This is a genomic window from Ruegeria sp. BHSA163 (genome assembly GCF_059613365.1).
This window is the reverse complement of the sequence record NZ_JBXWSJ010000016.1, coordinates 1-82,880: the sequence shown is the minus strand read 5'-3', so window position 1 is coordinate 82,880 and position 82,880 is coordinate 1. Positions and strand designations below refer to the sequence as shown.

Genomic DNA, 82,880 nt, shown 5'->3' with positions numbered 1-82,880 from the left:
AGTCAATCTCGCTCAATAGCCACTCCGCCCGTTTTATACTCTCGTGCGCTGTTCCGAGTTTTCGAACTAGTCTGGCTTTCCTGTCAGGATTTTTCTCCACATGAATTTCGGCTTCAAGATCAGTTGCTTTCTTGCGAAGCTTCTTTAGTACCCTTTGAACATGGCTGGATTTAATTTTCTCCGCTTTGCCTGCCTCAAGGCGCGAGTTGTACTCAGCCATTTTTTCGGCAAGTTTTTTCAGTGCCATCTGAATGCCCCCCGCAGACCGTTGCACAATCTCAGCATACTATTTGCTTTCTACGACTTGACTGTGACGTTTTTCGGATTCGTCTTCCTTAGACAGCGCGTCGTTCTCAGTCCCATACTCACCGAGTTCTTCTTCTTCCAAAGCCAACAAACGTTCAACTTCGGCCATAGCGTTGTCTCGTTCGATATAAAAGGTTCTCGCTGCTTCGATCAGCTTACGCATCGCGCTATAGGCGTAGTCCGAATCGTTGAGAAATGAAGTTGCAGCATCGGGAGTGAGTTGGTTTTTTCGAATGAGCTGTTCTACACGGCGCGCAGCGGTCTGTGCGTCTTCTTCTACTTGTGCACGTTCCTGATCAAGCCAGAGTGCACTACGCTCCTCCGGTTCTGCGTCTTCAAGCTTTTGAATCTCGACGAGTATTCTGGCAATTTCAGTACGGAGGTCATCATAAAGTTCGGTTGCACTCCCGGAAAACCGTACAGTGTGGCGCAAGATGTTCTTGCGCAGGTGTTTAACTGACTTAACCGCTTGAACGATGTCGCCTGCCACATCTCTCAGTGCGTAAACTCGTTCTGCCACGTCTGGTTCGACACGTTTTTCCCCAACGCGCGTCGAGAATTCGACAATGGCGGAATAGAGCGTCTTGATCTTGCGTCGGTAACTTTCCTCGATATCCATGTCGGAAGGTGTTCGACTGTTTCGAACAACCTCTGCAACGCTGTTCGCGCCAAAAACATCCTTCCGATGCAGGTTCAAGCCATGCAAGATCAACATCATCGCGTTTTCGTAGAGATGCATAACTTCCTTTCGAAGTGCGATCTCAAGAGTTTGTGGGAAATCATCGGCCGCATCGTTCAGGTAACGCGGTTGACTGAAATCCGGGGTTGGTTCGACGATACTGCGTTCAAGAAAGGAGATCAGCTCTCGCATCAATGGTAACATGAGCAAGACGCCGAGCACGTTAAAGATGGTATGGAACACCGCCAACTTCAGAGCATAATCTTCCGCGCCGATGCCCACGGCACCACTGATCAGGTCAACCATCTCACGCAGTGGGACTATGAAAACCAAAGCTACCGCCGCAGTGATTGTATTGAAGATCAGGTGCGCCAATGCCAATCGCTTGCCCTGAAAATTGGCGCTGATCGAGCCAATAATCGCCGTAATCGTGGTTCCAATATTAGCCCCGATCGCCAGAGCCAGTGCGTTTTCATAGCTAATTTGTGAAGCAGCAAGCGCGGTGAGAGTAAGCACCATCGTCGCGTGGCTCGACTGCATAATCAAGGTCGCGGCAGTCCCCAATAAACAATAGACCACCAGTCCCCAATATCCCGGCAGTGCGAATCGCATTAGGTCGACCTGGTCCTTGAACGCGTCGAAACCCTCTTTCATGTAATGAATGCCCAAGAACAGAAATCCCAGTCCACCAAGGGCGTAACCAATGCCACGGAGCACCTTCGGCTTCTGAAATACAAGGATTATGCTAAGGCCGATAATTGGCATGGCGTAAGTTGCGATATTTACCTTCAATCCTAGCCCGGCGACCAACCACGCACCCGTCGTCGTTCCGATATTGGCACCAAAGATTATCCCCACACCACCTATCAGAGAAATAAGGTCAGCACTCAAAAATGAGATCGTGATAACCGAAACCAGTGAGCTGGACTGCAACAACGCAGTAGAGACAAAACCGAATAAGAGCGATCGCGAAACGGACTGTGTCGCGCGCTGAAGCATTCGTTCTAATGTACCGCCTCCAAGTAGCTTGAAGCCGTCTTCAAGCATCAGCATGCCAAACAAAAAAATAGCGATACCAGCTGCAACAATCTGCGCGTCAGGACTTACCCAGAAGGCAATTAGTAGCGCGCCAATTGCGACCGGTAGGTAGTACTTGATCATTCAATCAGTCCAAATTCTGGATCACAAAAACACCGAATGGTGCGGTTATCGACCTGCAGGAAGACCGCACACTAACCTCGACCAATATTCGTATAGCGCCACGGTTCTTAGCCGATATTACATCCCAAACCCGGGCGCTTTCTGACCTCGGTGTTATTATTACCGCAACGTACATATCTCATTGATTCAAATCATGGCGTAGAAATTCTACTTGCCCAAATTGTTTGAACTGTATTGCTACTTGAGACCGTTGGACCGTGCATGCTGAGAACTGAACGCGTAGAAAAAGCAGTTCGCCTAAACCGCGAAGAACTGTTCCGGTTTGGTACGGCTCTGCTCTTCATCGTCGGCATCATGCTGGTAGCAATGGCCAGATCGGAAGGCGGAACAGACGGAGTGCTCTTGATCGTCGCCGCAATGATCGGTGGGTACATGGCGATGAACATTGGCGCGAACGACGTGGCGAACAATGTTGGCCCCGCCGTCGGGTCCCAAGCAATTACTTTGACCGGCGCTATCCTGATTGCGGCTTTCTTTGAAGCAGGCGGCGCCATGATTGCGGGGGGCGATGTTGTCGGCACAATAAAAAAAGGCATTATCGACCCGGACTTGGTGGCGGACCGAGACACTTTCATCTGGCTGATGACGGCAGCTCTACTCGCGGCAGCGGTGTGGCTGAACTTCGCCACAGCCGTCGGTGCCCCGGTTTCCACAACGCATTCAATCGTCGGTGGCGTACTTGGGGCTGGAATAGCTGCGGCCGGTTGGAGCATAGCGGACTGGTACCAGGTTGGGATGATCGCGGCGAGCTGGATTATTTCTCCCGTACTTGGAGGAGTTATTGCGGCAACTTTCCTTTACATCATCAAACGCACGATCACCTATAAATCGGACGTATTGACTGCGGCCAACCAAATGGTGCCATTACTTGTCGCTGTAATGGCATGGGCCTTTGGCACGTACCTGATGCTCAAAGGTGTAAAGAAGTTGGTGAAGGTCGACTTCCCTACAGCGCTGGTGATTGGCCTGTTGCTTGCAATCGTCGTTTATTTTCTCATTCGTCCGTATGTCGCAAACACGACAAAGCGTCTGGAAAATAAAAAATCAAGCGTGAACGATCTCTTCACCGTTCCGCTTATCTTTGCAGCAGCGCTCCTGAGTTTTGCTCATGGTGCCAATGACGTCGCTAATGCAGTGGGCCCACTGGCGGGTATCAACGAAGCGATCGCCGCCGGTGCCGTGGCCACGAAAGCCTCTATTCCGATATGGGTAATGGCGGTTGGAGCCATAGGCATTTCTCTCGGTCTCGCGCTTTATGGACCCAAATTGATCCGAACCGTAGGAAGCGAGATCACCGAACTTGATAAAATGCGCGCATATTGCATCGCGATGGCGGCGGCGATTACGGTTATTGTCGCCTCACAGCTAGGCTTGCCAGTCAGTTCCACCCATATCGCCGTGGGGGGTGTATTCGGCGTCGGATTCCTTCGCGAATACATCAAGTCCAGCTACGCCCGCATGTTGGACGAAATTAGAGAGCACCACGCCGACCATGACCCAGAAGCGGTTGAAGCATTCCTCGAGAGATTTGAAGCTGCTGACGTCACGACTAAGGGCGAGATATTACGCGATATGAAGGCACAGGCTTCCTCCGACCGTGTCTTGGCTAAGAAAGAACGGAAAGCTCTCGGCAGGGTGCATCGGATCGAATTGGTCAAGCGCACCTTATTGCTCCGAATTGCAGCGGCTTGGGTTATCACGGTCCCTTTAGCAGCTACTCTTGCATCCATGTTCTTTTTTATGATCCGCGGAATGTTGTTGCCCTAGCTATTCCGCAACTGACCCAAAAAGACTACGGCTTCTCGTTTGATCGGCTTCAATCGCCTCGGGCTTTGGTTCTAACTCACAAAAATTTCGACCGTCTGCTCTGGGCTCGAAGGAGACATTCAGTTAATTACGCCCAATGTCTGCAATGCGGACTAAACCGTCATTCGCCGCGCAGTCGGGTGTCTTTTGGTGCACTAATATTGGACCCCGGCCAGAGCGCCGGAGGTATAAACGGGCAGAACTCTCATGTCACGCGTCCAAGACGAGCAATGCATCCGAAATCCGGTCTGCGGCAGATTGATCGCGCAAGGGGAGCCGGGCCAGTGAGGTCATATCGAAATCTGCTTCGATCTGCTTAAGATGCATTAGTCTTTGGCGTGCAGCTTCTGTGTCGCCAGAAACAGAAAGTGCCGCAGCTAGCAGCGCTAGATTCGCCGGCAAATTTGGCTCTGCGTGGTCGGCCCGCATTAACTGTTGGACTGCACGCGGATGATCTCCAGCTACCAGCGCGACATAGCCGGCGTCTCGATAGTAGAGATGCCGGTAGGGATAGGCAGGGTCGCACGCAAGCGCGATTTGCGACAACTTGGTTGCGTCATCAATTGAGCCTTCGGCCAGCTTAATTAAGGCCATAGTATTAATCGCGTGATAGTAGTCGGGGTTCAGCGTCAGAGCCTCTTCCAAATCAATGCGCGCGGCTTGCAAGTCGTGGTTCCCAAAAAGCGATAGCGTCCCGCGTACGGTCCGGATCAGGTGGTCATTTGGCCTAATTTTCGTTGCGGTATCGATCAGTCCTCGCGCTTTTACGACTTGCTGAAGGCCCATGTCTCGCCAGCCAAGGATTCGGGACATGCTGACTATATTCCAGCATAGCATTGTCATTGCCATCCAGTTGTCTGGATCAAGGCGCAGAACACTTTGCAGCAAGGATCGCGAAAGCTCCCAAGATTCCTTGGTAAATGTGAAGTTGCAGCCCATCGCAAAGTTGAGTAGTTCCTCAACGCTCATGTCTTCTGGAGATTTGTGCTTGAATTTTTCCGCCAGTAGGGCTGGAAGTCGAATTCGGATTGATCCGGCCACGCGCTGACACAAGCGATCCTGGATGTCGAAAGCGTCTGAGCCTCCTTCATCAATTCGATCGGTCCAAACACACGTGCCCGTGGCGCATTCCACGAGTTCAATCAGCACGCGCCAACGATCGCCCAAAACCCGAATGGAACCACCAAGTTTAAAGTCTGCGTCGCTTTTGACGGCAACGAGTTCCAATCCGGTTTGACGGCCGAATGCGTGGCTCAAGTCCGCGCGCAACGCAGACGCCATTTCAACCGCCGCAGCATTTCCTCCTTCTAGGTTGCTCAAGTGGAGCTTGGGTTTGCCATTCATGCCGACTGGTGTCCCGGTCAAAGCGGAGAGCGGTCCTGGCCAGCTCCAAACCTCAACTGGCATTTGAATGTTTTTCAGGTCTACTACACCGTTTGGGTGGAACTCTGCATCCACCCCACGGTGCATAAGGCGTTGAGCATCTGCAGAAATGGCGATGCCGCCGCTATCTGCGACCGTCTCAAGACGTGCCGCCACGTTTACCCCAGAGCCGAAGATGTCGCCGTCAATGTGGGTTATGTCGCCCACGTTTACCCCGATCCGAAGTGACAGATCCGAACCTTGCATGTCCGATTGGATTGCCAGGGCGCAGTTTACGGCGTCGGCGGCAGACGCAAACTCAGCCAACCAGCCATCGCCCATTCTTTTTACCACCTGTCCACGCCTGCCTGTGATTTGCTTCTCGACAATCTCGGACTGGATTTTCAGCACGGCGTTGAGCGTTTGAACCTCGTCGAGCTCCATTCGGCGGCTGAACCCAACTATGTCTGCCGCGAGCACTGCTGCAAGTCGTCGTTCCATGCATTGGACTATAACGGTTCAAAGCAAACTTGGCAGCCAACGTATACGGTATATGACCAAGTTGGGCTCAAATTGGTCATTCGCTGCGTCTCGGCGCATATAGCCCATCTGAAGGTCCGTTCCGGGCTCGTCGCGGTCATCTGACAAAAACTGTCGGATGACGGCTTTCGCTGCCAAAGCAGACACAAGGGGTTCTGAAGCCACGCTTGTATCAAGATCCGCAATACGTACCCATACCCCTGTGGTTGCCAGAAGTTGTGGCCAAGTGTCAGGCACACCCCAAGCAGTCGGAAAATCCGGAAGTCGATAGGATCCTGCGCTAGACCACTTATGCCCCGACTTCGCCCTTACCCCTTATATCTTGAGCAATGCCGAAGCTGTGGGAGCCGGCGGCTGATCGCCAGGAGCCCTTGCGAGAGGCTGTCGACCTGGTCGTCGTGCTTGCCGTTTGGGAAAGCCGCACACTCGGCGACGAAGGTTTCCCGGAACGGTGCCGATGACCGAATACGAACCTCGCCGCGCTCAATGGTGGGCGAATGAAGAGACATCCTCTGATCTTTGCCTTTTCCACCCGTCTTCAGGCCTCTGACAAGCTGCGGATAACGCTGGTTCAGATGCGTAAAGACACCCTGCCCCGCTCCATCTCCCTCTACAAGGTGCTGTCAGACGAATTCGAACTCGTCTCTGGTAGGCCAGTGACGCTGTCCTTTATCCCGCGCAAAGTTCGCGCCACTCGGCAAGAGCGGCGCTGCGTGTCAGCTTGAAGGTGTCTCGGCTAGTGAGAGATCGTTCCTGGTTGAAGTGGTTGTAAATGGAGGAATGAACGGCGGCAAACTTCTGCAAACTTCGCATGCGCCTGAAACGCTGCATGGCGCGTTCGCGTCGTCGGAAAGGAAGGTGCGAATTCTCAACCCGGTTGTTGAGCCACCTACCCGTCCTTTGTTTTTCGAGCGTGCCCATTTCTCTAAGTGCAGCCTTGTAGGAAGCGAAGCGATCCGTCACTATCTCTTCCGCACAACCGTGCCGCTTCATCAGTTTTCTGAGGAATTTCAATGCGGCAGCTTTGTTTCGGCGTTTGGTAACGACTGCTTCGAGCACTTCGCCCTCATGATCTACGGCCCGCCAGAGGTAGTGTCTCTTGCCGTTCACCTTCACAAAAACCTCGTCTACGTGCCATTTACTTTTCGAGAACGCGCGCAGTTGCTGGACTCGCTTTCGTCTGATCTCGGAGGCAAACATTGGGCCGAACCTGTTCCACCAGTAGCGGACGGTTTCATGGCTCACGTCGATGCCTCGCTCGTGCAGCAGATCTTCGACATTCCGCAAGGAAAGCGGAAACCTGATGTACAGCATCACCGCCAAGCGGATGATCTCGGGACTGGTTTTGAAATACTTGAAAGAGGCAGGTTTGTTCATTCCCAAACGCTACGCAAACACCCTGCCCCGCTCAAGCAAAGTTCTTCTGACAAGACCCTCTTGCACGTCAGGGCGTGGCCGTGCATTGGAGGGATTTAGCAGACGCCCAATCCGGCTTTAGCAAGCCCGTCGTGGAGGTGCTCAAGATCATCCGGATCGTCGTAATGCATCGTCTCAAGGAATGCCTGCAAGTCGAAGGCAGGATCCAATTCTTGAATCTTCGCGACATGCTCCTTTGCTGTTTCAGCCTCCCCTAGGTGGGCGTGAGCCGCCGCAAGGAACCCATGTAGGACGATGTCGGGTGATGACATCTGCTTGAAGGCATCTATTGCCTCGCTGTATCGCCGAGCGGTGAAATAGGCACGTCCGAGATGGCTCCAGAACCTCGGGGGATGGTGTGGGTTCAACCGCATGGCGCGCTTGATCCAGTCAATGCCTTCCTCCGCGCGTCCGAGCCAAGTCAGGACTTCACCCATTTGCACGACCACAAGATCATAGTTCGGATTGAGAGCAACTGCGCGTTCCTGGTGGCGCAGCGCCTTTGCCATGTCTCCTGTGAGAATGTTCAAACCGGCCAGTAACCGATGAACGTCAGCATCATTGTCGTCAAGGCCGGCGGCGCGTTTCACGGATTGGGCAGCGATAGAAATGGTTTCGTTTTTGTCCTCGCACCATCCGTAACCCCAGGCCTGACCAAGAATGCAGCCCTTCCAAGCATGCGCATGGGCATAGGTCGGCTCAAGCTCAATAGCGCGGGAAATGAGATCTTGTGCCTTGGCGTTGGCCGCGCTCTCGCTTCTATGATGCAGGACTTTGGCTGCTAGAACGCATTCGTAGGCGGCCAGACTGGATGGTTTTTTTTGCCTGAGTTGCTCGTGCTCTGCTTGTTCAATTCGGCCGGGCAGCGTCGACACGATCGAAGCGGTGATCTCGTCTTGAATCTCGAAAATGTCGTCCAAAATCCGATCGTAGCGGTCTGCCCAGATATGCGCATCTCTCACCGTGTCGATCAACTGGACTGACACACGAACACGATTGCCGGCTTTACGGACGCTACCTTCGACTACATAGCGGGCACCAAGCTTTGTCGCCACTTCGGGTACATTCACGGCTTGGCCTTTGTAGACGAAAGTCGAGTTTCGCGAAATTATGAAAAGCTCATGGTATCGACTTAGCGCCGTCAGAATATCCTCAGTCAGACCATCGGCGAAAAACTCCTGCTCTGGGTCTGTGGATAGATTGGCAAAAGGAAGAACGGCGATCGATGGTTTCCGGCCGGACTGAGTGGCCAATTCGGATTTAGCAAGGTCGGCGGCACCGGAAAGCTCCACACGATAGGCCCGCACGGGGCGCGAGATGTTTTTGAGCTGCTGTTCGCCGATGTCCTCGTACCCGACTTCGATGTTGGACTTCAGATGGTCGTATGCTGTCCCGGAGACTATCACTCCACCGGGCGGAGCCAAGGCCTCAAGGCGGGCGGCAATGTTCACACCGTCACCGTAGACATCGCCATCTTCCAAAATCACATCGCCAAGATTGACCGCAACACGGTAGCGTATCTTGCGGTCTTCGGGGACGTCGGCCTCTCGGGCTTCCATTTCCTGCTGAATCGAAACCGCGCATTGCACGGCCTCGACGACGCTCGGAAACTCTGCAATCATGCCGTCGCCTGTTAGCTTGACGATGCGGCCGTGATGCGCGTCAATCTTTACGTCGATCAACTCAACGCGATGGCATTTTTGACGACTGAGCGTGCCTTCTTCGTCGGCCTCCATGAGCCGACTATAGCCCACCATGTCAGCGGCAAATATCGCCGACAAACGTCGCTCCATTTAGTCCTCCGGTACATGGAAATGTAGCAGGTCGACATCTGTCTGCATATCAGTTTCCGTTACGCAGTACTTTCACAACTGGTGCTCCAATATCATGCGGCCGTTCTCGAAGATGTCTGCATTGGGCTCGGAACGGTCATCTGAGTTATTTGGTCAGATGTCCGCTAATGGACGGATAGCAGACCCAACATTGCAAAACGCCAACGTCTGCCTTGCGGACATAACCGACGTTGGCTTTCTCGGTTGGAACAGCTTAGCACCCTAGTGACGGCCCACTGGTTTCTGTGTTTACTATGCATACGAACTTCAAAAATTCGAGAATTCCTCGGAGAAGAAATGCAGGGCGCACACGGGATCAGAAGGTTAGCTGCAATCGCCGCAATCGATATGGTCGCGTATAGTCGGTTGATCGAACAGGACGAAGCGGACACGCTCGCGCGTCAGAAGGTCATTCAGAAGGAAGTGATTGAGCCACTGGCATCAGAACATGGCGGTCGGATCGTCAAAACAACTGGCGATGGAGCGTTGATCGAATTTGATAGCGCCGTTAACGCGGTTACATGGGCAGCTGCATTTCAACGTCGCATTGCAAATCTCGAGATCGACAGCGAAGAACACAAACGCATTGCTTATCGCGTTGGCGTCAACGCCGGCGAAATTGTTGTCGATAACGAAGATATTTTTGGAGAAGGCGTAAACTTGGCTGCCCGGCTCGAAGCTTTAGCTGACGGCGGCGGTATAATGATCTCCGAAGGTGTCTTCAGAAATGTAAATGGCAAGGTGGAATTGGGTTTCGCTGATGTGGGTGAGCAGTTCGTCAAGAATATTGCGCAACCCGTTCGCGCCTATCGCGTATTGCTGGACAATAACGATGCAGGAAAGTTTGTCCCATTACCCAAGTCGGCAGTATTCAAGCGAAAAAGCATATTCGCGGGCGCTGCTATATGCGCTACGGCTGGTCTGGCTTTACTCGTATACATCTTTGTTTTTCCTAAGGAAGAACCCCAGGTTTCAAGGCTTCTAGTCGTTCCGTTCGAAGCCGACTCCCCTTCGGAACAAGTATTCGCTGATGCAGCTACAGAGAACTTACATTTGTCTTTTGAGCGTCTGAAGCAATTGGAGATGGCGCCTTACAGTATCGCAAAATCTTATGAGGGAATCGACGTCGACGAAAGTGAAGTGGCACGGGATCTGGGCGTTCGTTACGTCTTGGATGGTTCAGCAAAATCGAAACACGGGGTAATTGAACTTCACGCTCGACTTCGGGATACATTGGCGTCGGGCGACGGCGTGGTTTGGGAGGAGGTTTTTCAGGGAGAGGCTCATCAACTGCTGGACATGCTTGTCAGGGTGAAGCTGAAAGCGGCAGGCGCAATGGAGGCAAAGCTCAACGAAGTTGAGCGGAACATTCTGGAAAACCGACCAACGCAAAACCCTGTGGCTTACGTGGCATATGCCAGTGGCAAGAGGCTTCTAGATAGTAAAGACTTCACAGACATCGCAAAAGCGCTTCCTTTGTTTGACGAGGCAATATCGATGGACCCGCAGTTCACCGACGCTAAGCTGGGGAGTGCCGAAGCCAATTTTCAGATATGGGAGGGTAGCTTCAATACGATTAAGTTTACACTTGACGCTAAGACAACATTCTCCGAATTGATTGAGCAGGTTCTTCAAGGCGATCCGCGCAATCCTGAAGCCACAGCCCTAAAGGTTCGTGCTCTCTTAGAGCAACTCGAACCCGACCGTGCTCTTGCTCTGGCGAGGGGCTCCGTTTTCAACAATCCAACCAATTCTATGCTGCGCCTTGTTCTCGGAATGAGCCTGACCTCCGAAGGAAATTACGAAGGCGCAATTGCGGAATTTCAAGAGTATGAGCGACTATCGCCAAGGCTAAATTCTGGCGAAAAGGGAGATCTGGCGTGGAACTACTTGCGCGCTGGCGACAGCAGAAGAGCGTTGGAGCTACTGAACAGTATCCCAGAAGAAGAATTACGTGAGCAGCACCATCGGAACCTCGCAGAGGCGAATTTTCGGGAAGGGGACACCAAGGCTGCACAGGCTTACATGGAGTTGTTTCTGGCAAACAATGTCTGGCTCAATCTAAACTGGATGAAGCCTTGGTTTGCAATCTACAAGGATCCGCACGTTTTTTCCGTGTTCGAAGAAGCGATGTTGGGATCGGGACTGCCTGAGTGGCCATTCAACTTTGGCGACGGCCGCGAGGCCGACCGGATTGCTCATGATGAATTGGTTCGTTTGCATTCAGATGCTTTCGACGAACAGCATTCCGTTGGTCCGTTCGGCGCTCCTTATTCAGAGGAACGAAATTCAGATGGAACGATAGTGATGAATTTTGATTGGATGAATGGAATACCATTGTCCGGAACGTGGAGGATTGTTGGCGATCAGGTATGCCGAAACATCCCCTCCGTGCACCAGGGGCGCGATCTGTGCCATTTCCTCTATCTCGACCCTGAGAAATCAACTGATGACCAGTGGTATGTTGCGGCTCCTTGGTCGTTTGGCATCGTGAATTCCGTGTTCGCTAGGACTGACAAGTGATACGAAACAAGCCGCCCACCTCGCTCTTTTGCTCTCACCTCGTGGAACCGACCTATAGGTCGGAAACTCTTGGCCTCTGAACTTCGGCTTTGGGCTCAGAGCGGTCGTTCGCTGTGAACGACTGATCTGCGGACAAATTAGCCGTTCGCTACCGCGCGGCACTGGGCAGTAATACTGTCAGACTAAATGAATACCGCTTCGCCGTTTGCACTAGTGGCTTTTCTTCGATGCATAGTTGATGTGTAGCTCACAGGTCAGGTCTTCTGTGAAGAGCTAGTATCGCTGGTACAAGACTCTTCTTCGGGATCAGCTGCCGAAAGCCTCTCACCACCACTAGCGAGTTCTTCGTTCGTCGCGGCATAGTCGGGTGACCCAATTGGTGGATAGGAGAGCTGATCCTCCATTTTAGCTTCGTCCGGACTGGAAAAGCTGGGGAAAGGCAGACGGTTGCTTCGCCGCCACTTGTCAACTTCGTCGCCGGCCTTGGTGCTTTGTTCAGAATCGAGCCCGGCATCGCGGCTTAAATAGAGTGTGCTAGACGGAAAAGCGAAACTTGTACCGGAAGCTTCCACGATGTCCTTTATGCGTAGCATCACATCCTCACGGACAGCATAAAAATCATTCCATTCCCGCGTGCGTGCGTAGATCCGGATATGGATGTCTAGCGAACTTGCGCCGTAGCCGTAGAACCGCACGCGGATCGTATCGTTGTCGATCCTTGGGTGCCCGAGGAACATTTCACGGATCTTGGCCAGGACATAGCGCAGCTGGTCAGCGCCAGTCTCGTAGCGCAAACCGATCACGTGATCGATCATCATTTGGTCGCATTCGGCCCAGTTTATCAGCTCCATGTCAGCAAACTGAGCATTGGGGATTGTGATAAGTGTCCTATCTAGCGCACGAATCTGCGTCGAGCGTATACCGATCGTCTCGACCGTTCCGCTTCTATCACCGAATGAGCAAAAATCACCAACCCGGATTGGCCGATCTATGTAAAGAATAAAACCACCAATCAGGTTCTCAAGTGTCGGCCGGACCGCCAAGGCGACCGCGATCCCGCCGATGCCCAAACCGGCCATGACACTTAGGACTGGAAGCCCGAGAGCGTCAGCTCCGAAAGCGATGACGATGATCGCAGCGATTGCGCCAATAACCCGACCGATCAGTCGAATCATGTTTCTGTCTATGCTTTCTTGTTCGCTATTTACACGCTGCATGAATCCTTGCGTCGCAGCGATAACTAAAAGCCAGACGATGTATGCTAGCGCAATGTAGGTGACAAAGGTTTGAACTAAACTAACAAGCGACGATAGGCGCCCGACTACCAACAATTGATTCTCAAAAAATCGAGCTAGAGAACTGGCCGCGATTATCACTACAACTGGAGATAGAATTCGCAACAGCGTGCCGGAAAGTACGCTTTTGGTGGAATAATTACGTGTCACCTTATGCCAGAGTATCAGTGCGGATGAGACTAAAAGTATGGCAACCAGACCGATTATTACCTTCCAATATGGTGTATCTAAAATACTTTTTGTAAGTGCTGACGGGACGTTTCTCTGCAACCAACCAGGTATCATCGGTCCCGTGCCCTGCAATAATTCCGTGCGCCAGTCGTCTATGCGGACCTCTGGCTTTGTTTGAAAATGAATTACTGAGCTGTGGATCCGGGGCGCAACCTGCACCGTGTCCGAACTAAATAGAAACTCGAGTTCACGCGACCCATCCATCATTTGAACAATTTTCAAAGGGGTGCCAGGAATTCGATAAATCCCCCGACCATTGCTGTCAAAGGAATCAACACCAGGCACATCCGATAATTCTGGCAGCGGCACTCTAGCAATAATGTTCAATAGATAACTGACTGTCTCGATACTGGTAATTTGCTGTGCTGCGGGCGGAACTTTGGAAAGGTCGATTAACGAGGACAGGTCGCTGATCAATTCCCTAACACGTTTTCCGTTCGCTCGATTTCGTTGATTTCGATAGACTTCGACTGCATCTTCCAGAGAAGCTCGCAGAGTTAGTAGCTTTCTGAGTGTTGCGCGTGGGCTCTCGTTGTTTAGAGCAGCCAGATCCAATGCCGCGGATTCATCTAACCGCTCTTGAGCGATCGCTCCAGAATTTGGGGTAAATGCCAAAACTACCGATAGCGCAATCAGCGTAAACCAAAAGCGTCTTGCATAAATTGTTGCGCTTACGTAGCTCCTAATAACTAATTCCCTTTCGCGTGCCATTCGGTAAGTTGGCCGTTAATTGCTGTATAGCGTGATATCACATATACGCCGTGAAGGTAGTTCGAACCGGCTTTGGGTCCATTAGTACAGTTTAAAAGGTTGATGGAATTCAAATTAGAAACTGTCTTAATTCAACTAGAAAAGCTGACCCATATAAGTGCTAGTTTCTTTCTGACTTTAAATTCCGGCCAGAAGTTAGTGACTTTGAAATTCCAAGACGCTCACGATCTGGCCAAGTTGCATGGTCTCCCTAAGAACGCGTATCTCATCGTCGAGAAATTTCGGGACGAGACGCTGGCTAAAATCGGTCTGGAGCCCGAATTTATAGCGGTCACCAACTTAATTATTTGAATTGCGGCTTTGGGCTCAAGGCAGTCATCTGAGTCTTTTCGTCAGACGACGGCTTAGGAACGGATAGCGGTCATTGTTGGTGGTCATTCCGAGAAATTTCGCCTGAAGGTCTGCATTGAAAGGCAGAGTCGCGGACAAAGTTGCCATTAGCTGCACCGCGGCGCCAAAAGACCATTTGAACGTCTGGTCTGCGGGCGGAGCGGTCGTCTGCCTCGGGTGAGTTTATAACCGCAGTTAGTCGGAAGCGGACGTGACCAACGGGAATTTCCGTTTGAGGGAGCGTAGGCAGGTTAGCCGGAGAGCGGTCGCTCGGGGCGCAATTCATAGACAGTCGGTGTGCGGATGAAAACGCAATCAAAGTGACTGACCGCAATTCATTATTCCGGTTCACGGGAAGCTTCTACCTGAAAATGGCAGCATAGCGGGGCGCGAAGAACTTCGCGAAGGCCTTTACTTCGGGGCGACGATAAGCCTCTGGCGCAATCAGCATCAAATGCTCCGAGTTCATCTCCTCGAGCGGCGCAAAGCATTGAATGAGCGTGTCATCGCTTTCGGCAAGTTTCACGTTTATGATGCCAAGGCCATGACCCGACCGGATGGCGGCATGCATCAGATCCAGCTCGGAATAGGTTTGCCTGATCTGATCAGGTTCCGCATAGCGGATCAGCCAATCGTGAAAGGCTGACGGCACGCCTTCACGTAGGAAGCTGACAAACGTATGGTTGAACAAATCTTCGACCGAGGTCGGCAACCCGTGTTTTTCGGCGTATGAATGGGATCCGAAAAGCGCGTAACGCGCGGTGCTGATCTTGCGGCAGATGAGGTCTGGATGGGGAGGGCTTCTTGTCACGCGCATTGCTATATCCGCTTCGCCAGCCGATAGATCCAGGACTTCGACGCTGGGCAGGAATTCGAATCTGACATCGGGGCGGAGCAAAGAGAACTCGTTGAAGATCGTTGCGACCCGGGGTGAGAAGTTGCCGGAATAGGCCGTGATCCGGATCGGCCTGGTGCTGCGCAACGTTTCGACTGTCTCGGCCAGACAGATCGCCGCCGCTTCGATTTCTTCCGCCTTCTGCAGGATCGCTCGTGCTGTTTCGGTCGGCCGGAAGCCGCGCGTGTCCCGCTCGAACAAGGTTACGCCAAGCTCATGCTCAAGCGCCTCAATGCGGCGCGCAACAGTTGGCTGGGCCATGCCGAGCTGGGGCGAGGCAGCCAAGGTGGACCCCGCGCGCACGACGGCAAGAAAGACCCTAATTTCTGACCAGCTCCGGAATGCGCTCTTCATTTTTGTAGAATAGCACATCGCCGCGGCCGATACCCGAAAATCCCGCATCCACTACAGTGGGAGAACCTTCGCAGCAGCAGAAAAGGCCCGAGAGATGAACGCATTCATGACCAGCGCCCGCACAGTCCCGCCGCTTCAAAAGGCTCTTGGCTTCATCCAGCGTGTATTCAACTTCGCACCGCGCCCCCGCTCTGAGGAAACACAGCCCGATGACGCCCGGGCCCGGCGGGAATTCATCTGGGAGGTTCTTTCCCGCAACCCGGACGCCTTCTCCAGCGATGCCGATGTCCAAAGTATGATGAGTATGTATCCCGGCAGGTACTGACTAGTTCGGGCCCGACCTTGAGCGTAAATATCAGACGGTGTCGTGCCAATGGTTGGGGCGTTCCGGATCACACGGTAGCAAGGTCGGCAATACGGACAAAGTGGGTGTTCAAGGAACCTTTTAAAGTGCCTTTTCAATGAACTTTGAAAAAAGCTCACCCTGCGAATTGATCCTAAGTTTCGCGTAAATGTTGCGTCTGTGGATGCGGACTGTGCCTGGAGAGATGCCGAGAATTGTGCCGACAGCTTCTGCCGAATGGCCCTTCAACGTGAACTCAACGACTTCTCTTTCTCGTGGCGTCAGAACGCCATCGCCAAATGCCTGGAAAGCAAGATCGACGCGACGACTAACGCCATTCGCTGCGGCGCCGCGGGTCATCGTTGGAAAGTCACTCCAATGTTTGCAACAGGCTGCCCGAACGAGCGGCCATAGAGCGTGCAAATCACGAATTTCCTTGGCTGAAAAAGGCTTCACTGATCGCATAAGCGAGACCACAACCATCCCAGTGCTTGGGATATCGATAAAGTAGCCAATCTCCTCTGCTAACCCAGTCCTTTTGTAATAGCTGCGATAGTATTCGCCCTGATAGAACCTGTCTGGTGCGATATCGCGCATGCGGTACAGACTCGGTGTTATCGGTTTTGTCGCGGCCAAAAAAAACGGATCAAGTACGTAGGGCCCTGCTTGGTAATCCTCAACAAAAATACGCCGTTTGCTTTTGGGAAAATCGTCGTGAAGGTCTATAGGTGCTTCGGTTCCGACATGGCCAAACACCACTGTAAAATCGAATGGTGCGACCTGCCGCAAGCCATCTGCCAAAGCACATGGAAATTCTTGGGTTCCGATCTTCTCCACGACCCTGCCGGCCTCTTCCATCCAATCGTACACACGCTGCTCCAGATTTTCGAAAAGCAGCTCTATACCCCAATTGTGGTATATACAGCTAATCGGAGCTATTGTTACTTTTTCCCTGTTTGAGTGGTATGCCAGTAAATGCCAAAAAATCAAGCAAAAGGAAAAAGGCAGTATATGAGCTTTGACATGAGCGTCACCATGCAGACGATTGCGGAACTCCGCGGAGTGACTAAGACCTTCGGGAATGTGGTCGCTGCCAAAGACCTGAATCTTTCCATTGGGAAAGGAGAGTTCCTGTCGTTCTTAGGCCCATCTGGTTGCGGCAAAACCACTGCACTTAGGATGCTGGCGGGTTTCGAGAAACCAACCGAAGGTCAGGTGTTGCTCGATGGCGAAGTCGTCAACGACTTGGATGCGCACCATCGCCCAGTCAACATGGTGTTTCAGCACTACGCTCTTTTTCCTCACCTGAGCGTGTTCGACAACATCGCGTACGGCCTGCGCCAACAACGACCACGCGTAGACAAACAAACAATCGTGACAAAGGTTAAGCAGGCGCTGGAAACTGTCCGTCTTGGTGGGTTTGGCCCACGTCGCATCTGGGAGATGTCTGGTGGTCAGCAGCAACGCGTAGCTTTGGCGCGTGCGATCGTAAATGAGCCCAAGCTTTTGCTGCTCGATGAACCAATGGCTGCTCTGGATCGAAAGCTTCGAAAAGAAATGCAGTTTGAACTGCAGAACCTGCAACGACAACTGGGAATAACTTTTGTCCTCGTCACGCACGACCAAGAAGAAGCGCTTTCAATGTCCGACCGAATTTGTGTGATGGAAGGCGGCAGTATTGTGCAGGTAGGCAGCCCACGCGAACTCTATGACATGCCCCGCAGCCGTTACGTAGCTGGATTTGTAGGCACCTCGAATTTCTTTGATGCAACTGTAACTGACGCAGTAGCCGACCAAATCACTGTGCGTTTAGCGAGTGGCCAAAAGGTGCACGGAACTCCGGAGATTCCAATAGATGCAGGGCAGGAAGTGTGCGTCAGTATCCGTCCTGAACAGATCACGCTGACCCGCGCGCTGCCCGCAGCTGAAATTGCTCTGCCAGTTACCATTCAAAATCGGATCTTCCTTGGGGAGCACACAGAATACCTTGCGCGCAACGAAGCACTGGGTGATTTCCACGTACTTGTGCCAAGGCAAGCGGAATTGAACGAGGGGACGTTCAATGCAGGAGAACAGGCCTTTGTTTCATGGGGCGAAGGCGCACTGCTGATCCTGGAAAATTAACAAATCCCGCAGTCCAACAACAGAGAGGTTCACAATGACCAAGGATAATGGGACTATTTCCAAGCAAAAGTTCATGGAAGAGCTTCGCCGGTACCAAAAGGGTTCGGTCACACGGCGACATTTTTTGGGCGTGACAGGTCTTGGGATGGCAACGGCCGTTCTGGGCACGGCTATGCCTGGGTTGCGTCCACGCCCGGCATTTGCTGCCGGAGACATTGGCGACCGAGTGATCCTCGCCACGTGGCCGAACTACCATGACGAGATGAACTTCGAAGCCTTCACGGAAGCCACTGGCGCGCACGTTCAGGTCAATGTTTTTGGCTCGAACGAAGAGATGTTGGCAAAACTGCAAGCCGGAGGGTCTGGCTGGGACGTGTTCGTTCCAACCAATTACACGATCACTACGTATGTGGGCGAAGATCTGATCATCCCGCTCGATACGTCCAAACTGCCAAACTACGACGCAGGTTCATTCGAACAGCGCTTTTCAGATGCCGGCTCTGTCGATGGCCAGCTTTACGCGGTGCCGAAAAACTGGGGCACGACCGGCTTTGCAGTGAATACTAGTAAGCTTGACGGCGCTCCGACTCCAACCACATGGAAAGAGTTCTGGGACCTTACTATGGAAGGTTACTCAGGTCGGACAATGGTGCATGATTACCAACTCACCACCATCGGTAATGCCCTGAAATACTTCGGCTACTCCTTCAACTCGGTCGATGAGAAGGAACTGGCGGATGCCGAGAAATTGTTGCTGGATGCTAAACCGCATCTGTTTGCAATCTCGTCGGATTATCAGCCACCGATGCGTAACGGTGACGCGTGGATGACGATGTGCTGGACAGGTGACGGCAAGCAGATGAATGTCGACATGCCTGAAATCGCCTACGTTCTGGGAGCCGAGGGCGGTGAACTCTGGTCCGACTACTACGCTATTCCTAAGGGCGCACCTCATATGGATGCCGCTTATGCCTTGATCGACTTCCTGCTGAACCCGGAAGTTAATGCGAAAGAAGTTCTCGCTCATGGCTATCCATCGGCTGATGCTCGCACCAATGCGTTGCTGCCGAAGGAATTGCTGGAAGATCCGATCCTTTATCCGGCAGCTGACCTTCTGAATGCGCTCGAGTTTGGCGCGGCGGCTACGCTAACCGATCCAAACCGTGCCGAGTTGCTCGCCCGCTTCAAGTCGGCCTAAGCGGCAAGGCCGCAATATCGGAAAAGACGAGGACAATATGACCGAACGAGGCAGAAAAGCACTGTTGCTGGCACCGGCAGGAATATGGCTTTTGGTAATGCTTGCACTTCCACTACTGGTCGTCTTCGTCTTTTCCTTTGGCGAACGGGGTGCCGCCGGAGGCTATGTTCCAGCGTTCACTTTGGAACAATATGCCAACCTTCCTGCGCGATGGACGGCGTTTAAGAACACCTTGATCCTTGCACCTCTGGGGACTATCGCTGCGTTGGTAATTGCCTACCCGCTCGCCTACTTTCTTGCGGTGCGTTGTTCACCAAAGTGGAAAACTTCGCTGTTGATCCTGGTGATCGTGCCGTTCTGGACATCGATCCTGATCCGGTCATACGCATGGATTTTCATCCTTGGGGGGCGTGGCTTGCCCGCTTTACTGGAGTCGATCGGCATCGATGATGTCCGCCTGATAAATACGCCGTTCGCTGTGCTTGTGGGGATTGTCTATGGGTATCTACCTTTGATGGTTTTCCCAATTTTTGTAAGCTTGGACAAACTGGATAAACGCCTTCTGGAAGCCTCAGCGGATCTCGGCTCTACTCCGTGGCGTACGTTCCGTCAGGTAACACTTCCTCTGTCGGTACCAGGTATCGCAACTGGCTGCATGCTGGTCTTCATCCTACTCATGGGCGAATTTCTGATCCCAGCGATCTTAGGTGGCGGAAAAGTGTTTTTCGTCGGAAATGCGCTGGTGGACCTGTTCTTGCAGTCTCGAAACTGGGCGTACGGATCGGCGGTCGCAATGACGCTGGTTGTCGTAATGCTTGTCACTGTCTCAATTTACATGAAATTCATCTCGCGCCTGGGTGGCCAGCGCGAAGATGTCTCGCTGATGTGAGGGTCCGATGCGCTTATACGCGATTTGCGTCTACCTTTTTCTCTATATTCCAATCGGCATCATCGCGCTTTTCAGCTTCAATGCCGGACGACACGCAAGCCAGTTCATGGGGTTCTCGACCCAATGGTATGGCAAAGCGCTCAACAACCCATTTGTTATGGACGCGCTCGAGACCAGTCTGCTTGCGGCATTCATAACTGCTTGCCTCGCATCCACACTCGGAACCATGGCGGCCATCGCTTTACAAGGGGTTAAGGGATGGCTCCGAACTTTGTTCGATGCGATGATTTATATTGCGATAATGATACCAGGTATCGTCATCGGTATCGCGACACTCATTGCCTTGGTCACCGTATTCGGCTGGCTAAACCCGCTTCTTGCGAGCCTATGGCCCGATGGAGCAAATCCCCCGCAACTTTCCATGGGGATGCCCACGCTCGTCGCCGCACACACCATGTTCACAATGGCGCTGGTCATAATCATCGTACGTGCAAGGCTATCGGGTATGGACCGTGCCCTCATGGAAGCTTCGGCTGACCTCTTTGCGACGCCCTGGGGCACCTTTCGGCAGGTGACCCTGCCGTTGATAGCACCGGCAATTTTGGCGGGCTTCCTGCTCAGCTTCACTTTCTCATTTGATGATTTCATCATAGCGTTCTTCGTAGCTGGCTCAGAAACAACCCTGCCTATCTACATATTCTCATCCATCCGGCGCGGCGTAACGCCCGAGATCAATGCCATCGGCACTATGGTTATGGGCGCGTCGCTCTTGTTGCTCGTTGCAGCGCAACTGCTTTTGCGCCGAGGCGCCTCAAAATCGAATAGTTAAATAAAGGAGCCAAGTGAAATGCGGCTTGCAGGTAAAGTCGCGCTCGTGACGGGCGCGGGATCAGGAATTGGTCGGGCGGGTTCAATGGCAATGGCACAAGAGGGTGCGCATGTTGTGGTAACGGATCGCGATGCAACACTTGCTGAAGCCACTGTGGCCGCGATCGTTGCGCAGGGGGATCAAGCATCTGCCATACAGCTTGATGTGACCGATGACGATGCCCTTACCAAAGCCATAGACGAAGCAGTAAAAAACTTCGGTCGGCTTGACGTGTTGCACTCTCATGCTGGGTTGCAGATCGAAGGAACGCTGGAAGAAGTGGAACCAGATGGAATGGATGCTTCTTGGGCATTGAATGTCCGCGCTCACTTCATTGCCGCGCGCGCAGCCGTCCCCCATATGAAATCACAAGGTGGAGGCAGCGTGATCGTCACGGCCTCCAATTCTGGGGTTCAATACGACCGGGGTATGATCGCCTATGCGACTACAAAGCACGCAGCTGTTGCGATGGTCCGGCAGATGGCAGCCGACTACGCTGTCCATGCAATCCGTTTCAATGCCCTTTGTCCAGGATTTGTAGACACCCCTTTCAATGCAGGCTTCGAAAAGCAGATGGGTGGCCGTGCCAAACTGGAAAGCTACATCGAGCAGGCGATCCCTATGAGTCGGTGGGCGACAGTTGAAGAGATTGGCCATGGGATCGTCTATTTAGCTTCAGATGAATCCGCTTTTATGACGGGGCAAGCCTTGGTTATCGATGGCGGTGAATGCATTTAGTGATGGGTTAGACCGCTCAAGAGAATATCTATCGCCGCACTTCATTTTTGGCGAGCACATTTCAGTCCGCTTTGGGCTCGAAGCCGCCGTTCCGCATATCTCAACCAATGTCTACTTTGCGGACATTTCCGCCGGTCGCAGATGCGGCAAAATCGGCCTCCGCGCGACGGCCGAATTTCGTAGCTGATCGCCGCACCACAGCGCGATTTCCGGAAAGCGGCCGTTCAAAATAGTCAAAATGGCCGAAATCCAAACCGGACCTTCTCCGCGTCGATTTCGAGCGTCTCATATGCGGATGGGGTGGATGGCGTCTGCAGCCAACCGTCGCGCTTTGCGGCAAACTGCAGAAGACATCTTCTGCAAGGAAAGGAGCCCCACCATGGAAGTCACGACGATAGGATTGGATCTCGGTAAAGACGTCTTTCAGGTCCACGGGATCGCTGATGACGGTACGGTTGTCTTCAATCGTTCGATCCGCCGCAGACAATTGCTGAAGTTCTTTGAGACCCTGCCGAGCTGCCTCGTCGGAATTGAGGCGTGTGGGTCGGCACATCACTGGGCGCGTGAGCTGACTGAAATCGGCCATGACGTGCGCCTCATGCCGGCGACTTACGTAAAGCCCTACGTGAAGCGTGGAAAGACGGATGCGGTTGATGCCGAGGCAATCTGCGAGGCCGTCACGCGACCGACCATGCGGTTCGTCGCTGTGAAATCGAAGGAACAACAAGCCCTTCTTACAATGCATCGCGTGCGCCAGCTTGTCGTGCGCCAGAAAACCCAGATGCTGAACGTGATCCGGGGTCTTCTTCGAGAGTTTGGTCATGTAATCGGGAACGGGCCGGTGGCGGCGATGCGCTTCGTCAAAGGGTTCAAAACCAACGATTGCCCGGACATGCCAGACGTTGCGAAGAGCATGCTCAAAACCCTCTGCGAGCAGGTTGTTGCACTCGACGAGCGCGTGGTGTTCTACGACAAACTGATCGAGTATCATTCGCGGATCGATGAACGGGCCAAGCGGATCAGAACCGTCCCTGGTGTTGGTCCAATCACCGCCTCTGCCATCGTCGCCACCATCGGCGACGGCAAACAGTTCAAGAACGGGCGCGAGTTTGCTGCTTGGCTTGGTCTCACCCCATTGAACAGATCGAGTGGTGGCAAGGAACGCCTCGGCCGGATTAGCAAGAAGGGTGACCGTTACATAAGAAGGCTTCTGGTGATCGGTATGACCTCACAAGTACAGCGCGCCCGCGGCTATCCAGAACGCGTGCATCCTTGGATCATGCAACTCCTCGAGCGCAAACCCGTCCGACTTGCCACGATCGCGATGGCAAACAAAGCCGCACGGATCATCTGGGCGATCCTCACCAAAGAAACATACTACCGGCAATCAGCGGCATAACCGGAGGCACTGAACAAAAAAGAATTGCAAGACGAATGCCATGATGGCACGTGCGGTCATCCGAGAACCCGGAAAACCCGAGCTTCGTCCTGAACTCTCAGGTTCGCTTTGCCGATTGGGACCAGGTTCACGGAACCCATCAAGGCCAGCGGCTCAAGCAAATGCCGCAATCAAAGGCCGGACACAGGACTGTACTGACCAGCCGCGCAATCAGAGCATTTTGTCCTTGCAAAGCAGACGCCATCCACACAGGACTTAGCAGCCTGATGCAGATGCGGCGAACTTCGCGATCGAACTCGCATCCCGTCGCGGAGAACACCTCGACGCCGTCGCCCGGGAGCTCAACGAGCGGCCGAGAATAACCTTGAATTACTTCTCACTCGCGGAGAAGTTCGAGGAGCGTGTTGCGGCCATCGGTTGAACCGGCAGCGCAAACCGGACATTCACGACCATGCATTGCTAACTCCGAAATATACAACAAAACTGCCAGTTGCAGAGATTGCATCGATTTTGGCAACCCACCAATTAATGCCGTCGGCTAATTTATTAACGTCGCACTACAACTTCTCCAAACTGATCCAACGAGGACCTCATCTTCCAAGTTTTCTTTTGGCTCAAGGGAGCAGGGAACGAGTCACTGATTTCGCCGATATTCGTTCGGTGTGACACCAGTCCACCTTTTGAACGCTCTGGAAAAACTTGTTGCACCGGAGAAACCAAGCAACTCGGCGATCTCCTCGTTCGGTGCGGATCTATCGCTGTCAATGATTTCTAGGGCCCTCTCTCTACGCCCCTTGTCGCGGATCTCTTGGAACGAGGTGCCCAATTCAGACATCGTGCGCTGTAGGCTCTTTGGATGGACGCCGAGGTTACGCGCGAGTTCCTCGAGGCCGAAGGTTCGCTCACCAATCTTTTGGAAGCAGACCTTTTCGACCCATTTCAGGATCGCATCGCGCGGGGAAGTATCGCGGAACTCTCCACGCGAGGTGGGCGGGATTTTCCAGTTCAGGGCTAGTGGCCGTTGCAGCCACTCAGAGGGAAACCCGATCTGAACACTGTTGCACTTTCGTTTCAAGAAAGAAGACTTCGGAAGCAGATCCAGCGGAATACCTGCGTTTTCCTGCGCCGTAACTGTTATGCGAGACGGATTGAAATCGTCTTCGGTCACTAACCGCAGGAGGGTCAACCACAGGCTCGCAGTGGCGGCATCTGCCTGAACGACGGGTGCTGCCGGTAAGAAAGTCCTCTCAGCTCGGATCACGGTGACATTTGCATTGATTTGGAGGGAGTATCGAACGTTGTTGATCTGCCGGTCGAGTTCGAGAATAGCCAGCGGTAGGAACTCTGCGAGGGTGTGGGATATCGCATAGCTCTCCCGGACAAAGACGGGGCCCGCCTCGACGAATGTCTCAGCTGCGCGCGCCGAGAAATACGGGTCGTTGAGCACATCGGCCATTTTCTCGACGGCCTTGTAGAGTGCATTGCCGGTGATCATCGCAGCCGGGTCGGTGAGATCGACCTGGTCAAGCCCAGCCGCCTTGAGAACAGGGCCAGCCTTGCCGCCGCGCTTCTCGAACAGATCAAGGAAGGGGCGAAGCTGCAGAGCGCGGTTGAACGCGATTCGCTCAGAGACCATTTGTCTGTCGTCCGTTGTTAGTTCTACACGACGATGTACATGCCGTTCACTACGAATACTCCCAGAACGCACTTTCAAGGACAAGTTTCTACACTACCTGTCGCGTGAGGGCATACAGTTTTGTTTTGATTAGCGTTTAGTATCCTTTTTGCGAAAGACCACGATTCGAGAAGGTGGTCGAAGGTAAAGGTACATCGCCTATGAAACCAGAAAGAACTTTGTCCGCAATCGGCACCTTGGCGGTTTTGGTCGCGACCGCAACGACAGCGTTTGCCAACGATATCGTGATCTTAAATGGGCGCGTGATCGACCCGGAGACGGGCCTCGATGCGATCCGCAACGTTGGCGTGGAGGACGGCCGTATCTCGGCGATCAGCGAGTTCTCGCTTGAAGGTGACACGGTGATCGATGCTAAGGGGCACGTCGTCTCGCCGGGGTTCATCGACCTGCACGCTCACGGGCAGAGTATTGGTGACTATCGGATGCAGGCGATGCAGGGGGTGACAACGGCGCTAGAGCTAGAATCTGGCGTTTTGCCCATCGCCGACTGGTATGACAGTCAGGCTGCCAAGAACCTGCCAATCAATTACGGTGCGGCGGCGGGCTGGACCTATGGCCGGATCGCCACCTTCGACAACACCGACCCGCTGGCAACCGTTGAGTTCTTCCAAGCGGCCCAGGCCGAAAACGACTGGAAGATGGACATCGCCGACCAAGATCAGTCCGAGCGGATTCTGTCGCTGGTCGAACAGGGACTCAAGGAGGGGGGCCTTGGTATTGGGGTAAACGCGGGCTACGCGCCGGGATACGGGCAAAAGGAGTATTTTGCGCTGGCCGAACTGGCCAACGAATACGGCGTGGCGACCTTCACCCATGTTCGTTACGCCAGCAACATCGAGCCGCAGAGTTCATTCGAGGCGCTCAAGGAATTGATCTCGAACGCCGCCATCACCGGCGCGCACATGCACATCTGCCATATCAACAGCACGTCGATGGCTGATATCGAGGCCACACTCGCCCTTGTCGAAGAGGCGATGGACAAGGGTATCAACATCACCGTGGAAGCCTATCCCTACGGCGCGGCGAGCACCGTCGTCGGCGCGGCCATGTTTACTGGGCCCGACTGGCGGGACCGGATGCAATCGACAGCCGAGAATTTTCAGCTCGGCCAGGATCGCATGACCGAAGACCAACTCGACGACTATCAGGAGAACAAGCCGGGCACTTTCATCACCTGGCACTTCCTCGATGAGAGCAAGGCAGAAGATTTGGCTAAGCTCGACCTGTCGGTGACTCATCCTGCGACGCTGATCGCCTCGGACGCAACTTTCTGGTCGTACTTCGACGACAAGGGGAACATTCAGACTTACACCGGCGATGAATGGCCACTTCCTGACAACGTGTTCGCCCATCCGCGATCTGCCGGAACCTTTTCGAAGGTCCTGCGCAGCTATGTACGCGAGCGTGGTGTGCTTTCGATGAGCGAGGCGATCCGCAAGATGTCGCTGATGCCAGCGCAGACGCTGGAAGACTTCGTGCCGCAGATGCGCCGCAAGGGACGTCTGCAGGTGGGCATGGATGCCGACATCGTGGTGTTCGACCCTGAGACGGTCTCTGACAGGGCCAACTACGAGAACGCGAACCAGCCTGCCGTGGGCGTGCAGACCGTGCTGGTAAACGGCGGATTCGTTGTCCAGGATGGCGCGCTTGTCCTCGACGCGCCGCATGGCCAGCCGATCCGCAGGACGCAGACGCAGTAAACACCGGGCCTCCAACAAAATTTGAAAGGAGCACCTTGCTCATGAAGCCGCTCTCGACCCTCGCGATAACCACGCTCGCATCTGCGTTCTTCTGTGTCGGCATCGCTCAGGCGCAGGATTACGATCTCGTCATCTCGAACGGCCGGGTCATGGATCCGGAGACGCTATACGACAGCATCGCAAATGTCGGCATTTCGGACGGCCGTATCGTGGCGATCTCCAAGGAGGCGCTGAGCGGTGCCGAGGAAATCGATGCAACAGGTCACATCGTGGCGCCTGGATTCATTGACACCCATTTCCACTGGCAACAACCGATGGGCTATGCGCTTGGCCTGCGTGACGGACTGACTTCGAGCATGGACCTCGAGGAGGGCTGCGCAGGAACATTCATCGCGCGGTGGTATGAGGAACGCGAAGGCAAGAACCAGGCGAATTTCGGGTGCGCCTCCAGCCACGAACAAGCCCGCGCCATCGTGCTCGACGGTTTCGACGACGAGGAAACCCTTCTGCTGGGGCCGGCGGCGGCGCTTACCTCCCGCAAGGGATCGGGTTGGAGTTTGGACAAGGCGGATTACGACACTGGTAACAAGATTCTGCAGATCATCGACGAAGGCCTTCAGGCTGGCGCGCTCGGTATCGGATCGACATTGGGATACATGCGCGATGGTGTCACCACGCGTGAGTTGTTCGAGGTGCAGAAGATTGGCGCGCGATATGGTCGCCAGACTGCCGTTCATACGCGTTTCACACCCGATGGCGACGTGTTGGAAAACGTCGGTGCGCAAGAAGTCATTGCCAATGCATTGGCTCTGAACGCGCCCGCAATACTGCAGCACTTCAACAATCCCGGCTGGCGACTCACGCATGAACTCATCGCGCGGCTTCAGGAGAACGGACATAATATCTGGGGAGAGATCTACCCCTATTCCGCCGGATCGACCACGGTGAACGCAGTCTTCCTCAAACCCGAAAACTGGGTTGAAAGACAGGGGCATCGCTACGAAGACACGATGCAGGATCCGATTACAGGTGATTTCTATACGCAGGAAAAATACGATCAGGTCCTGAAGGATAATCCGACCCAAGAAATTCTGTTGTTCAAGACTCCGCCAGAGGACTCAGTCAAATGGTTGACTCTCAGGGGGACAACAATGGCCAGCGATGCGATGTTCGCGGAGCCTCTTATGGCGCCTTGGAATACTCCATTTGAGAAGTTGGGAAACATGCATCCGCGCGGCGCCGGGGCGCGCGCTGCAACACTGCGCCTTGGGCGCGAAAACGACATCCCGATGATGCAGCTTTTGTCGATCCTCAGCTACAACGCGGCGCACCATCTGGGCCGTACGGGGCTGAAGGCCATGCAGGAGCGGGGCCGGGTTCAGGAGGGCATGATCGCCGATATCGTGGTGTTCGACCCCGAAACCGTTGCCGACAATGCGACCTATGATCAGGGATCAATCCCCTCGACCGGGTTCAAGGCGGTTATTGTGCATGGCGAGGTGACCGTGCGTGACGACGAACTGCTGGAGGTCTTTGCCGGCCAGCCGATCCGCTTCGAGCCGGAAGACAAACCGCGGTTCGAGTCGGTGTCGGAAGACGCTTGGAACCGGGAGTTTTCCACCGGCATGCCGGATGTGGCGCCGGGCGTTCCTCCGCAGGGAGGGAATTGAGCGATGCAGACATTGGCAGCCAAGCTGCGCACGCGACTGCTGCGGAGCCTCATCGCCGTCTTTCTGACAGCCACAGGCGCGTTCGCCGAGCAGGTCGCAATCTCGTTTCGCGACTTGCCGGACCCGGTTGCGCTGCAGTTCGACGACCCTTTTCGCGACATGGGGTTCGAGATGATGGGGGAACTTCGAACTTTTGTCCGTCTTGAGCAGCGGCTTGCGAACGGGGAGGTTCCGGAGGAGGCGCGACCGCGGCTCGAGGCGCGGCTTGAGACGGCACGCGGCGCGCTAAGGCTTGCCGGCCATGACATTGAGGGACTTTTGGCACAGCGATGGGTTGTAGCCAAGGCCCGCAAGCGTGCGTTCTTTTCAACCAATCCAAACCTCCACCAGGCGACGGTAACCATCACCGGATTTCTCATTCCAGCTAGCACAAACGAGGACGGTTTCACCGTCGGCTATCTTGTTCCGGAGGTGGGCATGTGTAGCCACATGCCTCCGCCACCTCCAAATCAGCTGATCCGGGTGACGTTCGACGCAGGCTCTCCCGCTAGGTCGCTCTACACCCCGGTGACAGTGACGGGGCTGCTTGCGCCTCAGGAGAGCAACGAAACCATCTTCGTCCTCGACGGCGAAGCGCGGATGGCGAGTATGTGGAACCTCGAAGCAACCCAAGTCACGCTGGCGGTGAATACGCCTCGAACCCCTTTGCGCACCGCGTCGCAGATCAGGAACGTCTCCCACTCCACGCCCACCGGGGAAGATCAACAAACCGGCAATAATTGAGGCTTCGAATTGATGATTTGGCTCTCAACCCCAATCAGGATGCTTGGTCATTACAAGTGCGCGCAGGACGCGTCACATAGCCTCAAAGAAACAGACGAGCGCACGCCACATCGGTTTGTACTTAGCATTTGTTTCGTGGTGTCAATTTTCCTCCTGGCTGCTGCTGGTTCGACCCATGCGAAAGATCGACCGACCACAGTCATCACATGGAACGACCTGGGTATGAGCCTCGAGGCCCAGAAAGACGATAAAGCGGATGATGGAACGTATGCGGGTCAGTCATCCTTGAGCGGCCCGCAAACGGTTCTGCCGCCGGACGACCTCTTCGATCCGCTTTCGTCTGACGGCATCGCGGTCCAAGACTGGGACGAAACGGCGTTTGAGGTCGCATCGGGCTTGCTGGAATCTCAGGTATCCATTGACGGGTATGTCTTGCCGCTGCGCCGGGAAAAAGGGCGCGTCGTTGAGTTTCTTCTGGTGCCGTGGATAGGAGCATGCATACACGCCCCTGCGCCTCCACCGAACCAGATCATTCATGTCGATTATCCCGAGGGGGTCGATTCCATTGGTATGTTCACGCCGGTACGGCTTGCGGGGCGCCTGACGCATTGGCCGGCAAGTCACACTCTGTTCCTTGTAGACGGTTCGCGCAGCATTCCGACGTCGTACGCGATGGAGCAGGTTGTGGTTGGCGGGACGCCAGGGGAAATCGTTGCAGCCGACTCGGCGTTCGGGGACCTTTCTTATTTGGCGCGCGCGCAGGCCAAGATCACCAATATCTTCACCACAGCGATGTCGGACATGGAGCAAGGCCGGTCTGCCGGCGGAGTCGGGCTCGCGCTGTTGATCGCGTTCGCCTACGGTACGCTGCACACGCTTGGCCCGGGACACGGCAAGGCCGTCGTCGTCTCCTACTTCATCGGAACCGGTGGCAGTCTCAGACGTGGCGTCGTCATGGGCGGCCGGATCGCCGTTATGCACGTGCTGTCGGCGGTAGTCGTCGTCTTCCTGCTCGACTTCGCCGTACGACAAGCGACGGGAGCGGCGCCCTCGGATTACAGGTTGATCCGGCTCGGAAGCTACGCGCTGATCATGGCAATAGGTGCGGTGATGTTGTGGCATGCCATCGCGAACATACGAGCAGCTCATGACGATCACCACGGCGGCCACGCCCACGCCGGATGTGCGGCCTGCTCCGCTGCAAACACCGAATCGCAAGGCGGCGGCTGGATTGCAGCCGCGGTAGGTGTGGTGCCTTGCACCGGCGCGCTTATCGTCATGCTGTTTGGCCTCGCGAACGACCTTGTGGTTCCCGCGGTCATGATGGTGATCGCGATTTCGGCGGGTATGGCGCTCGCCATGTCGGCCCTCGGCATAGCGGCGATCCTGGGTCGCAACTGGGCCGAGGCGCGCCTCGGGAGCACCCCCCAGAGACGCCTGAGATTTGAAGCCCGTTCACGGCTCGCAGGCGCGGCCTGCGTGCTAGCTATCGGGAGCACCTTATTCGCCATGACCTTGGCTCAGCCGCCAGGCGCGGATCGACCGCAGCAAACATCGGTCCTCGGGACGAGCTAAGCGAGCTCATAACATATAGTTGGCCTGCGAGGCGTTTGTCCCCTCAATTACCTGCAATTGGAGTTGATAAACTATGTCACAGGCACCTGATGAGCAGAGCATGCAAGGCGCATTTGACCCTCATTGCGTCTGTGTCGCGATGCGGCGTTATGTTTGGTGCCGATGGTTGCGATATACCCTGACGGTCGTCTGCGCGCTACTCGCCACCATATTTCCCGCGGAAGTCCGACCTGAAGGCCTAAGCCGTGATGGGTTTTCATCTCCAAAAAGCGTTCTCGGAACGCTGGCAGCCACGTCCGATCAGCAGGATCTGGGGGGGGTGCAGGCGTACCGGGACTGGAAAAATGGGTTTGAGAACCGCGTGGGGCTGACATTCGGTCTCGAGGAGATGGCCCAGTATCTCGGTACCGACTCAGACCTGACGCCGTCCGATGCGGCAAGCAACGTGTTTCGGTTATTCGGCACTTGGACAGCGTCCGGACGCGGCACTCCCTACGCTGGCGCTTTGGTCTTCAAGATCGAGAATCGGAGCGCCTTCGGAAGCCATCTCTCGCCCCAGGCGCTCGGGCCATCCCTAGGATATGCGGGGCTTTTTTCGTCGACCTTTAGCGATGCGGGGTGGTTGTTGACCAACCTCTACTGGCGTCAAGTGTTTGCCGATGGTCGGGGCAGCTTCGTCATCGGTCAGGTTGATGTCACCGACTACATTGACATCAACAACCTCGCCAACCCATGGACTGCCTTCACAAACCTCGCCTTTGAGCAACTACCAACTGTTCCAGCGCCCTCTCAGGGATTGGGAGCCGCGCTGCAGTGGAGACTAAGCGACAGTTGGGCGATCCTCGCTGGCTTTGCAGATGCCAACGCAGACCCGGCAGACCCGGTCGGTAGCGCCAGAACTCTTTTCGACACCGGCGAGACCTTCAAACACTTCGGCATAGGTTGGGCGCCTGATTGGGACAATCGATACGACCAGTCAGTTCAGCTGACTTTCTGGCAGATTGATCAGAGAATGCAGGCTGGTGTGCCCGGCGGTTACGGCGTTTCTTTTCTGGCGAGCGGTCGCCAGGACGCGTGGAGGCCGTTCTTCCGTGCAGGCTATGCCAAAGATGGCGGAACGCTTCTCGACCGATCGATCAGCGTTGGAACCGGGTACGACGCCCGCGACGGCAAGGATCTTGCTGGAGTCGGGGTGAACTGGGGACGGGCACCTGGTAACTCACGAAACCAGTTCACAATGGAGGCATTCTACCGGTGGGACGTGACGGATTTCTTCCAGATCACACCAAGTGTGCAGCTTGTTACCAACCCTGCGAACGACCCCACGACCGAAAACATGGTGGTTCTCGGGTTGCGCGTGCGTGCCCACTTCTGATTCGCAAAACGAGACAGGGATGCCGCGCCCAAAACGGAGGGAGCCGGATATATGGCTGTACCGATGACACTTGATGCAGCCGCAGTTCGAGGCTGTTCTTACTACAGGGCATTTTGCTCGTTCTCGCCTGCGTTCTCGCTCTCATTTACCCTCTGACGACCAACGTCGCGCTTGCGGTATTTCTCGGGTGGAAGCTGCTCTTCAGCAGCATCGTTCAAGCCGTTACACTGATAGGTAGAAGCAAGACTCCGGATTTCTGGCTGCAACTGATTTCGGCCGCGATGTCGGCGATCGTGGGCTTTGTCCTCCTGCGCAATCCTGCTTGCCGCGATTGTCGGAAACGCTATGTCAGGACAACGCCGGAAGCCTCCTCCAATCACAGGGCCATAACTGAAGTTCGGTCCAAATTCGGGTGATGTGAGCACAAGGACGAATGGCAGTTTCGTCCGCGATCTATTGGTTCGAGTAACAAATTTCGTCGCGCTCTGATCGAATGGCCGGTTTTCTTGCCGCGTTGCGACAACCAAAGCTCAGCAACCGCAGAATAATCCGCGCTGCGTGCGCACGCAGCAGGATTTGGACACTTCTCCTATGGGCTCGGTGCAGTCACCTGACTGATTTACTCAGATGACCGGTTAGCGGCTTTGAGCGGACGTTCAACCCAGAAAACTCGGACTTTCGACCAGGAACGACCGCTCTCACCGAAAGCGGTCATTTAACGCCGCCAAATTGGGCAGTTTTGAACCGGTCATTTGTTGTACCGGTTTCGGATGTCTCACATGCGGACAAAACTGCCGCTGAACAATAGCAGAGCTTGACCGCATTCAGACCTGCACGGCGGGGATTTTACCGAACTCGTAACTTGTCCCATGCATACAGAGTTTGGTCCGATCACCCGCTTATTACCCTTCCGGTCATTCCTTTGAAGCGGGAGCAATGTTTGATTCCCTGTCGCGGCCAACTGACGAATAGTAGCGCTTGAGAGAGGGCATCGACCTGATCGTCGAATTTACCGTGTGGGAACTCCAAAACCTCTTTCAGGAATAACTCGCGATAATGCGTGGCCACCGGCAAGCGCAACTCACCGCGTTCGATTTTTGGTGACTGAATGGCCATCCGCTCGAGCTTTGCTGGTCCAGGATGGTGTGCATGAAGGCCTTGCCAGTTATCACGCCTCAGATGATCATAGAGGCCGCGCCCGACTCCGGCGGCCTCAACCACCAGAAGGTCTGGCTTCCATTTTTTCCGGAGCTGCGACGCAGCTCTCAGCAGATCGGGTTGAAGATACTGCTCACGGTGAACGTCGAGAAGGTCGATGTAGTTGCCGATGAGACCAAATGTCAGACATACAGAATAGTCGTTTGATTCTCCCGGGACTGCAGCCGGATCCCAGCTTTGGATTATGGCTTCGTAATCTTTAGGGCGCAGATCGGCTGGAATGCGACCGAACCATTCGGGTTTGATAATCGAGCCATCGCTAAGTGTCGGAGCCTGCTGATACTGCGCCTCAAAGGCTTGACCACCCATGCTGCGGCGCATCCGTTCAAGTTCTTCCTGGCCCATGTGGTCGGGCAATAGGACATCACCGGGAGTGCGCGCCCACGTTTCAGTCTCCGTGAGCCGAATCTCGCGCTCGCGTGTTTCAACGGCGGGAAGTTCCAGCACTTCCCAGTCTCCAGTGGCCATCAAGCGCCCGGGTAGATCATCTAGATGCAAGCGCTGTGCGACCACAACGATGGCGCCTTCTTTTGGTGCATTTAGGCGTGTGGCCGCTGTGGTATTAAACCAATCCCAAGTAGCCTCACGCTTGGCCTCAGACCACGCCTCATCAGCCTTTATCGGATCGTCGATGATCAGGATGTCAGCGCCTTTCCCAGTGAGCGCGCCTCCGACCGATGTGCTCAGCCGAAAGCCTGCCTTCGTCGTTTTCACCTCTTCGACAGATGCGCGTCCCGGATCGATCTCAACTTCAGAAAAGATCGCTCGGTACCAGTCAGTTTGCATAAGGTCTCGGCTTTGGCGGCTGAACGTCTCCGCCAGGCTGGACCCATAGCTGATGGTAACGATCCTCTTTGTAGGATCCCTCCCCAGGCCCCAGGCGGGGAAGGCCACAGACGCGCAATGCGACTTGAGGTGTCGTGGTGGCATAAGGATCAAGAGCCGCTGCAGCTCACCGGCAAAGACGCGCTCGAGTTGATAGCAGATCGCTCGAACGTGATTACCGTAATGGTAAGTCGAACCCGGGTTCAGCATGTAGAAGGTCCGTTCGACGAAGGAGTAGAGATGATAGTGGTAGAGCGAGGCGAAGAGTTCAGAAGTTGTCATTTGGGTCACTGTCAGGGTCCTCCGGTGTCTGTTCAGTTGCAGGGGCGTATCCTTCCAAGTCCGCTCTCACCTCTTCCAAGATTTCTAACCAGGTGAGACGGTTGTTGAGGACCGCCAGGTCTTCGGGTCCTAATCTCTGGGGCGGTGGAGACTGAGAGGCGGTGACTTCGGATCCGAGCTGTTCGGTTACGAACTTCACAGCAGCCATGTCGCCCTTCATTGCTTTCATGAAGACCGCCACCAGCATCGCCTCGTCCTGGCTCATCGAGACCTTGTTGCCGTTCTCGATGACCACAATCTCTTTTTCCGCGAGCTTCTTTAGTTTATCGCCAAGCGACGCTTGCTTTTTAGGCTTGCCCGAAGGGTTTCCCGACTGGCCCTTCTTCCACTGACTGTGCGTAGGCGGAGTCTTGTAGCCTCCGCCCGTGATGCCTTTTGATGTCGGTTTCTTGCTCATCAGAAGCCCTCCTGTTGCGGGGAGCTCGCAGTACCGTACTCCGGAGCTGTTCTATCACCGCCCGTATCATCGAACGTGATGCCGGTATCCGCATGCACGGCCAACCCGCCGGTCATCTCCTGCCAGCGCCGGATCGCGAGATCGACGTATCGCGGTTCTATCTCAATGCCGACGCAACGACGCCCTGTGCGTTCGGCCGCGAGCAGCGTCGTACCGGATCCAAGGAACGGATCGACGACCATGTCCCCGGGAGCGCTCACATCGAGCAGCGCGTCCATGACCAATCGGATTGGTTTGACCGTTGGATGTGCCCCAAAGTCATCATCGCTGTCGGACGCACCACCCGTGGCGCCGGCGTAGTGCCAAACGTTTGAGCGGTTCCGCCCATACTTGCCGAGCTGGACATTGTTGAGATGTCCCTGCCCCGGTTTGCGAACGACAAAGACCAGCTCATGCTGACTGCGATAAAGGCTGCCCATGCCGGGGTTGGATTTAACCCAGACGCAGATGTTAAGCAGCTCCAGGCCGAGCACAGTCAAGGCCTCCTCCAATTCTCCGACATGGCGCCAATCAATACAGGAGAACAGGATGCCGCCCGGTCGCAGCACAGTTACGGCGTTGCCAAGCGTTTCGACGAGGAAAGCGACATACGCTTCGCGATTCAAATCACCCGAGGCCTCGGCGAACTCAGTGAAGCCCTGTTTTACCCCGCGCACGTGACCGTTGATCTTCACATTGTAAGGCGGGTCGGTGAAGACGGCGTCGGCCACGTCCCCGTTGAGAAAGACGGCCAACACATCCCCGTCGCGCGCTGTGCCGCACAGGATGCGGTGATCCCCGAGGCACCAGAGGTCGCCAGTACGCGCCGTGGGATCTGTGGCGGCGCTTGCTAAACCTGAGACGTCGTCGTCCTGATCCGGTTCATTTGCTCCCCCAACGTCAAACTGAATGGCCTCGATCTCGGGCGTGGCGAAGCCCGGGATCTCAATCTCGCCGCTGATCTCGATGATGTCATGGATTTCTAACCGTAGGACCTCGTCGTCCCAGACGCCAGTCTCCTGCAATTTGTTAAGCGACAAGGCCAGGCGGCGGATCTCGACTTCGGGCAGGTCATCGACGACGATGCAGGGCAGTTTCACCGCCTCGAGGCGCCGAGCAGCTTCAAGACGCGTATGTCCATCGATCACCTCGTAGCGCTCGCCACCCGGTTTGCGCCGCACCAGGATCGGGATCCGGAAGCCATAGCGTTCGATGGCCCGAAGAACCGATTCCTCCTGACCTTTCAACGCGCGGCGTACCCGTCGGGGCCCGGCATCGATAAGTTGTAATGCGATCCAGACAAGACCGAGCTCGGGGAAAGGGTCGTTCTGCAAAGGCGCGGGTGTGCAGCCTGTTGTATTGGTGGCGTCCGATGGTCCAGCATCTTCAAGGCCGGGGGCCGGGTTGATATTGTCATTCATAGTCTTGCCTCCATGGTTGATGTCGGGATGCAAGACTGTGACTGGGGACACGTCGCAAGGAGGCAATACCAGCCGACAGTCTACGCATCCCTTTGGTTGCTAGTCGGTGGTCGCTGCCTCCTGCAGCGACGGGTTGAGTGACCAATACGCCAGAGAGGTCGCCAGATCAAGAGATTTTTTTGTTGGTTGACAAACGCTTATGGGGATTTAGGCAATTGGACGCTGTCGACTGGACTTCCTCTCTGAACAGAGCGTTACTCAATACAACGCCCGGTTATTCGGGCGTGCCTCGGTAGGACCGGCAAGGTGCCGGTCCGGTCAATTCGAGGAGGCCAACATGCCCAAAGTAAAAACGCACGCTAAGCCCAAGACCAAGTCCGCGCTCGTCCTGAGCATGCTCACCTGCAAATCCGGCGCAGACCTAAGCGCCCTGCAAAAGGCCACCGGCTGGCAACCACATTCAGTCCGAGCGGCGCTCAGCGCGCTGCGGAAAGCCGGCTACCAGATCGACCGTCTGCCGCCGAAGACCAAGTCCACCGGAGCCATCTACAAGATTGCAGCCACGCACGACGCGACATGAGCTTGCCAACCGTCACCGAGATCGAGGCGATGGACCGGTCGGCACTGATCGCGGCCTGGGACGCGCTTGTCGGATCGCCTGTCCCGAAGGGGCTCAGCCAGTCCTTCCTGCGCCGCTTCCTTGCCTTCGAAGTCCAGTGCCGGCGCTTTGGTGGGTTGCCCAAGAGGTTTGTTCGGGGTCTCGGGCAGAAAGCTGATCATTCGCTCAAAAAGCACATGTCCGGCCCTGCGCCAGGTGGCCGTCTCCTAAGGGAATGGAACGGGATCACCCATGTCGTCGATGTAACGGACGGCGGTTATCGCTGGAACGGAGAGTCTTATCGATCGCTCTCGGCCGTAGCCCGCGCCATCACGGGAGCCCGATGGTCCGGACCGCGTTTCTTCGGTCTAAGGGAGGAAGGGTGATGGCGCCGTCTAAAGTTCGCTGCGCGATCTACACCCGCAAGTCGTCTGAGGAAGGTCTCGATCAGGACTTCAACTCGCTCGATGCCCAGCACGAAGCGTGTGCGGCCCTTATCACCAGCCAGAAGCAGGAAGGCTGGGTGCTGGCCCGAACCCGCTTCGATGATGGCGGCGTATCGGGCGGCACATTGGAGCGCCCTGCCCTGACGCGGTTGCTGAGCGAGATAGACGCGGGCCGTATCGCCATGGTGGTCGTCTACAAGATCGACAGGCTGACGCGCTCGCTGGCCGACTTCGCCCGCCTGGTCGAACGGTTCGAAGCTGCGGGCTGTTCCTTCGTTTCTGTGACCCAGGCCTTCAACACCGCCTCTTCGATGGGGCGGTTGACGCTCAACGTGCTTTTGTCCTTTGCCCAGTTCGAACGCGAGATCACTGCGGAACGCATTCGCGACAAGATCGCTGCCTCGAAGAAGCTCGGCATGTGGATGGGAGGGGTGCCGCCTTTGGGGTACGATCCGCATCCTAATCCGCAGGTCCGGGAACTGGTGGTGAGCGCCGCAGAGGCCGCGACCGTACGCGCGCTTTTCGACCTTTACGACCGCCACGGCAATATCAGCGATGCGGCACGCGCCGCTTCAGAGATGGGGCTGCGCTCCAAGCACCACCGGTTCCGCTCAGGACGCGAGCAAGGCGGCGGGCATTTCTCCAGCGGACAGCTTCACAAGATCCTCACAAACCCGGTCTACCTTGGTCAGATCCGACACAAGAAGAAGATTTGGCCTGGGCGGCATCCCGCGATCATTGACCAGGGGCTCTGGGAGCGGGTGCACGCGAAGCTGCAGGCGGCCTCGCGACGCAAAAGGGGACAAACGTCGGATACAAGCACTGCCCCCCTCACCCGCAAGCTCCGCGACGAGACCGGGGATCGGCTGACACCCACTCACAGCCTCAAGGCCGGCAAGCGCCACCCCTACTATGTCTCGAACCGACTGATCATCGGCGGTCCCGATCCGACCGGCTGGCGTCTGCCGGGGCGCAAGCTGGAGATCGCCGTGGCCACCGCGATCGCGGACCATCTCGATCAGGCGGCATTGCAGCACCGCTTGATGGCCATGCCTGATCTGCGCGGAGATCCAGAGCTGGAAGATCGTGCCGGTGTGCTTGTCTCGAAGCTGCGCGGATCGGATCCAGATCTCCTAAGTCGTCTCGTGATACGCGGAAGCATCGCGCTGAAGAACATCTCCCTCGAGCTGGACGCGGCGACGCTGGCGAAGGCCCTTGGCGTATCGCAGGTCGTACTCGCATCAGACCTGCTCGAGATCACCGCGCCCTTCAGCATTCGTCGCCGCGGTGTCGAGGCGAAGCTGGCCATCGGCGAGCGTGTGCCAGAGCCCGATCCAACCCTCCTCCGCACCCTCGCTGAAGCGCATCGTTGGGCGGCCGAGCTGCGCCGTGGCGTCCCGATCAAGGCCGTTGCGCACGACGCGGGTCATCGCGACGTCTACATTCGCACCCGTGGTCAACTCGCCTTCCTCTCACCAAAGATCCAGGTCGCGATCCGCGATGGCACACAGCCTCCGGAGCTCACGCTCAAGCGTATTCTGGCGCAACCCGTACCTCTCGATTGGGAGGTCCAGGAACGGCTTTACGGGATCGGCTGATCGATCGTTTCGCGCGCCGGGCAAATTCCCTGCACATTCCCTGCTCAGCACACCAGGGAATTGCGCTCTATGTCATTGTTCAAGATTGAGAAATCAGCGACTGATACCGTTGAAACGGTTCCATTTGGCGAAAATTCCCTGCAAATTCCCTGCTAGCAGGGAAATCCCTTGCAAAACCGACCCCGAATAGTCAGGCACAGAGACACAAAGCCGAAAAGGCGCGATTAAGGTCTCTGGTGGGTGTCTCCAGGCAGTCTACAACGGCGTAAACCACCGTAAATACGGGGCAAACAATCAATTTTAAATTATATAAAACAATAGGTTAGGTCAATGGCGGAGAGACAGGGATTCGAACCCTGGAGACGGTTTCCCGCCTACACACTTTCCAGGCGTGCGCCTTCGACCACTCGGCCACCTCTCCATGTCGGCGATACTTGGACCATCGAAACGAGATTTGCAAGGCCAGAATAAAGTCGAATTATGCCTCGTCGCCGTCGTCGGATTCCATATCAGTTTGGTTTAGGTCAACAGGCCCGGCTTGCCTATTAACTGCCGCACTTTTCGCAGGCACCTTGGGTTCTCCAACTGATGTTTCGTGAAGAACTTCGGCATTACGCAACCAAATATCGCGCTGGGCAAATGGGATTTCGATGCCTTCGTCGACGAACCTGCGGTTGATCTCATGGTTCATATCGGATTTGACAGATAGAACCCAGTTCACGTCCCGAAGTATCGCGCGGATTTCGAAATCAAGCGAGTCGGCACCGAATCCTTGAAAGACTATGTTTGGCGCGGGATTGGCCAGAACCATGGGATGGTTGTTGGCAATTTCACGCAGAATATTCTCAACTTTTTTTGTATCAGTGCCATATGCAACACCCACTGGAACGATTACTCGACCAATTGTGTTACCTCGGGTGTAATTGGTTACGACCCCGCTTATCAGGTCTGAATTCGGAACAATCACGTCGGTCCGGTCGAAGGTTTCAATTCGTGTGGAACGAACGGAAATATCCCGAACGTAACCCATCATTCCGTTTACATCGATCCAATCACCCTTTGAGATAGGACGCTCGACCAATAAAATAATACCCGAGACGAAGTTTGAAACGATGGTCTGCAGTCCAAAACCGATCCCGACCGACAGTGCGCCAGCGACGATTGCAAGCGAAGACAGATCAAACCCAGCCACGATAATCGCAGCGAGTGCGGCAAAGAAAATGCCCACATACCCGGTTCCAGCGACAATGGCGTTCTGGCCGCCGGGATCGATACTCGTCTTCGGTAGAAGCGAATTGCGTAATCCGCTTTGCAACAATCGCGTCAGGGTATACCCGATGGCGAACACAGCGACGAATGTCAGAAAGTTGCTGGGGGAAATTGTGACACCGCCAATGTCAAAGCCCAACTTCAAACGTGACCAGGCCTCGCTTAAATCGGATTGTCGTGCGCCCCAATACAACGCGAGTATCGGCAGCGACAAAATTGCGAGTAAAAAGCCGACTAAAACAGAGAACAACGAATCCTGAGATTTTTCACCCTGACCAGTTATCCAACCGTAGATCGCGGTGATGAACCTCTGAAAAATTACGAGCGCTGCAATCAACACCAAAGTTTTGATGGTTGGAAAAACGATTGCCTCGGCAGCGTTTATAAATCCGGCAGCAGCAAGAACAGGCGTCGTAATACCAAGCAAAAACAAAGCGCGACGGATGAACTCAATCACTTGGCTAAAGCCAGCTGCCCTACCGGAATAGGCTTCGTTTTCCGCCATTTCTGTCGTCGATTGGCGAACCTGCCGAATTCGAAGCAAAAGCAGAGAGCTCAGAACAATTACTGGGAACCCGACAACGGCCCGCGTCGCATCCGAAATATTTTCGATTTGTTCGAATAAAACAGCCAGCTCATGCAAAATTAACATCGCAGCGAGCAGATCAATGTAAACTCGCAATTCTTTGATTTTAAGGGCTGAAAGGCGCTTAAAGTTGTTGGACTGTCCCATCAAGAACGCTTGACGTCCGATCCAATCGAAGTAGAGGATTATCGCTGCCCAATACGGAATTTTCTCGAAAAGCAAGCTTCCACGCAGTCCAAGTACACCGGTCAGAACAACCGCTTCCACTAAGAAAACAACCCCGATCCACGGAAGAACTATACGCAACAGGGACACTATGAATGTCCACACACCGCTGCCCTTGCCACCAAAGCGCCTGAGATATTCGCCGCCTTTTTCGGACCATCGGCGACCATACAAAAGCAGTACCGCTGCGATAATAACCAAGATCAGAATTTGCGGTCCACGATCCTGCAACTGTTCTTTGAAAACGTCTGACCGAACGTTTTCAACTGTTTCATTGACCAAACTCCGCGCCGCTTCGGTCACGTCAATCCAGGCGGGTCCCCAATGAACCGGGTTAAGCGGTGAAGGCCCCCGCTCTAACAGTTCCTTTTTTTGGCGTTCGCGTATGATTTGGTCGATTTCGTTAATCAGACCGTTTGCTCTGCTGTATGCTTCTTCGGAAATAATCCGTGGGACCTTGAGACTATCTAATTGGGTTTCCAGATGGGCCCTCAGCGTGGCGATGTCTTCTGGTTCGGTTGTCCCTTCTTCAGGTTTGGGGCCCAAAGCCTTCAACTGGTTCTCAAGCGTCTGAATGCGATCGGTATTTGCACTGCGGGCGCTGTTAAAGTCTTCCCTGTAACTATTTATTTCTGAACGTAGATTTTCCAGTGAAGCGTTCGATGCTCGGTTGGCCTCGATCACTGCTTCGGCGCGATCCGCAGTACTTACCCACCCTCTATAATAATCGCTTTGCTTATCCGTTAGCTGGGCGAAAACCGGACCGCCCAGCCCGAACAGGCAAAGCATAACAAAGGCTAGGAACAGGCGAACCTGCTGCTGCATCATACGTCCTCAAACACGCCAGGTATGCTGCGAGGTGCTTCGGTCATCCAATCTGGAACAGGAAGCTCTTTTTCTCGCAAGAAGTCCGGATTGAACAATTTCGATTGATAGCGCGTGCCGTAATCGCAAAGGATGGTCACAATGGTGTGGCCCGGCCCAAGCTCACGTGCCAAACGCACAGCTCCGCCCATGTTTATAGCTGTCGAACCGCCCATAACCAAACCTTCCTCGCGCAGCAAATTGAAGATGTAAGGCAGTGCTTCGTTATCGGTCATCTGATAGGCGTAGTCCGGTTGGAACCCTTCAAGGTTTTTCGTGATCCGAACCTGGCCAATACCCTCGGCGATTGATCCGCCTTCCATCGCTATCTCGCCGGTGGTGTAGTAAGAATAAAGACCTGCACCCATCGGATCGACCAAACCGACCTTGACACCTTTTGGCTGTAGCGCCTCCGCCACCCCAGCAAGCGTGCCGCCAGACCCCACCGCGCAGACGAAGCCATCAACCTTACCGTCGGTTTGCTCCCAAATTTCTGGTCCGGTGGTTTCAACATGCGCCCGACGGTTGGCAACGTTGTCGAATTGGTTGGCCCAGATCGCACCATTAGGCTCAGTGTGGGCCAATTCCTCTGCCAAGCGACGCGAGTAATGCACAAAGTTGTTGGGATTGCGATATGGCGCTGCTGGCACCTGAACCAGTTGAGCGCCAGCTAGACGCAGCATATCTTTTTTTTCTTCGGACTGAGTTTCTGGAATAACAATAACCGTTTTAAAACCCATCGACGCACCTACCAGGGCAAGTCCGATGCCGGTATTGCCCGCTGTACCCTCGACGATCGTTCCGCCCGGTTTCAATTCCCCCCGCGCAATCGCATCCCGGATAATAAACAGTGCTGCGCGGTCCTTAACCGATTGACCAGGATTCATAAATTCGGCCTTGCCCAGAATTTCGCACCCGGTTTCTTCGCTTATACGGCGCAGACGGATCAGTGGTGTTTTCCCGACCGCGTCGGCAAGGTCTCGTGCAATGCGCATGGCACCCTCTTGTCGTTAGGTTCGCAGAAGATTTACAGGTGCCCTGCCCCAACCACAAGCTGTGATAGCCAAGTACGTTGTCGTTCTGAATGAGGTGCTGGCCAGTGAACCAACATCGGCAAGGGAGAACTCTTGTTTTTCGGCTGTGCATCTGATCCTTGAAACCCAAGAACAGCTCTATTTTTCGACGTCCTTTTAGTCTTCGGCAGTCAGTCCACTACCTACGACGGTACAGACCAATTCCGCCAAAACTACAAATAAATATACGATTTCTACCAAAGCCCCGCATTCCGACTGAGCATCCCCAACAAACTCAAGGGCTGTCAATGCAATAAACGCTTCTTCCATTGCATCGTATCGTAGTGAATGGTCAGACTGGATGCTGCACCTTGTTCGGTCAATCCGGCAAAAGCATCCGAAATCCGCGGCTTGGGATCTTTGACTAGAAATCGGCAAACGGATTTGGTCAATCAGCAGACCCGAATCGCGCACTTGGGTAAAAAAAGAACGGCATCTGCACAGACAAGAAATGGACCGACATGCTTTCGCAAGTTCCAATGTGTCATGACGCTTTTTGTGCAGAAGGTTGGTGCTTTGATAACAGCGGCTTAGATCGGTTATTGACCTAGGGTCGATGGTGCGAAAGTATCACTTTTTATTTATTTCAATAGGTTCGAAATCAAAGCTCATTTAATTTAAAAGAAAAATTTTTGGCAAATCATGTGTTACTTAAATTTTTTATCGCCAAAGTTTGCACAGTGCTTGTTTCAAGCCTGTAGCCTACAAAACCCGTTTTGAGGACAATCTGGCCCAAATCGTTGCAACTCCGATAGGGTCCACGATCGGCCCATGTTGCGGAACCCGCTTTGGGCGCAATCACTGAGAAAATTGCTCTTGAATCTCGTGATCGGCCTATTCAGCCTTTAAAATTCGTTTCTCAGCACATTTACGTACTGGCAACCCTTTCTAAAACCAGAACATGTGGAAACACGGAAGAAAATGCGATTGTCACACCCGAAAACCTGCTTGCAGGGCTCCACCAACCTAATTCCACCGACGAGCAGCAATCTCGGTCATTATACCAGATACTACGGCTCCAATTACCAGAGTTAGAATAATTTCGGATGCCCAGAGCTGCTCGGCAAACCCAACCCCAATTTCAAAAATCGCCAATATAGCCTCAAATGGCCCTTCGAAACGGTTACGCATGGCCTGCCTGACCATCTCATACGTACCCTGAACGAATAGCCCCCAGAACACCAACGAAGCAACGCCTGTCAGACCATTATTAACCGCAGCCGTCCAACCACGACCAGCCCGTTTGCCCATGACGGTCCAGCCACACGCGACGCCAAGCGCCATGTTCACCACGGGGAAATACCCGTAGGATTTACCTTCCTCGCCGTTGGCCATTATCATGGACGAAACCAAAAACCCTATGACCAACAGGCACGTGGCGGCAACAAGGCGTGCAGCGGTAGGCATTTTGCTTGGTCCGTCCTTTAACTGGGTTTCGCTATTGTGATCTGTGTCACATCGCAATTACCCGTGTCAAAGGCTGCGCCACATGCAGTCAAATAATAATTCCACATGCGGCGAAAACGCTCATCAAAACCCATTTCTGAAATCTGATCCCATTTGGAATTAAAAGTTTCGTACCACCTTCGCAGGGTCAAATCGTAGCTTTTTCCAAACTCTTTAGATCGGACCAGTTCCAAACCGGCCAGACCAATTTGCTCTTTCAGAATTTTAGGAGCAGGCAGCATCCCACCTGGAAAAATGTATTTCTGAATGAAATCGATCCCGTTTTTATAAACATCCCAACGATGGTCAGCTACCGTGATAATCTGCAATGTGGCTTGAGCGCCAGGTTTCAAGCGCTCGCGTACAGTATCGAAATATACCGGCCAATATCTTTGACCAACGGCCTCGAACATCTCAATCGAAGCAATTCCATCGTATTGCCCACGTTCGTCGCGGTAGTCCTGGAGCTTGAAGCTCACAAGATCTGAAAGCCCTTTTTTATCAATACGTTCTCTGGCGAAGTTAAGCTGTTCTTGACTAATAGTCAGGCCTGTGACACGCAATCCACGTTCTTTTGCTGCATACTCGGCAAAACCACCCCAACCACATCCTATCTCCAGAATATGATCCCCGGGCTTGGCACCCATCTCGTCCACAAGGCTGGAATATTTCGCAGTCTGCGCATTTTCCAAGCTTTCCTGCCCTGTTTCAAAGATCGCGCTGGAATACGTCATGGTGTCATCCAGCCATAGGCCATAGAAATCATTACCCAAATCGTAATGGTAAGAAATATTCTTTTTCGCCTGCCGTCGATTGTTTCGGTGTAACCAAAATCGCAGTCTTTCATACGCACGGACCAAAAACTTGCCAGTGAAATCGTCATAGACTGTCTCGGTACCCAAGTGCACAAGGTCCATGAAAGCCCGAAGATCAGGAGTGCTCCAATCGCCCTCCAGATAACCATCCGAAAAGCCTAGTTCCCCCTCGCGGATCAACCGCGAAAAGACCTCGGGATCGTGGATATCCACTCGGGCCACCGGCCCCGGTTCTGCACCCTCGGCTCGAAACACGCGACCATCTGGCAGCACTATATCAAGCCGCCCGGCCTTCATATGGCCCAGCATTTTGAAGACTTGCGTAAAATATCTTGGCAGGTTCTCCTGCCCATCAGTCGTCGTCAGAAACATCCGCTCTCCCCTTTGCGGTTGCGACGTAAGGCTAGGACGGGATTTCGTTTCTGGCAAGTTTTCAATTCCTTACCGGTGATTTTCTGCTTTCGTACGCGGCCAGCGCCCGTTCACGCCCTTCTTTCAATCCGACGATCGGTTGTGGGTAAGAATCACTAGGCTTAAGCCCCCATGATCGGGGTACTGCGTCGAAATAGGCTAGTGCCGTAGACGTTGGGCTGGTGCTGCCTTCCGCTATCCACTGCTTGAGGTACGTTCCCTTTGGATCAAATCTTTCCCGCTGTGTCTCTGGATTAAAAATTCTGAAGAAGGGCGCCGCATCCGGACCAGACCCGGCAACCCACTGCCACCCCATTGCGTTAGCTGCCGGATCCCAGTCCGTAAGGCATTCAGCGAACCAATCCATTCCGATCTTCCAGTGAACCATCAGATGTTTAGTGAGGTAACTAGCAACAATCATTCTTGCGCGGTTATGCATCCGACCGGTCACGAACATCTGCCTCAAACCGGCATCGACAATCGGAACACCGGTACGTGCCTGTTTCCAGCAAACAGCAGACTTCGCAATTGTGCAGGTTTCCCACGGAAATTGTCCCCAGTCAGGCTTCCAGTTGTCAGTCAGCATGTGCGGAGTGTGGTACATCAGGTGATATGAAAACTCGCGCCAAATCAGTTGCCTCAGAAACGCATCAGTTCCTGACGCACCTAGCCTCGCTGCATTCTGAACCCTATGCCAAATTACGCGAGGGCTAATTTCTCCCAGCGACAAATACTCCGATAAATCAGAGGTTCCGGCCTGGCCCAAGTTGTCGCGTCGACCTGCATAATCACTGACGCGCCGCAAGAACGCGTCTAGCCGATCAAGCGCGGCCGCCTCTCCCGCTTTAACAAAGGAACGAACTACGTCAGCACCACGATTCATTTTACGATCAAGATGCCAATCACCCAGCCGATCAGATCGGGGCCATTTCGACATGGGCCGCAATGACCTGGGTTCTGGCCGCGGCGTCGCGACGTCGCGACCGCTTACCGCGCGCCACATAGGGGTAAACACTCGAAAGGGCTGCCCTGCCTTTGTCGCGACCTCCCAAGGTTCGAATAACAAATGACCAGCAAACGAGCGCGCCTCAATGCCCCGCTCTGCTAATTTTGACTTAATCAGAGTATCCCGGGTAATCGAAGTTGGGTCGTAAGAGCGTGTCCAAAAGACACTCGTTGCTCCAGTTTCGGCTATCACCGCTTCAAGAGCCTCCAGCGCAGATCCGCGACGGAAAATTAGGCGACTGCCGCGTGATTTTATTGTTTCGGCGAAAACTTCAAGGCCTAGACCCAACCGGAATTTTGGCGCAGCACCCAACTCTTGCACTGGGTCGTCATAGATAAACAACGGCAGAATTGGACGACCCGACGCTGACGCTGCCTCCAATGCAAAATGGTCATGCAGGCGTAGATCGCGCCTGAACCACAATATAATTGGAGAAAGCCCGTTGTTCATTTTCTAACCCGCTTTCCTACTGGTACGAAAACGAGCCGACGCTGGATCACAAAACGCTATCAAGCGCCTCAAGCAACTGATCAATTTCCTGTCGCGAAGTATAGTGCGTGAAGCTTAGCCTCAACACACCCTGATCTGGGTCAACACTCATCGCCTGAAGCGGACGAACGGCATAAAAATCCCCTCCGCCAGCCATTATGCCGTGCCCTGCAAGTTCTGCGGCTACCACCTCTGCTTTCCTATTTAGCGCCAAAGCTACGGTTGGCGCGCGCCGCCCGGCATCACTCGGTCCGATCAACCTCACAGCATTTCTGTTTTTCACGGCATCCAAAACAGGTTGCAGCAGAGAGATTTCGTGTTCGCGCATTAAATCGTGAACGAATGCTCCGCTTCCCGCCGCACTGTCTTTCGGCCCATTGTGATGATCGCAAAGTAAGTCAACATAATCCACCATTCCGGCGCTTGCAGCGATCTGAGCATGATCCGGACCGGCAGGTGTGAAGCGTTTATAAAGTATGTCACCGTTAAAATAATGGGCCTGATTGGGCAACAGATTGCCTAACGCTCGTCGAATAACCATGCAGCCTTGATGAGGGCCATAAGTTTTGTAGGCCGAAAACAAATAGATATCTGGGCCAAGCTCACCCACGTTCGGAAACCCATGCGGTGCATAGGACACTCCATCAACGCAGACGAACGCCCCAGCCGCATGAGCAATCGCGGTTATTTCGGTTACAGGATTGATTTCGCCCACAACGTTGGAACAATGGGGAAAACATACAAGACGCACACGCTCATCGAGTAGATTTTCAAGGTCTCGCGGGTTAAGCGACCCAGTCTCTGGGTCGATTTTCCATTCTCTGACTTCGACACCTTCTTCCGCTAAACGGCGCCATGGACCCGAGTTCGCCTCGTGATCTTGATTGGTGACGATAATAGCGTCACCCGCTTGCATCCATTGCCGGAAAGCTTGCGCCAGCACGTAAGTGTTTTGCGTTGTCGATGGCCCGAAAGACAATTCATCCGTGTCCACTCCCAACACTGCCGCAAGACGCTGACGAGCTTCATCCATCTCTTCACCGCCCAATCTGCTGGCTTCGTAGGCCGAATAGGGTTGAACCTTGCGCTGCGTGTAAAAGCGAAACAGACGATCAATCACAGGCTTGCAGGTGTACGAACCACCCGCATTCTCAAAAAAAGCCTGCCCGCTGAGACTGGGTTCCGCGAAGGCCGGAAATTGAGTCCGAACGAAGTCAATATCTAAATTGCTCATGCCTCTACTCTCCTCGGATTTGCTTCTTTGACAGACCGTAGTCAAAACAATGTGGAACGAAGGTTGTTCATTTGCGCGGGACTTTTTGCTATAAGATCAGAAGCTTATCCCTGAACCTTGGTGTACGTGCCCTCGCCCGCCAAAATACCTCGGAAGCCGCCGGGCTCATCAAGTCCGAATACGATCAGCGGAAGATTATTGTCTCGCGCCAGCGCTATAGCCGAAGCATCCATTACTCTCAGGCGTTTTGCGAGAACGTCGTCGTAGGTAACAGTTTTTAATCGCACAGCATCCGAGTTCGTCTTAGGATCTTTGTCGTAAACACCGTCAACGCCGTTCTTGCCCATGAAGATCGCTTCGCAAGCCATCTCATTAGCGCGCAGCGTTGCAGCAGTGTCCGTAGTGAAATAAGGGTTTCCGGTGCCTGCCGCAAAGATACAGACCCTGTTTTTCTCTAGGTGTCGCACGGCGCGACGGCGTATATACGGCTCACAGACCTCGTCCATACGAATGGCTGAAATGACGCGGGTAAAAACACCAATGCCTTCCAGTGCAGACTGCATTGCAAGCGCGTTCATTACGGTTGCTAGCATCCCCATATAATCTGCCGTGGTTCTCTCCATCCCTTGCGCTGACCCCGATAGACCACGAAAAATGTTGCCGCCACCGATGACCATGCAAATTTCCACGCCCAGATCGTGAACTGATTTAACTTCTTGCGCAATACGTTGGACTGTCGGGGGGTGCAGTCCAAAGCCCTGATCCCCCATCAGCGCCTCGCCTGATATTTTTAGCATCACACGCCTGTACTTTGTGTTTGGGGATTCATCTGTGTCTGTTGGCGGGGAAAGGGTCATATTGCGCTCCGGGCTGGCACGGGTTTATTTTCCGGCGCAAAATGGAGCAAAACTTCCGCAGGTTCAATGCGGATAGTCACGATTAAGGCGGACTTGAATGGCCGATACTACCAAGAACCGGCTGTTGGAACGGCTACCCGACCTTTCGGATGACAAACCTGTCCTAATTGCCGGGCCAACCGCATCAGGAAAGTCCGAACTGGCCTTGCAAATTGCCGAATGCTTCGGTGGTGTGATCGTCAACGCGGACGCCAGTCAGGTTTACGATTGCTGGCGCATCATTTCGGCGCGTCCGTCAGAGCAAGACGAAATCAGGGCGCGGCATGCACTGTACGGCCATATCGCGTTTGACCAAGTCTACTCCACTGGCCATTGGCTACGTGAAGTCATTCCTTTGCTTTCACGCAACACGCGCCCGATCATAGTCGGGGGCACCGGCCTGTACTTTTCCGCACTTACCGAAGGGATGGCCGACATTCCCACAACGCCACCGTCTGTAAGGGCTCTAGCGGACGAAATGGAGCTCCATGAATTGATCCGTGGGATCGAAACCAAAACCTTGCAAAGGCTAGATGCTAACAATCGCGCCCGCGTTCAGCGCGCTTGGGAGGTACAGGTCGCGACAGGTCGCTCATTGCGCGAATGGCAGGAGGAGACCCCTCCCCCGGCCTTATCACCGGATAACGCGGTTCCGATCGTCTTTGAAACGGACAAGGCTTGGCTGAACGAACGCATCACACGCAGATTTGACCAGATGGTGCAAATGGGTGCGCTGGATGAGGTTGCTGCTATGCGCGGTAAATATGATCCGGCTCTTCCATCTTTCAAAGCCATCGGTGTGCCGGAATTGATGGCACACTTGGACGGTCTATGTTCTTTGGAGGAAGCAACCGAAAAAGCCACTATCGCTACCCGGCAATTTGCCAAACGCCAGCGGACTTGGTTTCGCGCTCGTATGAAAACTTGGCATCGCTTCGACGTCGCCAATTAGTCAAATTTCAGTACTGAGCAATTCAGGAAAAAGAAGCAATGACAAAACATTATGGCACCTTCTTTGTCGATGATTGATTCTTGTTCGTTCGATCATTCAATATCCGTTTGTTCACAAATGGTTCAAACCACAGTTCGCCGACTTTCTAAACGAATGTCGTTTTTGTACTCTGGATGACGATTTCGAACATTGACGCGAGTCGAAAACTGGTGCCGAATACCCGCATGGGGATGTACAGTATCCGAAATCAAGAACCCTTCGCTTTACGGACCGGCCCTCAAAGGGTCGCGTAACGCATCGAACAATCAATAAAATACGTGTCACAGGGAGACATCTATGAGTAATCAACTATCCACCAAGAATAAGGTGCACTGGGCGGCAGAGATGCACGCGCAAGAGTACCGCGATGGCAAACTTAGCCGTCGTGAGTTCATGGCACGCGCCACAGCGCTGGGCGTCGCGGCTCCGGCGGCTTACGGTCTGATCGGACTGAAATCGCCTGCAGCCGCGCAGGAGCCTCAGCGTGGCGGCACTATTCGCTATCAGATGGAAGTACGCGCACTTAAAGATCCCCGTACTTATGACTGGACACAGATCGCCACGTTTACTGCAGGTTGGCTGGAATACCTAGTCGAGTACAACAACGACGGTTCGTTCAAGCCGATGCTGCTAGAAAGCTGGGAAGCCAACGATGACGCGACCGAATACACTTTGAATGTTCGCAAGGGCGTCAAGTGGAACAACGGAGACGATTTTACTGCAGAAGACGTCGCCAGGAATATCACGGGATGGTGCGACACAGCGCTCGAAGGAAACTCGATGGCGTCGCGTATGGCATCTTTGATTGACGAAGGGACGCAGCAAGCTGCGGACGGCGCAATCACTGTTGTCGACAGCCACACCGTTAAGTTGAAGTGTAACGCGCCTGACATCACCATCATTCCAGGTATGGCCGACTATCCAGCAGCTATCGTTCACAGCAGCCATGATGCCAACAACATGTTGGACAACCCTGTCGGTACAGGCTTCATGATCCCAGAAAGCCACGAAGTCGGCGTAAAGGGAGTACTGGTTCGCAACGAGGGCTTCGAATGGTGGGGCTACGAAGCGGGCAAAGGTGGTTATATCGACCGCATCGAGTTCATTGACTACGGCACTGACCCAGCAGCTTTCCTCGCTGCTTACGAAGCCGAAGAAATCGACATGAACTGGGAGTCAGTTGGTGAATTTGTCGACATCTTCGACGGCATCGGTCTGGTTCGGTCGGAAATCCCATCCGGGTTCACTATTGTTATTCGTCCGAACCAGTTGGCGGAAGACGCAAACGGCAACAAGATCTATGGCGACAAGCGTGTACGTCAGGCTCTCGCCATGGCTGTGGACAACGAAGTCTGTCTGGAACTTGGCATGTCGGGATACGGTATTCCCGCTGAAAACTGTCACGTTGGACCAATGCATCCGGAATATGACTCGGCAGTGACTCGCATCCCTTATGATCCAGCGGGTGCAAAAGCATTGATGGACGAAGCCGGAATGGGCGATTTCGAACATGAAGTGCAGTCAATTGATGATGACTGGCGTCGCAACACGACGGCGGCGGTCGTTGCCCAACTGAACGACGCGGGCATAAAGGCAAAGCATACAGTTCTTCCGGGGTCTACCTTCTGGAATGACTGGACCAAGTATCCTTATTCCTCAACCAACTGGAACCACCGGCCGCTTGGCACGCAGGTACTTGCTTTGGCCTACAAGTCAGGTGTCGCGTGGAATGAGTCCGGTTTTGCCAATGATGAGTTTGATAAGCTCTTAGCTGAAGCAAACTCCATTGCTGACGTTGACATGCGTCGGGAAGTAATGGCCAAGCTTCAGGCCATCATGATCGATGAGGGCGTGGTCATACAACCGTATTGGAGGACGGCAATGCGCCATCACCGTGACAATATGGTTGGCGTCGAAAAACACATTGCGGACCTTCCGCAGCTGTATAAATTCGGCATCGTTTCCTAAGCTGAAAAAGATAGGCCGCGCCAATCAGGCGCGGCCTTTTCGTCCTGATTGCGGCGAACATAAAAACAGCTAATCGTAAAGCCTTAAGGCATTTACGCAAGCCTACCAACAGGGGCTAACATGGGACTATTTATTCTAAGGCGCGTCGGCATCATGCTGCTGACTGCATTATGCCTAACTTTTTTGGTCTTTTTCCTTACAAACCTCTATCCGAACCTCGAAAAGCTCGCCAAAACGCAGGGCAATTTCAGAATGTCGGATGAGCAGGTCAGCAGTTACCTTGAGAAAAACGGGTACCTTCAGCCGACGCCTATCAAATATGGCGAATGGCTGGGTGTCCTTCCATCATACCGTCATACAAATGAAGACGGTACTGTTCAGGGTAGATGCATTCTTCCCGGTCAAGCAGCGGACGAAGCGCCTAAGTTTTGCGGTATACTTCAAGGATATTGGGGATACTCTACTGTTTTCAAAGAAGAGGTGTCGGTCGTTGTTGGCAACAGATTGGCGTTAACCGGACGATTGATGTTTTGGGTTATGCTGCTGATGGTCCCGTCGGCGCTTATTCTGGGCATTCTTGCTGGTATGAAAGAAGGTTCAGCCACGGATCGTACTTTGTCCACCTTCGCTATTACGACTACGGCTACACCTGAATATGTGTCAGGTGTTATCTTCATTGCGATTTTCACATCATCTGCCGTGGGCTTGAAATGGTTCAAGGGTACGGCAACTCAGGCGATGGAAAATCCGACGTTTGAGAACTTTTTCCTGCCTGTTCTAACAATTGCGCTGTATGGAATGGGCTATATCGCCAGGATGACCCGCGCCTCGATGACCGAGGTCATGACGGCACAGTATATCCGAACAGCGCGGCTTAAGGGTGTATCGTTTCCGAACATTGTAATGAAACACGCGCTGCGTAACGCTCTTATCGCGCCTTTCACCGTCATCATGCTGCAGTTCCCATGGCTGCTGAACGGCGTGGTGATCGTAGAGACCCTTTTCAATTACAAAGGGTTTGGTTGGGCGCTGGTTCAGGCGGCGGGGAACAACGACATCCAGCTATTGCTGGCAATTTCGGTCGTGTCTGTCTTTGTGGTGCTGGTTACGCAGCTGATCTCGGATATCGGCTATGTTTACCTCAACCCACGCATCCGTATTTCATAAGGGAGGATAGGACATGGAACCTCTTACCTGGACCGGCTCTATCGCCTTTCTGAACCCGCTGCTGGCCGTCGCTCTTGCTCTGATGGCTCTGTCGATTGTCGTGTGGATCCTGGCGAGCATCATCCTACCCGAACCACAGATGACCGTGAACCCGGATGGTACTCTGACATCAGGCTCTGGTGTACGGAACCTCATTCAATCGGTGCTGCGTTACAGCTTTTTGGCAAGCGTGGGTCTAGCGGTCGCTTATATCGTGCTGGGCATTCTGTTGGGAACCGGCGCTGGAATTATCGGAGCGATGTCGCAGCAATTCCTACCTGTCTGGCTATCGCTGATCATACTTTATGCCATGTCTATTGCGTTCAAACGCAAACTTGGGCTTTACGGTAAACTATTCGACAGCCCCATAGGGATGATCGGATTTGGTCTTGTGATGTTCTGGGTCTTCACCGGAATATTCGGTGCGCTGGACCTAATCGTCACTCACGATCCATTGGCTCAGGTTTCGGGAATGAAAAATAAGGTGCCCGGAACACCGCTACCCGGCTCGGAAGAAGGTGCCTATTCCTGGTACTTGCTCGGCGGCGACAATCTGGCTCGTGATGTTTTCAGTCGCATGGTCAAGGGTGCTTGGATCGTTGTCCAAATTGCGCCTCTTGCGACGATGTTTGCCTTCATGGTCGGGATCACGTTGGGTTTGCCTGCCGGATATTATGGTGGACGTCTTGATACGCTTTTGTCGTTTCTGGCGAACCTGATTTTGGCATTCCCGGTGATCTTGCTGTTCTACTTGCTGGTCACTCCCGAGATCGTCGCAACCGGCGTGCCGAACTATATGGCAGCCGTGCTATTCGTCTTTCCGATACTGTTCTTGGGCGTTTTGCTGAATTCGCGTTACTACACCCGCCCAAAATTCCGGACGCCTCTGTTGATCGGGGTTCTTGGTGTCGCGATCTGGCTCTACCTATCGCTAATCTCGACAGGCGGTTACATCATAAATACCGATAGCTACCGTATCTGGGGATTGCCGACCTATCTGGACCTGTTTGACATCCCCGGTGGTATTCTTGTGGTGTTTGTATCGGTTGTCTTTGTAAACTCGCCAACCGTGTTCCGTATTGTGCGTGGCCTGGCACTGGACATCAAAACCCGAGATTACGTTGCTGCAGCTCAAACCAGGGGCGAAGGTCCTTGGTACATCATGCTGTGGGAAATTCTGCCGAATGCGCGCGGTCCGCTGATCGTCGATTTCTGTCTACGTATTGGGTACACCACCATCCTTTTAGGAACCTTGGGTTTCTTCGGTCTTGGCTTGCCACCGGAAAGCCCGGACTGGGGCTCAACGATCAATGAGGGGCGTAAGCTTCTTTCGATTTATTTGCACCCTGCCCTTCCGCCTGCTTTGGCCCTTCTGTCGCTGGTTCTTGGCTTGAACCTTTTGGCAGACGGATTGCGAGAAGAAAGTCTGAAGGATTGACGTGATCAAATCCGGGGGCCAGCGCCCCCGGGTGCATGACGTATTTTTAGCAAGATGACGGGAAAACCCCCGACTCTCGCGAGGAGATAGAAGATGAACAAACTGGCGGACTACGACGGCCCAATACTAGAGATCGACAAACTGTCCATTTCATTTTTCACTCGCCTCAGGGAAATTCCCGCAGTAATGGACTTTTCAGTCAGTGTTGAACCCGGTGAGGCTGTTGGGCTGGTCGGTGAATCTGGTTGCGGAAAATCCACTGTCGCGTTGGGCGTGATGCAGGATCTTGGAAAGAACGGTCGCATTGTTGGCGGTTCGATCAAGTTTAAAGGCCGCGATCTATCCGAGATGACGACAGAAGAACTGCGAGACATTCGCGGTAATGAAATTGCGATGATCTATCAGGAGCCGATGGCTTCGCTTAACCCTGCGATGAAAATCGGCAAGCAGTTGATGGAAGTGCCGATGATCCACGAAGGAGTCGGTGCAGAAGAGGCTTATGCGCGGGCCTTGGAAGTGGTCACTGACGTTCGCCTGCCTGACCCTGAGCGTATGCTGAACTCTTTCCCGCATCAGTTGTCCGGCGGACAACAGCAGCGCATCGTGATCGCGATGGCACTTATGTCCAAACCCGCCTTGTTGATCCTAGACGAACCGACGACCGCTTTGGACGTGACAGTCGAAGCGGCAGTAGTAGAACTGGTAAAAGATCTGGGCAAGAAATACGGCACCTCGATGCTTTTCATTTCGCACAACCTTGGCCTGGTGCTGGAAACCTGCGACAGGCTGTGCGTGATGTATTCAGGCGAAGCGGTCGAACGCGGATCAATCCATGACGTTTTCGACGAAATGCAGCACCCCTATACTCAGGCGCTCTTTCGGTCTATCCCATTGCCCGGCGCTGACAAGAATTCGCGGCCGCTGGTGGCAATTCCCGGCAACTTCCCCCTGCCGCATGAACGCCCGCCAGGGTGTAACTTTGGCCCACGCTGTGACTACTTCGAAGAGGGTCGTTGCGATGCGCAGGATGTATTAATGCAAGCTGTGCCGGGGAATGATCGCCATCACACGCGCTGTTTGAAATTCCAGGAAATCGATTGGAATGCGCCAATCGCAGCGGCGGAACAAAAAGAAAAAGGTGCCATCGGTCGCACGGTACTTAAGATGGACAACCTCAAGAAATATTACGAGGTTGCGGCAAACGCCTTGTTCGGCGGCGGTGAAAAGAAAGTAGTCAAAGCCAATGAAACGTTAAGTTTCGAGGCACACGAATCAGAAACTCTGGCAATTGTAGGTGAGTCAGGATGTGGCAAATCAACCTTTGCCAAGGTCCTGATGGGGCTTGAGACAGCTACCGACGGACAAATTTTGCTGGATAATCGCAATATCGAAGACGTGCCCATCGAAGAACGGGACGCCAAAACCGTGGGCGAGGTTCAGATGGTTTTCCAGAACCCGTTCGACACATTAAATCCCTCGATGACAGTTGGACGTCAGATTATTCGAGCACTGGAAATCTTTGGTGTTGGAAATTCGGAAGCCGAGCGCAAAAAACGCATGCTAGAGCTGCTGGACCTTGTCAAGCTGCCACGTGCCTTTGCGGATCGGATGCCGAGACAGTTGTCAGGCGGTCAAAAGCAACGTGTTGGCATCGCGCGTGCCTTTGCGGGCGACGCCCGTATTGTGGTCGCTGACGAGCCGGTTTCAGCCTTGGACGTTTCGGTGCAGGCTGCAGTCACGGATTTGTTGATGGAAATACAGCGCGAACAAAAAACCACGCTATTGTTCATTAGCCATGACCTTTCCATTGTTCGCTACCTGAGTGACAGGGTCATGGTTATGTATCTGGGTCACGTGGTCGAGCTGGGCACCACCGATCAAGTGTTCAGCCCCCCTTATCACCCCTACACCGAGGCCCTTCTGAGTGCGGTTCCTATTGCGGATACTTCAGTAGAAAAACAACACATCGTTTTAGAGGGCGATATCCCGTCGGCTATGAACCCCCCACCCGGCTGTCCGTTCCAAACCCGGTGCCGTTGGAAATCCGAAGTTCCGGACGGTCGTTGTGAATCCCATGTACCCCCAGTGCAAACCCTCGCTGACGGCCATCAGGTCAAATGCCATCTGGCCGAGGACATTCTGGCGCGTATGGAACCCGTCATCAAAATTGCGGCCGAATAGCGTATTTTTTGACGCAGAAAAGGGCTGGTTGATCAAACCAGCCCACAATGCGCCTTGGGTTTGCAATTTGGTCAATCCAAACGTTGTTTGGAATTTTAACCGCCCCAGATGACTTTCACGTAATTCTGGGTTTCGGCATATGGTGGGATGCCATCATACTGCTCAACCGCCTTAGGTCCGGCATTGTAAGCAGCCAGCGCCAATCGCCAAGACTTAAACTTGCGATATTGCCAAGACAGATATCGAGCGCCACCTTCGAGATTTTGGATCGGATCGTACGGGTCAACGCCAAGCAATCGTGCGGTCTGGGGCATCAACTGAGCCAACCCAAGTGCGCCTTTATGGGACACCGCACCCGGATTCCATCCGCTTTCTTGTTGCACAAGGCGCAGAAACAGCTCCTCTGGCACGTCATGTTTGCGCGCAGCCTTTCGCGCATGATTCAGAAACTGACCCCGGTAACTTCCGGTGTACCGCTTGGAGAAGCCGGATGTTTCGGACTTTGGCTTCAGGCGTTCGGAATCGCGATACTGCGTCGCAGCGCGATTATCTAACACTCTGGCTTGCTTTAGAAAAATCGCCTTGCGATTCTTGGTAGATAGCACCTGCGAATGCACCGGAACGGACGTCAGGCACAGACATAAAGCCGCAAAACCACTCACCAGAACACGCATTAAAGGCAATCCCGTTCGCATATCAACCAGACCAATTATAAGTATCAGACCCCAAAATGAAAGCTTGGTTAACGCAGTCCTAAAATTTTTGCAGCGAAAGTTGCATGATCATCGATGTTTTAACCCTGGCACAGGCCGTATAGGGTCGATTCCAGAATTGGGCGCCAGATTCGGGTGTCCACAAGTCAGAAAAGAACGAGGTTTAAATGGCGGGTTCAGTCAACAAGGTCATTCTGGTCGGCAATTTGGGCCGCGATCCTGAGGTGCGGACTTTCCAGAACGGCGGTAAAGTCTGCAACCTGCGGATCGCGACATCGGAAACTTGGAAAGACCGCAATACCGGGGAACGCCGAGAACGTACGGAATGGCATTCGGTCGCGATCTTCAACGAAGGTCTTGTCAGGGTCGCTGAGCAATACCTGCGCAAGGGCTCGAAAGTTTATCTGGAAGGGCAATTGCAAACTCGAAAATGGCAAGACCAGTCCGGGCAGGACCGCTACTCGACCGAAGTCGTCCTGCAGGGCTTTGGTTCAACGCTCGTAATGTTGGATGCACGCGGTGAAGGCGGCGGAGGCGGGTTCGGCGGCGGTCAAGCCGGTGGTGGCTATGGCGACCCATATGGCGGATCGTCCAACGCACCTGCACCTGCATCGGGCGGGATCGACGACGACGAGATTCCGTTCTAAGAAAAGCGGAGATAGAAATGGCATGGTCCTTCCCTCTTGGGCGATTGTTCGGCTCAGAGCTTAGGGTGCATGCCACCTTTTTCCTGCTTCTTGCGTGGATCGGGTTCGCTGCTTACTCCGAAGGCGGATGGCCGGCGGCGATAAACAATCTCATATTTGTTGTGGCCCTGTTTGCCTGCGTTGTCGCTCACGAATTTGGCCATGCGCTAATGGCACGTCGGTATGGCATCCGTACACCAGACATTACCTTGTTGCCGATTGGCGGGTTGGCCCGGCTGGAGCGGATGCCTGAAAATCCTATCCAAGAAGTCTGGGTCGCTTTAGCCGGACCTGCCGTAAATGTTGTCATATGGGCAATTCTTATGGTGTTAGGCTCGGGTACGCAGGTCGATACACTTGCTCAGTTGGATTCAGGCCACGGGAATTTGTTGGGACGCCTTGCGTTCGTGAACCTGCTTTTGGCCGCATTTAACATGATCCCGGCATTTCCAATGGACGGTGGACGTGTGTTTAGGGCGCTGTTGTGCCTGAAAATGGACCGCGTCAAAGCCACACACATAGCGGCTGTTAGTGGCCAGATGGTTGCTGTTGGCCTCGGGTTTCTCGGATTGACCACAGGTAATCCAATTCTCGTCTTGATTGCAGTATTCGTTTTCATTGCAGCAAATGCTGAAAGTCAGGATGTAGCGTTGCGCGCCGTAACCCGCAAAGTATTGGCACGTGACGCAATGATCACCGAATTCCAATCGCTATCACCAAATGACACTCTGAATATGGCGGCGCAGGCAGTCATTCATACGACACAGCCCGAGTTTCCCGTTTTAGATGGACACGGCCGTCTTCTTGGGTTCCTCACGCGCAATCGCCTTTTGAGCGCTCTTGCCAGCGAACATCCAAGATCCGATCCGATCACCTCGATCATGGATGTCGATATCCCGCAAGTCGCTTTGACCAGTGGGCTAAACGATGTTCTTGACGGCTTGCACATGGGCGCTCCAGCAATTGCAGTCAAAACCAAAGCTGGAAAGATCGTCGGCTACATCACGCGCGAAAACATCGGTGAGCTGATGGTGATAAGCGGACGTTGATCAATTCGATCTGCGATTGGCCAACGCGTCTTGAAGAACCGAAGCGACTGCTTCTTGCGGAACATCCGATGTCACGAAAGCTTCCCCGATACCGCGGGCCAGAATGAACCTTAACTGGCCGTCTACTACTTTTTTATCTTGTGCCATTAGGGCGACCAAAGCCGCCGCATCGGGCAAATCACCAGGTATGTCTGCCAAATCCGTTTTCATTCCCATCGCACGCAGATGCGCGCGCACTCGGCTTGGGTCTTCTTGTGCGCAAAGTCCCAGCCGCGCAGATAACTCAAACGCCAAAGCATATCCGATTGCCACGCCTTCACCATGCAGCAAACGGTCAGAATAGCCGGTTGCTGCCTCAAGAGCATGACAAAAAGTATGGCCAAGATTCAGTAAGGCGCGATCCCCTTGCTCGGTTTCGTCTCGCGCGACAATATCGGCCTTCATCTGTACCGAACGGGTAACAGCTTGCACCCGTGCTGACATATTACCAGATGACAATGCTGGACCATTCGCCTCAAGCCACTCAAAAAAATCCTCGTCGCCCAGCAATCCGTATTTCACCACCTCCCCATAGCCAGCCAGAAAGTCTCGGGCGTTAAGTGTGCTGAGAACTGAAGTATCCGCAAGTACCAGAGACGGTTGATGGAAGGCTCCGATCAGGTTTTTGCCCTGCGGCGCATTGATCCCGGTCTTGCCCCCGACCGAGCTATCAACTTGAGCCAGTAACGACGTAGGGATTTGTACAAAACGAACGCCACGGCGAAGAACCGCGGCCGCGAAACCTGCTAAATCGCCAATCACGCCACCGCCAAGTGCCACAACAACATCGCGCCGCTCGACCTTTTCTGACAGCAACCATTCAACGGCACGTTCAAATTGTGGCCAACTCTTAGTAGCCTCCCCCGCAGGTAAAGCAAGCGACGTCATTTCAATTCCAGCCGAACCCAACCCATCCCGCAGAGCTTCCAAATGCAATGCTGCAACTGTCTCGTCGGTTATAACGGCAACGCGAGGGCGCGGTAATAGTGGGGCAATACGCACGCCGGCCTGCGGCAACAGATCTGGTCCGATTTCCACGTCATATGAGCGCTCGCCCAGCTCTACATGTACTGATTGATGCATTTACTTTAGTTCCAAAACATCCGGGCGCGTCGCCAACGCTTCCAATACCCGATCGACCATGTCCTCGATTGCGGTTTCACCGTCGGATTCCGCCACCAAATCGGCCTGCGAATAAACCGGAATCCGGTCTTCATACAGCGCGCGCAAGGTCGCATGTGGATCTGAGGTGCGCAAAAGTGGACGCGTATCCTTGTGGCGTACCCGGTTCCATAACACACTAAGATCGGCTCGCAGCCAGATCGAAACACCTCTGTCTGAGATCATCTTGCGGTTTCTTTCCGATAGAAAGGCGCCGCCGCCAGTTGAAAGAATACATTTTTCTTCATCCAGCAGCCGGCTTATGACTTGGCTTTCCTTTTCACGAAAGAACGCCTCTCCATCTCGTGCGAAAATTTCTGGAATGGTCATATTAGCGGCCGATTCGATCTCGGCATCGCTGTCCAAAAAGGGGACACCCAGACGCATGGCCAGCGATCGACCTACTGCTGTTTTACCTGCGCCCATCATACCGACCAAAACAACCGTTTTGCGCAGGTCAAAACGCTGCGGCGGCTTATCCAAAGGTGCATTTTGCTGTAATTCGCTCATTTCATCTTGAATGACGTGATCTTGGAGAAAATGCCAGTTATAACTTGGACAAAATGAAAAAATGAGGCAGCGTTTACCATGGGCCGCATAATAAAGTTCTTCCTGTACCTAATTTGCCTGTGTTTCATCGGGTTGGTGGGCTACGCATACCTAGGTCCGTTTTTTGGCGCGGACTTTTCGGCACCTCAAAGTGAAATTCGCGAGCCGGTCAACTTGAATGCCGATTAGGACTGCCCTTTTAGCAATGTCTCTGGCGGGGGCAGCGCAAGCTCAGAGTGAAAAACCGCTGTCGGTGATCGACTGGTTGACTAATCCGCCGGAAAACTTGCCGGGTACCGTTCTGCTTGAGCCTCCAGTGACCGAGACAGGATTGCAGCCTGACGTTCAAGTGACTCCACTCGAATCTTTGTCGCCACCTCTGGGGCTAGTTTCTTCTTCTGTCACGGGACTGCCTGTAACCATGTGGCAAGGCAGCGATCCCAATCGATTGGATGAATTGATCCGGCGTGTACCTGTCAAGTCTATCCCAGCCATGCAACGGCTCCTGTTTACGCTGCTATTATCCGAAGCCCGCCCACCCTCTGGGCCCGATACGCAAGATCAACTTTTAATGTCCCGACTGAACCGTTTGATGCAGCTTGGAGCTGCCGATCCGGTTCAATCGCTCGTTCAGTTGGCGGGTCCAACCGATACGCAGTCGCGGTTTCAGAAATGGTTTGACGCAACACTACTGACCGGGGACGAAGACCGAAGCTGCAGTGCCCTAATCGCGCAGCCCAGTCTGTCGCGAGATTACTCCGCGCAAATTTTTTGCAAGGCACGAAGGGGTGACTGGGCGTCGGCAGCCCTGACGCTTGAGGCTGCTCACGCATTAGAAATTTTGCCGCCAGAGGAGCTGGCTCTTTTGGATCGTTTTCTCAGTCCCGAACTGTTTGAGGGAGCAGATTACCTTCCGGAACCCGAAAGCCCGGATCCGCTGACCTTCCGGTTGTTTGAGGCGATTGGAGAGCGTCTGCCAACCGCATCTTTACCGCGCGCCTTTGCAAATGCAGATTTGCGCGATGTTGCGGGGTGGAAAGCTCAGATTGAAGCGGCGGAACGCCTGACCCGAATTGGGGCACTGACACCCAATCAATTGCTTGGGTTATACACCGAAAGATCTCCGGCGGCATCAGGCGCCGTCTGGGACAGGGTATCTGCTGTTCAGAAGTTTGAGTCGGCCCTTCAATCGACCGACCGGCAGGAAATAGCGAAGCGCCTCACTATTGTTTGGCAGCAGATGCAAAATATTGGACTCGAAGTGCCTTTTGCTGAACTGTTCGCTGAAAGACTGGCAAACTTGCCATTGTCGGACCCGGAAGCAGAAAATTTACGGTGGCGCGTTTTGTTGCTGTCCGAAATTTACGAAGATGTGGCTCGCACAGTGCCGGAAGGACCAACCGAGAACCAGTTTCTGGCAGCGTTGGCACTTGGAGACCCAAGTGGTGCTCAGTCCCCTTCACCGCTTGCGGACGCAATCTCTGAAGGTTTTGTGTGGTCAGCGCCTATCCCTTCCGAAATCGAAGCTCTGTTGGACGACGGCCAATTAGGTGAAGCAATTTTGGAATCTATGACACTATTTGGTCATGGTGCCCGCGGAAACTTGGTCGATTTGACTGCTGCAATCGCCGCATTCCGTCGAGTGGGGCTTGAAAACACGGCAAGACGCGCGGCTTTACAATTGATGATCTTAGGCGGAGCCTGACCATGCCTTCACCGGCCTCTCAGGACTTATGGATTTCAACATTCCTGGAAGCGCAGGCGGCCGAACTTGGAGCGGCCACCAACACGCTTCTGGCGTATGGCCGTGATCTGCAAGATTTTTCGTCTTGGCTGGATCGCCACAAATCTGAATTTAATTTGGCCAGCAGAGACCAGATCGAAGGCTATCTAATTGACTGCGATGCCCAGGGGTTATCCCGCTCCACGCTGGCACGTAGGCTATCCGCGATAAAACAACTTTACCGATTTGCATTCGAGGAAGGCTGGCGCGAAACGAACCCCGCCATTCAGATAAAAGGTCCGGGGCGGCAGAAACGCTTGCCGAAAACGCTAGATGTAGCCGAGGTAGATCGCCTGCTTGAGGCCGCTCGTCGAACAGGTCGCAGTACGAGCGACAAAATCCGAAATACGTGCTTGATGGAGCTTCTTTACGCAACCGGAATGCGCGTGACAGAGCTGGTGTCGTTGCCAGTTTCATCTGCACGCGGCGATCCACGCATGTTGCTTATTTTGGGTAAAGGCGGCAAGGAAAGGATGGTTCCTCTGTCTCCGCCAGCCCGGGACGCGCTGGCCGCCTGGTTGATCTTGCGGGATGAGGCCGAAGATCAGGCAGTTGCCAAAGGCGTTCAAAGATCCCGTTTTCTGTTCCCTTCGCGAGGAAAATCAGGGCACCTAACGCGCCATCGTTTTTTTCTGTTGGTGAAGGAATTGGCGGTCGAGGGCGGCGTTTCACCTGAGAAAGTCACCCCTCATACCCTTCGTCATGCCTTTGCTACCCACCTCTTAGCAAATGGCGCGGATCTGCGATCCATTCAGACCCTGCTGGGTCACGCTGACGTGGCTACCACTGAAATTTACACCCATGTTCTGGACGAGCGCCTGTCCAAGCTGGTGCTGGAACACCACCCTTTGGCCAAAGATGATGGGTCGAACTAGGGCTAAACCCTTGATTGCACGAGGCCGCACCCCCATAACGGATGCAGAAACAGTAATTATCAAGGACCGATGGAACCCACTCCTTCTCTGCTAGATGGCGCTTTTTGGATCACTTCCTGCTCCATCCTCCTCCTGCTAGTGCTCTCGGGCTTTTTTTCCGGATCGGAAACCGCGCTTACTGCTTCATCCCGAGGCAAGCTGAGGGCGCAGGCAGATAAGGGATCGAGGGGTGCTAAAAAAGCTTTGGACATTACCGACGACAACGAACGCCTGATTGGATCGGTTCTGCTAGGCAACAACCTGGTGAACATCCTTGCGGCTTCGCTGGCAACAGCCCTATTCACACGGCTGTTCGGTGAAAGTGGCGTCGCTTTGGCCACCCTTGTCATGACTTTTCTGGTGTTGATCTTCGCGGAAGTGTTGCCCAAGACCTACGCTATTACGAACGCGGAAAAGGCAGCGGCAGCAGTCGCTCCGGTCATCAGTATCGTTGTGACCGTTTTCTCACCCATCGTTGCTGCGGTGCGTCTTTTGGTACGCGGTGTATTACGTATTTTTGGCGTGCAAATCGACCCTGACAGCAACATTCTGGCAGTACGAGAGGAAATTGCTGGAGCCTTGCAACTGGGCCACTCCGAAGGCGTCGTTGAAAAAGAAGACCGGGATCGCATTCTTGGCGCGTTGGACCTAGGAGACCGCGCCGTTGAAGAGATCATGCTGCATCGATCAAACATCGAGATGATCGATGCTGACGACGAACCCGAAGCCATTCTAAAACAGTGTCTCGAAAGTCAGCATACTCGCCTGCCGGTGTTCCGGGACGAACCGGAAAACATCGTAGGGGTTGTTCATGCTAAGGACCTGTTTCGAGCGATGTACGCTCAAGCCGGGGGAGCAGATGGCGACACAGAGCGATTGAAAACATTTGATATCTCAAAAGTGGCGAACGATCCCTATTTCGTACCCGAGACGACAACGCTGGATGACCAGATGCGGGAGTTTTTACGAATGCACAGCCACTTTGCCCTTGTGGTTGACGAATACGGATCGCTACGCGGTCTGATCACGCTGGAGGATATTCTGGAAGAGATCGTTGGCGAAATCGCTGACGAATTCGACATTGACGAAGAAGTACCTGTCACCCGAACGGAAGACGGCCAGTATCTTGTCGAAGGTGCCATGACGATCCGCGATGTAAATCGCGCGCTCGAGTGGAACTTACCCGATGAGGAGGCAAACACGGTTGCCGGACTTGTCATTCACGAAGCTCAGATGATCCCTACCGTCGGTCAGGTATTCTCATTTCATGGATTCCGTTTCGAAGTGACAGCCCGCGAGGGCAACCGGATTACTGGCCTGAAAGTCAGGCCCTTGTAAACGATGTTTCTCGCTTGGTGAAAACGACAATTTCGGTCGTTCCTGCGACAGAACAGTATCGCTCTGCCTTGCACCGTCTCGGCAACAATTGGAGGCGCAGATGAAAAACGCATGTCAGGTGGTCGTCATTGGCGGCGGAGTAGTAGGGTGTTCCGTATTGTACCACCTGACTAAGTTAGGTTGGTCGGACGTGATGTTATTGGAACGGTCCGAGCTGACTTCGGGCTCAACATGGCACGCGGCAGGAGGTTTCCACACGCTTAACGGCGACACTAACATGGCCGCGCTCCAAGGATATACGATCCGATTATACAAAGAGCTGGAAGAGATTACCGGAATGTCCTGTGGGCTGCACCATGTCGGCGGTATTACTCTGGCTGACAACCAAGACCGCTTCGACATGTTGTTGGCCGAGCGGGCCAAGCATCGGTTTATGGGTCTTGAAACTGAAATTGTCGGGCCCGAGGAAATTAAGCGGATCGCGCCCACAACGAACACCGATGGCATTATTGGAGCGCTATATGATCCATTGGATGGACACCTTGATCCGTCAGGCACCACTCACGCTTATGCCAAGGCTGCCAGGATGGGTGGCGCAGCAATCGAAACTCATTGCATGGTGGTCGAAACCAATCAGCGCGCCGATGGCACATGGAACGTTGTAACGGACAAGGGAACCATTCATGCAGAACACGTTGTAAACGCGGGCGGGCTTTGGGCACGCGAAGTCGGAGCAATGGCAGGCATCTATTTCCCCCTGCACCCCATGGAACATCAATACCTAGTAACTGACGCGATTCCAGAAATCGAAGCTATTATCGACGCCGGTGGAGAGCATCCACACGTCATGGACCCAGCCGGAGAAAGCTATTTGAGGCAAGAGGGACGCGGCCTTTGCATCGGCTTTTACGAACAGCCGTGCAAACCTTGGGCAGTTGACGGAACGCCGTGGAGCTTTGGGCACGAGTTACTGCCTGACAACTACGACAAAATCACTGACAGTATCGAGTTCGCTTATCGTCGGTTTCCGGTTCTTGCCAAGGCAGGCATAAAATCGGTCATTCATGGCCCGTTTACCTTTGCGCCTGACGGAAACCCACTGGTTGGGCCAGTACCGGGGATGAGAAATTATTGGTCCGCCTGCGGTGTGATGGCCGGGTTTAGTCAGGGCGGAGGCGTGGGTTTAACCCTTGCTCAATGGATGATCGAAGGCGAGCCGGAACGAGACGTCTTCGCCATGGACGTAGCTAGATTTGGAGACTGGATTAGCCCTGGCTATACACGGCCCAAGGTGATTGAAAACTATCAGAAACGTTTCAGCGTCGCTTACCCAAACGAAGAACTGCCCGCCGCGCGCCCCAATCGAACAACGCCCATGTATGATATTTTCAGCGAAATGGGCGCAGTATGGGGACAGCAATACGGGCTGGAAGTGCCCAACTATTTTGCTCAGTGCGGTGAACCGGGATATGAAACACCGTCATTTCGCAGGTCAGACGCCTTTGACGCGACCGGGCGTGAGGTGCGAGCCGTGCGAAACGGTGTCGGCATCAACGAGGTCCACAACTTCGGTAAGTACCTTATCACCGGTCCGGGTGCCCGTGCATGGTTGGATCGGATCATCGCAGGCCGGATGCCAAAGCCTGGCCGCTTGTCGCTAACTCCAATGTTGTCTCACAAAGGCAAGCTGATTGGGGACTTCACTGTGTGCTGCCTTAGCGAGACCGAATTTCAACTGACTGCATCATACGGCAGTCAGGCTTTTCACATGCGTTGGTTTGAGCGGAATGCTCAAGAAGACGTCGTTGTCGAAAACGTTAGTGACCGTTTGAATGGTTTTCAGATAGCAGGGCCGAAAGCCGCAAGTGTATTGGCCGAATGCACGCGAGATGACATCAAGGATTTCAAGTTTCTTGATGTCCGCCGCATGATCGTTGGCATGACCGACTGTACCGTTCAAAGGGTAAGCTACACCGGCGACCTTGGCTTTGAGATTTACTGCGATCCGATGGCTCAGCGCCAACTTTGGCAAACATTGTGGCAGGCTGGAAAGCCGCACAGTATGCAACCGTTTGGAATGCGGGCAATGATGAGCTTGAGGCTGGATAAGTTCTTTGGGTCATGGATGCGGGAATTTTCGCCGGACTATACAGCGGCTGAAACCGGCTTGGATCGTTTTATCGCGTTTTCCAAAAATGCGGATTTCATTGGTCGTGCACCTGCGGAGGCTGAAAGAGACAAGGGGTTGACCAGAAAACTCGTCTCATTCGAGGTGGATGCCGCCGACGCTGATGTGAATGCTTATGAACCGATCTGGTTGGATGGAAACGTTGTCGGTTTCTGTACTTCGGGCGGGTATTCACATTATGCTCAAAAATCCGTGGCGATGGGATTTCTACCTATCGAACGAGTAAGCGATGGCTTGGAAGTTGAGATCGAAATACTGGGGCAGATGCGAAAAGCGCGGGTAATATTGGAGCCTCTTTTTGACCCAGGCGGAGACAGAATGCGGGGATGACATAACCCCGCTTGGGTTACATGGTAACGACATGAAAAAGATACCAGTCATTCTGTTGGCCGCTGGCCAGTCCCAACGTATGGGCGGCGCAGACAAATTGATGCAAAAGATTGACGGTGTTCCGCTGCTTCGCCGCATGGCGCAGATTGCCGAACCAGTTGGGCCGGTTATAGTTGCCCTTCCTCCAGCGCCCCATCCCAGATACGAGGTTCTGAAAGGGCTGGACGTGTTGGCAGAACCAATCCCAAACGCCTCAGAGGGGATGAACGCTAGTCTGCGAGGCGCTTTGACCAGAGTGCCCCAAAAAGCAGATGCAGTTATGGTTCTGTTGTCGGATTTGCCGGAACTGACAAGTGATGACCTATTGGCGGTTTCACAGTCGATGATATCGCATCCACACAACCTGATCTGGAGAGGAGCCACTAACGATGGAAAACCCGGCCATCCGGTTATTTTTCATCATTCTCTGTTTCCCCAGTTATCCGAGTTATCCGGCGATAGCGGAGCGCAGGCGGTCGTTAGAAACAACATCGACAGGCTACATTTGCAGATACTGCCCAACCAAAACGCATTGATGGATCTGGATACGCCGGAAGAGTGGGCAAAATGGCAGGCAAAGCGGGCAAAGTGACTTAACGTAAGTTTCAAACAAAACACAGCCCGGTCTTTTCAGACCGGGCTGCTGCCCAAAACAGGACTACCACTTTCACCAATCTCAACGAGCGCAGCCATTCAGCCTAATAGGCTTACTGACCATTCCGCTGCCGAACCTAAACAAGACCCCCTCGTTAACATGCCGCTCCGCGCTATGGAGACTGAGATGTGCCTTCAACACCCCCTAGTGTCTCAGGCCCCTCACTTGGGCAAGATCATCGTCGCCTATCAGTCGCCTACAAACAATCTAAAATTGGACAAAAGGGTTAATTTTGACGCCTTCAGGTTGGCAATTTCGCAACAACAAACCAACTCCGTTTCTACTTTAAGTAGATTCTAAAAACCTGCCCGCAGATCAACTATCTATCCAATAAAATAGCTGTGCAGATATCGATTTGAATTGTCAGAACTAGATCGCCAGACCACACAACGGCTACAACAAAGAGAACAATTTTAAGTTGATTGCCTTGACAGAGCGAGCTTGTTCGACTTGATCGTTAACAAAATTGAATCAAATCCGCACTTGCGGCCAATAAGCATTTAAATCGACACCAAACGACCGATTCGCCACACGGCGTCGGCATGATTCGTTTCTCATCCTGTATTAGAAACGCGAAAAGTGGCAAAATTAAGGTATCTTAATTTTTTGATCAGAATCCACCAACACTCGGATGTCATTTCCTGACCATAAGCGCGGATCAAACCGCCCAAACAGACAGGAGTCATAATGAGCATCCGTAAATCTTCACTGCTTTTCCCTCGTACTTCCAATTGGGTCGGAGTCGGCGCACTTGGTGCCGCCTTGCTGGCGACGACCGCCCTGCCCTCTTTGGCAGACGAGGCTCTGGCCGACCTTGTGGAATCCGTTTCACCATCGGTCGTAACAATCATCGCTGAACAAAAATCTTCCCCAGTGCAAGCTCGTGACCAAGACTTTGATTTCAAAGGCCATCCATTCGGTGAGTTCTTCGAGCGTTTTGGCGGGCCCGAAGGCTTTCAAATGCCCGACCGTGGTCCTGGACAAGGGTTGGGTTCCGGTTTCGTCCTTGATGAGGATGGCTACATCGTAACCAATCATCACGTGGTCGACAACGCCAGTTCCGTAACTGTACGTCTCAGTGACAACCGGTCATACGAAGCGGAAGTCGTTGGCACTGACGCATTAACCGACATCGCCGTTTTGAAGATTGACGCCGGTGAAGACCTTCAAGCCGTGCGGCTTGGCGACAGCGACGTAATACGCGTTGGCGAAGATGTTGTTGCGATTGGTAATCCGTTTGGGCTTAGCTCGACGGTAACCACAGGGATCGTTTCGGCCAAAGGCCGCAATATCTCTGAAGGTCCTTACGCTGAATTCATCCAAACAGATGCAGCTATAAACAAAGGCAATTCAGGCGGTCCGCTATTCAATATGGAAGGCGAAGTGATCGGCGTGAACTCGGCCATTTATTCACCCAGTGGTGGTTCTGTGGGCCTTGGGTTTGCTGTTACTTCGAACATCGTTGAACACATCACCGCAGATCTTCGGGATGATGGTCAGGTAAGCCGCGGCTGGTTGGGTGTCTCTATCCAGAATGTCAGCCCTCAGCTGGCAGCAGCTCTCGGTATTGACGAAACCTCGGGAGCGTTGGTCTCGGATGTTGTTGACGGCAGCCCAGCGGACGGAACTCTTCAACAGGGCGACGTTATCCTGAGCTTTAACGATGAAGCCATCGACTCCAGCAGCGATTTGCCGATCCTTGTCGGCACGACCAAGGTGGGATCTGACAGCGTTCTAACCGTTCTTCGCGATGGCAAAGAACAAAAGATCGAAGTGACTATAGGTCAACACCGATCGGCTGAAGCCCAGATCGACAACATCGCCGACGACAAGGTTGAAGGCACGTCATTGGGCGTTACCGTGGCACCACTGACAGAAAGCACCCGGACTGAAATGGGCATGTCCGAAACAGTGGATGGTGTGGTTGTAACAGAATTGCAACCTGAAAGCCCAGCAGCCAAAGCCGGACTTCAGCGTGGCGACGTCATCGTTCGGATTGGAAATCAGGACACAGTGACGCCAGATGCCCTGAAAGCAGCGCTGGAAAGCGAAAAGACTGACCCTGCGTTGCTGTTGATCAACCGTGGCGGGAATCAGATCTTTGTCGCAGTCGAGATAGCCTGACACCAAGCCCAAGTGCGCCACGTGATGGGGAGATCTGGCGCACTATTCCGGCCAGCGCGGTTTGTCCACGTGCTGTCGGAAAGGCCGGGTGCGGCTATGCACCCGGCCAGTTTTTTTTAGGAAGAGACTATGTTTATATCGCGAGTAAAGGGAGCCCCGACCATGAGCAGACGGCTGTTGATCGTTGAAGATGACGAAGACACACGTGACTTCATCGCCAAAGGTTTTAGCGAAGAGGGCTATGTAATCGAGGCCGCTTCTGATGGTCGCGAAGGACTGTACCATGCCACTGACGGCGGGTTCGATGCTGTTGTGCTGGACCGAATGCTGCCTGGGCTGGATGGCTTGTCGTTGATCAAGTCGATGCGAGCTGCAGGAGTAAAAACCCCTGTATTGATGCTTACGGCCATGAGTGCGGTCGACGAGCGTGTCAAAGGCCTACGGGCCGGAGCAGACGACTACTTGGTTAAGCCGTTTTCATTTCAGGAACTCCATGCCCGTATCGAAGCCCTCTTGCGCCGCCCTCAGGAGTCGGAAGAAACTGCCACCTTGGGGTGTCGCGACCTTGAGATGGATTTGCTGACCCGCAAAGTGACACGCAATGGTCGCGAAATCACGCTCACGCCGCGCGAATTTCAAATTCTCGAGTTTTTCTTGCGCCGCAAAAACCGCGTCGTTTCCCGCACAATGTTGCTGGAAGGCGTATGGGATTATCATTTCGACCCCAACACGAATGTCGTCGATGTCCATATTTCTAAACTGCGCCGTCAGCTGGACGAAGGTGGCGACGATCCGATAATTGAAACCGTCCGGGGCGCCGGATATATGGTTTCGGATGCATAACGTTCTGCTTTCACTAAAGAATTCCCGGACAAGATTAGTGCTGGCCAGTATGGTGCTCAGCACATTGTTGACTGCGGCCATTCTGGCAATGGTATACGTCACGGCCAACCGAACTATCGCCAGTGAAACCAGGTCCGTTGTCTCCGCAGAATTGACCGGGTTATCAGACGAGTATGAGCGGCGCGGTTTGATCGGCCTGATGAACGCGATAGAGCGACGACTTCCCACCGCCGCGGATCGCGACGCGCTTTACTTGCTTACCGGTCGGCAAGGAACCAAGTTGGCCGGAAACCTTGTGAGTTGGCCCGACGATGTAATAGCCGGCAGCGGTTGGGTCGAGTTGCAGCTCCGAAAAGGCGAAACTGACGAATACGTGCCGATCTCTGCTGCATCAATTCGCCTTCCCGGTGGTGAGCGTCTTTTGGTCGGGCGCGACGCCCTGGCGCGACAGCAATTTGATCGTATCTTATTCAGAACGGTCGGACTGGCGCTTTTAACAGCATTTGCGCTCAGTTTATTGACCGGCTGGTTGCTTACAAGGCTGGTTTTCTCGCGCCTAAAGGACTTCGCTGATACTGCAGACAACATAGTTTCGGGCGATCTTTCGCTTCGAATGCCATTGCGAGGAACAGGAGACGAGTTCGATCAAGTGGCCGGAACGCTTAACAACATGCTGGATCGAATTGAAGAGCTGATTAGTAATCTACGTACCACATCAAACTCCATCGCCCATGACTTGCGCTCGCCTCTGTCGCGGCTGCGCCAACGTGTCGAAGCGCTTAGTGAACCAGAAAAGACCGACGAAGAGCGCGAAGTCGACATGGCGCGGGCAACTGGCGAGATCGATCATGTTCTGCGTGTTCTGACACAATTGACCGAAATATCACGCGCCGAAGCAGGATTGGGCCGAGAGCAATTCGAACCGATAAACCTTCGCCAACTAGTCGAAGACGTAGTGGAACTGTATGAACCTGTGGCGTCCGATCAAGGCATACAACTTGAAGTAGTAGGTGCTTCTGAACCAATTCAGGGCCATCGCCCACTGCTGTCCCAAGCTCTGTCCAATCTGCTGGAGAATGCGATGCGATATGCGCCGCACGCCTCAAAAATCACCATCGGAATCCGCGAAAATGGCCCATACACTCTATTAAGCGTTCGAGATCGCGGACCCGGGGTGCCTGAGGCCGATCTTCCACGCCTGCAAATGCCTTTTGTCACACTGGACCCAGCCAGAACACAACGGAACGCAGGTTTGGGGCTGGCTTTAGTCGCCGCCATTTCACACATGCACGGCGGAGCTTTCATGGCACGTAATTGCCAGCCGGGGCTTGAAACTATCTTGAAACTGGCGCGGACTCCCTAATTAGGAATGCCGTTGATCGCCAAAGTTTTGTTTTTGTAGCGTTTATCCTCGGTCACATCCGCACCGAACCAATCAGGAGGTGAATAAGCGCGCGCGGCTTCTTCGGAGTTGAACTCAATCTCGACCAAACACAAAGAAGAAAGAGAGCCCAAGAATACATCTAACTCAAATGTCCGCCCGTCAGGCAGTAAGCCAGTGTAGCGCTCTTTCTCTACCCTTCTACCCTCTGTTTCAGGCCAAAAGATTTCGAACTGCGCACCTGAAATTTCAGCCTCACGCTCGACCCGTGCGATGTCACCTCCTCCCTTAAGGGTCATAAAATATTGGTCATTTTTTTGTCGAAGTCGCAATTCAGTCGAATCGTCAGGGTGGGTCAAATAGCCTTGGCGCACGAACGCTTTGCGGGTCTGCGAAAGGTCAGGCATCGTCGCGACCAAAAATTTGCGTTCAATTTCTAAGCTCATCTTTTTGAATCCAACCCTTTGTTCAATTCCTTGAACAGTTCCCTGTAAGCCAATCCGGCAACGCTCCGACTGGCGTAAGTGACGACCGGAGCGCGATATAGACCCATTCGTTCAATATCAGCTGAAAAGGGGATGCTCGTACTCATAAAACGCTTGCGGTATTGCTTGCGCATGGCTGCTATCGTTTCCACGTGCAGTTTTTTACGCCTCTGCACCATAGAGAAGAAGGCGCGTAGTTTTTTCTTGGGAAGTTTGTGTTCATCAAAGAAACCGACCAATTGGTCGAACGTTCGTTCAGACAAGGTACTTGGAATAACCGGAACCACAATAGTATCAGCGGCCTTAAAGATGTTTTCGGATAGGGTCGAAAAGTTTGGCGGGCAATCCAAAACAATCACGTCGTAGTCCCCACCAACAGACTTCAGTGCCTTTTTCAAACGCGATCTTTTATTGCGCATTCGGGATAGAAAGACGTCAAAATCGCGATACGTCATATTTGCCGGTAATACGTCCAAGTTCTTAAAATCACTGGCTCTTATCGATTTGGTAAAGCGTTTGACGTCTTCGAAAAAACGCGCTTCGGTAAGTTTCTTTGAAGGTTTAACCCGAAGGTAAAACCCAGATGCCCCTTGCGGATCGAGATCACACAGTAAAACATGCATTCCCGCCTGTGCACAGGCATAAGCCAAGTTAACCGAAGTTGCAGTTTTTCCAACACCGCCCTTATTGCTGTAACAGGCAATGATTTTCATTCCTCAGTCCCCCGGTGTTTGAAACAGGATACGGAACAGCTCTCGGATGTCCGGACTGTCGAAATGTTGGAAGTTAGAGACTACCCTTTCCCTCTCAGCCTGTTGCCTTTGGTTGAGAATTGCTATCAATCCTCCAACCGACAATCCAAGATTCGCGTCAACTTGACCCGAGCTGGAACTTTGTTGGACAGCAAAAGCCAACAAAGCGTCTTGCTGAACCGAACAATCATTGAAATCTCCAAGATTGTCCTGTAGCCGTTTCAAAGGTTTGATAATTGTTTTGAATGCCTTAGCATCGAAAAGCTGGGCAAAAAACTCCATGAGGTACCGCAGCTTTTTGCAGTGAATGCGCAACTCATGAACTGCCTCGTCAGGGGTTTCAGGATCGATACTACGAGCCAGCTTGCAGACCTTTCGGTAGCGTTTCCAGATCAGAGAGCAAGCATATTTATAAGCACCAAGGTCGGCATTTTGGCCAAATTCCAAACGCGTTGGATCGTCAAATTGAGCTGCCAGCTTTTTCATCGACTGGTCGTAACTGGCACTCCGAAACCTGCGAGACAACTTCTTCTGCTCACGTGCGCGTTCTGTTTCAAATTGATCAAACATCTTGCCCAATCCGGCGTGAAGAGACGGCGGCACAAGTTTGAAGTAACTTTCTCTTTCCAGCAGATAGACATCAAGATCCCTTAGCCGACCGGTTGGAGACATCAGATCGGAAAAGATGCGTTTAAGTTCGGCAGTCTCTTGGTCGGAAAAAACTCCTTTGAAAAGGCTCAATACGGACCGGACTCGGCGCAAGGACACGCGGTAATCGTGAAGAAACTCGGTGTCGATGTCGGCAATCACGCCTGCTTCATTTTTTCGCGCGACGGCAATGAAAGTTCGGATGATTTCCGTCGCAGCCTCGGACGCCGGTTCCAACTTGCCAAGGTGTATGGTCGGCTTGGCTTGATATTGTTCCACATTCGGGAATAAAGCTCCGAACACGGTTTCTAGGCCGTGATGCGATCCGGCCATTGAACGCAATGAGCCCTTAACGGTCTCAAAAGCGCGGTCGTAACCACGCAGTCTTTGGATCGAAGCCAATGAAACCTGCCCGGCATCGGACCTTAGTGCTACAAAAGAGCCTCTGACCACTGTTTTCTGCAATTCGTCAAGCGCGGCTAAAGAGCCGGTTTCGATGATCCCCCTGCCTATCTCTGTCAACGCGCGCAGCGGTGGAAATCCAGCCAAGGAGTCCCGAACGGGTCCATCAGGCAATTCATTCACAAACTTGCCATAGCCTTTGCCGGCCTGCGAAACCCACACTTGGTCCGGCTGCAGCAATTGTAATCTATTTCCGGATTCGATCAGAAGACATCCAGAATTTCGAAGGGACTGGTCATGATCATCAAGAATGACAAATGGTTTTTTCTGCTGATGCAGTTCAGCTTGCAGCGTCAGGTTACTGTCAGCTTGCAGAGCAACATCCAAGTCGAACGCGCCGGGAAATACTACCAAATCGTTATCTGCATCCGACATGCTCGACCCTTTTTCGCCTTATTCAGGTAGTCTTGAACCAATGTCTCAACGATTTTTGAACGCTGCTGCCTTCCTCGATGGCCCTGATCTTTAATGCCTTTGGAGTTTTTCCGTCCAACCTTAATGAGGTGTTCTTTTTCACTTTGGACATCATCACCCCTATGACAGCATGACGTCATGAAATCTCAACTTATCTATACGATCAAGGTTCCTTAAAGAATAAGTCGGAATTAATTGACAAATGTAGCCCTGTGTTCGCCAATTCGAATATGTGCCCGGTTTTAAGAACAGAAAAATAATCTGACCGTGTTTTGACTTAAAATTGACCGCTTGAGAGACGGTCGTCTTTACGTCGATTATGGTCCGCTTTGAACCACTGCCATACGGCATGAGTTGGCCACGATTTCAATGTGAGCGTAAGTGTTTAAGTTTGATGAATAAACCAGGGTGACAGATTGGCAGCGTCCAGATAGAACGGCGCCATGACCGATCCTGTCTCCTCCATTCGCAACCTTGGCCCTGCCTATGAGGACGCTTGCGCCCGCGCGGGAATTCATTCGGCGCAAGAGCTTCGAGATTTGGGAGCAGACGAAGCATACGCTAGGCTATTAACTGCTGGCACCAAACCGCACTTTATCGGTTATTACGTTCTGGTCATGGGCTTGCAGGGCCGCCCGTGGAACGATTGCAAAGGCGATGAAAAGAAAGCTTTGCGCGAGCGGTTCGACTTGATCAAAGCAAATGCGCAAAGCTCTCCGGCGAGCCAGATGATTTCAGAACTGGATGCACTTGGCGTTCGCGTTAATGTTCAAGACTTTGAACAAACTTAAAGTGCCGCGCCACAAATCGGGCGCGACGTCTTTACATTTTCGGTTGGCCCACTAGCCGACCAATTCAATTCCGGAAAAGAAGTAGGCAATCTCTACCGCGGCAGTTTCAGGAGCGTCTGAACCGTGAACCGAGTTTTCCCCGACGGACTCGGCGAACTCAGCTCGGATGGTTCCGGGTGCCGCGTCAGCGGGATTGGTCGCGCCCATGACTTCGCGATTTTTCGCTATGGCACCTTCGCCTTCCAGAACCTGAACAACGACCGGAGCTGAGGACATAAATTCGCAAAGCTCGTCATAAAAAGGGCGCTCGGCGTGGACTTCATAAAACTTGCCAGCTTGTTCCTTTGTCATATGGATACGCTTTTGCGCGACGATGCGCAGACCGGCTTCTTCAAATTTCGCGTTAATTTTGCCGGTCAGGTTGCGGCGTGTCGCATCCGGTTTGATGATTGAGAATGTGCGTTCCAGTGCCATGTAGGCCTCTCCTTAAGTTGCCAGCGCGGATTGCACCACGCCAAAATCCATCGCGCGCCGCGTAGCATGGTATTTAACTTAAGAAAAGCGTTATGATGGCTGCTGTTCACTCAGGTGATCAGATTGCGTCTGGCAAAGGGTCAGTCACATCCACCCATCGTATATAGAGCACGGCAAGCAGCCCCACAAAACTACTTGCGCACATCATTCCCAGTACCAGAAAGGGCCCATTTGCTGGACTAACAAATGCACCTGTCATCGAGGTGAGCACCGCCCCAAGTGCGACGATCATAGCACCAGATAAACCTGCAGCACTTCCTGCCAATTTCGGGCGAACAGACATTAATCCCGACGATGCATTGGCGTTCGTTAGCCCGTTTCCAAAACCTACGAAAATTGCCGAACCAAAGAAAACCCACACGGAGCCTTGGCCGGCAAGGAACAAAGATAGTCCAACAAACGGGCCAACAGATGCGAATATCCGGCCTATCAGGATCATTGTCGTCAACCTAGTTCGCGTGGCTATACGTCCCGTTATGAAATTGCCGACCATGAACCCGCCCGTAATGATGCCTATTCCCAAACCCAACATTGCCGGAGTCAGATCAAACCACGCCTGTGCGACCAGCGGCGCCCCGGTAATAAAACTGTAGAACCCCCCAATTGAAAACGCCATGCAAAGCGCATAACCCCAAAACCTGCGGGCCCGAAACAAATGCGGGTACTCGCTTAACTGTGCGCTAAAAGTAGACGAGCGTTCTGAATTGGTTTCCCCCATGTCCGCCCACAAAAGTGCCAGCAATCCTGTGCCTGCTAGCGAGTAAAAAACAAACCCCGCCCGCCAACCAAACAACATATCAAGTGCACCGCCCAGCATTGGCCCTAACATCGGGGCAAGCGCCATGGCCATAGCAACGTACCCCAACTTACTGGCCGCCTCGTTCGGCGGGTACATATCCCGGATCGTGGCACTGGATAAAACTGATCCTGCAACCACAGATGCCTGCAACAAACGAAATCCAAGAAATACCCAAATCGTCTCGGCCAGAACGCAGCCGAACGAAGCACATGCAAAAAGCCCCATGCAAATCAACAACACCGGTCTTCGACCAAAACGATCTGACAGCGGCCCAATGATCAGTTGTAATACGGCTGACACCGCTAAATATCCGGCTACAGATATGTTGATCAGCGAATAGTCGACCTGGAAATCTTCGCTCATTCGAGCGAGCGAAGGCAAAAACAAATTCAGGGACAAAACCGACAGCGCCGTCGCAAATACCAGTGTTACCAACGATGGGGGCGTCCGTGCCGCGCGCATGATATGAACCGAATTAAAAATTTTGCCGGGTCAGCGCTAGCACATTGAACATCCGTTGAACACGTCAAGCTGCTGGCGGCTACTTTATTGCTCTGGTAATAGCGCGTCATGCTCAGGATCCAGAACATAAATTATGCCATCGAAGGCCGTCCGCTGTTTGATGGGGCCAGCGCAACAATACCCGCTGGTCACAAGGTCGGCTTGGTTGGTCGCAACGGGACCGGAAAAACTACGCTTTTCCGCCTGATCCGAGGGGAATTGGCACTGGAGTCTGGCGAAATCACGCTTCCAAAACGTGCTCGTATCGGTGGTGTCGCGCAAGAGGTGCCATCGTCAGAGGTATCACTGATCAACACGGTATTGGCCGCCGATACCGAACGCAGCGAGTTGATGGCCGAAGCCGAGAACGCGTCGGACGCAGATCGTATTGCCGAGATACAAACCCGGCTTGCCGATATCGACGCTTGGTCGGCCGAGGCTCGGGCAGCTTCGATTCTCAAAGGACTGGGGTTCGATGATGATGAGCAGCTAAAGCCATGCTCGGACTTTTCTGGTGGTTGGCGAATGCGGGTTGCTTTGGCGGCTGTCTTGTTTTCGCAACCAGATCTTTTGTTGCTGGACGAGCCAACCAATTATCTAGATTTGGAAGGCTCATTGTGGCTGGAAAGTTACCTGGCCAAATACCCCCACACTGTGATCATCATCAGCCATGATCGCGATTTGCTAAATCGCGCAGTCGGGTCGATCCTACATCTGGAAGACCGCAATTTAACGTACTATTCGGTGCCCTACGATAAATTCGCCGAACGCCGCGCTGAGCGGCTGGCACAAGCGGAATCAGAGAACGCAAAGGCCAAAGCGCGCATAGCACACCTACAAAGCTTTGTAGATCGGTTTCGGTACAAGGCATCCAAGGCAGTTCAAGCTCAATCCCGGCTGAAAATGATTGAGCGAATTCAACTAATTTCGACCCCGCAAGAGGCTGCACTTCGCGCATTCTCTTTCCCAAAGCCCGAGGAACTGTCACCGCCAATCATACAGCTCGAAGGAGGCGTGACCGGCTACGGCGAAACTGAGGTGTTGCGTAGGTTGAACCTCCGCATTGATCAGGATGACCGGATCGCGCTTTTGGGCAAGAACGGACAAGGCAAATCGACCCTGTCAAAGCTGCTTTCGGACAGGTTGCCTTTGATGGCTGGTAAAATGACACGTAGTTCGAAAATGCGGATAGGGTATTTCGCTCAGCATCAGGTGGATGAATTATATGTCGATGAAACACCGCTGGATCATTTGCGGCGACTTCGCCCGGAAGAGGCACCTGGAAAGTGGCGATCGCGGCTGGCTGGTTTTGGGTTAAACGCCGATCAGGCGGAAACCAAAGTTGGTCGACTATCAGGTGGACAAAAAGCGCGGCTTTCACTGTTGATCGCAACAATCGATGCGCCGCATATGCTGATTTTGGACGAACCAACCAACCATCTTGACATCGAAAGCCGTGAGGCGTTGGTCGAAGCGTTAACTGCTTATTCAGGATCAGTTATTCTAGTCAGCCACGACATGCACCTGCTGTCACTAGTTGCAGACCGCCTGTGGCTGGTCTCGGATGGCACTGTAAAAACCTATGAAGGTGATCTTGAGACTTATCGTTCAATGCTTTTGGCGCGGGACAAACCAATCAAAGAAAAACCTTTGACACCCAAGCTCAAACGGCCCTCCCGCGATGCAGTGTTGGCTATGCGCGCGGATCTGCGCAAATGCGAGGACCGGATCGAAAAGTTGACTGACATGCACGAAAAACTGTCAACGAAACTGGCCGACCCTGCGTTGTACCAAGACGACAGGATCGACGATTTGGAAACCTGGAACCGCAAATTTGCAGAAGTGGTCGAAGCAATGCAAAAAGCCGAGGCACTGTGGGTCGCGGCGGCTGAACGGCTGGAACAGGCGGAAACCACATGAATGATCCCGTTTTTGAAACCAAAGCCATGATCGCAGGCATGCGCCCCGCAATCCAACCGGGTGAGTTCGCATTTGTGATCTGGCCTAAAGATAAGGTGTGGCCCAAAGGAACACGTGCAAGCATTGTCGAAGCGGAAGGTCTTTCGCTTGTGGTGCCAATCGATGCAGCCCCGTCGGACGCGCTCGCAATGCGTTGCATAACGTTGCAAGTGCACTCCTCATTAGAAGGTGTGGGCCTTATGGCCGCCGTATCTGACACCCTGGCGAAATCAGGAATTCCTGCAAATGTGATTGCGGGCTATCACCACGACCATGTCTTTGTACCTACCCATCAGGCGCAAACGGCGTTGGACCTTCTGATGACACTGCAGCAGAGCGCAACGGAATGATGGAATTTGCGTTCTTCGTAACTGCATTCACTACATTATTCGTGGTCATCGACCCGTTTGGCACAACGCCAATCTTTGTTGCAATGACGCAGGATATGGACGCTCGCGACCGTCGTCGAACGGCGCTGCGAACGTGCCTGACGGCATCCTGTATATTGATTGCATTTGCCGCCTTTGGCGAGGCAGTGCTTGGTTTTGTCGGCATCTCGATGGAGGCGTTCAGAGTGGCCGGCGGGGCGCTGCTGTTTCTGACCGCTCTCGACATGCTGTTTGAACGTCGGACTAAGCGGCGGGAAGATCGTGCTGAGCAGGAGGAGCATCCTGATCCTTCGGTTTTCCCATTGGCCATTCCATTGGTCGCCGGACCGGGTTCAATCGCGACGATTATTCTGCTTGCAGGAGAGCACCCAGGAATTCAGGGAATTGTCACCGCCTGCGTAGTCATGCTTGCGGTCATGGCTGTGGTTCTAGCGTTCTTTATGGCGGGGGGCTTGATCGGCCAAATTCTTGGCAAGACTGGGCTGAATGTCCTGACCCGCCTTCTTGGCATGTTGCTTGCGGCACTGTCAGTTCAGTTCATATTGGACGGGCTCAAGGCCTTTGGTTTTGCGTCATAAATACCCATATAGGGCACACGTGAACTTATCTGGGTGACAGCATGGGATTGGATGGCGACAGTTTAGCAAGATTGGCTTACCTGAGCCTGCTGGGCGCGGCCTTGCTTGCGTGGTTCTTTACACAGAACCGGCAGTCGATTGGTAAGACTATGCAGCAGGCTTTGGCTTGGGTTTTCATTTTTATCGGCGTCATAGCTATTGTCGGCCTGTGGGAAGATATCCGCACGACTGTTGGCCCTTCAGCGCATCTTTCCGTCACTGAAAGCTCGATTGAAGTTCCTCGTTCCGTTGATGGGCATTATTACCTTCCAATGCTGGTGGATGGAGAACCCATAACGTTTCTGGTCGATACAGGTGCCAGCCAAATCGTTCTAAGTTCGCAGGATGCAAAACGGGTCGGGATCGACCCCGATCAACTTAATTATATTGGCCGTGCTTTTACAGCTAACGGAGAAGTCCGTACTGCTCCGGTACGTCTTCAAAGTTTAACGCTGGGACCAATTTCAGATAAAAATGTTTCCGCCTGGGTCAATGAAGGTGAATTGCACCAATCTTTGCTGGGTATGGATTATCTACAGCGTTTTTCCGCGGTTCAATTCTCTGATGGCCGCTTGATCTTGTCCCGTTAAGCGGCCTGCTGTCACTTTACAGATTGAGAACAAAATAGGAACATGTTAATCTTTCAGTATGTCTACGCATCTTCTTGGCCGCAAACCTGCGCGTGAAACGCCGGGGGTTGCTCTTCATCCGCAGATCACACTGCAACTAGCCCGCGTGCACGAGGCCTGCGGTCCAGCCAGGCGCAGCTTTGCCATGTGGTTGGCCGGTCAGACACAAGGTCCGGTCCTGTGGATTTCTCCTACATGGGAGCCCGGCCAGCTAAACCCAGACGGGATGATGGCCTTTGCCGATCCGGCCCGCTTCCTGTTTGTCCGCCCTACCCGCGCCGAAGATCTGCTGTGGTGTATGGAAGAGGCGCTGCGGAGCGGGGCGATTCCATTAGTCATTGGCGACCTACCTGGCGCACCGGGGCTGACACCGGTGCGTCGCATGCACTTGGCTGCCGAACAAGGCGGCACGATGGGGCAAGCCCCACTAGGGCTTTTGCTGACACCCGGAAACGGTGGCGCACAAGGGGTCGAGACGCGCTGGCACATGGCTGCGGTCCATAAAGGCGAGGCAAGGCGCTGGACTCTAACCCGCCGCCGTGCCCGCGCACTGCCCCCGGTAAGTTGGCGCGCCACCCAAACCGAGTCGCGCGCCGGACTGAACCTGCAACGCATCGCCTCAAAAAACGCAACCAAATAAACCTAAAAAAAACGCGCAACTTTTGACTGGCCAAAACATAAGGCGAGTCATAGCGTCCCGCCATGACCCATCCGATTCATGATAGCCGCTACGCTTGGACCCGCCTTGCGATCACCCTGATAATTGCAACCGTAGCGAACGTCGGAATGTGGGCCGTAATTGTCGTAATGCCGGCAATCGAAACAGAATTTGGTGCAGGACGCGCCGAGGCGTCCATGCCCTACACTCTGGCGATGATCGGCTTTGCCCTGGGAAATATGTGGCTGGGGCGGCTTGTAGACCGGATGGGAGTTACCAAAGCCCTGATCGGGGCTGCAGTGTTAAGCGCCATCAGTTATCTACTGGCAACACTCGCGCCAAACATGATTTTGCTTGCAGCAGCACATCTCCTGCTGGGTCTCGGTACGTCGGTCGGCTTTGGCCCACTAATTGCCGATATATCACACTGGTTCATGCGTCGGCGCGGGATTGCAGTGGCTCTCGTCGCAAGTGGGAATTACCTGTCCGGCGCAATCTGGCCGACTTTGCTGTCGGGAATTCTGGCGCGCGACGGTTGGCAACTGGTTT

Annotated in this window: 70 protein-coding genes and 1 tRNA gene; 41 read left to right on the top strand and 30 right to left on the bottom strand. The window is 53.6% G+C overall.

Annotated elements, in window-relative coordinates; translation table 11 throughout:
• The coding region (locus AC2FNV_RS09730; RefSeq protein ID WP_170474667.1) for a hypothetical protein at positions 1-247 on the bottom strand (247 nt) is incomplete at its 3' end.
• A 39-nt stretch (positions 248-286) separates the two neighbouring features.
• Positions 287-2,146, bottom strand: a complete 1,860-nt coding sequence (locus AC2FNV_RS09725; protein WP_170608153.1) for a Na/Pi cotransporter family protein — start codon at positions 2,144-2,146, stop codon at positions 287-289.
• A gap of 261 nt (positions 2,147-2,407) precedes the next feature.
• Here AC2FNV_RS09725 and AC2FNV_RS09720 point away from each other — a divergent pair, with 261 nt between their 5' ends.
• The gene (locus tag AC2FNV_RS09720; protein ID WP_170474662.1) at positions 2,408-3,973 is read left to right on the top strand and encodes an inorganic phosphate transporter; all 1,566 of its coding nucleotides are present in this window, start codon (positions 2,408-2,410) and stop codon (positions 3,971-3,973) included.
• A gap of 249 nt (positions 3,974-4,222) precedes the next feature.
• Here the strand turns inward: AC2FNV_RS09720 and AC2FNV_RS09715 are convergent, their stop codons facing one another.
• Together AC2FNV_RS09715 and AC2FNV_RS09710 are read right to left on the bottom strand one after the other, a co-directional pair.
• Positions 4,223-5,875 (bottom strand): adenylate/guanylate cyclase domain-containing protein, encoded by a 1,653-nt coding sequence (locus AC2FNV_RS09715; RefSeq protein ID WP_170608155.1) that lies wholly within the window; start codon positions 5,873-5,875, stop codon positions 4,223-4,225.
• 347 nt (positions 5,876-6,222) lie between these two features.
• A complete protein-coding gene (locus tag AC2FNV_RS09710; RefSeq protein WP_496773138.1) occupies positions 6,223-6,489 on the bottom strand; it encodes a hypothetical protein in 267 nt (88 codons plus the stop codon).
• Here AC2FNV_RS09710 and AC2FNV_RS09705 point away from each other — a divergent pair.
• Positions 6,412-6,639, top strand: a complete 228-nt coding sequence (locus AC2FNV_RS09705; protein ID WP_496773140.1) for a hypothetical protein — start codon at positions 6,412-6,414, stop codon at positions 6,637-6,639. The two genes, AC2FNV_RS09710 and AC2FNV_RS09705, sit on opposite strands and share 78 nt — an antisense overlap.
• Here AC2FNV_RS09705 and AC2FNV_RS09700 read toward each other — a convergent pair.
• Positions 6,584-7,291, bottom strand: coding sequence for an IS6 family transposase (locus AC2FNV_RS09700; RefSeq protein WP_496773130.1), 708 nt, complete (start codon positions 7,289-7,291; stop codon positions 6,584-6,586). The two genes, AC2FNV_RS09705 and AC2FNV_RS09700, sit on opposite strands and share 56 nt — an antisense overlap.
• Positions 7,292-7,386: 95 nt before the next feature.
• Positions 7,387-9,123, bottom strand: coding sequence for an adenylate/guanylate cyclase domain-containing protein (locus AC2FNV_RS09695; protein WP_496773129.1), 1,737 nt, complete (start codon positions 9,121-9,123; stop codon positions 7,387-7,389).
• A 336-nt stretch (positions 9,124-9,459) separates the two neighbouring features.
• Here AC2FNV_RS09695 and AC2FNV_RS09690 point away from each other — a divergent pair, with 336 nt between their 5' ends.
• Complete coding sequence (locus tag AC2FNV_RS09690) at positions 9,460-11,685, top strand: tetratricopeptide repeat protein (RefSeq protein WP_496773127.1); 2,226 nt, start codon at positions 9,460-9,462, stop codon at positions 11,683-11,685.
• Positions 11,686-11,939: 254 nt separating this feature from the next.
• Here AC2FNV_RS09690 and AC2FNV_RS09685 read toward each other — a convergent pair whose 3' ends face one another.
• Positions 11,940-13,766: a mechanosensitive ion channel family protein gene (locus tag AC2FNV_RS09685; RefSeq protein ID WP_496773125.1), complete on the bottom strand. Its 1,827-nt coding sequence runs from the start codon at positions 13,764-13,766 to the stop codon at positions 11,940-11,942.
• Positions 13,767-14,673: 907 nt separating this feature from the next.
• On the bottom strand, positions 14,674-15,561 hold the full coding sequence (locus AC2FNV_RS09680) for a LysR family transcriptional regulator (RefSeq protein ID WP_170474121.1): 888 nt from the start codon (positions 15,559-15,561) through the stop codon (positions 14,674-14,676).
• Between the two features lie 106 nt (positions 15,562-15,667).
• On the opposite strand from AC2FNV_RS09680, the gene AC2FNV_RS09675 reads away from it, so the two are divergent.
• Positions 15,668-15,886 (top strand): hypothetical protein, encoded by a 219-nt coding sequence (locus AC2FNV_RS09675; protein WP_170474118.1) that lies wholly within the window; start codon positions 15,668-15,670, stop codon positions 15,884-15,886.
• Between the two features lie 120 nt (positions 15,887-16,006).
• Here the strand turns inward: AC2FNV_RS09675 and AC2FNV_RS09670 are convergent, their stop codons facing one another.
• On the bottom strand, positions 16,007-16,774 hold the full coding sequence (locus tag AC2FNV_RS09670) for a helix-turn-helix transcriptional regulator (RefSeq protein WP_367648646.1): 768 nt from the start codon (positions 16,772-16,774) through the stop codon (positions 16,007-16,009).
• 153 nt (positions 16,775-16,927) lie between these two features.
• Here AC2FNV_RS09670 and AC2FNV_RS09665 point away from each other — a divergent pair, with 153 nt between their 5' ends.
• The 6 genes from AC2FNV_RS09665 (at position 16,928) to AC2FNV_RS09640 (ending at position 23,120) form a co-directional block, all read left to right on the top strand.
• The gene (locus AC2FNV_RS09665; RefSeq protein ID WP_254447886.1) at positions 16,928-18,028 is read left to right on the top strand and encodes an ABC transporter ATP-binding protein; all 1,101 of its coding nucleotides are present in this window, start codon (positions 16,928-16,930) and stop codon (positions 18,026-18,028) included.
• A gap of 34 nt (positions 18,029-18,062) precedes the next feature.
• Positions 18,063-19,226 carry an ABC transporter substrate-binding protein gene (locus AC2FNV_RS09660; protein ID WP_171176818.1) on the top strand — a complete coding sequence of 388 codons (1,164 nt, stop codon included), beginning with the start codon at positions 18,063-18,065 and terminating at the stop codon, positions 19,224-19,226.
• Positions 19,227-19,263: 37 nt separating this feature from the next.
• Positions 19,264-20,115 (top strand): ABC transporter permease, encoded by an 852-nt coding sequence (locus tag AC2FNV_RS09655; RefSeq protein WP_170474111.1) that lies wholly within the window; start codon positions 19,264-19,266, stop codon positions 20,113-20,115.
• A gap of 7 nt (positions 20,116-20,122) precedes the next feature.
• The gene (locus AC2FNV_RS09650) at positions 20,123-20,944 is read left to right on the top strand and encodes an ABC transporter permease (protein WP_170355768.1); all 822 of its coding nucleotides are present in this window, start codon (positions 20,123-20,125) and stop codon (positions 20,942-20,944) included.
• Positions 20,945-20,962: 18 nt separating this feature from the next.
• On the top strand, positions 20,963-21,721 hold the full coding sequence (locus AC2FNV_RS09645; protein ID WP_170474106.1) for an SDR family NAD(P)-dependent oxidoreductase: 759 nt from the start codon (positions 20,963-20,965) through the stop codon (positions 21,719-21,721).
• A gap of 379 nt (positions 21,722-22,100) precedes the next feature.
• Positions 22,101-23,120: an IS110 family RNA-guided transposase gene (locus AC2FNV_RS09640; protein WP_209599476.1), complete on the top strand. Its 1,020-nt coding sequence runs from the start codon at positions 22,101-22,103 to the stop codon at positions 23,118-23,120.
• A gap of 634 nt (positions 23,121-23,754) precedes the next feature.
• On the opposite strand, the gene AC2FNV_RS09635 is transcribed toward AC2FNV_RS09640, so the two are convergent.
• Complete coding sequence (locus AC2FNV_RS09635; RefSeq protein ID WP_209599455.1) at positions 23,755-24,756, bottom strand: AraC family transcriptional regulator; 1,002 nt, start codon at positions 24,754-24,756, stop codon at positions 23,755-23,757.
• 200 nt (positions 24,757-24,956) lie between these two features.
• On the opposite strand from AC2FNV_RS09635, the gene AC2FNV_RS09630 reads away from it, so the two are divergent.
• The 6 genes from AC2FNV_RS09630 (at position 24,957) to AC2FNV_RS09605 (ending at position 32,335) form a co-directional block, all read left to right on the top strand.
• Complete coding sequence (locus AC2FNV_RS09630) at positions 24,957-26,516, top strand: amidohydrolase family protein (RefSeq protein ID WP_224891407.1); 1,560 nt, start codon at positions 24,957-24,959, stop codon at positions 26,514-26,516.
• Between the two features lie 41 nt (positions 26,517-26,557).
• On the top strand, positions 26,558-28,186 hold the full coding sequence (locus AC2FNV_RS09625) for an amidohydrolase family protein (protein ID WP_209599453.1): 1,629 nt from the start codon (positions 26,558-26,560) through the stop codon (positions 28,184-28,186).
• A 3-nt stretch (positions 28,187-28,189) separates the two neighbouring features.
• On the top strand, positions 28,190-28,969 hold the full coding sequence (locus tag AC2FNV_RS09620) for a DUF3299 domain-containing protein (RefSeq protein WP_496773121.1): 780 nt from the start codon (positions 28,190-28,192) through the stop codon (positions 28,967-28,969).
• 12 nt (positions 28,970-28,981) lie between these two features.
• Complete coding sequence (locus tag AC2FNV_RS09615) at positions 28,982-30,544, top strand: HoxN/HupN/NixA family nickel/cobalt transporter (RefSeq protein ID WP_496773135.1); 1,563 nt, start codon at positions 28,982-28,984, stop codon at positions 30,542-30,544.
• A 73-nt stretch (positions 30,545-30,617) separates the two neighbouring features.
• A complete protein-coding gene (locus AC2FNV_RS09610) occupies positions 30,618-31,919 on the top strand; it encodes a carbohydrate porin (RefSeq protein WP_496773119.1) in 1,302 nt (433 codons plus the stop codon).
• 113 nt (positions 31,920-32,032) lie between these two features.
• The gene (locus tag AC2FNV_RS09605; RefSeq protein ID WP_170807823.1) at positions 32,033-32,335 is read left to right on the top strand and encodes a DUF308 domain-containing protein; all 303 of its coding nucleotides are present in this window, start codon (positions 32,033-32,035) and stop codon (positions 32,333-32,335) included.
• A gap of 475 nt (positions 32,336-32,810) precedes the next feature.
• Here AC2FNV_RS09605 and AC2FNV_RS09600 read toward each other — a convergent pair whose 3' ends face one another.
• From AC2FNV_RS09600 to AC2FNV_RS09590, 3 genes are read right to left on the bottom strand one after another with little or no spacing between them, the layout of a single operon-like run.
• Entirely contained in the window at positions 32,811-34,244 is a 1,434-nt protein-coding gene (locus AC2FNV_RS09600) for a phage terminase large subunit family protein (RefSeq protein ID WP_496773133.1), read from the bottom strand.
• Positions 34,231-34,701 (bottom strand): DUF5681 domain-containing protein, encoded by a 471-nt coding sequence (locus tag AC2FNV_RS09595; RefSeq protein ID WP_496773117.1) that lies wholly within the window; start codon positions 34,699-34,701, stop codon positions 34,231-34,233. Before AC2FNV_RS09595 ends, AC2FNV_RS09600 begins: the two co-directional genes overlap by 14 nt.
• Positions 34,701-36,161, bottom strand: coding sequence for a DNA methyltransferase (locus tag AC2FNV_RS09590; protein ID WP_496773115.1), 1,461 nt, complete (start codon positions 36,159-36,161; stop codon positions 34,701-34,703). The genes AC2FNV_RS09595 and AC2FNV_RS09590 overlap by 1 nt, the downstream gene beginning before the upstream one ends.
• Positions 36,162-36,498: 337 nt before the next feature.
• Here AC2FNV_RS09590 and AC2FNV_RS09585 point away from each other — a divergent pair, with 337 nt between their 5' ends.
• The 3 genes from AC2FNV_RS09585 to AC2FNV_RS09575 are packed head-to-tail and all read left to right on the top strand — an operon-like array spanning position 36,499 to position 38,803.
• The gene (locus tag AC2FNV_RS09585; protein ID WP_496773113.1) at positions 36,499-36,741 is read left to right on the top strand and encodes a DUF3489 domain-containing protein; all 243 of its coding nucleotides are present in this window, start codon (positions 36,499-36,501) and stop codon (positions 36,739-36,741) included.
• Positions 36,738-37,145 (top strand): DUF2924 domain-containing protein, encoded by a 408-nt coding sequence (locus AC2FNV_RS09580; protein WP_496773111.1) that lies wholly within the window; start codon positions 36,738-36,740, stop codon positions 37,143-37,145. Before AC2FNV_RS09585 ends, AC2FNV_RS09580 begins: the two co-directional genes overlap by 4 nt.
• A complete protein-coding gene (locus AC2FNV_RS09575) occupies positions 37,145-38,803 on the top strand; it encodes a recombinase family protein (RefSeq protein ID WP_496773109.1) in 1,659 nt (552 codons plus the stop codon). Before AC2FNV_RS09580 ends, AC2FNV_RS09575 begins: the two co-directional genes overlap by 1 nt.
• Before the next feature lie 331 nt (positions 38,804-39,134).
• Here the strand turns inward: AC2FNV_RS09575 and AC2FNV_RS09570 are convergent.
• The 9 genes from AC2FNV_RS09570 to pyrH all read right to left on the bottom strand — a co-directional run bounded on the left by AC2FNV_RS09570 (position 39,135) and on the right by pyrH (position 49,078).
• A tRNA-Ser gene (locus AC2FNV_RS09570) sits at positions 39,135-39,224 on the bottom strand.
• A gap of 57 nt (positions 39,225-39,281) precedes the next feature.
• Positions 39,282-41,708, bottom strand: a complete 2,427-nt coding sequence (locus tag AC2FNV_RS09565) for a DUF3772 domain-containing protein (RefSeq protein WP_170608163.1) — start codon at positions 41,706-41,708, stop codon at positions 39,282-39,284.
• The gene (locus tag AC2FNV_RS09560; RefSeq protein ID WP_170608165.1) at positions 41,708-42,742 is read right to left on the bottom strand and encodes a cysteine synthase A; all 1,035 of its coding nucleotides are present in this window, start codon (positions 42,740-42,742) and stop codon (positions 41,708-41,710) included. Before AC2FNV_RS09560 ends, AC2FNV_RS09565 begins: the two co-directional genes overlap by 1 nt.
• Before the next feature lie 195 nt (positions 42,743-42,937).
• Positions 42,938-43,090, bottom strand: coding sequence for a hypothetical protein (locus AC2FNV_RS09555; RefSeq protein WP_170475416.1), 153 nt, complete (start codon positions 43,088-43,090; stop codon positions 42,938-42,940).
• Between the two features lie 696 nt (positions 43,091-43,786).
• Positions 43,787-44,227, bottom strand: coding sequence for a TrgA family protein (locus tag AC2FNV_RS09550; protein ID WP_170475418.1), 441 nt, complete (start codon positions 44,225-44,227; stop codon positions 43,787-43,789).
• A 17-nt stretch (positions 44,228-44,244) separates the two neighbouring features.
• Complete coding sequence (locus AC2FNV_RS09545; RefSeq protein WP_170475420.1) at positions 44,245-45,453, bottom strand: SAM-dependent methyltransferase; 1,209 nt, start codon at positions 45,451-45,453, stop codon at positions 44,245-44,247.
• A 61-nt stretch (positions 45,454-45,514) separates the two neighbouring features.
• Complete coding sequence (locus AC2FNV_RS09540; protein WP_170608166.1) at positions 45,515-46,948, bottom strand: cryptochrome/photolyase family protein; 1,434 nt, start codon at positions 46,946-46,948, stop codon at positions 45,515-45,517.
• Between the two features lie 46 nt (positions 46,949-46,994).
• Positions 46,995-48,221 carry an aminotransferase class V-fold PLP-dependent enzyme gene (locus AC2FNV_RS09535; RefSeq protein ID WP_170608168.1) on the bottom strand — a complete coding sequence of 409 codons (1,227 nt, stop codon included), beginning with the start codon at positions 48,219-48,221 and terminating at the stop codon, positions 46,995-46,997.
• Between the two features lie 104 nt (positions 48,222-48,325).
• Positions 48,326-49,078, bottom strand: a complete 753-nt coding sequence (gene pyrH, locus AC2FNV_RS09530; protein WP_170475426.1) for a UMP kinase — start codon at positions 49,076-49,078, stop codon at positions 48,326-48,328.
• 97 nt (positions 49,079-49,175) lie between these two features.
• On the opposite strand from pyrH, the gene miaA reads away from it, so the two are divergent.
• The 5 genes from miaA (at position 49,176) to AC2FNV_RS09505 (ending at position 56,901) form a co-directional block, all read left to right on the top strand.
• Entirely contained in the window at positions 49,176-50,069 is an 894-nt protein-coding gene (miaA, locus tag AC2FNV_RS09525) for a tRNA (adenosine(37)-N6)-dimethylallyltransferase MiaA (protein ID WP_170608170.1), read from the top strand.
• 336 nt (positions 50,070-50,405) lie between these two features.
• Entirely contained in the window at positions 50,406-52,076 is a 1,671-nt protein-coding gene (locus AC2FNV_RS09520) for an ABC transporter substrate-binding protein (RefSeq protein WP_170608172.1), read from the top strand.
• Between the two features lie 120 nt (positions 52,077-52,196).
• Positions 52,197-53,243, top strand: coding sequence for an ABC transporter permease (locus tag AC2FNV_RS09515; protein WP_170608174.1), 1,047 nt, complete (start codon positions 52,197-52,199; stop codon positions 53,241-53,243).
• A gap of 13 nt (positions 53,244-53,256) precedes the next feature.
• Positions 53,257-54,720, top strand: coding sequence for an ABC transporter permease (locus AC2FNV_RS09510; RefSeq protein WP_170608176.1), 1,464 nt, complete (start codon positions 53,257-53,259; stop codon positions 54,718-54,720).
• Positions 54,721-54,813: 93 nt separating this feature from the next.
• Positions 54,814-56,901, top strand: a complete 2,088-nt coding sequence (locus AC2FNV_RS09505; RefSeq protein WP_170608178.1) for a dipeptide ABC transporter ATP-binding protein — start codon at positions 54,814-54,816, stop codon at positions 56,899-56,901.
• Positions 56,902-56,996: 95 nt separating this feature from the next.
• Here AC2FNV_RS09505 and AC2FNV_RS09500 read toward each other — a convergent pair whose 3' ends face one another.
• Positions 56,997-57,575 carry a lytic transglycosylase domain-containing protein gene (locus AC2FNV_RS09500; protein WP_170475437.1) on the bottom strand — a complete coding sequence of 193 codons (579 nt, stop codon included), beginning with the start codon at positions 57,573-57,575 and terminating at the stop codon, positions 56,997-56,999.
• 206 nt (positions 57,576-57,781) lie between these two features.
• Between AC2FNV_RS09500 and ssb the strand changes: the two genes are divergently transcribed.
• Positions 57,782-58,261 (top strand): single-stranded DNA-binding protein, encoded by a 480-nt coding sequence (gene ssb, locus AC2FNV_RS09495; RefSeq protein ID WP_170475439.1) that lies wholly within the window; start codon positions 57,782-57,784, stop codon positions 58,259-58,261.
• A 17-nt stretch (positions 58,262-58,278) separates the two neighbouring features.
• On the top strand, positions 58,279-59,349 hold the full coding sequence (locus AC2FNV_RS09490; protein WP_170475440.1) for a site-2 protease family protein: 1,071 nt from the start codon (positions 58,279-58,281) through the stop codon (positions 59,347-59,349).
• Here the strand turns inward: AC2FNV_RS09490 and aroB are convergent, their stop codons facing one another.
• Together aroB and AC2FNV_RS09480 are read right to left on the bottom strand one after the other, a co-directional pair.
• Positions 59,350-60,471: a 3-dehydroquinate synthase gene (aroB, locus tag AC2FNV_RS09485; RefSeq protein WP_170608180.1), complete on the bottom strand. Its 1,122-nt coding sequence runs from the start codon at positions 60,469-60,471 to the stop codon at positions 59,350-59,352.
• Positions 60,472-61,059, bottom strand: a complete 588-nt coding sequence (locus AC2FNV_RS09480) for a shikimate kinase (RefSeq protein WP_170608181.1) — start codon at positions 61,057-61,059, stop codon at positions 60,472-60,474. It lies immediately after the preceding gene.
• Between the two features lie 217 nt (positions 61,060-61,276).
• Here AC2FNV_RS09480 and AC2FNV_RS09475 point away from each other — a divergent pair, with 217 nt between their 5' ends.
• The 8 genes from AC2FNV_RS09475 to AC2FNV_RS09440 all read left to right on the top strand — a co-directional run bounded on the left by AC2FNV_RS09475 (position 61,277) and on the right by AC2FNV_RS09440 (position 72,675).
• Entirely contained in the window at positions 61,277-62,803 is a 1,527-nt protein-coding gene (locus tag AC2FNV_RS09475; RefSeq protein ID WP_170608183.1) for a hypothetical protein, read from the top strand.
• A 2-nt stretch (positions 62,804-62,805) separates the two neighbouring features.
• A complete protein-coding gene (locus AC2FNV_RS09470) occupies positions 62,806-63,756 on the top strand; it encodes a site-specific tyrosine recombinase XerD (protein WP_170608185.1) in 951 nt (316 codons plus the stop codon).
• A gap of 69 nt (positions 63,757-63,825) precedes the next feature.
• The gene (locus AC2FNV_RS09465; RefSeq protein ID WP_170608187.1) at positions 63,826-65,133 is read left to right on the top strand and encodes an HlyC/CorC family transporter; all 1,308 of its coding nucleotides are present in this window, start codon (positions 63,826-63,828) and stop codon (positions 65,131-65,133) included.
• A gap of 100 nt (positions 65,134-65,233) precedes the next feature.
• Entirely contained in the window at positions 65,234-67,651 is a 2,418-nt protein-coding gene (locus AC2FNV_RS09460) for a GcvT family protein (RefSeq protein WP_496773100.1), read from the top strand.
• Positions 67,652-67,682: 31 nt separating this feature from the next.
• Positions 67,683-68,282 carry a nucleotidyltransferase family protein gene (locus AC2FNV_RS09455; RefSeq protein ID WP_170608191.1) on the top strand — a complete coding sequence of 200 codons (600 nt, stop codon included), beginning with the start codon at positions 67,683-67,685 and terminating at the stop codon, positions 68,280-68,282.
• A gap of 750 nt (positions 68,283-69,032) precedes the next feature.
• Entirely contained in the window at positions 69,033-70,469 is a 1,437-nt protein-coding gene (locus AC2FNV_RS09450) for a DegQ family serine endoprotease (protein ID WP_170608193.1), read from the top strand.
• Between the two features lie 162 nt (positions 70,470-70,631).
• Positions 70,632-71,312 carry a response regulator transcription factor gene (locus tag AC2FNV_RS09445; protein WP_170608194.1) on the top strand — a complete coding sequence of 227 codons (681 nt, stop codon included), beginning with the start codon at positions 70,632-70,634 and terminating at the stop codon, positions 71,310-71,312.
• 37 nt (positions 71,313-71,349) lie between these two features.
• Positions 71,350-72,675, top strand: a complete 1,326-nt coding sequence (locus tag AC2FNV_RS09440; RefSeq protein WP_367648103.1) for a sensor histidine kinase — start codon at positions 71,350-71,352, stop codon at positions 72,673-72,675.
• On the opposite strand, the gene AC2FNV_RS09435 is transcribed toward AC2FNV_RS09440, so the two are convergent.
• Genes AC2FNV_RS09435 through AC2FNV_RS09425 form a run of 3 tightly spaced genes read right to left on the bottom strand, consistent with a single transcriptional unit; the run spans position 72,672 to position 75,415 of the window.
• Positions 72,672-73,139 (bottom strand): CYTH domain-containing protein, encoded by a 468-nt coding sequence (locus AC2FNV_RS09435; RefSeq protein WP_170608196.1) that lies wholly within the window; start codon positions 73,137-73,139, stop codon positions 72,672-72,674. The genes AC2FNV_RS09440 and AC2FNV_RS09435 overlap by 4 nt on opposite strands.
• Positions 73,136-73,891, bottom strand: coding sequence for a ParA family protein (locus AC2FNV_RS09430; RefSeq protein ID WP_170608197.1), 756 nt, complete (start codon positions 73,889-73,891; stop codon positions 73,136-73,138). The genes AC2FNV_RS09435 and AC2FNV_RS09430 overlap by 4 nt, the downstream gene beginning before the upstream one ends.
• A gap of 3 nt (positions 73,892-73,894) precedes the next feature.
• A complete protein-coding gene (locus AC2FNV_RS09425) occupies positions 73,895-75,415 on the bottom strand; it encodes a CHAD domain-containing protein (protein ID WP_496773096.1) in 1,521 nt (506 codons plus the stop codon).
• 482 nt (positions 75,416-75,897) lie between these two features.
• On the opposite strand from AC2FNV_RS09425, the gene AC2FNV_RS09420 reads away from it, so the two are divergent.
• Positions 75,898-76,245, top strand: coding sequence for a TfoX/Sxy family protein (locus tag AC2FNV_RS09420; protein ID WP_170608200.1), 348 nt, complete (start codon positions 75,898-75,900; stop codon positions 76,243-76,245).
• A gap of 51 nt (positions 76,246-76,296) precedes the next feature.
• Here the strand turns inward: AC2FNV_RS09420 and ndk are convergent, their stop codons facing one another.
• Together ndk and AC2FNV_RS09410 are read right to left on the bottom strand one after the other, a co-directional pair.
• Positions 76,297-76,719, bottom strand: a complete 423-nt coding sequence (gene ndk / locus AC2FNV_RS09415; protein WP_068334875.1) for a nucleoside-diphosphate kinase — start codon at positions 76,717-76,719, stop codon at positions 76,297-76,299.
• A gap of 118 nt (positions 76,720-76,837) precedes the next feature.
• Complete coding sequence (locus AC2FNV_RS09410) at positions 76,838-78,040, bottom strand: multidrug effflux MFS transporter (protein ID WP_170608202.1); 1,203 nt, start codon at positions 78,038-78,040, stop codon at positions 76,838-76,840.
• Between the two features lie 108 nt (positions 78,041-78,148).
• Here AC2FNV_RS09410 and AC2FNV_RS09405 point away from each other — a divergent pair, with 108 nt between their 5' ends.
• From AC2FNV_RS09405 to AC2FNV_RS09380, 6 genes are all read left to right on the top strand, one after another.
• Positions 78,149-79,999 carry an ABC-F family ATP-binding cassette domain-containing protein gene (locus AC2FNV_RS09405; protein ID WP_170608203.1) on the top strand — a complete coding sequence of 617 codons (1,851 nt, stop codon included), beginning with the start codon at positions 78,149-78,151 and terminating at the stop codon, positions 79,997-79,999.
• A complete protein-coding gene (locus AC2FNV_RS09400) occupies positions 79,996-80,388 on the top strand; it encodes an ACT domain-containing protein (protein WP_170608205.1) in 393 nt (130 codons plus the stop codon). The genes AC2FNV_RS09405 and AC2FNV_RS09400 overlap by 4 nt, the downstream gene beginning before the upstream one ends.
• Entirely contained in the window at positions 80,385-81,005 is a 621-nt protein-coding gene (locus AC2FNV_RS09395; protein WP_170475477.1) for a MarC family protein, read from the top strand. The genes AC2FNV_RS09400 and AC2FNV_RS09395 overlap by 4 nt, the downstream gene beginning before the upstream one ends.
• A 41-nt stretch (positions 81,006-81,046) precedes the next feature.
• Positions 81,047-81,634 carry a retropepsin-like aspartic protease family protein gene (locus tag AC2FNV_RS09390; RefSeq protein ID WP_437436807.1) on the top strand — a complete coding sequence of 196 codons (588 nt, stop codon included), beginning with the start codon at positions 81,047-81,049 and terminating at the stop codon, positions 81,632-81,634.
• Positions 81,635-81,692: 58 nt separating this feature from the next.
• A complete protein-coding gene (locus tag AC2FNV_RS09385; RefSeq protein ID WP_170608206.1) occupies positions 81,693-82,313 on the top strand; it encodes an ImuA family protein in 621 nt (206 codons plus the stop codon).
• Between the two features lie 62 nt (positions 82,314-82,375).
• A partial coding sequence (locus tag AC2FNV_RS09380) for an MFS transporter (protein WP_496773092.1) occupies positions 82,376-82,880 on the top strand: 505 nt, incomplete at its 3' end.

Bases quoted from the DNA above. Each gene is read 5' to 3' on its own strand.
- AC2FNV_RS09725 (WP_170608153.1), bottom strand. From the start codon at position 2,146: ATGATCAAGTACTACCTACCGGTCGCAATTGGCGCGCTACTAATTGCC.
- AC2FNV_RS09720 (WP_170474662.1), top strand. From the start codon at position 2,408: ATGCTGAGAACTGAACGCGTAGAAAAAGCAGTTCGCCTAAACCGCGAA.
- AC2FNV_RS09715 (WP_170608155.1), bottom strand. From the start codon at position 5,875: ATGGAACGACGACTTGCAGCAGTGCTCGCGGCAGACATAGTTGGGTTC.
- AC2FNV_RS09705 (WP_496773140.1), top strand. From the start codon at position 6,412: ATGAAGAGACATCCTCTGATCTTTGCCTTTTCCACCCGTCTTCAGGCC.
- AC2FNV_RS09700 (WP_496773130.1), bottom strand. From the start codon at position 7,291: ATGAACAAACCTGCCTCTTTCAAGTATTTCAAAACCAGTCCCGAGATC.
- AC2FNV_RS09695 (WP_496773129.1), bottom strand. From the start codon at position 9,123: ATGGAGCGACGTTTGTCGGCGATATTTGCCGCTGACATGGTGGGCTAT.
- AC2FNV_RS09690 (WP_496773127.1), top strand. From the start codon at position 9,460: ATGCAGGGCGCACACGGGATCAGAAGGTTAGCTGCAATCGCCGCAATC.
- AC2FNV_RS09680 (WP_170474121.1), bottom strand. From the start codon at position 15,561: ATGAAGAGCGCATTCCGGAGCTGGTCAGAAATTAGGGTCTTTCTTGCC.
- AC2FNV_RS09675 (WP_170474118.1), top strand. From the start codon at position 15,668: ATGACCAGCGCCCGCACAGTCCCGCCGCTTCAAAAGGCTCTTGGCTTC.
- AC2FNV_RS09665 (WP_254447886.1), top strand. From the start codon at position 16,928: ATGAGCGTCACCATGCAGACGATTGCGGAACTCCGCGGAGTGACTAAG.
- AC2FNV_RS09660 (WP_171176818.1), top strand. From the start codon at position 18,063: ATGACCAAGGATAATGGGACTATTTCCAAGCAAAAGTTCATGGAAGAG.
- AC2FNV_RS09655 (WP_170474111.1), top strand. From the start codon at position 19,264: ATGACCGAACGAGGCAGAAAAGCACTGTTGCTGGCACCGGCAGGAATA.
- AC2FNV_RS09650 (WP_170355768.1), top strand. From the start codon at position 20,123: ATGCGCTTATACGCGATTTGCGTCTACCTTTTTCTCTATATTCCAATC.
- AC2FNV_RS09645 (WP_170474106.1), top strand. From the start codon at position 20,963: ATGCGGCTTGCAGGTAAAGTCGCGCTCGTGACGGGCGCGGGATCAGGA.
- AC2FNV_RS09640 (WP_209599476.1), top strand. From the start codon at position 22,101: ATGGAAGTCACGACGATAGGATTGGATCTCGGTAAAGACGTCTTTCAG.
- AC2FNV_RS09635 (WP_209599455.1), bottom strand. From the start codon at position 24,756: ATGGTCTCTGAGCGAATCGCGTTCAACCGCGCTCTGCAGCTTCGCCCC.
- AC2FNV_RS09630 (WP_224891407.1), top strand. From the start codon at position 24,957: ATGAAACCAGAAAGAACTTTGTCCGCAATCGGCACCTTGGCGGTTTTG.
- AC2FNV_RS09625 (WP_209599453.1), top strand. From the start codon at position 26,558: ATGAAGCCGCTCTCGACCCTCGCGATAACCACGCTCGCATCTGCGTTC.
- AC2FNV_RS09620 (WP_496773121.1), top strand. From the start codon at position 28,190: ATGCAGACATTGGCAGCCAAGCTGCGCACGCGACTGCTGCGGAGCCTC.
- AC2FNV_RS09615 (WP_496773135.1), top strand. From the start codon at position 28,982: ATGATTTGGCTCTCAACCCCAATCAGGATGCTTGGTCATTACAAGTGC.
- AC2FNV_RS09610 (WP_496773119.1), top strand. From the start codon at position 30,618: ATGTCACAGGCACCTGATGAGCAGAGCATGCAAGGCGCATTTGACCCT.
- AC2FNV_RS09600 (WP_496773133.1), bottom strand. From the start codon at position 34,244: ATGACAACTTCTGAACTCTTCGCCTCGCTCTACCACTATCATCTCTAC.
- AC2FNV_RS09595 (WP_496773117.1), bottom strand. From the start codon at position 34,701: ATGAGCAAGAAACCGACATCAAAAGGCATCACGGGCGGAGGCTACAAG.
- AC2FNV_RS09590 (WP_496773115.1), bottom strand. From the start codon at position 36,161: ATGAATGACAATATCAACCCGGCCCCCGGCCTTGAAGATGCTGGACCA.
- AC2FNV_RS09585 (WP_496773113.1), top strand. From the start codon at position 36,499: ATGCCCAAAGTAAAAACGCACGCTAAGCCCAAGACCAAGTCCGCGCTC.
- AC2FNV_RS09580 (WP_496773111.1), top strand. From the start codon at position 36,738: ATGAGCTTGCCAACCGTCACCGAGATCGAGGCGATGGACCGGTCGGCA.
- AC2FNV_RS09575 (WP_496773109.1), top strand. From the start codon at position 37,145: ATGGCGCCGTCTAAAGTTCGCTGCGCGATCTACACCCGCAAGTCGTCT.
- AC2FNV_RS09565 (WP_170608163.1), bottom strand. From the start codon at position 41,708: ATGCAGCAGCAGGTTCGCCTGTTCCTAGCCTTTGTTATGCTTTGCCTG.
- AC2FNV_RS09560 (WP_170608165.1), bottom strand. From the start codon at position 42,742: ATGCGCATTGCACGAGACCTTGCCGACGCGGTCGGGAAAACACCACTG.
- AC2FNV_RS09555 (WP_170475416.1), bottom strand. From the start codon at position 43,090: ATGGAAGAAGCGTTTATTGCATTGACAGCCCTTGAGTTTGTTGGGGAT.
- AC2FNV_RS09550 (WP_170475418.1), bottom strand. From the start codon at position 44,227: ATGCCTACCGCTGCACGCCTTGTTGCCGCCACGTGCCTGTTGGTCATA.
- AC2FNV_RS09545 (WP_170475420.1), bottom strand. From the start codon at position 45,453: ATGTTTCTGACGACGACTGATGGGCAGGAGAACCTGCCAAGATATTTT.
- AC2FNV_RS09540 (WP_170608166.1), bottom strand. From the start codon at position 46,948: ATGAACAACGGGCTTTCTCCAATTATATTGTGGTTCAGGCGCGATCTA.
- AC2FNV_RS09535 (WP_170608168.1), bottom strand. From the start codon at position 48,221: ATGAGCAATTTAGATATTGACTTCGTTCGGACTCAATTTCCGGCCTTC.
- pyrH (WP_170475426.1), bottom strand. From the start codon at position 49,078: ATGACCCTTTCCCCGCCAACAGACACAGATGAATCCCCAAACACAAAG.
- miaA (WP_170608170.1), top strand. From the start codon at position 49,176: ATGGCCGATACTACCAAGAACCGGCTGTTGGAACGGCTACCCGACCTT.
- AC2FNV_RS09520 (WP_170608172.1), top strand. From the start codon at position 50,406: ATGAGTAATCAACTATCCACCAAGAATAAGGTGCACTGGGCGGCAGAG.
- AC2FNV_RS09515 (WP_170608174.1), top strand. From the start codon at position 52,197: ATGGGACTATTTATTCTAAGGCGCGTCGGCATCATGCTGCTGACTGCA.
- AC2FNV_RS09510 (WP_170608176.1), top strand. From the start codon at position 53,257: ATGGAACCTCTTACCTGGACCGGCTCTATCGCCTTTCTGAACCCGCTG.
- AC2FNV_RS09505 (WP_170608178.1), top strand. From the start codon at position 54,814: ATGAACAAACTGGCGGACTACGACGGCCCAATACTAGAGATCGACAAA.
- AC2FNV_RS09500 (WP_170475437.1), bottom strand. From the start codon at position 57,575: ATGCGTGTTCTGGTGAGTGGTTTTGCGGCTTTATGTCTGTGCCTGACG.
- ssb (WP_170475439.1), top strand. From the start codon at position 57,782: ATGGCGGGTTCAGTCAACAAGGTCATTCTGGTCGGCAATTTGGGCCGC.
- AC2FNV_RS09490 (WP_170475440.1), top strand. From the start codon at position 58,279: ATGGCATGGTCCTTCCCTCTTGGGCGATTGTTCGGCTCAGAGCTTAGG.
- aroB (WP_170608180.1), bottom strand. From the start codon at position 60,471: ATGCATCAATCAGTACATGTAGAGCTGGGCGAGCGCTCATATGACGTG.
- AC2FNV_RS09480 (WP_170608181.1), bottom strand. From the start codon at position 61,059: ATGAGCGAATTACAGCAAAATGCACCTTTGGATAAGCCGCCGCAGCGT.
- AC2FNV_RS09475 (WP_170608183.1), top strand. From the start codon at position 61,277: ATGCCGATTAGGACTGCCCTTTTAGCAATGTCTCTGGCGGGGGCAGCG.
- AC2FNV_RS09470 (WP_170608185.1), top strand. From the start codon at position 62,806: ATGCCTTCACCGGCCTCTCAGGACTTATGGATTTCAACATTCCTGGAA.
- AC2FNV_RS09465 (WP_170608187.1), top strand. From the start codon at position 63,826: ATGGAACCCACTCCTTCTCTGCTAGATGGCGCTTTTTGGATCACTTCC.
- AC2FNV_RS09460 (WP_496773100.1), top strand. From the start codon at position 65,234: ATGAAAAACGCATGTCAGGTGGTCGTCATTGGCGGCGGAGTAGTAGGG.
- AC2FNV_RS09455 (WP_170608191.1), top strand. From the start codon at position 67,683: ATGAAAAAGATACCAGTCATTCTGTTGGCCGCTGGCCAGTCCCAACGT.
- AC2FNV_RS09450 (WP_170608193.1), top strand. From the start codon at position 69,033: ATGAGCATCCGTAAATCTTCACTGCTTTTCCCTCGTACTTCCAATTGG.
- AC2FNV_RS09445 (WP_170608194.1), top strand. From the start codon at position 70,632: ATGAGCAGACGGCTGTTGATCGTTGAAGATGACGAAGACACACGTGAC.
- AC2FNV_RS09435 (WP_170608196.1), bottom strand. From the start codon at position 73,139: ATGAGCTTAGAAATTGAACGCAAATTTTTGGTCGCGACGATGCCTGAC.
- AC2FNV_RS09430 (WP_170608197.1), bottom strand. From the start codon at position 73,891: ATGAAAATCATTGCCTGTTACAGCAATAAGGGCGGTGTTGGAAAAACT.
- AC2FNV_RS09425 (WP_496773096.1), bottom strand. From the start codon at position 75,415: ATGTCGGATGCAGATAACGATTTGGTAGTATTTCCCGGCGCGTTCGAC.
- AC2FNV_RS09420 (WP_170608200.1), top strand. From the start codon at position 75,898: ATGACCGATCCTGTCTCCTCCATTCGCAACCTTGGCCCTGCCTATGAG.
- ndk (WP_068334875.1), bottom strand. From the start codon at position 76,719: ATGGCACTGGAACGCACATTCTCAATCATCAAACCGGATGCGACACGC.
- AC2FNV_RS09410 (WP_170608202.1), bottom strand. From the start codon at position 78,040: ATGCGCGCGGCACGGACGCCCCCATCGTTGGTAACACTGGTATTTGCG.
- AC2FNV_RS09405 (WP_170608203.1), top strand. From the start codon at position 78,149: ATGCTCAGGATCCAGAACATAAATTATGCCATCGAAGGCCGTCCGCTG.
- AC2FNV_RS09400 (WP_170608205.1), top strand. From the start codon at position 79,996: ATGAATGATCCCGTTTTTGAAACCAAAGCCATGATCGCAGGCATGCGC.
- AC2FNV_RS09395 (WP_170475477.1), top strand. From the start codon at position 80,385: ATGATGGAATTTGCGTTCTTCGTAACTGCATTCACTACATTATTCGTG.
- AC2FNV_RS09390 (WP_437436807.1), top strand. From the start codon at position 81,047: ATGGGATTGGATGGCGACAGTTTAGCAAGATTGGCTTACCTGAGCCTG.
- AC2FNV_RS09385 (WP_170608206.1), top strand. From the start codon at position 81,693: ATGTCTACGCATCTTCTTGGCCGCAAACCTGCGCGTGAAACGCCGGGG.